Source organism: Frigoribacterium sp. PvP032, assembly GCF_017833035.1.
Classification (GTDB): Bacteria; Actinomycetota; Actinomycetes; order Actinomycetales; family Microbacteriaceae; genus Frigoribacterium.
On record NZ_JAFIBM010000001.1, the window covers coordinates 1,531,835 to 1,645,996 of the forward strand.

At 70.8% G+C, this 114,162-nt stretch carries 102 protein-coding genes, 1 other RNA gene and 1 pseudogene (2 of these 104 only partly in view); 64 read left to right on the forward strand and 40 right to left on the reverse strand.

Annotated elements, in window-relative coordinates; all coding sequences use genetic code 11:
* Positions 1-546: the 5' portion of a histidine phosphatase family protein gene (locus tag JOE35_RS07040; RefSeq protein ID WP_209560491.1), read on the reverse strand. The gene continues 21 nt to the left of window position 1, outside the view; only the first 546 of its 567 coding nucleotides appear in the window; its start codon is at positions 544-546; the stop codon falls past the left edge of the window.
* A gap of 163 nt (positions 547-709) precedes the next feature.
* A complete protein-coding gene (locus JOE35_RS07045; protein WP_209560492.1) occupies positions 710-1,729 on the reverse strand; it encodes a TerC family protein in 1,020 nt (339 codons plus the stop codon).
* A gap of 272 nt (positions 1,730-2,001) precedes the next feature.
* Between JOE35_RS07045 and ftsY the strand changes: the two genes are divergently transcribed.
* Entirely contained in the window at positions 2,002-2,871 is an 870-nt protein-coding gene (ftsY, locus tag JOE35_RS07050; protein ID WP_123546443.1) for a signal recognition particle-docking protein FtsY, read from the forward strand.
* A gap of 61 nt (positions 2,872-2,932) precedes the next feature.
* Here the strand turns inward: ftsY and lipA are convergent, their stop codons facing one another.
* Together lipA and lipB are read right to left on the reverse strand one after the other, a co-directional pair.
* The gene (lipA, locus tag JOE35_RS07055) at positions 2,933-3,919 is read right to left on the reverse strand and encodes a lipoyl synthase (protein ID WP_209560493.1); all 987 of its coding nucleotides are present in this window, start codon (positions 3,917-3,919) and stop codon (positions 2,933-2,935) included.
* Positions 3,916-4,602 carry a lipoyl(octanoyl) transferase LipB gene (gene lipB, locus JOE35_RS07060; RefSeq protein WP_209560494.1) on the reverse strand — a complete coding sequence of 229 codons (687 nt, stop codon included), beginning with the start codon at positions 4,600-4,602 and terminating at the stop codon, positions 3,916-3,918. The genes lipA and lipB overlap by 4 nt, the downstream gene beginning before the upstream one ends.
* Positions 4,603-4,706: 104 nt before the next feature.
* Between lipB and ffh the strand changes: the two genes are divergently transcribed.
* Entirely contained in the window at positions 4,707-6,278 is a 1,572-nt protein-coding gene (gene ffh, locus JOE35_RS07065; RefSeq protein ID WP_209560495.1) for a signal recognition particle protein, read from the forward strand.
* Between the two features lie 70 nt (positions 6,279-6,348).
* On the opposite strand, the gene JOE35_RS07070 is transcribed toward ffh, so the two are convergent.
* Positions 6,349-7,494 carry a glutamate--cysteine ligase gene (locus JOE35_RS07070; RefSeq protein ID WP_209560496.1) on the reverse strand — a complete coding sequence of 382 codons (1,146 nt, stop codon included), beginning with the start codon at positions 7,492-7,494 and terminating at the stop codon, positions 6,349-6,351.
* Between the two features lie 253 nt (positions 7,495-7,747).
* On the opposite strand from JOE35_RS07070, the gene rpsP reads away from it, so the two are divergent.
* The 13 genes from rpsP to JOE35_RS07135 all read left to right on the forward strand — a co-directional run bounded on the left by rpsP (position 7,748) and on the right by JOE35_RS07135 (position 17,400).
* Positions 7,748-8,170, forward strand: coding sequence for a 30S ribosomal protein S16 (rpsP, locus tag JOE35_RS07075; RefSeq protein ID WP_209560497.1), 423 nt, complete (start codon positions 7,748-7,750; stop codon positions 8,168-8,170).
* Between the two features lie 3 nt (positions 8,171-8,173).
* Complete coding sequence (locus tag JOE35_RS07080; RefSeq protein WP_123546439.1) at positions 8,174-8,410, forward strand: RNA-binding protein; 237 nt, start codon at positions 8,174-8,176, stop codon at positions 8,408-8,410.
* Between the two features lie 3 nt (positions 8,411-8,413).
* Positions 8,414-9,091 (forward strand): ribosome maturation factor RimM, encoded by a 678-nt coding sequence (gene rimM / locus JOE35_RS07085; RefSeq protein WP_307802978.1) that lies wholly within the window; start codon positions 8,414-8,416, stop codon positions 9,089-9,091.
* Positions 9,092-9,101: 10 nt separating this feature from the next.
* Positions 9,102-9,794, forward strand: a complete 693-nt coding sequence (trmD, locus tag JOE35_RS07090; protein WP_209560498.1) for a tRNA (guanosine(37)-N1)-methyltransferase TrmD — start codon at positions 9,102-9,104, stop codon at positions 9,792-9,794.
* 369 nt (positions 9,795-10,163) lie between these two features.
* Complete coding sequence (locus JOE35_RS07095) at positions 10,164-10,733, forward strand: hypothetical protein (protein WP_209560499.1); 570 nt, start codon at positions 10,164-10,166, stop codon at positions 10,731-10,733.
* 196 nt (positions 10,734-10,929) lie between these two features.
* Complete coding sequence (rplS, locus tag JOE35_RS07100; RefSeq protein ID WP_043596315.1) at positions 10,930-11,277, forward strand: 50S ribosomal protein L19; 348 nt, start codon at positions 10,930-10,932, stop codon at positions 11,275-11,277.
* Positions 11,278-11,342: 65 nt separating this feature from the next.
* The gene (gene lepB / locus JOE35_RS07105) at positions 11,343-12,095 is read left to right on the forward strand and encodes a signal peptidase I (protein WP_374099698.1); all 753 of its coding nucleotides are present in this window, start codon (positions 11,343-11,345) and stop codon (positions 12,093-12,095) included.
* The gene (locus JOE35_RS07110; RefSeq protein WP_209560500.1) at positions 12,095-12,730 is read left to right on the forward strand and encodes a ribonuclease HII; all 636 of its coding nucleotides are present in this window, start codon (positions 12,095-12,097) and stop codon (positions 12,728-12,730) included. The genes lepB and JOE35_RS07110 overlap by 1 nt, the downstream gene beginning before the upstream one ends.
* Before the next feature lie 83 nt (positions 12,731-12,813).
* Positions 12,814-13,137, forward strand: coding sequence for a DUF2469 domain-containing protein (locus JOE35_RS07115; protein ID WP_123546435.1), 324 nt, complete (start codon positions 12,814-12,816; stop codon positions 13,135-13,137).
* Between the two features lie 105 nt (positions 13,138-13,242).
* A complete protein-coding gene (locus JOE35_RS07120; RefSeq protein WP_209560501.1) occupies positions 13,243-13,605 on the forward strand; it encodes a YraN family protein in 363 nt (120 codons plus the stop codon).
* Positions 13,602-15,131 (forward strand): YifB family Mg chelatase-like AAA ATPase, encoded by a 1,530-nt coding sequence (locus JOE35_RS07125; protein WP_209560502.1) that lies wholly within the window; start codon positions 13,602-13,604, stop codon positions 15,129-15,131. The genes JOE35_RS07120 and JOE35_RS07125 overlap by 4 nt, the downstream gene beginning before the upstream one ends.
* Positions 15,128-16,378: a DNA-processing protein DprA gene (dprA, locus tag JOE35_RS07130; protein ID WP_209560503.1), complete on the forward strand. Its 1,251-nt coding sequence runs from the start codon at positions 15,128-15,130 to the stop codon at positions 16,376-16,378. The genes JOE35_RS07125 and dprA overlap by 4 nt, the downstream gene beginning before the upstream one ends.
* Positions 16,379-16,458: 80 nt before the next feature.
* Positions 16,459-17,400, forward strand: a complete 942-nt coding sequence (locus JOE35_RS07135; protein WP_209560504.1) for a tyrosine recombinase XerC — start codon at positions 16,459-16,461, stop codon at positions 17,398-17,400.
* Between the two features lie 44 nt (positions 17,401-17,444).
* Here JOE35_RS07135 and JOE35_RS07140 read toward each other — a convergent pair whose 3' ends face one another.
* Positions 17,445-18,053, reverse strand: a complete 609-nt coding sequence (locus JOE35_RS07140; protein ID WP_209560505.1) for a M23 family metallopeptidase — start codon at positions 18,051-18,053, stop codon at positions 17,445-17,447.
* A 78-nt stretch (positions 18,054-18,131) separates the two neighbouring features.
* Here JOE35_RS07140 and JOE35_RS07145 point away from each other — a divergent pair, with 78 nt between their 5' ends.
* The 11 genes from JOE35_RS07145 to JOE35_RS07195 all read left to right on the forward strand — a co-directional run bounded on the left by JOE35_RS07145 (position 18,132) and on the right by JOE35_RS07195 (position 28,630).
* Entirely contained in the window at positions 18,132-19,652 is a 1,521-nt protein-coding gene (locus tag JOE35_RS07145) for a sugar porter family MFS transporter (RefSeq protein ID WP_209560506.1), read from the forward strand.
* A 70-nt stretch (positions 19,653-19,722) separates the two neighbouring features.
* Entirely contained in the window at positions 19,723-21,444 is a 1,722-nt protein-coding gene (locus tag JOE35_RS07150) for a BCCT family transporter (RefSeq protein ID WP_209560507.1), read from the forward strand.
* A 336-nt stretch (positions 21,445-21,780) separates the two neighbouring features.
* Positions 21,781-22,731 carry a 30S ribosomal protein S2 gene (gene rpsB / locus JOE35_RS07155; protein WP_209560508.1) on the forward strand — a complete coding sequence of 317 codons (951 nt, stop codon included), beginning with the start codon at positions 21,781-21,783 and terminating at the stop codon, positions 22,729-22,731.
* A 45-nt stretch (positions 22,732-22,776) separates the two neighbouring features.
* Positions 22,777-23,604 carry a translation elongation factor Ts gene (gene tsf / locus JOE35_RS07160; protein ID WP_123546429.1) on the forward strand — a complete coding sequence of 276 codons (828 nt, stop codon included), beginning with the start codon at positions 22,777-22,779 and terminating at the stop codon, positions 23,602-23,604.
* Positions 23,605-23,698: 94 nt separating this feature from the next.
* Entirely contained in the window at positions 23,699-24,418 is a 720-nt protein-coding gene (gene pyrH, locus JOE35_RS07165) for a UMP kinase (RefSeq protein WP_209560509.1), read from the forward strand.
* A 72-nt stretch (positions 24,419-24,490) separates the two neighbouring features.
* Entirely contained in the window at positions 24,491-25,009 is a 519-nt protein-coding gene (gene frr, locus JOE35_RS07170) for a ribosome recycling factor (protein ID WP_245186429.1), read from the forward strand.
* Positions 25,010-26,008 (forward strand): phosphatidate cytidylyltransferase, encoded by a 999-nt coding sequence (locus tag JOE35_RS07175; RefSeq protein ID WP_209560511.1) that lies wholly within the window; start codon positions 25,010-25,012, stop codon positions 26,006-26,008. It abuts the gene before it with no gap.
* Between the two features lie 47 nt (positions 26,009-26,055).
* Positions 26,056-26,616, forward strand: a complete 561-nt coding sequence (locus tag JOE35_RS07180; RefSeq protein ID WP_245186430.1) for a DivIVA domain-containing protein — start codon at positions 26,056-26,058, stop codon at positions 26,614-26,616.
* Positions 26,617-26,674: 58 nt separating this feature from the next.
* Positions 26,675-27,466 carry a lytic transglycosylase domain-containing protein gene (locus tag JOE35_RS07185; RefSeq protein WP_245186067.1) on the forward strand — a complete coding sequence of 264 codons (792 nt, stop codon included), beginning with the start codon at positions 26,675-26,677 and terminating at the stop codon, positions 27,464-27,466.
* Positions 27,467-27,572: 106 nt separating this feature from the next.
* Positions 27,573-27,875 carry a hypothetical protein gene (locus JOE35_RS07190; protein ID WP_209560513.1) on the forward strand — a complete coding sequence of 101 codons (303 nt, stop codon included), beginning with the start codon at positions 27,573-27,575 and terminating at the stop codon, positions 27,873-27,875.
* The gene (locus JOE35_RS07195) at positions 27,872-28,630 is read left to right on the forward strand and encodes an alpha/beta family hydrolase (RefSeq protein ID WP_307802980.1); all 759 of its coding nucleotides are present in this window, start codon (positions 27,872-27,874) and stop codon (positions 28,628-28,630) included. The genes JOE35_RS07190 and JOE35_RS07195 overlap by 4 nt, the downstream gene beginning before the upstream one ends.
* 3 nt (positions 28,631-28,633) lie before the next feature.
* On the opposite strand, the gene JOE35_RS07200 is transcribed toward JOE35_RS07195, so the two are convergent.
* A complete protein-coding gene (locus JOE35_RS07200; RefSeq protein ID WP_209560514.1) occupies positions 28,634-29,692 on the reverse strand; it encodes an AI-2E family transporter in 1,059 nt (352 codons plus the stop codon).
* 55 nt (positions 29,693-29,747) lie between these two features.
* Positions 29,748-31,499 (reverse strand): hypothetical protein, encoded by a 1,752-nt coding sequence (locus tag JOE35_RS07205; RefSeq protein WP_209560515.1) that lies wholly within the window; start codon positions 31,497-31,499, stop codon positions 29,748-29,750.
* Between the two features lie 268 nt (positions 31,500-31,767).
* Between JOE35_RS07205 and JOE35_RS07210 the strand changes: the two genes are divergently transcribed.
* On the forward strand, positions 31,768-33,579 hold the full coding sequence (locus tag JOE35_RS07210; protein ID WP_209560516.1) for a hypothetical protein: 1,812 nt from the start codon (positions 31,768-31,770) through the stop codon (positions 33,577-33,579).
* Positions 33,576-34,586, forward strand: coding sequence for a tetratricopeptide repeat protein (locus tag JOE35_RS07215; protein WP_209560517.1), 1,011 nt, complete (start codon positions 33,576-33,578; stop codon positions 34,584-34,586). Before JOE35_RS07210 ends, JOE35_RS07215 begins: the two co-directional genes overlap by 4 nt.
* Positions 34,587-34,674: 88 nt before the next feature.
* Here the strand turns inward: JOE35_RS07215 and glgB are convergent, their stop codons facing one another.
* Together glgB and JOE35_RS07225 are read right to left on the reverse strand one after the other, a co-directional pair.
* Positions 34,675-37,176 carry a 1,4-alpha-glucan branching protein GlgB gene (glgB, locus tag JOE35_RS07220; RefSeq protein WP_209560518.1) on the reverse strand — a complete coding sequence of 834 codons (2,502 nt, stop codon included), beginning with the start codon at positions 37,174-37,176 and terminating at the stop codon, positions 34,675-34,677.
* 14 nt (positions 37,177-37,190) lie between these two features.
* Complete coding sequence (locus JOE35_RS07225; RefSeq protein WP_209560519.1) at positions 37,191-39,191, reverse strand: alpha-1,4-glucan--maltose-1-phosphate maltosyltransferase; 2,001 nt, start codon at positions 39,189-39,191, stop codon at positions 37,191-37,193.
* A 358-nt stretch (positions 39,192-39,549) separates the two neighbouring features.
* On the opposite strand from JOE35_RS07225, the gene JOE35_RS07230 reads away from it, so the two are divergent.
* Genes JOE35_RS07230 through JOE35_RS07245 form a run of 4 tightly spaced genes read left to right on the forward strand, consistent with a single transcriptional unit; the run spans position 39,550 to position 42,292 of the window.
* On the forward strand, positions 39,550-40,113 hold the full coding sequence (locus JOE35_RS07230; protein WP_209560520.1) for an alternate-type signal peptide domain-containing protein: 564 nt from the start codon (positions 39,550-39,552) through the stop codon (positions 40,111-40,113).
* A 12-nt stretch (positions 40,114-40,125) separates the two neighbouring features.
* Positions 40,126-40,752: a hypothetical protein gene (locus tag JOE35_RS07235; protein ID WP_209560521.1), complete on the forward strand. Its 627-nt coding sequence runs from the start codon at positions 40,126-40,128 to the stop codon at positions 40,750-40,752.
* Positions 40,749-41,672 (forward strand): hypothetical protein, encoded by a 924-nt coding sequence (locus JOE35_RS07240; protein ID WP_209560522.1) that lies wholly within the window; start codon positions 40,749-40,751, stop codon positions 41,670-41,672. The genes JOE35_RS07235 and JOE35_RS07240 overlap by 4 nt, the downstream gene beginning before the upstream one ends.
* Positions 41,669-42,292, forward strand: coding sequence for a signal peptidase I (locus JOE35_RS07245; protein WP_307802981.1), 624 nt, complete (start codon positions 41,669-41,671; stop codon positions 42,290-42,292). The genes JOE35_RS07240 and JOE35_RS07245 overlap by 4 nt, the downstream gene beginning before the upstream one ends.
* A 401-nt stretch (positions 42,293-42,693) precedes the next feature.
* Here JOE35_RS07245 and JOE35_RS07250 read toward each other — a convergent pair whose 3' ends face one another.
* Entirely contained in the window at positions 42,694-44,367 is a 1,674-nt protein-coding gene (locus tag JOE35_RS07250) for an ABC transporter family substrate-binding protein (protein ID WP_209560524.1), read from the reverse strand.
* A 217-nt stretch (positions 44,368-44,584) separates the two neighbouring features.
* Here JOE35_RS07250 and JOE35_RS07255 point away from each other — a divergent pair, with 217 nt between their 5' ends.
* The 3 genes from JOE35_RS07255 to JOE35_RS07265 are packed head-to-tail and all read left to right on the forward strand — an operon-like array spanning position 44,585 to position 48,782.
* Positions 44,585-45,571: an ABC transporter permease gene (locus tag JOE35_RS07255; protein WP_209560525.1), complete on the forward strand. Its 987-nt coding sequence runs from the start codon at positions 44,585-44,587 to the stop codon at positions 45,569-45,571.
* Positions 45,572-45,582: 11 nt separating this feature from the next.
* Positions 45,583-46,665 (forward strand): ABC transporter permease, encoded by a 1,083-nt coding sequence (locus JOE35_RS07260; RefSeq protein ID WP_209560526.1) that lies wholly within the window; start codon positions 45,583-45,585, stop codon positions 46,663-46,665.
* A complete protein-coding gene (locus JOE35_RS07265; RefSeq protein WP_209560527.1) occupies positions 46,662-48,782 on the forward strand; it encodes an ABC transporter ATP-binding protein in 2,121 nt (706 codons plus the stop codon). The genes JOE35_RS07260 and JOE35_RS07265 overlap by 4 nt, the downstream gene beginning before the upstream one ends.
* Positions 48,783-48,800: 18 nt before the next feature.
* Here the strand turns inward: JOE35_RS07265 and JOE35_RS07270 are convergent, their stop codons facing one another.
* From JOE35_RS07270 to glgX, 3 genes are read right to left on the reverse strand one after another with little or no spacing between them, the layout of a single operon-like run.
* A complete protein-coding gene (locus tag JOE35_RS07270; RefSeq protein ID WP_209560528.1) occupies positions 48,801-49,127 on the reverse strand; it encodes a DUF1294 domain-containing protein in 327 nt (108 codons plus the stop codon).
* Positions 49,120-49,617, reverse strand: a complete 498-nt coding sequence (gene ybaK, locus JOE35_RS07275; RefSeq protein ID WP_209560529.1) for a Cys-tRNA(Pro) deacylase — start codon at positions 49,615-49,617, stop codon at positions 49,120-49,122. Before ybaK ends, JOE35_RS07270 begins: the two co-directional genes overlap by 8 nt.
* Complete coding sequence (gene glgX / locus JOE35_RS07280) at positions 49,614-51,716, reverse strand: glycogen debranching protein GlgX (protein ID WP_209560530.1); 2,103 nt, start codon at positions 51,714-51,716, stop codon at positions 49,614-49,616. The genes ybaK and glgX overlap by 4 nt, the downstream gene beginning before the upstream one ends.
* On the opposite strand from glgX, the gene JOE35_RS07285 reads away from it, so the two are divergent.
* The 8 genes from JOE35_RS07285 (at position 51,715) to ssrA (ending at position 58,769) form a co-directional block, all read left to right on the forward strand.
* Positions 51,715-52,881: a cysteine desulfurase family protein gene (locus JOE35_RS07285; protein WP_209560531.1), complete on the forward strand. Its 1,167-nt coding sequence runs from the start codon at positions 51,715-51,717 to the stop codon at positions 52,879-52,881. The genes glgX and JOE35_RS07285 overlap by 2 nt on opposite strands.
* A gap of 349 nt (positions 52,882-53,230) precedes the next feature.
* Positions 53,231-54,136 carry a hypothetical protein gene (locus tag JOE35_RS07290; RefSeq protein WP_209560532.1) on the forward strand — a complete coding sequence of 302 codons (906 nt, stop codon included), beginning with the start codon at positions 53,231-53,233 and terminating at the stop codon, positions 54,134-54,136.
* A gap of 76 nt (positions 54,137-54,212) precedes the next feature.
* Positions 54,213-54,857, forward strand: a complete 645-nt coding sequence (locus JOE35_RS07295) for a hypothetical protein (RefSeq protein WP_209560533.1) — start codon at positions 54,213-54,215, stop codon at positions 54,855-54,857.
* Positions 54,835-55,941 carry a peptide chain release factor 2 gene (gene prfB, locus JOE35_RS07300; RefSeq protein ID WP_123546412.1) on the forward strand — a complete coding sequence of 369 codons (1,107 nt, stop codon included), beginning with the start codon at positions 54,835-54,837 and terminating at the stop codon, positions 55,939-55,941. Before JOE35_RS07295 ends, prfB begins: the two co-directional genes overlap by 23 nt.
* Positions 55,942-56,040: 99 nt before the next feature.
* Positions 56,041-56,784: a cell division ATP-binding protein FtsE gene (gene ftsE, locus JOE35_RS07305; RefSeq protein WP_123547268.1), complete on the forward strand. Its 744-nt coding sequence runs from the start codon at positions 56,041-56,043 to the stop codon at positions 56,782-56,784.
* Positions 56,781-57,695, forward strand: a complete 915-nt coding sequence (gene ftsX, locus JOE35_RS07310; protein ID WP_209560534.1) for a permease-like cell division protein FtsX — start codon at positions 56,781-56,783, stop codon at positions 57,693-57,695. Before ftsE ends, ftsX begins: the two co-directional genes overlap by 4 nt.
* Positions 57,696-57,831: 136 nt before the next feature.
* The gene (gene smpB / locus JOE35_RS07315) at positions 57,832-58,308 is read left to right on the forward strand and encodes an SsrA-binding protein SmpB (protein ID WP_209560535.1); all 477 of its coding nucleotides are present in this window, start codon (positions 57,832-57,834) and stop codon (positions 58,306-58,308) included.
* An 83-nt stretch (positions 58,309-58,391) separates the two neighbouring features.
* Positions 58,392-58,769, forward strand: a transfer-messenger RNA (tmRNA) gene (ssrA, locus tag JOE35_RS07320).
* Positions 58,770-58,982: 213 nt separating this feature from the next.
* Here ssrA and JOE35_RS07325 read toward each other — a convergent pair.
* Positions 58,983-60,515: a hypothetical protein gene (locus JOE35_RS07325; protein WP_209560536.1), complete on the reverse strand. Its 1,533-nt coding sequence runs from the start codon at positions 60,513-60,515 to the stop codon at positions 58,983-58,985.
* Between the two features lie 314 nt (positions 60,516-60,829).
* Here JOE35_RS07325 and JOE35_RS07330 point away from each other — a divergent pair, with 314 nt between their 5' ends.
* Together JOE35_RS07330 and JOE35_RS07335 are read left to right on the forward strand one after the other, a co-directional pair.
* Entirely contained in the window at positions 60,830-61,882 is a 1,053-nt protein-coding gene (locus JOE35_RS07330) for an LCP family protein (RefSeq protein WP_209560537.1), read from the forward strand.
* Entirely contained in the window at positions 61,879-62,784 is a 906-nt protein-coding gene (locus JOE35_RS07335) for an SDR family oxidoreductase (protein ID WP_307802983.1), read from the forward strand. The genes JOE35_RS07330 and JOE35_RS07335 overlap by 4 nt, the downstream gene beginning before the upstream one ends.
* A gap of 110 nt (positions 62,785-62,894) precedes the next feature.
* Here the strand turns inward: JOE35_RS07335 and JOE35_RS07340 are convergent, their stop codons facing one another.
* Positions 62,895-64,880, reverse strand: a complete 1,986-nt coding sequence (locus tag JOE35_RS07340) for an acyltransferase family protein (RefSeq protein ID WP_209560539.1) — start codon at positions 64,878-64,880, stop codon at positions 62,895-62,897.
* Between the two features lie 39 nt (positions 64,881-64,919).
* Positions 64,920-65,732, reverse strand: a complete 813-nt coding sequence (locus tag JOE35_RS07345) for a glycosyltransferase (protein ID WP_209560540.1) — start codon at positions 65,730-65,732, stop codon at positions 64,920-64,922.
* A 69-nt stretch (positions 65,733-65,801) separates the two neighbouring features.
* On the opposite strand from JOE35_RS07345, the gene JOE35_RS16220 reads away from it, so the two are divergent.
* The 4 genes from JOE35_RS16220 to JOE35_RS07365 all read left to right on the forward strand — a co-directional run bounded on the left by JOE35_RS16220 (position 65,802) and on the right by JOE35_RS07365 (position 70,747).
* Positions 65,802-66,761, forward strand: a complete 960-nt coding sequence (locus JOE35_RS16220) for an NAD-dependent epimerase/dehydratase family protein (protein ID WP_374099699.1) — start codon at positions 65,802-65,804, stop codon at positions 66,759-66,761.
* Positions 66,758-68,074 (forward strand): hypothetical protein, encoded by a 1,317-nt coding sequence (locus tag JOE35_RS07355; protein ID WP_209560542.1) that lies wholly within the window; start codon positions 66,758-66,760, stop codon positions 68,072-68,074. Before JOE35_RS16220 ends, JOE35_RS07355 begins: the two co-directional genes overlap by 4 nt.
* Before the next feature lie 154 nt (positions 68,075-68,228).
* Positions 68,229-69,662: an O-antigen polymerase gene (locus tag JOE35_RS07360; protein WP_209560543.1), complete on the forward strand. Its 1,434-nt coding sequence runs from the start codon at positions 68,229-68,231 to the stop codon at positions 69,660-69,662.
* An 86-nt stretch (positions 69,663-69,748) separates the two neighbouring features.
* Positions 69,749-70,747, forward strand: a complete 999-nt coding sequence (locus JOE35_RS07365) for a glycosyltransferase family 4 protein (protein WP_209560544.1) — start codon at positions 69,749-69,751, stop codon at positions 70,745-70,747.
* Here the strand turns inward: JOE35_RS07365 and JOE35_RS07370 are convergent.
* Genes JOE35_RS07370 through JOE35_RS07395 form a run of 6 tightly spaced genes read right to left on the reverse strand, consistent with a single transcriptional unit; the run spans position 70,714 to position 77,754 of the window.
* Positions 70,714-71,871, reverse strand: coding sequence for a glycosyltransferase (locus JOE35_RS07370; protein ID WP_209560545.1), 1,158 nt, complete (start codon positions 71,869-71,871; stop codon positions 70,714-70,716). The two genes, JOE35_RS07365 and JOE35_RS07370, sit on opposite strands and share 34 nt — an antisense overlap.
* Positions 71,868-72,887, reverse strand: a complete 1,020-nt coding sequence (locus JOE35_RS07375; RefSeq protein ID WP_209560546.1) for a UDP-phosphate glycosyltransferase — start codon at positions 72,885-72,887, stop codon at positions 71,868-71,870. The genes JOE35_RS07370 and JOE35_RS07375 overlap by 4 nt, the downstream gene beginning before the upstream one ends.
* 28 nt (positions 72,888-72,915) lie before the next feature.
* Positions 72,916-74,703, reverse strand: coding sequence for a nucleoside-diphosphate sugar epimerase/dehydratase (locus JOE35_RS07380; protein WP_209560547.1), 1,788 nt, complete (start codon positions 74,701-74,703; stop codon positions 72,916-72,918).
* Positions 74,703-75,677, reverse strand: a complete 975-nt coding sequence (locus tag JOE35_RS07385) for a hypothetical protein (RefSeq protein ID WP_209560548.1) — start codon at positions 75,675-75,677, stop codon at positions 74,703-74,705. The genes JOE35_RS07380 and JOE35_RS07385 overlap by 1 nt, the downstream gene beginning before the upstream one ends.
* Positions 75,677-76,309: a low molecular weight phosphatase family protein gene (locus JOE35_RS07390; protein ID WP_209560549.1), complete on the reverse strand. Its 633-nt coding sequence runs from the start codon at positions 76,307-76,309 to the stop codon at positions 75,677-75,679. The genes JOE35_RS07385 and JOE35_RS07390 overlap by 1 nt, the downstream gene beginning before the upstream one ends.
* Before the next feature lie 5 nt (positions 76,310-76,314).
* Positions 76,315-77,754, reverse strand: a complete 1,440-nt coding sequence (locus JOE35_RS07395) for a polysaccharide biosynthesis tyrosine autokinase (RefSeq protein WP_209560550.1) — start codon at positions 77,752-77,754, stop codon at positions 76,315-76,317.
* Positions 77,755-78,076: 322 nt separating this feature from the next.
* Between JOE35_RS07395 and JOE35_RS07400 the strand changes: the two are divergent.
* Both JOE35_RS07400 and JOE35_RS07405 read left to right on the forward strand, forming a co-directional pair.
* Positions 78,077-78,367 (forward strand): annotated as a pseudogene (locus JOE35_RS07400) (formaldehyde dehydrogenase, glutathione-independent); the annotation flags it as partial.
* 129 nt (positions 78,368-78,496) lie between these two features.
* Complete coding sequence (locus JOE35_RS07405) at positions 78,497-79,996, forward strand: MFS transporter (RefSeq protein WP_192041965.1); 1,500 nt, start codon at positions 78,497-78,499, stop codon at positions 79,994-79,996.
* 51 nt (positions 79,997-80,047) lie between these two features.
* On the opposite strand, the gene JOE35_RS07410 is transcribed toward JOE35_RS07405, so the two are convergent.
* The 4 genes from JOE35_RS07410 to aroA form a co-directional block, all read right to left on the reverse strand.
* A complete protein-coding gene (locus tag JOE35_RS07410) occupies positions 80,048-80,197 on the reverse strand; it encodes a hypothetical protein (RefSeq protein ID WP_209560551.1) in 150 nt (49 codons plus the stop codon).
* Positions 80,198-80,542: 345 nt separating this feature from the next.
* On the reverse strand, positions 80,543-81,367 hold the full coding sequence (locus JOE35_RS07415) for an inositol monophosphatase family protein (protein ID WP_245186442.1): 825 nt from the start codon (positions 81,365-81,367) through the stop codon (positions 80,543-80,545).
* Positions 81,368-81,869: 502 nt separating this feature from the next.
* Positions 81,870-83,015 (reverse strand): ribosome small subunit-dependent GTPase A, encoded by a 1,146-nt coding sequence (rsgA, locus tag JOE35_RS07420; RefSeq protein ID WP_209560553.1) that lies wholly within the window; start codon positions 83,013-83,015, stop codon positions 81,870-81,872.
* Positions 83,016-83,022: 7 nt separating this feature from the next.
* A complete protein-coding gene (gene aroA, locus JOE35_RS07425) occupies positions 83,023-84,441 on the reverse strand; it encodes a 3-phosphoshikimate 1-carboxyvinyltransferase (RefSeq protein WP_209560554.1) in 1,419 nt (472 codons plus the stop codon).
* A gap of 39 nt (positions 84,442-84,480) precedes the next feature.
* Between aroA and JOE35_RS07430 the strand changes: the two genes are divergently transcribed.
* Positions 84,481-85,272 carry a sigma-70 family RNA polymerase sigma factor gene (locus JOE35_RS07430; protein WP_374099700.1) on the forward strand — a complete coding sequence of 264 codons (792 nt, stop codon included), beginning with the start codon at positions 84,481-84,483 and terminating at the stop codon, positions 85,270-85,272.
* Positions 85,269-85,511 carry a zf-HC2 domain-containing protein gene (locus JOE35_RS07435; protein WP_123546403.1) on the forward strand — a complete coding sequence of 81 codons (243 nt, stop codon included), beginning with the start codon at positions 85,269-85,271 and terminating at the stop codon, positions 85,509-85,511. Before JOE35_RS07430 ends, JOE35_RS07435 begins: the two co-directional genes overlap by 4 nt.
* Positions 85,512-85,548: 37 nt before the next feature.
* Here JOE35_RS07435 and JOE35_RS07440 read toward each other — a convergent pair whose 3' ends face one another.
* Positions 85,549-85,992 carry a hypothetical protein gene (locus JOE35_RS07440; RefSeq protein ID WP_209560555.1) on the reverse strand — a complete coding sequence of 148 codons (444 nt, stop codon included), beginning with the start codon at positions 85,990-85,992 and terminating at the stop codon, positions 85,549-85,551.
* Between the two features lie 57 nt (positions 85,993-86,049).
* On the opposite strand from JOE35_RS07440, the gene JOE35_RS07445 reads away from it, so the two are divergent.
* Positions 86,050-86,490, forward strand: a complete 441-nt coding sequence (locus JOE35_RS07445; RefSeq protein WP_209560556.1) for a GNAT family N-acetyltransferase — start codon at positions 86,050-86,052, stop codon at positions 86,488-86,490.
* A 140-nt stretch (positions 86,491-86,630) separates the two neighbouring features.
* Here JOE35_RS07445 and JOE35_RS07450 read toward each other — a convergent pair whose 3' ends face one another.
* Entirely contained in the window at positions 86,631-90,422 is a 3,792-nt protein-coding gene (locus tag JOE35_RS07450) for a multifunctional oxoglutarate decarboxylase/oxoglutarate dehydrogenase thiamine pyrophosphate-binding subunit/dihydrolipoyllysine-residue succinyltransferase subunit (RefSeq protein WP_209560557.1), read from the reverse strand.
* A gap of 123 nt (positions 90,423-90,545) precedes the next feature.
* On the opposite strand from JOE35_RS07450, the gene JOE35_RS07455 reads away from it, so the two are divergent.
* The 3 genes from JOE35_RS07455 (at position 90,546) to JOE35_RS07465 (ending at position 94,609) form a co-directional block, all read left to right on the forward strand.
* Positions 90,546-91,982, forward strand: a complete 1,437-nt coding sequence (locus tag JOE35_RS07455) for a GuaB1 family IMP dehydrogenase-related protein (protein WP_209560558.1) — start codon at positions 90,546-90,548, stop codon at positions 91,980-91,982.
* Positions 91,983-92,132: 150 nt separating this feature from the next.
* Positions 92,133-93,575: a hemolysin family protein gene (locus JOE35_RS07460; protein WP_209560559.1), complete on the forward strand. Its 1,443-nt coding sequence runs from the start codon at positions 92,133-92,135 to the stop codon at positions 93,573-93,575.
* Positions 93,572-94,609 carry a hemolysin family protein gene (locus JOE35_RS07465; protein WP_209560560.1) on the forward strand — a complete coding sequence of 346 codons (1,038 nt, stop codon included), beginning with the start codon at positions 93,572-93,574 and terminating at the stop codon, positions 94,607-94,609. The genes JOE35_RS07460 and JOE35_RS07465 overlap by 4 nt, the downstream gene beginning before the upstream one ends.
* A gap of 93 nt (positions 94,610-94,702) precedes the next feature.
* Here the strand turns inward: JOE35_RS07465 and JOE35_RS07470 are convergent, their stop codons facing one another.
* Positions 94,703-95,848 (reverse strand): NADH:flavin oxidoreductase/NADH oxidase, encoded by a 1,146-nt coding sequence (locus JOE35_RS07470; protein ID WP_209560561.1) that lies wholly within the window; start codon positions 95,846-95,848, stop codon positions 94,703-94,705.
* On the reverse strand, positions 95,845-96,480 hold the full coding sequence (locus JOE35_RS07475) for an HAD family phosphatase (RefSeq protein WP_209560562.1): 636 nt from the start codon (positions 96,478-96,480) through the stop codon (positions 95,845-95,847). Before JOE35_RS07475 ends, JOE35_RS07470 begins: the two co-directional genes overlap by 4 nt.
* 85 nt (positions 96,481-96,565) lie before the next feature.
* On the opposite strand from JOE35_RS07475, the gene JOE35_RS07480 reads away from it, so the two are divergent.
* Positions 96,566-97,438, forward strand: a complete 873-nt coding sequence (locus tag JOE35_RS07480) for an ADP/ATP-dependent (S)-NAD(P)H-hydrate dehydratase (protein ID WP_209560563.1) — start codon at positions 96,566-96,568, stop codon at positions 97,436-97,438.
* Between the two features lie 134 nt (positions 97,439-97,572).
* Here JOE35_RS07480 and JOE35_RS07485 read toward each other — a convergent pair whose 3' ends face one another.
* A complete protein-coding gene (locus JOE35_RS07485; protein WP_209560564.1) occupies positions 97,573-98,265 on the reverse strand; it encodes a YceI family protein in 693 nt (230 codons plus the stop codon).
* Between the two features lie 383 nt (positions 98,266-98,648).
* Between JOE35_RS07485 and chvE the strand changes: the two genes are divergently transcribed.
* The 3 genes from chvE to mmsB all read left to right on the forward strand — a co-directional run bounded on the left by chvE (position 98,649) and on the right by mmsB (position 102,612).
* On the forward strand, positions 98,649-99,782 hold the full coding sequence (gene chvE, locus JOE35_RS07490; RefSeq protein WP_209560565.1) for a multiple monosaccharide ABC transporter substrate-binding protein: 1,134 nt from the start codon (positions 98,649-98,651) through the stop codon (positions 99,780-99,782).
* A 77-nt stretch (positions 99,783-99,859) separates the two neighbouring features.
* Positions 99,860-101,407, forward strand: coding sequence for a multiple monosaccharide ABC transporter ATP-binding protein (gene mmsA, locus JOE35_RS07495; RefSeq protein ID WP_209560566.1), 1,548 nt, complete (start codon positions 99,860-99,862; stop codon positions 101,405-101,407).
* Positions 101,408-101,457: 50 nt separating this feature from the next.
* Positions 101,458-102,612: a multiple monosaccharide ABC transporter permease gene (mmsB, locus tag JOE35_RS07500; protein WP_209561931.1), complete on the forward strand. Its 1,155-nt coding sequence runs from the start codon at positions 101,458-101,460 to the stop codon at positions 102,610-102,612.
* A 46-nt stretch (positions 102,613-102,658) separates the two neighbouring features.
* On the opposite strand, the gene JOE35_RS07505 is transcribed toward mmsB, so the two are convergent.
* From JOE35_RS07505 to JOE35_RS07515, 3 genes are read right to left on the reverse strand one after another with little or no spacing between them, the layout of a single operon-like run.
* Entirely contained in the window at positions 102,659-103,420 is a 762-nt protein-coding gene (locus JOE35_RS07505) for an amino acid ABC transporter ATP-binding protein (RefSeq protein ID WP_280870378.1), read from the reverse strand.
* Positions 103,421-103,476: 56 nt separating this feature from the next.
* Complete coding sequence (locus tag JOE35_RS07510; RefSeq protein ID WP_209560567.1) at positions 103,477-104,382, reverse strand: amino acid ABC transporter permease; 906 nt, start codon at positions 104,380-104,382, stop codon at positions 103,477-103,479.
* Positions 104,346-105,182 (reverse strand): ABC transporter substrate-binding protein, encoded by an 837-nt coding sequence (locus JOE35_RS07515; protein WP_209560568.1) that lies wholly within the window; start codon positions 105,180-105,182, stop codon positions 104,346-104,348. Before JOE35_RS07515 ends, JOE35_RS07510 begins: the two co-directional genes overlap by 37 nt.
* A gap of 79 nt (positions 105,183-105,261) precedes the next feature.
* Between JOE35_RS07515 and JOE35_RS07520 the strand changes: the two genes are divergently transcribed.
* From JOE35_RS07520 to JOE35_RS07530, 3 genes are all read left to right on the forward strand, one after another.
* Complete coding sequence (locus tag JOE35_RS07520; protein WP_209560569.1) at positions 105,262-106,689, forward strand: glycosyltransferase 87 family protein; 1,428 nt, start codon at positions 105,262-105,264, stop codon at positions 106,687-106,689.
* A 171-nt stretch (positions 106,690-106,860) separates the two neighbouring features.
* Positions 106,861-107,193, forward strand: a complete 333-nt coding sequence (locus tag JOE35_RS07525; RefSeq protein ID WP_209560570.1) for a thiamine-binding protein — start codon at positions 106,861-106,863, stop codon at positions 107,191-107,193.
* A 207-nt stretch (positions 107,194-107,400) separates the two neighbouring features.
* Entirely contained in the window at positions 107,401-108,690 is a 1,290-nt protein-coding gene (locus JOE35_RS07530; RefSeq protein WP_307802985.1) for an MFS transporter, read from the forward strand.
* Positions 108,691-108,835: 145 nt separating this feature from the next.
* Here JOE35_RS07530 and JOE35_RS07535 read toward each other — a convergent pair whose 3' ends face one another.
* From JOE35_RS07535 to JOE35_RS07555, 5 genes are all read right to left on the reverse strand, one after another.
* A complete protein-coding gene (locus tag JOE35_RS07535) occupies positions 108,836-109,513 on the reverse strand; it encodes a response regulator transcription factor (RefSeq protein WP_209560572.1) in 678 nt (225 codons plus the stop codon).
* A gap of 79 nt (positions 109,514-109,592) precedes the next feature.
* A complete protein-coding gene (locus JOE35_RS07540; RefSeq protein ID WP_209560573.1) occupies positions 109,593-110,852 on the reverse strand; it encodes a hypothetical protein in 1,260 nt (419 codons plus the stop codon).
* Entirely contained in the window at positions 110,849-112,006 is a 1,158-nt protein-coding gene (locus JOE35_RS07545; RefSeq protein ID WP_209560574.1) for a sensor histidine kinase, read from the reverse strand. The genes JOE35_RS07540 and JOE35_RS07545 overlap by 4 nt, the downstream gene beginning before the upstream one ends.
* Before the next feature lie 212 nt (positions 112,007-112,218).
* Positions 112,219-113,427 carry a homoserine O-acetyltransferase gene (locus tag JOE35_RS07550; protein WP_209560575.1) on the reverse strand — a complete coding sequence of 403 codons (1,209 nt, stop codon included), beginning with the start codon at positions 113,425-113,427 and terminating at the stop codon, positions 112,219-112,221.
* Positions 113,428-113,960: 533 nt separating this feature from the next.
* Positions 113,961-114,162: the final stretch of a bifunctional o-acetylhomoserine/o-acetylserine sulfhydrylase gene (locus JOE35_RS07555; RefSeq protein WP_209560576.1), read on the reverse strand. The gene runs 1,130 nt beyond the window's last position; 202 of the gene's 1,332 nt are visible here — the last part of the coding sequence; its start codon lies off the right edge, out of view — the gene reads right to left on this strand; the stop codon is at positions 113,961-113,963.

Below are 114,162 nucleotides of genomic sequence, written 5' to 3' on the forward strand. Positions count from 1 at the left end.
CGAGACGACCTTCCAGGCCGACCCGTCCCACTCGACCGTGTTGGCGGCGGCGTTCTCGATGTGCGGCACCTCGGCGCCCATGATCTCGGCCAGGGTGAAGCGGATGATCGTGCCGTGGCAGACGACGACGATGTGCGCGTCGGGACCGTCGAGCGGCAGACGGGTGTCGCGGATCATCTCGAGCGCGCCGAGACCGCGTGCGGCGACCGACTCCCGGGGCTCGATGTCGGGGAACGACTCGTTCGGCTCGTCGGGGATGGGGGAGTCGGGCACCCAGCCCTCACGCGAAGCGTAGTCGCGCTCGATCAGCTCGTCGTAGGCGTCGCCGAGCTCGATGCCGAGCTCGGCCGCGATGATCTGCGCCGTCTCGCGGGCGCGCATCAGCGGCGACGAGACGATCGCCGACCACTCGGCTCCGGCGAGCACGCGGGCTGCCTCGAGGGCCTGGCCGCGGCCGGTGTCGTTCAGCGGGACGTCCGACGACCCCTGCAGCTTGTCCTGGCTGTTCCAGTCGGTCTGTCCGTGTCGGATGAGCTCGAGTCGCATGTGCCTGTGGTTCCGTCCTGGTGTCGCGGTCGTGGTGCTGTGGTGTCGCTGTCGTGCTGTCGTGCTGTCGTGCTGTCGTGCTGTGCCGCCGTGGTGGTGCAGTGGCACCGAGCCGAGGAGGCGGTGCGCGCGTCCCGTGGACGAGCGCACCGCCTCCTGCGCCCTAGCGCTCGTCGGCCTCGGCCTCGGCGGTCGTGGCGGGCAGCTTGTTCGGGATGCCGTCGCGCTTCGTCTTGCGGAGGCTGAGGACCGTCGCGACGGCGATGGTCAGCAGGATGAACCCGAGCGAGAACCAGATGGGGATCTCGGGGATCCACTCGATCGGCTGGCCGCCGTTGATGAACGGCACCTCGTTGACGTGCAGGGCGTGGAACACGAGCTTCACGCCGATGAACGCGAGGATGACCGCCAAGCCCTGGGCCAGGTACACGAGGCGCTCGAGCAGGCCGGAGATCAGGAAGTACAGCTGGCGGAGGCCGAGCAGCGAGAACGCGTTCGCGGTGAAGACGATGTACGCCTCCTGTGTCAGGCCGAAGATCGCGGGGATCGAGTCGAGGGCGAAGAGGACGTCGGTGAGGCCGATGGCGAGCATCACCAGGAACAGCGGCGTGAAGAGGCGCTTGCCGTTCACCTTGGTGGTCAGGCGGTCCTCGTCGTAGTCGTCCGACGTGGGGACGATGCGGCGGAGCGTGCGGATGAGCTTGCTGTCCGCCTGGTCGCCGTCGTCGTGGCCGCCGCGGACCTGGCTGTACGCGAGCCAGAAGAGCAGGGCGCCGAAGAGGTAGAAGACCCACGAGAAGTTGTCGATGATCGCGACGCCGGCCGCGATGAAGAGACCGCGCGAGATCAGGGCGATCGCGATGCCGACGAGCAGCACCTTCTGCTGGTAGATCCGCGGCACGGCGAAGCTCGTCATGATGATGAGGAACACGAAGAGGTTGTCGACCGAGAGGGCCTTCTCCGTGATCCAGCCGGCGAAGTACTCGCCGCCGTAGGTCCAGTTCGAGAAGACGCCGACGCCGACGCCGAACAGGATCGCGATGCCGATGTAGACGATCGACCAGAAGGCCGACTCGCGGATCGTGGGCTCGTGCGGGGTCTTGACGTGGCTGTAGAAGTCGAAGATCAACAGCCCGAGGATGCCGGCGATGGTGATCGCCCAGGTGAGGAAGTGGACGTCCATGGTGTACCTCCAGTACGCGACGGGTACTGAAGGTCTCTTCCGCCCAGTCGGCCGTCCAGGGAGCCTGGACGATCGAGGACCGACGCACCGGGTCGAGATCGGTCTCTTCCGTATTGACGATGACGCCGCGAGGGAGTACTCCCCTTCAACCCGCTGAGCTTACATGCACTGCAACGGTCTCGGCAGTCGTCGGCCGGGGAACGAGTCCGCGCCGGGTCGCCCCGCGCCGGCCCCGCGCCGCCCGGCTCGCACGGGTCGTTAGGCTGTGGCGCATGGCTTCCCCCTGGTCCCTGTCCGGTGCCCTCCGCGGCATGTTCGCGAAGAAGACGATCGACGACACCACCTGGGACGAGCTCGAGGAGGCGCTGATCGGTGCCGACTTCGGCCCCGACGTCACCGAGCAGGTCGTCGACGACCTGCGCGAGAAGGTGCAGCGCTACGCGACGACCGACCCGGCCGACCTGAAGCGCATGCTGCGCGAGACGCTGGAGGAGCGCCTGTCGGTGCTCGACTCGACCCTCAAGCTGAGCGCCCGTCCCGCGGTCGTGCTGATGGTCGGGGTCAACGGCGTCGGCAAGACCACCACCATCGGCAAGTTCGCCAAGTTCCTCCGCAACTTCGACCGCTCGGTCGTCGTGGGCGCGGCCGACACGTTCCGGGCCGCCGCGGTCGAGCAGGTCGCGACCTGGGCCGAGCGCGCCGGCGCGCAGATCGTCCGGCCGCAGCAGCCCGGCCAGGACCCGGCCTCGGTCGCCTTCCAGACGGTCGAGTACGCGATGCGCGAGGGCATCGAGATCGTCCTGATCGACACCGCCGGCCGCCTGCAGACCAAGTCCGGCCTGATGGACGAGCTCGGCAAGATCAAGCGCGTCGTCGAGAAGCAGACCGAGATCGCCGAGGTGCTGCTCGTGCTCGACGCGACCACGGGCCAGAACGGCCTCGCCCAGGCGCAGGCCTTCATCGAGCACGCCGGCGTCACGGGGCTCGTGCTGACCAAGCTCGACGGCTCGGCCCGCGGCGGGTTCGTGCTCGCCGTGCAGGAGCAGACCGGCATCCCGATCAAGCTCGTCGGCCAGGGCGAGGGCATCGCCGACCTCACGGGCTTCACGCCCCACGTCTTCGTCCAGAACCTGATCGGCTAGGGCGCCGAGGGCGCCGAGGTCGGCTAGTCCACTCGCGCCCGCGCCCGACCCCGCGCCGGCGTCACACGGCCTGGCGCCCCGGCCCTGCGTCGAGCAGGTGCCGCAGCTCGGGCGGCACCGTCCGCCCCTGGGCGACCGTCGTCCTGGCCCACAGCCGACCAGCGCGGTACGACGACCTGACGAGCGGCCCCGCCAGCACGCCGCTGAAGCCCATGTCCTCCGCGATCTCGCGGAAGTCGACGAACTCGTCGGGGCGCACCCACCGGGCGACGGGCAGGTGCCGGGGGCTCGGGCGCAGGTACTGGGTGAGCGTGATGATGTCCGTGTCCGCCTCCCGCAGCCGCTCGAGGGCGTCGATCACCTCGTCGCGTTCCTCGCCCATGCCGAGGATGAGGTTCGACTTCGTCACGAGGCCGGCGTCGTGCCCCTGCCGGATGACGTCGAGCGACCGCTCGAAGGTGAACGCCGGCCGGATCCGCCGGAAGATGCGCGGCACGGTCTCGACGTTGTGCGCGAACACCTCGGGCCGGGCGTCGAACACCAGCCCCAGCAGGTCGGGACGACCGTCGAAGTCGGGCACGAGGATCTCGACGCCCGTGCCCGGGTTCAGCTCGTGCACCAGCCGGATGGTCTCGGCGTACAGCCACGCGCCTCCGTCGTCCAGGTCGTCGCGCGCGACGCCCGTGACGGTCGCGTACCGCAGAGCCATCTCGCGGACCGACTCGGCGACGGAGAGGGGCTCGCGCCGGTCGAGGGGGCTCGGCTTGCCCGTGTCGATCTGGCAGAAGTCGCAGCGCCGGGTGCACTGCGACCCGCCGATCAGGAACGTCGCCTCGCGGTCCTCCCAGCACTCGAAGATGTTGGGGCAGCCTGCCTCCTGGCAGACCGTGTGCAGGCCCTTGTCCTGCACGAGGTCGGTGAGCGCCCGGTACTCGGGGCCCTGGCGCGCGGTCGTCCTGATCCAGGCGGGCTTCTTCTCGATCGGGGTCTGCACGTTGCGCGCCTCGACGCGCAGCAGTCGGCGCCCGTCGGGCGCGGTCGGCGTCATCGTCGAGCCTCGGCGGGCACGGGGGCCAGGTGCCGGGCCGGCGCGGGGGAGATCGACGCGAGGTAGGCGACGAGCTCGGACTCGAGGGCGTAGACCACGTCGGCCACGGTGACGAGCCGGCCGGAGGCGCGGGTCAGGCTCGTGACGCCCGCGTCCGCGATGCCGCAGGGCACGATCCGGTCGAAGGCCCCGAGGTCGGCGTCGCAGTTGAGCGCGACGCCGTGCGTCGTGACGCCCTGGTCGACGCGCACGCCGACGGCGCCGACCTTCTCGTCGCCGTGCGGGCCCCTGACCCAGGCGCCGCTCCGTCCTCCGACGCGCTCGGCCCGGACCCCGGCCGCCGCGCAGGTCGTGATGAGGCAGGCCTCCAGGGCGCGGACGTGGGCGACGACGTCGAGCGGCTCGGGCAGCCGCACGATCGGGTAGGCGACGAGCTGGCCGGGGCCGTGCCACGTGATGCGGCCGCCGCGGTCGACCGTCGTGACCGGCGTCCCGTCGGTCGGCAGGTCGCCCGGCCGCGTCGAGGTGCCCGCCGTGTAGACGGAGGCGTGCTGGCAGAGCACGAGGGCCCAGTCCACGCCACCCGCCGCCACCTCGGCGTGCAGCCGACGCTGCAGCCGTCGTCCGTCGTCGTGGTGGAGCAGCGGGCCGGAGAGGCCGAGGCGTCGTGTCGTCGTCGTCATGGTCGCAGGTTAGCCCCGTTGATGTACCGAGTACAGAAAAGGCGTGCGTGTCGCTCTCGCCCCCGGATGACGGACGCCGCCCGGTCAGTTAAGATGGGGCCACCATGGCCACATTCGGAACCCTCTCTGACCGCCTCGCGGACACGTTCAAGAACCTCCGCAACAAGGGCAAGCTCACGCCCGCCGACGTCGACGGCACCGTCCGTGAGATCCGGCGTGCGCTGCTCGACGCCGACGTCGCGTTCGAGGTCGTCAAGGCGTTCACGACCAAGATCCGCGACCGCGCCCTGGGCGACGAGGTGAACAAGGCCCTCAACCCGGCCCAGCAGGTCGTGCAGATCGTCAACGAAGAGCTGATCGAGATCCTCGGCGGCCAGCAGCGCCGCCTCGAGTTCGCGAAGAACCCCCCGACCGTCATCATGCTCGCGGGCCTCCAGGGCGCCGGCAAGACGACCCTCGCCGGCAAGCTCGCGAAGTGGCTCGCGAAGGACGGCCACACGCCTCTCCTCGTGGCCTGTGACCTCCAGCGCCCCAACGCCGTACAGCAGCTCCAGGTCGTGGGCGAGCAGGCGGGCGCCGCCGTGTTCGCGCCCGAGCCGGGCAACGGCGTCGGCGACCCGGTCAAGGTCGCCAAGCAGGCGATCAAGTTCGCCCGTGACAAGGTCTACGACACGGTCATCGTCGACACCGCCGGTCGCCTGGGCGTCGACGCCGAGCTGATGAAGCAGGCCGCGAACATCCGCAAGGCGATCGATCCCGACGAGGTCCTCTTCGTCATCGACGCCATGATCGGCCAGGACGCGGTCGCGACCGCCAAGGCCTTCCAGGCGGGCGTGGACTTCACCGGCGTCGTGCTCTCGAAGCTCGACGGCGACGCGCGCGGCGGCGCGGCCCTCAGCGTCGCGTCCGTCACCGGCCGACCGATCATGTTCGCCTCGACGGGCGAGACGCTCGACGCCTTCGAGCCGTTCCACCCCGACCGCATGGCGAGCCGCATCCTCGATCTCGGCGACATCCTCTCCCTCATCGAGCAGGCGCAGGGCGCCTTCGACGAAGAAGAGGCCAGGGCCGTCGCGGAGAAGATCGCGACCGACAACTTCACCCTCGACGACTTCCTCAAGCAGATGCAGCAGCTGCGCAAGATGGGGTCGATCAAGGGCATGCTCGGCATGCTCCCCGGCGCGAAGGGCATGCGCGAGCAGCTCGAGAACTTCGACGAGCGCGAGATCGTGCGCACCGAGGCGATCATCCAGTCGATGACCCCTCAAGAAAGGGCGCTGCCGAAGCTCCTGAACGGCTCGCGTCGACTCCGCATCGCGCGAGGCTCCGGCATGACCGTCACCGACGTCAACCAGCTCGTGCAGCGCTTCGAGCAGGCCTCGAAGATGATGAAGACCGTCGCCAAGGGCGGCGTGCCGCAGGTGCCAGGCATGGGCCCGATCCCCGGAGCGTCCTACGGCGGCAAGAAGCAGCAGCCCAAGAAGAAGGGCTCGAAGGCCGGCAACCCCGCCAAGCGCGCGGCGCAGAACGCGGCCCTGGCGTCGGGCGGGTCGGCAGGCGGCTCCGGCGGCTCGGCGGGCGGCTCGGGCTTCGGCCTGGGCGGCGGCGCGGGTGCAGGCAAGGCACCCAGCGAAGAAGAGCTGGCGTCGCTGCAGAAGATGCTCGGTCGCGGCTAGCGGCAGACCGGGGGCGCAGGCCCTCGAGAGCGCAGGAGGCGCGGGTCGGCCGACCCGCGCCTCCTCTCGTTCACGAGGCGGGCGCGATCCCCTCGCGGAGCTCGCGCACGAGCGACGAGACGACCGGTCGCAGATCGCCCCCGTGCTGTGCGGAGACGGTGAGCTGCCGCTGGTAGCTCGCGCCGCGCTCGACGATCGTGTCGACCCCGCGGAGCTGCTCGAGGCAGCCGAGTCGCTCGGCGACCGGCTCGAGGTCGACCAGCAGGTCGCGCAGGTCGTCGGTCACCAGGCGCTCGTTCCCGGCGGCGTCGAGGATGACGATCGCGTCCATGCCGTAGCGGGCCGCCCGCCACTTGTTCTCGCGGACGAACCAGGGCTGCATCTGCGCGGGCTCGTGGCCCTGGTCGAGCTTCGTCGACATGTCGTCGACGAGGCACTGGACGAGCGCTGCCATCGCCCCGACCTCCTCGAAGGTGGAGATGCCGTCGAAGACGCGGGTCTCGAGGGTGCCCCACTTCGGCGAGGGACGGATGTCCCAGCGCAGCTCGCTGTGGTCGTCGATGACGCCGGTGTGGGTCATGTCGGCGACCATCTCCTCGTAGTTCGCCCAGGCGCCGAACTGCGGGGGGAGGCCCGCGGTCGGGAGCTGCTGGAACATGAGGGCCCTGTTGGACGCGTAGCCCGTCTCCTCGCCCACCCAGAACGGGCTCGAGGCGGTGAGCGCCTGGAAGTGGGGGAGCCAGGTGAGCAGGCCGTTGAGGATCGGCAGCACCTTGTCGCGGGAGTCGATGCCGACGTGCACGTGGACGCCCCAGATCATCATCTGGCGGCCCCACCAGCGGGTCCGGTCGATCAGCGTCGCGTACCTCTCCTTGTCGGGGGTGACGTCCTGGTCGGCGTACCGGCTGAAGGGGTGGGTGCCCGCGCACATCAGGTCGGCGCCGAGCAGCTCGGCGCTGGCCTCGACGTGGTCGATGGTCGAGCGGAGGTCGTCGACGGCGTCGGAGACCCTGCGGTGCACGCCCGTCACGACCTCGACGGTGTTGGTGAGCAGCTCGCCGGTGAGGCGCTCCGGGCCGTCGTCGTTCAGGTGCGCGAGGTCGGCGAGGACGGCGGGCGCGTGCGGGGCGAGCTCGCCGCTCTGCTGGTCGACGAGGGCCAGCTCCCACTCGACGCCGAGGGTCGACGGCTCGGAGCTCGTGAAGTCGATGCGCATGCTGCCTGCTCTCTCGTCGGGGGCTGCGGAGCCCCGGCTGCACCATCCTGGCAGCCGCGTGCGATCGGGGTCCGTCGACACGATCGCGGTGGAGTGGCAGATCGGCCTCCGGGTCTGCAACAATGGTGGGTCGAGTCTTCGGTCGTCCGACCCTCTAATCAGGTGGCCGCCAGACCTCATAGAGCTTTCGAGCCGAGTGTGCCCCCACGCTCACGGCTAGCAACTCGCCCACATCACATCACACAGGAGAATTGTGGCTGTCAAGATCCGTCTCAAGCGCATGGGCAAGATCCGTGCTCCGTACTACCGCATCGTCGTCGCCGACTCGCGCACCAAGCGCGACGGTCGTGTCATCGAGGAGATCGGCAAGTACCACCCCACCGAGGAGCCCTCGTTCATCGAGGTCGACTCCGAGCGTGCGCAGTACTGGCTCGGCGTGGGCGCCCAGCCCTCCGAGCAGGTCGCCGCCATCCTCAAGCTGACCGGTGACTGGGGTCGCTTCAAGGGCGACGCCGACGCCGTCAGCACCGTCAAGACCAAGGCCCCGAAAGAGACCTTCGTCGCCGACGAGAAGAAGAAGCCCGTGCTCGTCCCCAAGTCGGAGAAGCCCGCCAAGGCCGAGCCCGCCGAGGCCCCTGCCGAGGCTGCTGACGACGCCGAGACCACCGAGGCGTAGTCAGTGCTCGCACCTGCACTCGAACACCTCGTCCGGGGGATCGTCGATCACCCGGACGAGGTGCAGGTCGTCGAGTCGTCGTCGCCCCGCGGCGACGTGCTCGAGGTGCACGTCCACCCCGACGACCTCGGGCGGGTCATCGGCCGCTCCGGCCGCACCGCCAAGGCGCTCCGCACGCTCGTGACGGCGATCGCCGACGGGAAGCGCGTCCGGGTCGACGTCGTCGACAGCGACTCCTGAGCCGTGGCAGCCACCGACAAGACCCAGCTCCGCGTGGGCCGGCTCACCAAGGCGCACGGCCTGAAGGGCGCGCTCAAGCTCGAGCTCTTCACCGACACCCCCGAGCAGCGCTTCACCCCCGGCGCCTCGTTCACCCTGCAGGTCCCCGAGACCAGCGAGTGGAGCGGCAAGACCCTCACGCTCGCTGAGCTCCGCTGGTACAACGGCCACCCCGTGGGCTTCTTCGAGGGCGTCGACGACCGCACCGGTGCCGAGTCCCTCGTCAAGGCGATCCTCTGGGTCGACCAGGATCTCGACGAGCTCCCCGAAGAAGACGACGCCTGGTACCACCACCAGCTCGTCGGCCTCCGGGTCGAGCGCGACGGCGTCGTCGTCGGCACCGTGGCGCGTGTCGACCACCTGCCCGCGCAGGATCTCCTGGCCGTCGACACCGAGCACGGCGAGGTGCTCGTGCCGTTCGTGAGCGCGATCGTGCCCTCGGTCGACATCGAGGCCGGCCTCGTGACCGTGACGCCGCCTCCTGGTCTCTTCGAGGACCTCGCGGACGACGCTGCCGACGCTGACCCGGCCGCTGCCGACCCGGCCGACGCCGAAACGGCTGATGCCGAGACGGCGGACGGCGCAGCCGAGACCGAGGCGGACGCCGCAGACGACTCGACCCGCTCCGCCGACGAGAACTGACGGCGGCGCGGTGCGCATCGACATCGTGTCGATCTTCCCGGAGTTCTTCTCCGTGCTCGACATCTCGCTGCTCGGCAAGGCCCGCCAGCAGGGTCTCCTCGACGTCGCGGTGCACGATCTGCGTGACTTCACGCACGACCGGCACCGCACCGTCGACGACACCCCGTACGGCGGCGGAGCCGGCATGGTCATGAAGCCCGAGCCGTGGGGCGAGGCGCTCGACCACGTGCTGGGCGACGACGCCGACCCGGCCTCGACGACGGTCATCGTGCCGTCGCCGGCGGGAACGCCCTTCACCCAGGCGCTGGCGCGCGAGCTCGCCGCCGTGCCGCACCTCGTCTTCACCTGCGGGCGCTACGAGGGCATCGACCAGCGTGTCGTCGAGCACGCGTCCTCGCGCGTCACCGTGCGCGAGATCAGCCTCGGCGACTACGTGCTGAACGGCGGCGAGGTCGCCGTCACGGCGATGATCGAGGCCGTGGGGCGTCTCGTCCCCGGCGTCGTCGGCAACCCGGAGAGCCTCACCGAGGAGAGCCACGAGGGCGGCCTGCTCGAGTACCCCAGCTACACGAAGCCCGCCTCGTGGCGCGGCCTGGACGTGCCGCCGGTGCTGATGGGCGGCAACCACGGCGCCATCGCCTCGTGGCGGCACGAGCAGCAGCTCGAGCGCACGCGGCGAGTGCGACCCGACCTGCTCGGCTGACCACCGCCTCCTCGCCTGGCTCGCTGCCCCGGGTGCTCTCAAATTCGAGAGTGATCCGGATGCGAGCCCCTGGTCCGGCCCGGTCCCGACGCCTCGCGGGCGCGGATCTGTCTCGCTCTGGGACGCCTGCGCGATGGTTTCGCAAATGCCGACCGGCGAGGCTGCAACAGCTGGATATCCGGGTGCTGCAGCACCCTCCCAGGCTGTTCCGTCGGGTTCTGCGGCGTCCCGCCCGGCCTGGGCAGGATCCCTCTCGCTCTGCGGACACCAGGCGGCGGACTCCAGACGGCCGGCACGGCGAGGTGCGGCGTGCACGTCGAGACGTACCTTCGCAGCCAGTTCTCCGCCGGGCGCCCGTACCCTCGGGGCATGGCGATCCGTCGAGTCCTGTACCGCCTCCTCTGGCCTGCCGTCTTCGTGCTGCCCCTGTGGGTGCTGTTCGGGCGGGCCTTCTTCGGCGTGCCGCTCGGGCTGCAGGTCCTCGGGCAGCTCGTGCTGGTGCCGTTGCTCTTCGTCGGCCAGGCCGTGGCCGCCGGCGTCGTCACGGCTCGGCGCAGCGTCCGCGACGAGCGGGCCGTGTCGTGGATCGACGCTGGCCTGCTCGTGGTCACGTGGGCGGCCCAGCTCGCCCTCGGCTTCTTCCTCGTCGACGGGTCCGCCGCCTCCTCGGCATCGTCGGCCTTCACCCGGGTGGTGCCCGGCGGCGACCTCGACCTGTCCAGCGCGCTGTTCGGCCTGTCGGCCGTCGTGACCGTCGCCGGCGGCCTCGGCCTGCTCGCTGCTGCCGTGTGGCAGTTCCTGGCGGAGGCGCGGCACCGGGTGACGGCGTCGCTCGCCGATCTCGACAGGGTCGCCACGGCTGCCAGGGTCGACGCCCGCGCCGCAGGGGTCGCTGCGGGGGACCCCGCCCGGGTCATCCGCATCTCGCCGCGGGAGTAGCGCCGGGGCCGCTCGTCCGCACGACCGTCGCGGTGGCGACAGGGTGCGCGGCTGTGGCATGATTGACGCTTGTGCCTGGGCACGACTCTGCCTCAGGGGAGTCTGCCTCACCAGAGCACGTCATCTTCATCACCAGATGGTGGGCATCCACCACGAACGGCAGTCGACCTGTGGCGGCTGCAGAGAGCGAACTACCATGCACATCCTCGACGCGGTCGACTCCGCCAACCTCCGCTCGGACGTCCCCGACTTCCGCGCCGGCGACACCGTCAAGGTGCACGTCAACATCATCGAGGGCACGCGCTCGCGAGTCCAGGTCTTCCAGGGCGTCGTCATCGGCAAGCAGAACGAGGGCATCCGCGAGACCTTCACGGTCCGCAAGGTCAGCTTCCAGGTCGGCGTCGAGCGCACCTTCCCGGTCCACTCGCCGGTCATCGACCACATCGAGGTCGTCAGCCGTGGTGCCGTCCGTCGCGCCAAGCTGTACTACCTCCGCGAGCTCCGCGGCAAGAAGGCCAAGATCAAGGAGAAGCGCGACAACTGACCCCGTCGCACGATCTTCACCGAGCTCCCCGCCCTATACGATGGCGGGGAGCTCGGGCGGTTAAATTGACTAATGCATCCCTGCGGCGCCGTCTGCGCCGCCCCCGTCGTGACGACGACCGCAAGCGCGGCATCGGCACGTTCCTGCGCGACGTGGTCATCATCTTCCTCGCCGCGCTCCTCATCTCGTTCCTGATCAAGACGTTCCTGATCCGGTCGTTCTACATCCCCAGCGGGTCGATGGAGGACACGCTGCAGATCAACGACCGCATCATCGTCAACGAGCTCGTCCCCGACCTGGTCGACGTGAAGCGCGGCGACGTCGTCGTCTTCACCGACCCGGGCGGCTGGCTCGAGGGCACGGCCCCGGTCGCCCCGGCCTCGGGCGGCCCCGTCTCCGACGGCCTCTCGTGGTTCCTCACCCAGGTGGGCCTCGGCGCCCAGGACAGCAACGACCACCTCATCAAGCGGGTCATCGGGCTGCCCGGCGACACCGTCGAGTGCTGCAACGACTACGGGCAGATGTCGGTCAACGGCGTGCCCGTCGAGGAGCCGTACGTGAAGTTCCCGCCGGGCGAGACGCGGGTGTCCGGCGACGACTTCTCCGTCACCGTGCCAGAAGGGTCCCTCTGGGTGATGGGCGACAACCGGTACAACTCGAAAGACTCCCGGTACAACCGCGAGACGCCGAGCCAGGGCTTCGTCCCGATGTCCGACGTGGTCGGCCGGGCCTTCGTGATCAGCTGGCCGTCGACCCGGTGGACGTGGCTGGGCGACTACCCCGAGGTCTTCCGCGGCACCGAGCGCGACGGCGAGTGATGGCGGTCGTCGATCCCACCCTCGACGTCGAGCGCGAGCTGCACGCCGCCGGTGCCACCTGGGTGATCGGCTGCGACGAGGTCGGCCGCGGCGCCATCGCGGGCCCCGTGGCCGTCGGCCTCAGCGCGGTGCATGCCGAGTGCGGCGAGATGCCCCTCGGCCTGCGCGACAGCAAGCTGCTCAGCGAGAAGCGCCGAGAGGCGCTCTATCCCGTCGCGACGAGCTGGGTGCAGGCCCACGCGGTCGGCCTGGCCGAGGCACACGAGGTGGACAGGATCGGCATCGTGGCGGCCCTCGGGCTCGCAGGCAGGCGCGCGCTCACCGCGCTGCACGAGGCGGGGGTGGGCATCATGAGCTCGGTCGTCGTCCTCGACGGCAACCACGACTACCTGTCGCCCGCGCTGACGACCGTGCCCCGCATCACGACCCGCGTCAAGGCCGACCGCGACTGCGCGTCCGTGGCCGCCGCCTCCGTCATCGCCAAGGTCCACCGCGACCGCATGATGATCGAGGCCGATCTCGAGCACCCCGGCTACGGCTGGGCGGGCAACAAGGGCTACGGCTCGGGAGCCCACTACGCCGCCCTCGGCGAGCTCGGCCCCTCGCCCCTGCACAGGCTCACCTGGCTGCACTGAGACCCGATCGGCTGAGACCAGGACGACGGCGCCGAGACGTCCCGGCGTGACGCCCGCCCGTGGCCGCGTAGGATGACTTCTCGATGGACGAGGACGAGTTCGAAGACTACGACCGTGAGGTCGAGCTCGCGTTGTACCGCGAGTACCGGGACGTGGTGTCGCAGTTCCGCTACGTCGTCGAGACGGAGCGGCGCTTCTACCTGGCCAACGAGGTCGATCTCGTGCGCCGCGACACGGAGCACGACTTCTACTTCGAGCTGACGATGACCGACGTCTGGGTGTGGGACGTCTACAGGTCCGACCGCTTCGTGAAGTCGGTCCGCGTGCTCACCTTCAAGGACGTGAACGTCGAGGAGCTGACGGCCCGTGACCTCGAGCTGCCCAAGGAGCTCGCGCTCGACGAGTAGCTCCTCCCTCCCCAGCTGAGCTGGTCCGGGCGCCCGTCCCCAGGGACGCGTCCCCGGCGGGCGGGCTCGAGCTCACCTGCGGCACAGTCCGTGCAGGAGGTCGAGATGGCGAAGAAGGACGAGACGGGTCGGCACGGCGAGGTGCTGGCAGCCCGCTGGCTCGAGGGGCGCGGTCTGCGCGTGGTCGAGCTGAACTGGCGGTGCCGTGAGGGCGAGATCGACGTCGTCGCGCTCGACGGCGACGAGGTCGTGGTCGTGGAGGTCAAGACGCGGCGGGGGATCGGCTGGGGTCATCCCCTCGAGGCGGTCACCCCCGCGAAGCTGGCCCGGCTTCGACGCCTGGCCGGGGCGTGGCTCGAGGCCCACCCGGGAACGGGCAGCGGGGTGCGCATCGACGTCGTCGGCGTCGTCCTCGGCCGTACCCCGGCCGACGACGAGATCTCGCACGTGCAGGGTGCCGGAGCGTGAGCGTCGGTCGGACGAGGGCCGTGTCGCTGCTCGGCCTCGAGGGAGCGCTCGTCGAGGTCGAGGCGGACATCGGCCCCGGCCTGCCGGCGTTCGTCATCATCGGGCTGCCGGACGCCTCGCTCGGCGAGGCTCGCGACAGGGTGCGGGCGGCGGCCACCAACGCCGGGTGCGCCCTCCCGGCGCGCAAGCTGACGGTCAACCTGTCGCCGGCGTCGCTGCCCAAGCACGGCTCGTCGTTCGACCTGGCGATCGCGATGGCGGCGTTGGCGGCCTCGGGGCTCGTCTCGGCGCAGTCGGTTGAGGAGGCGGTCCACCTGGGCGAGCTCGGCCTCGACGGTCGCGTCCGCCCCGTCGACGGGGTGCTGCCGGCCGTCCTCGCCGCGCGGCGGGCCGGAGTCTCGACCGTCGTCGTCCCGGCGGACGCGGTCGACGAGGCGTCGTTGGTGCCCGGCATCGTCGTGGTGGGCGTCGCGAGCCTCCGTGAGGCCGCCATCCGCCACGGCGCCGAGCTCGCCCCCGAGCCCGTCGACGCGATCCGCCGAGCTCGGCCCGACGATCCGGGGCGCGAGGTCTCCGACCTCAGCGACGTCATCGGCAACTCCGACGCCGTCGAGGCGCTGGTGGTCGCCGCGGCCGGGGGCCACCACCTCCTGATGGTGGGCCCGCCGGGTGCAGGCAAGAGCATGCTCGCCGCGCGTCTCCCGGGGCTCCTGCCGGACCTCGACGTCGACGAGGCGCTCGAGGTCAGCTCCGTGCGCTCGTTGTCGGGCCGGCCGGTGGGCGGCGAGCTCGAGAGGCGCCCGCCGTTCGAGGATCCCCACCACACGTCGAGCGCCGCGGCCATGGTCGGGGGCGGCAGCAGCGTGATCCGCCCGGGAGCAGTCACCCGGGCGAGCCGGGGCGTGCTCTTCCTCGATGAGGCACCCGAGTTCTCGCAGTCGGTGCTCGACTGCCTCCGCCAGCCCCTCGAGTCCGGACAGGTCGTCATCCACCGGTCCCGGGCCGTGGCCCGCTTCCCGGCGAGGTTCCAGCTCGTGGCCGCCGCCAACCCGTGTCCGTGCGGGCAGCACGGCACCCGCGACGGCGACTGCGTCTGCACGCCGATCCAACGACGGCGGTACCACGCCAAGTTGTCGGGTCCGCTCGTCGACCGCATCGACATCCAGCTGCAGGTCGCCCGCATCAGCTCGGCGCAGTTCCGCCTGGCCGAGACCGCCGAGGTGGTCACGACGGCGGCGGCACGGGCACGGGTCGAGGAGGCGCGGCGTCGGTCGGCCGCCCGGCTCGCCGACACCCCGTGGCGGCTCAACGCCGAGGTGTCGGGCACCTGGCTGCGGTCTCCGGGCCGTCGCCTCCCGCTGTCCTCGACCCGGCCGATCGACCGCGCCCTCGAGTCGGGCGCACTCACCATGCGGGGCTACGACCGCGTGCTCAAGGTCGCGTGGACGCTCGCCGACCTCGACGGGGTGGACGTGCCGGGTCACGGACACGTCGCCAGGGCACTCGGCCTGCGGCGGTCGCTGTGAACGCGCTGCTCTCGGCCAGCTCGGCCGACCTCGTCGACCTCGTCGCCGGGGTGCGGCCGGACGAGCCGTCCCGGTGCGATCCCGTCGACGCGTTCGGGCTGGCGGCGTGGAGCGGCGTCGCGTCGGACGGCGACGCGGCGGCGGGTGCCTGCCGCCGGGCCCTGGGGCCGGCCGTCTCGCTCCGGCTGGTGATCGAGTCGCTGGCGTCCCGGCGCTCGGAGCTCGACCCCGGGGTGCTCGGGGCGCGGATGGTCGAGGCGGGCGTGCCCGAGGTCGACCGCCTCGAGCTGCACCGGGCGCTCAGCCGGTGGGCTCCTCGGGTCGAGGCCGGCACCGTCCGCGGGTGGTTCCGGTCCGCCACGGCCCTGGGCGTCCGCGTCCTCGTGCCGGGCGACACGTCGTGGCCGTCGGCCCTCGACGACCTCGGCGACCACGCGCCGGCGGCCCTCTGGCTGCGCGGCGGCGGTCGGCTGCCCGAGACAGGGGCAGGGGTGGCCCTCGTCGGGGCACGGGCGGCGACGTCCTACGGCGAGCAGGTGGCCGCAGACCTGTCGAGCGGGCTCTCCGACCGTGGGCTGGTCGTCGTCTCGGGCGGCGCGTACGGCGTCGACGGCATGGCCCACCGCGCCGCCGTCGCCTCGGACGCAGGCACGATCGCGGTCATGGCCGGGGGCGTCGACCGCTTCTACCCGACCGGGCACGACGACCTCCTGCGGGCCGTGCTGCGCGACGGCCTCATGGTCTCCGAGTCACCGTGCGGCACCATGCCCCACCGTTTCCGGTTCCTCAGCCGCAACAGGCTGATCGCGGCCCTCAGCGCGGTCGTCGTCGTGGTCGAGGCCGGCCGTCGCTCCGGCTCGCTCAACACGGCCGGCCACGCGACCGCGCTGGGTCGTCCCGTCGGGGCCGTGCCGGGCCCCGTCACGTCTCCGCTCTCGGCGGGCTGCCACGCGCTCCTCCGCTCGGGCCTCGCGACCTGCGTCACCGGGGTGCCCGACGTCGTCGAGCTGGTGGGCGGGCAGGAAGACCTCGTCGAGCAGGCCTGGCAGTCAGAGCAGCCCGTCGACGTCAGCCGGGTACAGGACGCCCTCAGCGCGCGGGTCGAGCGCAGCACGGACGAGGTGGCCGCGGCCTCCGGCCTCTCGCTCACGACGGTGCGGACCCTCCTGGCCGAGATGGAGGCCGACGACCTGGTCGAGAGGCGGCCCGCCGGGTGGCGTCGACGCCCTGCCCCGCCACGTGGGTAGCCTGACGACGTGCGAGCGACGAGCGGCGGCCCCGGGGCGCGGGAGACGACCGAGGTCGGCCGCGAGGGGCGGCGCAGGCCGTGACGCGCCTCCTCGGCGACGTCGAGCGGTTCCTCGCCCACCTCCGTGACGGCCGCGGGCTCAGCGAGCACACCGTCCGGGCCTACGCGTCCGACCTCGACGACCTCGACGCCCACGCCGCCGAGCGGGCCGGCCGGCCGCCGGTCACCGCCGACCTCGACCTCGAGCTGCTGCGCGACTGGCTCTGGCGCTCGACCGAGTCGGGCCTCGCGCGTACGACCCTCGCGCGGCGGGCCTCGAGCGCCAGGGCCTTCACCCGCTGGCTGGACGAGACCGACCGGACGCCCGCGGACGTGGGCGTGCGACTGCGCGCCCCCAAGGCGGAGAGCCACCTGCCCCGCGTCCTCACCTCGCCGCAGATCGACGGCGTGCTGCGGTCGCTCGCCGTCAGGGCCGACACGGCCGACCCCGGGGCCGTGCGCGACCTCGCCGTCGTCGAGCTGCTCTACGGATCGGGCCTGCGCGTGTCCGAGCTGGTGGGCACCGACGTCGGCGACCTCGACCTCGGACGGAACACCGTCCTCGTGACGGGCAAGGGCGGCAAGCAGCGGGTCGTGCCCTTCGGGATCCCCGCGGCCGAGGCCCTCGACCGGTGGCTCGCCCTCGCGAGGCCGGCGCTCGCCGCGGTCGTCCCTGCAGACCCCGGCCGAGCCCACGACGCGCGACGGGCGGCGTTCCTCGGCGCGGGCGGCGCCCGGCTGGGCACCCGAGCCGTGCACAGGCTCGTGGCGGGACTGCTCGTCGACCTCCCGGGGGGCGGACCGGCCGGCCCCCACGCCCTGCGGCACACCGCGGCGACCCACCTGCTCGACGGCGGCGCCGACCTCCGCGCCGTGCAGGAGCTGCTCGGGCACGCCAGCCTCGGCACCACGCAGATCTACACGCACGTGTCGACCGAGCGGCTCCGCGAGAGCTACCGCACGGCCCACCCCCGGGCCTGAGCCGTCGGCGCGGCGTCCGCGGGGAGGCCCGTGTCCGTCGTGCGTCAGCGGCGGTGCCGCGTGGGCAGCAGCACCGACGGGCGCCCGAGCCCGAGCATCAGCAGCGGCGAGACGTACTCGCCGTCGATCCGCGCGCCGAGGTGCACGCACTCGACGTCGGGGCAGTGTCCGGCCTGCACCGTCCCCACGACCTGGCCGCGCACGACGGGATCGCCGGCGACCAGGTCGCTCACGACCGGCTCGAGGCTGCTCAGGACGCCGTCCGGGTGGCGCATCGAGAGCACCGGGCGGTCGACGACGACGCCGGAGAAGTGCACGACCCCGTCGTCCGGCGCGGTCACGTCCGAGCCCGCCGGCGTGCCCACGTCGATGCCGCGGTGCCCTGGCGACCACGGGTGCTCGGGGGCCGTGAAGGCCTGCACGACGGGATGCGGCACGGACACCGGCCACGACCACGGCACGACAGGTGCCGACGGGGCTGACATCGACGAGGCCGCCGCAGCACGCGCCGGGGTGCCGGCGTCCGGCCCCACCGCGGCCAGCAGGCCGACCAGGCCGATCAGGCCGCCCAGGCCGACTAGGCCGAACAGGCCGAGGAGGCGGGGGAGGGGGCGGCGCTGCCGGGTGCGACCCGGACGACAGGCGGTGTCCATCGTGCGACTCTGCCGGGTGTGCACCGATCCCGCACCGGGCGTACTGTTCACGCGTGCACGAACACCTGTGCACGACGGATGTGGGGGAGCGACGGCGCGGGCCCGCTCCCCGAGCAGTGGAACGGAGACCCAGTGTCGAACGCGGCGCGATCAACAGAGACGACGAAGAGCCTGAACAGACGGGTGACGGCTCTCGCAGTCGCCGCAGCCGTCGGCGGCTTCCTCTTCGGCTTCGACTCGTCAGTCATCAACGGAGCGGTGCAGAGCATCACCGACGAGTTCGGGCTCACCGAGTTCGCCTCCGGCTTCGCCGTGGCCTCGGCCCTGATCGGCTGTGCGATCGGCGCGTACATCGCCGGCCGGCTCGCCGACAAGATGGGCCGCATCAAGGTCATGCTCATCGGCGCGGCCCTGTTCCTGATCAGCTCGATCGGCGCGGCCTTCGCGTTCGCCGTCTGGGACCTGGTTCTCTGGCGCGTCATCGGCGGCCTCGGCATCGGCATCGCCTCGGTGATCGCTCCGGCGTACATCTCCGAGGTCTCGCCGAAGGCGATCCGCGGTCGGCTCGCGTCGTTCCAGCAGCTCGCCATCACCCTCGGCATCTTCGTCGCCCTGCTCTCCGACCAGCTCTTCGCGGTCACCGCGGGCGGCGCCTCCGAGCCGTCGCTCTTCGGCCTCGCCGCCTGGCGCTGGATGTTCCTGGTGGGGATCGTCCCCTCCGTCGTCTACGGGTTCCTCGCCTGGCGACTGCCCGAGTCGCCGCGCTACCTCGCCGGAGAAGGGCGGGAGGACGAGGCGAAGGACGTGCTGAAGAGCATCGTGCCCGCCGAGACCGTCGACACGAGCCTGAAGGAGATCACGGACTCCATAGCGACCGAGGCCGCACTCGACAAGAAGTCGAGCATCCGCGGCACGAGGTTCGGCCTGCAGCCGATCGTCTGGGTCGGCATCATCCTCGCCGTGCTGCAGCAGTTCGTCGGCATCAACGTGATCTTCTACTACTCGACGACCCTCTGGCAGGCCGTCGGCTTCCAGGAGAGCGACTCGTTCACGATCTCGACCATCACCGCCGTGGTGAACGTCGTCGTCACCTTCGTGGCGATCGGCCTGGTCGACAAGGTCGGCCGGCGCCCGCTGCTGCTGGCGGGCTCGATCGGCATGTTCGTCAGCCTCGCCGTCACGGCGATCTCGTTCAGCCAGTCGGTCGTCGACTCCAGCGGCGACCCGCAGCTGCCCGGTGCCTGGGGCCCGGTCGCCCTCGTCGCGGCCAACCTCTTCGTCGTGTCGTTCGGCGCCACCTGGGGCCCGCTGATGTGGGTGCTGCTCGGCGAGATGTTCCCGAACAGCATCCGTGCGACGGCGCTCGGCGTCGGCAGCATGGCCAACTGGATCGCCAACTTCATCGTCACGGTGTCGTTCCCGTCGCTCGCCGCCGTCAGCCTCACGCTCTCGTACGGCATCTTCGCGGCCTTCGCCCTGATCTCGTTCTTCTTCGTGCTCGCGAAGATCCCCGAGACCAAGGGCCGCAGCCTCGAGGAGATGGGCGTCTCCGCCGTCGAGTCCTCCACGGGGAAGTCCTCGGGGAGCGCTCGCGCCTGATCTCTGGCATCATCGACGAACGCCCTGCCCGGCACCGGGCGGGGCGTTCTCGCTGTGGAAGGACGTTCTCATGAGCCACGCCGACGACTCGACCCCGGTCGAGCCTGCCGACGGACCCTCGACGGAGGGCGCGACCGCTGTCGCGTCCCGTGACGAGGAGGCGCCCTCCGGCGCCTCGAGGAAGCGTGCGTTCGCCCCGTGGGTCTTCTGGCCCGCGGCCGCGATCATCCTCGCGTTCGTGGTGTTCGCGATGCTCTTCCCCCAGATCGCGGAGGGGCTCTTCGGCGCCGTGCAGTCGGGCATCGTCGGCGCGTTCGGCTGGTACTACGTGCTGCTGGCCGCCGTCTTCGTGGTCTTCGCACTGTGGATGGGCCTCAGTCGCTACGGCGACATCAAGCTCGGCAAGGACGACGACGAGCCCGAGTTCTCGCGCGGCTCCTGGCTGTCGATGCTCTTCGCCGCGGGCATGGGCATCGGCCTGGTCTTCTACGGCGTCGCCGAGCCGCTCAGCCACTACGCCAGCCCCCGGCCCGGCGTCACGGGCAACGACAACGAGCTCGCTGGCCAGGCGCTCAGCCAGACCTACCTGCACTGGGGCGTGCACGCCTGGTCGATCTACATCGTCGTCGGCCTGGGCATGGCGTACGCGATCCACCGACGCGGCCGCCCGGTCTCGATCCGCTGGGCCCTCGAGCCCCTCCTCGGCGACCGCGTCAAGGGCGGCTGGGGCAACCTGATCGACGTCGTCTCGGTCGTCGGCACGCTCTTCGGCGTCGCCACGTCGCTCGGCCTCGGCGTCCTGCAGATCTCCGCGGGCCTCTCCGCCGCCGGCATCGCCGACCCGACCATCGTCGTCCAGGTGATCCTGATCGCCGCCATCACGGGCGTCACGATCTTCTCCCTCGTCAGCGGCGTCGGCAAGGGCATGAAGTGGCTCTCGAACATCAACATCGTGCTCGCCGCCCTGCTGCTCGTCTTCGTGCTGGTCAGCGGCCCGACCCTCTTCCTCCTGCGCGACTTCGTCCAGTCGCTCGGCGCCTACCTGCAGAACGTCGTCGGGCTCACCTTCACCGTCAGTGCCTTCTCCGGCGCCGAGGGCGAGGCCTGGCAGGGCAGCTGGACCACCTTCTACTGGGGCTGGTGGATGTCCTGGGCGCCCTTCGTCGGCATCTTCATCGCCCGCATCTCCAAGGGCCGCACCGTCCGTGAGTTCGTCACGGGCGTGCTCGTCGTTCCGACGATCCTCACGTTCCTCTGGTTCAGCGTCATGGGCGGCGCCGCCCTCTACCGCGAGGTCTTCGGCGGGGGAGGCCTGGTCTCGGCCGACGGCTCGGTCGACACCGAGGGCGCGCTGTTCGAGATGCTCCAGGGGCTGCCGGGCGGCTCGATCGCCGTGTTCGGCGCCATCCTGCTGATCGGCCTCTTCTTCATCACGTCGTCCGACTCGGGCTCGCTCGTGCTCGGGATGATCTCGACCGGCGGCGACACCGAGCCCAAGACCTGGGTCCGCATCTTCTGGGCCGTCGTCACGGCCCTGGTCGCGATCGCCCTGCTGCTCACCGGCGGCCTGGACGCCCTCAAGACCGCGGCGATCATCACCGCGCTGCCCTTCAGCGTCGTCATGATCGGCATCTGCGTCGCGACGTTCCGGGCGTTCGACGAGGAGCACCGCAAGTTCCTCAGGGCGCAGCGTCGTCAGTTCCGCGACAGCATCGGCGACCACTTCGGACTCGAGGAGGCGGCCCACCCGAGGCGTCGGCCGCTCGGCTTCCTGACGCGCCGCCCGCGCTGACCGGCCAGGGCTCGCGCCCTCGCCGGAGCACGACCCGCAGGGGCGTCCCGCATCGCCGGGGCGCCCCTCGTCGGTGCTACCATGAGCACGCAGCCTGCCCAGCAGGCTGACTTCGCGTGCCCGTGCGTCTCGACGCACCTCGTCCTCGCAGCTCAGTTGCCCCGCAGCTCAGCCGCCCGCGGCGTGACACCGGCCTCCGCATCCACTCGGTCCGACCGTGCTCCGGCACGGACGGCGGATGCGTGCCCGGGCACCAGGCAGCGGCGGCCGTCCGGCCGCCCAGACAACCGACAACAGGCTCGCGTCCGCGCGCGCCGCAGAACTAGGAGAACGACCATGGCCGTCGTCACCATCCGCCAGCTGCTCGACAGCGGCGTCCACTTCGGACACCAGACCCGCCGTTGGAACCCGAAGGTGAAGCGATTCATCCTCGCCGAGCGCTCCGGCATCCACATCATCGACCTGCAGCAGTCGCTCGGCTACATCGACCAGGCGTACGACTTCGTCAAGGAGACGGTCGCCCACGGCGGCACCGTCCTCTTCGTCGGCACCAAGAAGCAGGCCCAGGGCTCCATCGCCGAGCAGGCGAACCGCGTCGGCCAGCCCTTCGTGAACCAGCGCTGGCTCGGTGGTCTCCTGACCAACTTCCAGACGGTCTCGAAGCGCCTCGCCCGCATGAAGGAGCTCGAGGACATCGACTTCGACGACACGACCCAGGGCTTCACCAAGAAAGAGCTCCTGATCAAGAAGCGCGAGCTCGACAAGTTGCACAAGACGCTCGGCGGCATCCGGAACCTCACGAAGACGCCGTCCGCCCTCTGGGTCGTCGACACCAAGAAAGAGCACCTCGCGATCGACGAGGCCAAGAAGCTTGGCATCCCGGTCATCGGCATCCTCGACACGAACTGCGACCCCGACGAGATCACCTTCCCGATCCCCGGCAACGACGACGCCATCCGCTCCGTCGGCCTGCTGACCCGCATCGTCGCCGACGCTGCCGCCGAGGGCCTGGTGCAGCGTCACCAGAAGCCGGAGGACGCTGACGCGCCCGTCGAGCCCCTCGCCGAGTGGGAGGCCGAGCTGCTCGCGCAGGGCGAGGCCAAGGCCGCCGAGTCGGCTCCCGCCGCCGAGACGCCCGTCGAGGCCGTTCCCGTCGAGGAGAACGACGCCGACGCTCAGGTCGCCGAGAAGCCCCTGGGCGAGCCGGTCGTCGAGCCCGTCGCCGAGCCCCGCGACGAGACCGCCGCCGAGCCTGCTGACGACGCCGCCGCCGCGGACGCCAAGTAGAACCCCCACCTCCCCCCTTCCGACTCCACGAAAGGAAGTCAGACAATGGCGAATTTCTCCGCCGCTGACGTGAAGACCCTCCGTGACCGCCTCGGCGCGGGCATGATGGACAGCAAGAACGCGCTCGTCGAGGCCGATGGCGACATCGAGAAGGCCGTCGAGATCCTGCGCGTCAAGGGACTGAAGGGCGTCGCCAAGCGCGAGGGCCGTCAGACCACCGCGGGCCTCGTCGCCGCCAAGGCGTCGGGCGGCTACGCCACCCTGATCGAGCTCGCCAGCGAGACCGACTTCGTCGCGAAGAACGAGAAGTTCATCGCGCTGGCCGACTCCGTGCTCGAGGCCGTCGCGGCCTCCGGCGCGAAGGACGCCGCCGAGGGCAACGCCGCCGCCATCGGCGGCCAGACCGTCGAGGCCTTCGTCAACGACGAGGCCGCGCTCATGGGCGAGAAGGTCGAGCTCCGCACGGTCGCCCGTGTCGAGGGCACCGAGTTCGCGATCTACCTGCACAAGACCTCGAAGGACCTGCCCCCGCAGGTCGGCGTGGTCGTGGGCTACACCGGCTCCGACGCCGAGACCGCTCGCTCGATCGCCCAGCACGTGGCCTTCGCCGCGCCGACGTACCTGTCGCGCGACGAGGTCCCCGCCGAGGACGTCGCCAAGGAGCGCGCCATCGTCGAGGAGACCGCGAAGAACGAGGGCAAGCCCGAGGCTGCCCTGCCGAAGATCATCGAGGGTCGCCTGACCGGCTTCTTCAAGGAGATCGCCCTGCTCGACCAGGCCTACGCGAAGGACAGCAAGCTGTCGGTCGCCAAGGTCGTCGAGCAGGCCGGCATCGAGATCCAGGGCTTCGCCCGGATCAAGGTCGGCGCCTAGCCAGCCACAGGACGGGGTCCGGGACGCACGCGTCCCGGACCCCGTTCGTGCGCCCAGTACCCTGGCTACGGCCACGACACGAGGGAGACCAGACATGACGACAGAGACCACCACACGACGACGCGTCCTCCTCAAGCTCTCGGGCGAGGCCTTCGGGGGAGGGCAGCTCGGCGTGAACCCCGACGTCGTCGGGGCGATCGCCCGCGAGATCGCCGAGGCCGCGAAGGAGGTCGAGGTCGCCATCGTCGTCGGCGGCGGCAACTTCTTCCGCGGCGCCGAGCTCAGCCAGCGCGGCATGGACCGCGCGCGAGCCGACTACATGGGCATGCTGGGCACCGTCATGAACGCCCTCGCCCTGCAGGACTTCCTCGAGCAGGCAGGCGCCGCCACACGCGTGCAGAGCGCCATCGAGATGACCCAGGTCGCCGAGCCCTACATCCCGCGCCGCGCGGAGCGCCACCTCGAGAAGGGCCGCGTCGTCATCTTCGGCGCGGGCGCGGGGCTGCCCTACTTCTCGACCGACACCGTCTCGGCGCAGCGCGCGCTCGAGATCGGCGCAGCCGAGGTCCTGGTCGCCAAGAACGGCGTCGACGGTGTCTACTCGGCCGATCCGCGCCACGACCCGACCGCGGTCAAGCTCGACCGCCTGACCTACCAGGAGGCGCTGGTCAAGGGCCTGAAGGTGGTCGACTCGACCGCCTTCAGCCTCTGCATGGACAACGGGATGCCGATGCACGTCTTCGGCATGGAGGGCGGCGGCAACATCGCCCGCGCCATCCGGGGCGAGCGCATCGGGACCCTCGTCAGCAACTGACGACTAAGCTCGACGACGAACCAAGGGAGCATCGTGACGATCACTGACGTACTGACCGAGACACGCGAGAAGATGGACCGAGCACTCGACTCGGCCAAGACGGACTTCGGGCAGGTGCGGACCGGCCGGATCAACCCCGGCCTGTTCCAGAAGATCCCGGTCGACTACTACGGGACCCCGACGCCGCTGGCGCAGCTCGCGTCGCTGCAGGTCCCCGAGGCGCGCACCATGATCGTGACGCCCTACGACAAGTCCGCCCTGAAGGACATCGAGCGGGCCATCGCGACCTTCCCGAACCTCGGCGCCAGCCCGACGAACGACGGCACGATCGTGCGCGTCACCATCCCCGAGCTGACACAGGACCGCCGCAAGGAGTTCGTGAAGATCGTCCGCGGCAAGGGCGAGGACGCCAAGGTCCAGATCCGCAACATCCGTCGCAAGTCGAAGGAGTCGCTCGACGCCCTCAAGACCGAGGTCGGCGACGACGAGGTCGCGCGTGGCGAGAAGGAGCTCGAGGCGGTCACGAAGTCCTTCATCGACCAGATCGACGACGCGCTCAAGAAGAAGGAAGCCGAGCTGCTCGAGGTCTAGATGAGCGACGCTCCCGACGGCGCACGCCCCGACGAGTCGGCGCCGACACCCAAGACCACCCTCGGCAGCCGTCGCGCCGACTTCGACGCCAGGGCCCAGGCCGCGCGGCACGACCTCGAGAACCAGATCCGCAGCCGCCGGGCCCAGCTCGGCGCCCGCAACGAGAAGCTGACTGCCCGGACGGGGCGCAACCTCCCCGCCGCCATCGCGGTCGGCGTCGGGCTCGGGGCTGCTGTCCTGCTGAGCCTGGTCTTCGAGCCGGCGTTCTTCATGATCGTGGCCGGGGCGCTCATCGGCTCGCTCTGCTTCGAGCTGACGAGTGCGCTGCGGTTCGCGGGGCGCGACGTGCCGCGTCTGCCCAGCGTGCTCGTGGGCCTGGCGATGGTGCCGCTGGCCTTCGTCTTCGGCGTGCAGGGCCAGTGGCTCGGCCTCATCGGCGGCGTCCTCGTCGTCTCGCTGTGGCGGGTCGCGGAGCTGGTGCGTCCCTCGCACCGCAAGCCCGCCTCCGTCGTCTGGCGCGACATCGGTGCCGGGGCCTTCGTGCAGATCTACTGCTCGTTCCTCGGCAGCTTCATGCTCGTCCTCGCGGCCGAGCCCAACGGCGCGAACTGGACCCTGGCGACGCTCATCATCGTCATCGCCGTCGACACGGGCGCCTACGCGACCGGCCTCAACTTCGGCAAGCACCCGATGGCCCCGCGCATCAGCCCGAAGAAGACGTGGGAGGGCTTCGCCGGGTCGGTGGCCGCCAGCCTGATCGCGGCCGTGCTGACCTCGTGGCTGATGCTCGACGAGCCCTGGTGGTTCGGCTTCGTGCTCGGCGGCGTGATCATCTTCACGGCGACGATCGGCGACCTGTCGGAGTCGCTCATCAAGCGCGACCTGGGCATCAAGGACATCAGCACGTGGCTGCCCGGCCACGGCGGGTTCCTCGACCGGCTGGACAGCACGCTGCCGTCCGCGGCAGCGGCCTACGCGCTGTACCTGCTCGTCACCTGATCTGACACGAGGCGCCGACGGCTGGCCCGAGGGGTCGATGCGGCATGATGGACGGCGTGAGCTCAACATTCCCGACGGTGCCCAAGGGCCAGCGCGGCTACGACGTGTCCGAGGTCGAGGCGTTCCTCGCCGAGGCGAGGGCCGCCTACACGGGTGGCGGCGAGTCGCCGTCGTCCGTCGACTCGGCTCGCATCCGCCGTGCAGCGTTCGCGATGCGCAAGGGCGGCTACTCGCCCGCCCACGTCGACCAGGCCCTCGAGCGTCTGGAGGACGCCTTCGCGAGTCGGGAGCGCGACCGGGCGGTCAGCGCGGCCGGCGACGAGGGCTGGTACGGCGAGGCGCGCAGCGCGGCCGAGGAGATCGTGGCGCGGCTCGACCGCCCGCTCGGCCAGCGGTTCGACCGGGTCAGCCTGCTGACCGTCGGCTACCACCCGAAGGACGTCGACCGGCTGGCGCGTCGGCTGCAGGGCTACTTCTCCGACGGCAAGGCGCTCAGCATCGACGACGTGCGCGGCTCGGTGTTCCGCGCCCGGCGCGGGGGATACCGCGAGGCCCAGGTCGACGTGCTCCTCGACGCGGTGGTCGACGTCATGCTCGCCGTCCGCTGACGACGCGCCCGCGAGGCCCTGGCCGATCCGTGACGGATCCGTTACCCTTGACGGACTCATGGGCAGGCACTCAGCGAACTCGACCACGGGCCACTCTCTCTCCGAGCAGCGGCTGGTCGTCAGCAGACCTCGGACGATCGAGAAGCGGCGCGTGCCCGCGTCGCTCGTGGCCCGACCGGCTCCGCGGCCGGTCCCGCGCTCCCAGCCCTCGGCGGGACGTCGGTACGTCCTCCCGTTGATGGGCTTCGCCGCCACCTTCGCGTTCCTCTCCGCCTCCCTCGTCAACCCTCTCTCGGGCGCCGAGGCAGCGACGACGACCACGGGCGGCGCGGCCGCCCTGGTGTCTCCCGGCCAGACCTTCGTCGTCGGTGCCAACGTCGTCCTCGCGGCCGACCGTGACCAGTACGGCGTCACCCTGCCGCCGCCTCCGCCGCCGCCCGCACCGGTCGTCGAGCAGGCCTCGTCCGACGAGCCTGCCGCCCCGTCGACCGGCAGCGCGAAGAAGTCCTCCTCGTCCGGCGCGGCTCCCGTCGCCGGCGTGCCCGACCCCGGCACGGCCAAGGCGATCGCCGCCGAGATGGTCGCGGCCCGCGGCTGGGGCACCGGCGAGTACGACTGCCTCGTCTCGCTCTGGAACAAGGAGTCGGGCTGGAACATCAACGCCCACAACGCCTCCAGCGGTGCCCACGGCATCCCGCAGGCGCTGCCCGGCAGCAAGATGGCCTCGGCGGGCGCCGACTGGCAGACCAACCCGGCGACCCAGATCACCTGGGGCCTCGGCTACATCCAGGGCCGCTACACCACCCCGTGCGGCGCCTGGGGCCACTCGCAGTCCGTCGGCTGGTACTGAGCCAACACGGCTGAGCCAGCACCGCTGAGCCAGCACCGCTGACCCAGCACCGCCGGTCCAGCACCGCCGGTCCACGGCGGCTGGCCGTCCGGCTACGCTGGAGCGCATGCCCCGCAGCAACCGCCCGCGCCGTCCGCGCGACCGTGCGGAAGATGCCCGTGACGAGCGCGACCTGGCCCGCTCGTTGTTCGGCGGCCCGCGGACCGAGACGCGGCGCGGACGAGAGTTCGTCGTCCAGTCGGTCTCCGCGTCCTCGGCCGTCAAGGAGTACGTCTGCCCCGGCTGTGGGCTGACCGTCTCCCCGGGCACGCCCCACCTGGTCGTGTGGCGAGCTGACGGCCTCTTCGGCGAGCAGGACGACCTCGCCTCACGCCGACACTGGCACACCCACTGCTGGAGGATCTCGTGACCCTGCCCCCCGCCTCGACCATCGACGTCCGCGGTGGAGTCGAGCTCCCGGCTCGGCGCTCCGACGTCGAGCTTCGTACCTCCGACGGCCTGACGCTGGTGGGGGAGCTGGCGCTGCCCCTCGACCGGGATCCCGTCGCCACCCTGGTCACGCTGCACCCGCTCCCGACGGCCGGCGGGTTCATGGACTCCCACGTCATCCGCAAGGCAGCGGCACGGCTCCCGGCCCTGGCCGACGTCGCTGTGCTGCGGTTCAACTTCCGCGGCGTCTCGTCGCCCAGGGGGCGGTCAGAGGGCTCCTTCGGCGAGGGCGACGCGGAGGCCGCCGACCTGAGGGCCGCCGTCGCCCTGGTCCAGGGGGCCGGCCTGCCGACGCCCTGGCTGCTCGGCTGGTCGTTCGGCACCGAGGTCGCGCTGAAGCACGGCCGCGGCGTCGACGTCGCGGGGCTCCTCCTGCTGTCTCCGCCCCTGCACCGCACGACCGACGCCGAGCTCGCCGCCTGGAACGAGTCCGACGTGCCGATCGTCGCCGTCGTGCCCGAGCACGACGACTACCTGCAGCCCGAGGAGGCGCGGGCCCGGTTCTCCGTCGTGCCCCGCGTCGAGGTGGTCGCGGTCGAGGGCGGCAAGCACCTCTGGGTGGGCGAGAAGCAGACGTCGCGCGTGCTCGACGAGATCGTGAGGCGCGTCGCGCCTGACGCGCTGCCGCTCCCGACCACGTGGCCTCCGACCGGGAACGCGTCCGCCGCCTCCTAGGCCCTAGCGGGCGTCCTGCCGCGGCACGACGACCTGGCGGATGATCAGGAGGATCGAGGCGGCCACCGGGATGGCGATGAGGGCGCCGAGCACGCCCAGCAGCGTGCCGCCGGTGAGGGCTGCGATGACGACGACGACTCCCGGTACCTTGACCGCACGGCGCATGATGCGCGGGCTGAGGACGTAGGCCTCGACCTGCATGTAGACGAGGTACCAGATGGCCGCGGTGACCCAGGTCGCGGGGGAGTCCGGCAGCAGCACGATCTGGGCGAGCACGATGATCGCCGAGCCGCTGATGGTCCCGACGAGGGGGATGATCGAGCCGAGGAACGCGATGGCGGCGAAGACGGCCGGCTGCTGGGCCCCGATGGAGCTGAGGAAGATGAAGCTGAGCACGCCGTTGATGGCGGCCAGCGTGAACTGGCCGATCACGTAGCGACCCACGGACTGGCTGATCTGCTCCGCTATGTCGGCGAACCGCACGCGCTTCGACGCGGGCACGAGCTGGTAGATGCCGGCCTTGAACGTGTTGATCGACGACGTGAAGTAGAGCACCAGGATGACCACGACGACGGTGGCGAAGACCCCGTTGCCGATGGCCACGCCGACGGCCAGGACCCCGCCGCCGATCGTGACGACGTTGTCGGGGTTCGTCAGGAAGTCGAGGACCGAGTCGAGGGACTCCTGCACGTCGAAGAAGTTCTGGGGCACGAGCGCCTGCAGGTTGTCGACGAACTCCTGCGTGGTCACGCTCTGCAGGTAGGTGACCAGGTTCGTGATGAGGACGGTGGCCTGGCTGACGATGACGGGGACTATCGCGAACACCACGCCCACGAACGCCCCGATCGCGACCGTGAAGACGATCACGATGGCGAGCCAGCGCGGCACCGAGCGGTTCTCGAGCCAGGAGACGATCGGATCGAGCCCCAGGGCGATGAAGATCGCGGCGCCCACGTAGGTGAGGATCGTCGACAGCTCGCTGAGGGCGCCCCCGATCACGAGCGCGGCGATCACGCCGAGGCCCGCGAGCAGGCCGAGGCGGAAGGGGTCGTGGATCTTCACGCGGGCGGCTCCTGTCGACGGCCGGTGCGCCGTCCATCTCGACGCCACCGACTGCCTACTCTGACGTACCCTGCGCCTGCGGGGCCAACACGGCGCGCAGGTTCTCGAGGTAGCCGGCGACGGCGTCGCGCTCCTCGCGGATCTCGGCGAGGCGCCGCTCGGCGTCGTCGGTGAGCTCGGCGGCCTTCCGCTCCGCCTCGTCGACGAGGCTCGCGGAGCGCTGCTCGGCGTTCGAGAGGACGTCGTGGGCCGTCGCGTCGGCCTCGGACCGCACGGTGCGCGCGTGCTCGTGCGACGTGCGCTCGAGCTCGTCGGCCTCGCGGCGGGTCTCGACAGCGCGCTGTCGCGCCTCCTCGAGCTGCTCGGCGGCGTCGTCGAGGTAGGCCTGCGTCTCGGCCACCGCCGCGTGGTGGCGCTGCACCAGCTCGCGCTCGGCCTCGTCGCGGCGGGTGCGGAGCTCGATCTCCGCGTCGCTGCGGCGATCCTCCAGCTCGCGGGCGAGCTCGGCGACGGCAGCCTCACGATCCGCGAGGAGGCGGGCCTGCTGGGTGGCGGCCTCCGCCGCCAGGCGCACGCGCTGCGCCTCCTCGTCGTCGACGAGCCGGGCCTGGCTCTCGGCGACCTCGGCATCGAGGTCCGCCCTCGCGTTGACCGTCTCGGCGTCGACCGCGGCGCGCGCCTCGACAGCCTCTCGCTCGAGACGGTCCTGCTGCTGCTGCACCTCGCGTGCGAGGCGCTCGTGGGTCGCCGCGACCTCGGCGGCGAGGGCCTCCCGAGCCGTGGACAGCTCGTGCTCGAGGTCGGCCCTCGCGGCCTCGACGTCGCGTCGGGCCGCGAGACGCGCCTCCTCCACCTCGCGCTCGAGAGCGGCACGGGTCTGCACGACGTCCGCGTCGAGCTCCGCCCTGGTGACCGCGACGTGGTCGGCGAGCTCGGCGCGGCCGGTGTCGACGTCGTCGTCGAGCTCAGCGCGGGCGGTCTCGATCTCGCGGGCGAGGTCGTCCCGGCGCGTGGCGACCTCGAGCTCGAGGTCGGCACGGGTGGTCTCGTCGAGGCGCGCCAGCTCGGCGCGGACCGTCTCGGACTCACGGACGAGGTCGGCGTGCACGCGCTCGTCCTCGGCGACGAACGCGGCCCGTGCCTGCTCGGTGTCGCGCGCCAGCGTCGCCGCGCCGTCGCGGGCGTCGGCGACCTCGCGCTCGACCTGCGCGCGCAGCTCGGCGACCTCGCGCTCGGCAGTGGCGTGCAGCGCGGCGACCTCGTGCCGGGCCGTGCTGACGTTCTCGGCGGACTCGGTGGCCGCCGCGCCGCGCATGGCGGAGGAGTCGCGCTGCGCCTCCTGCAGGAGCGAGCGCGCCTCGGCCCGTGCCCTGGCGACCATGCGGTCGGCCTCGCCGGTGCTCTCGGCGACCTGGGCCGAGGCGCGGCCGCGGGCGTCCTCGAGGAGGGCGTCGGCGCGCTCGCGGGCGTCGGCGAGGACCTGGCGGGCCTCGCTCGTCGACGACGTGCGGAGTTCTTCCGAGTCGATGTCGGCCTTGCTGACGAGGGCGGTCGCCTGCTCCTCCGCCAGCCGGAGGGTCTGCTCGAGCTTGCTGCCGAGACCGGCGTAGGTGGGCGTGCCTGCCTCCTCCAGCTCGGTCTGCAGGTCGTCGAGGCGGGTCTGGAGGTGCTTGACGGAGGCGGCCATCTCGGCACGGTCGGCGTTGGCCTTGATCAGCTCACGGCGGAGATCGCCGAGGGCGGCGTCGACGTCGTCCTTGCGGTAGCCGCGCAGCTCGGTCCCGAATTCCGTGTCGTCAGCAGCCACTGTGTCTCCCTCGCGTCCGTGGCGGGCACTGGTCACGTGCCCGGCGCGACGATTTTAGCGGTCGGGGGAGCTCGCGAGAGTGTCCGAGGAGCGCACGACGGTCCCTGAGGAGGGGCGGGGTGCGGCACTCAGGCTGGTCGGATACGCTGAGCCGTCTTAAATACCCGCCGCCGTGCCCGGCCTCCCGGCCAGGCCCGCGCGAGCTCCGTCGGCGTCTGCCGCGGTGCTCCCACCCGACCGGGATGGCGGCACGGAGGGAGAAAACAACGTGCGTTTCATCATCGCTGTCGTCGTCGTCGTGCTCGCGGCGCTGATGGTGGCCCTCGGGTTCGCCCAGCGCACGGTGTTCGCGCCTCCGTCGAGCGTGTCGTCGTCGGTCTCGACCAGCTCCTCCGAGGCGACCGTGACGGTCGTGCCCGCGAGTGCGCTGCACGGACGCGAGGGCCGTCAGGCGGTCTCGATCGACGGGTCCGACGCGGTGTTCGCGGCCACCGGCCGCACCTCCGACGTCCTGGGCTGGGTCGGCGACGCCGACTACAACCTCGTCGAGTGGGACGCGGACGCGGGCGAGCTCGCGGCCCGCACAGTCTCCGGCGACGAGACGACCGTGCCCGACCCGACGGACTCCGACCTCTGGTACGACCAGTACACGGGCAGCCCCCTGACCTTCTCCCTGGACGCCCCTGACGACGTGTCGCTCGTGATCGTCTCCGACGGGACGGCTCCCGCGCCGTCGGACGTCGCCGTCACCTGGCCCCTCTCGACCGCGACCCCGACCGCAGGCCCCCTGATCGTCGGCGGACTCGTGACGCTGCTGATCGGCGTGCTCCTCTACATCTGGGCGATCGTGCACCACCGCCGCACCAGGGGCCCCCGCCGCACCTCGAGCGACGGCTCGCGTCCCACGCTCAGGCGCCCGTCCCGTCGACGCGCCCTCAAGGCGGGCACGCCGGAGTCGATCGACGCCGCGGACTCCTCGTCTCGTGGCGGCCGGGGCACGAAGCGCCGGTCCGTGGCCGTCGTCCCCGTCCTCCTCGTCGGGTCTCTGGCCCTGGCCGGCTGCTCGGCCGACTACTGGCCTGCTCCCGCCGACCAGGCCGGGGCGAGCGCGGCCGCGTCGGCGACTCCCACCGCCACCCCGACCGAGGGCGCCGACGCGGCGGACGAGGCGCCGAGCGTGCAGCCCCCGGTCGTCACGGTCGCCCAGGCGGAGCGGATCGTCCAGCGGGTCTCGGCGGTCGCCTCCCAGGCGGACGGTGCCCTCGACGCGACGCTGGCCGAGACGCGCTTCACCGGTCCCGCCCTGCAGCAGCGACAGGCCGACTACGTCATCCGGGCCAAGGACGCCGCGGCGGCCGGGCCCCTGGCCATCCCCGCCGGCGACCTGACCCTCACGCTTCCCCAGCAGTCCGACACCTGGCCCCGGACCCTCTTCACGGTCGTCCAGGACGCCGACGCGACCAAGGCGCCCGTCGCGCTCACCCTGCTGCAGGAGACGGCTCGCGACCCGTACAAGGTCGAGTACGTCCAGTCGCTGGAGGCGCAGGCGACGCTCCCGACGGTCGCCCCCGCGACGATCGGGGCCGCGAGGCTCGCCCCCGACGTGAAGCTGCTCACCCTGCGGCCCGACCAGCTGGCCGAGGCCTACGGCGACATCCTCCGCAACGGCGACGAGAGCCAGTGGGCCGCGCAGTTCCAGGGCGAGGGCGACACGCTGCGGGACAAGATCGGCAAGGCCTACAAGGACGCCAAGCGCGCCGCGCTGCCGACCACCGCCTCCATCGACTTCACCTCTTCTCCGGTCGAGGACGACGCCGTGGCCTTCGCGACCAACGACGCCGGGGCGCTCGTCTCGGTGGCGCTGAACGAGGTCGAGACGGTCAAGCCGACCGCCGAGGGCGCCAGCGTCGAGCCGCAGGGCGTCGTCAAGTCCCTGCTCGGCCTCGACACGTCGAAGAAGGGCATCGAGGCGACGTACGGTGTCCAGTTGTTGTTCCAGGTGCCTCCCGTGGGCAGCGACGACAAGATCGTCCTGCTCGGCTTCAGCCAGGCACTCATCCAAGCGAAGGAGCTGCCGTGACCGGCCTTCCCCCCGTCCCCGCCGGCCTCAGAGGGGCCGTCGACCTGTCGTCCCTCGTGAACCGGCCCGCACCGTCCGCCGCCGGGGCTCCTGGCCAGCCCGCGGCCGCCGGCCACCCGGCAGGCCCCGCGGGCGCACCGGGCGTGCCTGGTCCCGCCGCCTCGGTCGCCGTGCCGGCACTCGTCGTCGACGCGACCGACGCGACGTTCTCGCAGGTGCTCGAGCTGAGCAGCACCGTCCCTGTGATCGTCGACCTCTGGGCCGAGTGGTGCGGGCCGTGCAAGCAGCTCTCGCCCGTCCTCGAGAAGCTCGTGGCCGAGTACGCCGGCCGGCTGCTGCTCGTCAAGGTGGACGTCGACTCCAACCCCCAGCTGACCGAGGCGTTCCAGGCCCAGTCGATCCCCGCCGTCGCGGCCGTGATCGGCGGCCGGCCAGTGCAGCTGTTCGTCGGCGCCCTGCCGGAGGCGCAGGTGCGCGACGTCTTCGAGCAGGTGCTCGAGCTGGCCGCCCAGAACGGCGTCACCGGGACTGCCGTCGTCGACGGCGCCGCGGCGGACGCCGACGGCGAAGCGGCCGAGCCTGAGCCCGAGCCCCTGCCGCCTCACCACCAGGACGCCTACGACGCCATCGACCGGGGCGACTACGACGCGGCGATCACCGCGTACCGCACCGCCATCGCCCAGGACCCGCGGGACCAGCTGGCCGTCGCGGGCCTCGCCCAGGTGTCGCTGATCGCCCGCCTGCAGGGCGTGACGATCGCCGACGTCCGCGGAGCGGCCGCCGCAGCTCCGACCGACGTCGACGCCCAGCTCGCCGTGGCCGACCTCGACGTCAGCGGCGGTCACGTCGACGACGCCTTCGACCGGGTGCTGACGGTGTTCCCGTCGCTCGACGCGGCCGGCAAGGACGCAGCCCGCACCCGCCTCCTCGACTACTTCGAGATCGTGGGCCTCGACGACCCGCGGGTCGCCGCGGCCCGCCGCCGGCTGACGATGCTGCTCTACTGAGCCGCACACACGCACGCACGCCGCGCGACGGACGAAGGGCCCCGACGACCAGGTCGTCGGGGCCCTTCGTGCGCAGCGGCTCAGCGGCTCAGCGGCGGAGCTTCAGCCAGACGACGCCGAGCGGGGGCAGCTGGACGTCGGCGGAGGCGGGACGCCCGGCCCACGGGCTGTCCACGGCCGTGACCGCGCCGAAGTTCCCGACGCCCGAGCCGCCGTAGATCGTGGCGTCGGTGTTGAGCACCTCGTCCCACGTGCCGGCCTCGGGCAGGCCGAAGCGCATGCGCTGCGGCTGGCCGGAGAAGTTCGCCAGCACGGCGAGCGAGTCGCCGGAGCCCGACTTCCGCAGGAAAGCGACGACGCTCTGCTCGCCGGCGCCGCCGTCGATCCACTCGAAGCCCTCGGTGTCGAAGTCGTGCGCCCAGAGAGCGCTCTCCGACTTGTAGACCTGGTTGAGGCGAGCCACGAGGTCGAAGACCTGCTGGTGCTGCGGCCGGTCGAGCACCGACCAGTCGAGCCCGAGCTCCTGGCTCCACTCGGTCGGCTGGCCGAACTCGGAGCCCATGAACAGCAGCTGCTTGCCCGGGTGGCCCCACATGTAAGCGAGGTACGCCCGCAGGTTCGCCCGCTTCTGCCAGTCGTCGCCGGGCATCTTCTCGAACAGCGAGCCCTTGCCGTAGACGACCTCGTCGTGGCTGATCGGCAGCATGAAGTTCTCGCTCCACGCGTAGTGGAACGAGAAGGTGATCTCGCCGTGGTGGTACGAGCGGTACAGCGGGTCCTTCTCGACGTAGTCGAGGGTGTCGTGCATCCAGCCCATGTTCCACTTGAGGCCGAAGCCGAGGCCGCCCTCGCTGGTGGGGCGCGAGACGCCCGGCCAGCTGGTCGACTCCTCGGCGATCATCACGATGCCGGGGTGGCGGCGGTAGGCCGTGGCGTTGGTCTCCTGCAAGAACGAGATCGCCTCGGTGGCCTCGCGGCCGCCGTGCTCGTTCGGCAGCCACTCGCCGTCGTTCCGGCTGTAGTCGAGGTAGAGCATCGAGGCGACGGCGTCGACGCGGAGGCCGTCGACGTGGAACTCCTCGAACCAGTAGAGCGCGTTCGCCACCAGGAAGTTGCGCACCTGCGAGTCGCCGAAGTTGAAGACGTAGGTGCCCCAGTCGGGCTGTTCGCCGCGACGAGGGTCGGAGTGCTCGTAGACGCTGCGGCCGTCGAAGCGGCCGAGCGCCCACTCGTCCTTCGGGAAGTGCCCGGGCACCCAGTCGACGATGACGCCGATGCCGGCCTGGTGCAGCCGGTCGATCAGGTAGCGCAGGTCGTCGGGGGAGCCCCAGGTGCTCTGTGGCGCGTAGTAGCCCGTGACCTGGTACCCCCACGAGCCGCCGAAGGGGTGCTGCGCGAGCGGCATGAACTCGACGTGCGTGAAGCCGAGCGCGGTGACGTAGTCGACCAGCGGGTCGGCCAGCTCCCGGAACCCGAGGCCCGGCTTCCACGAGCCGACGTGCAGCTCGTAGACGCTCATCGGGCCGGCGTGCTGGTCGCTCGCCGCGCGGCGCTCGAGCCAGGAGTCGTCGCCCCAGTCGTGGCCGGACTCGGTGATGACGGAGGCGGTGGCCGGCGGGACCTCGGCGCGGCGGGCCATCGGGTCGGCCCGCTCGACCCACTCGCCGTCGGGCGTGAGGATCTGGTACTTGTACGAGCCCTGGTCGACGCCGGGCACGAAGAGCTCCCACACGCCGTTGTCGTCGAGGCGGCGCATGGCGTGGCGGTCGCCCCACCAGCTGTTCAGGTCGCCGACCACGCGGACGGCCTGGGCGTGCGGCGCCCAGACCGCGAAGGAGGTGCCCCTGACGCCCTCGTGCTCGCGCACGTGGCTGCCCAGCACCGTCCAGAGCTGCTCGTGGCGGCCCTCGCCGAAGAGGTAGAGGTCGAGGTCGCCGACGGTGGGGGAGAACCGGTAAGGGTCGTCGGCGACCCAGGGGGCGCCTCCTTCGTAGTAGGCCGTCACCTGGTAGCCGCCGAGCGGCGCCGCGGCGACGCCCTGCCACAGGCCGTGCGCGTGGTGCTCGAGGACGACGGCCTCGCCGGAGGCGCCCGTCACGCTGACGGAGCCGGCCAGCGGCCGGACGACGCGCACGACCGTGACGCCGTCGACGGTGTGCTCGCCGAGCAGGGCGTGCGGGTGCGCGTGGCGGCCCTCGCCCGCGGCCAGCACCTCGGCGTCGTCGAGGGCAGGGAGCTGCCGCGCGGGCGCGGCGGGCTCCGGTCGGACGTCGGGGGGCGTCGGGTCCTCGTGGAGGACGGGGCGTTCCTCGGTCGGGACCGGAGCGGGCACCGGCGAGGCGAGGAGGGGCTCGTCGGCCTCGGCCGGGTCGGACGGCTCGTCCGGCTCGTCAGCGGTGGACGGCTCGTCGACGGGGAGCGGCGGCTCCGCCGTGACGGGCGGGTCGTTCTCGTCGGTCACCGAGGTGACGGGCTCGGGGGTGACGGGCTCGGAAGCGACGGGCTCGGCGCTGACGGGCTCGGAGACGACGGGCTCGGGAACGACGGGCTCGTCGTCTCGCGAGGAGCCGTGGCGGGAGAAGATGCTCATGGTGGGTCGCCTTCCTACGGCGCTCGGGTGAGGTCGACGGACAGCACGTGCACGGGCTCGACGAAGGCGTCGAGGCGGACGTAGTTGTCGTCGCCCCAGGTCCACGACTGGCCGGTGATGAGGTCGCGCACCGTGTACGTGCCGCCGGGTGCGAGCCCGAACTTCGTCACGTCGAGGTGCACGGTCGTCTCGCGGGCCGAGTGCGGGTCGACGTTCGCGACGACGATGATCGCGTCGGCTCGGCCGCTGCGGGTGTGCGCCCGCGACAGGTACTTCGAGTAGACGAGCACGGCGTCGTCGTCGCTCGAGTGCAGGTCGAGGTTGCGCAGCTGCCGCAGCGCCGGGTGCGAGCTGCGGATCCGGTTGAGCTGGGTCAGGTAGGGGGCGAGGGTCGCGCCCTCCGCCTCCGCGCCGGCCCAGTCCCGCGGCTTGTACTCGTACTTCTCGTTGTCGATGTTCTCTTCCGAGCCCGGCCGGGCGACGTCCTCGAAGAGCTCGTAGCCCGAGTAGACGCCCCAGGTCGGCGACGCCGTCGCGGCGATCGCGGCCCGCACCTTGTAGGCCGGGCGCCCGCCGTACTGCAGGTAGGGCGTCAGGATGTCGTGGGTGTTGACGAACAGGTTCGGGCGCAGCCAGGCGCTCGTCTCCTTCGACAGCTCGTCGAGGTACTCCTCGAGCTCCCACTTCTCGTTGCGCCAGGTGAAGTACGTGTACGACTGGTGGAACCCGACGCGGGCGAGCGCCTGCATCATGGCCGGCTTGGTGAACGCCTCCGAGAGGAACACCACCTCGGGGTTCGTCAGCCGCACCTCGTGCAGCAGCCACTCCCAGAAGCGGACCGGCTTCGTGTGCGGGTTGTCGACGCGGAAGATCGTGACGCCGAGCTCGATCCAGTGCCGCACGATGCGCAGCACCTCGCGGCTGACGCCCTCGTAGTCGTTGTCGAAGTTCAGGGGGTAGATGTCCTGGTACTTCTTCGGCGGGTTCTCGGCGTAGGCGATCGTGCCGTCGGGCAGGGTCGTGAACCACTCGGGGTGCTCGGTGACCCACGGGTGGTCGGGCGAGCACTGCAGGGCCAGGTCGAGCGCGAGCTCGAGGCCGGTGTTCTTGGCCGTGTCGACGAACCAGCGGAAGTCCGCGAGCGTGCCGAGGTCGGGGTGGACCGCGTCGTGGCCGCCGTCGGGGGAGCCGATCGCGTAGGGCGATCCCGGGTCGTTCGGACCTGCGGTCAGCGTGTTGTTCGGCCCCTTGCGGAACGTCGTCCCGATCGGGTGCACCGGCGGGATGTAGAGGACGTCGAAGCCCATCCGGGAGATCGCGGGGAGGCGGCGGGCCGCGGTGCGGAACGTGCCGCTCTTCCACGTGCCGTCGGGCAGCTTCTTGGCGCCCTCGCTGCGCGGGAAGAACTCGTACCAGCTGCCGACCGCCGCACGGCTGCGCTCGACGCGCAGCTCCTCCGGGGCGCTGCGGGTGACGAGGCTCGCCATCGGCTTCGCGGCGAAGACGGCCGCGAGGCGCGCGTCGGTCGCGACACGGAGGCGCGAGCCCGGCGAGAGGGCTTCGTTCGCGAGCGCCTTGGCCGCGTCCCGCACGAGAGTCGTGTCGGGGTAGTCGGGGGCTGCGGCGACGAGGAGGCGGCTGCCGATCGCGAAGGTGACCTCGACGTCCAGCTCGGCCGGGATCTTGATCTCGGCCGTGTGCAACCAGGTCGCCCAGTCGTCCGTGTACGCCTCGACCTGCCAGGTCCAGTCGCCCTCCGTCTCGAGCTGCACCTCCGTCGTCCAGCGGTCCGTGCCGGGCAGGCCCGCGACGAGCGGGTGCCGGGACTCGGACCCGGAGGGGTCGGTCAGGACGAGGACGGCGCCGACGACGTCGTGGCCCTCGCGGAAGACCGTGGCGCCGAAGGGCACGACCTCTCCGGCGAAGGCCTTGGTCGGGAAGTCCCGGTCGGGGGTGGTCGGGGAGAGCGCCGTGACGGGGATCCGCCCGACTCTGGGTTCGTATGCAGTCGCCACGGTGGCGACGCTACCCGGTCTCGGGGCCTGGTGTCCCGCCTCCTCGGGGGACGGCGCGAGACGGCCGGGCGGATCCGCCGGGTGGTCGGCGGGTGAGGGCGGGTGCCCCTCGGACTGGGTGCATGTGAGCGCATGGAAAACCCTGTCGGCATTTCGGGGGACCCGGTAACGTCGACCTCGTCAGCAGGCTGGCCCGCCGCGGGACCCGAACCCCCGTGAGCCCGGCGCCTGCCGACGGCGTCGTCGGACCCGAACCCCACGACGCGGCACTGCCCCGACACACGTCACCCCGGACCGGACCCGCCCGACGCGGCCTCGGGGCGTCGTTCGACGCGCCTGGGCGCGGACAGGACAGAACATGAACACCTTCGTCAAGAGCGCCGTCGCCGGCGCGGCCGGCATCGCCCTCCTCCTCGGCGGCGCGGGCACCTTCGCCGTCTGGAACAGCACCGCCAGTGCCTCGGCGGGCGTGCTGCAGACGGGCCAGCTCGGCCTCTCGACCGTGGCGGGCTCCGGCCAGTGGAAGGACCTCAAGACCGGGTCGGTGCTGAGCGCCGCCGAGCTGACCTCGTACCGGATGATCCCGGGGACGCAGCTGGAGTACACGGTGCCCGTCACGGTGACGGCCACCGGCACGGGCCTGAAGGCGGTGTTCTCGTACGACCTCGGCGCGACGTCGAGCACGCTCACGAGCGTCGTCCCCGTCCTCACCGTTCAGAAGAGCCGCACCGACGCGGGCCTGCCGACCGGCTTCGCGGCCGTCAGCGGCAAGGCGAACTCCTTCTCCGTCACGCCGTCGGCCACGAGCACCGACGCCGTCGCGCGCCTCGGCATCAGCGTGCCGACCGACGCCGACAACAGCACGCAGAACAAGACGCTGGACCTCAGCAAGGTCGTCTTCACGCTGACGCAGGTCGAGTAGCAGGAGGCGCCCGTGCCCCGCAGCCCGCTACCGCGCCGCCGCGCGCGCCACGCCGTCCCGCGCCGAGGCGTGACGCGGCACGGCGTGCTGCGGCGCGTGTGGACGGGCACGGCCCTGCTGAGCGGTGCCGTCGCGCTGGGGCTCGCCGCCACCGGCGGCTCGTACGCGCTCTGGAGCTCGTCCGCTCCTGGCCGCACGACCGGGACCGTCACCACGGGCACGGCCGCCCTCGCCGTCACGCAGCCGACCGGGCTCACGTCGACGGGCCTCCTGCCAGGGACGTCCGCCGTCGGCTCGTTCTCGCTCGCGAACCGCGGGGCCGTCCCGTTGGCGGCGACGGTGACGACGGCCGGGGCTCGGGCGATGTACGACGGTCCCGTGGCCGGGGCCTCGCTCGACGAGCTCCAGCTGCGGGTGGCGGCCCAGCCAGCCGGCGGGACCTGCGCCTCCGCGCTCTCCGGGGCCGCCGCCTCCCGCCTGGTGGGGTTCCGTGCGGCCGACGTGCTGCCGCGGCTCGAGCCCGGCGCCTCCGCGACGATCTGCGTCGAGGTGCTGCTCGACGCGGACGCCCCGCAGTCCGTGCAGGGCGCCGTCGACAACTGGTCGGTGCGCGTCGTCGGCACCCAGGTGGCGTCGTGACCGGGGGAGGGCCCGGGCGGCGGCTCCTCGGCCGCGGTGCCGTGCTCGTCGCCCTCGTCGTCGCGCTCGTCGGCACCGGGACGGGCACGGGCTGGGCGCTCTGGACCGCCTCCGTCGACGCCGCCTCGCAGACGACGTTCGCCAAGGTCGACCTCGAGCTCGAGTCGTCGAGCCCCCGCGCCGTCGACTACACGGCCTCGGGCCAGTCGGTCACGACCGCGATCACGATCTACAACGGCAGCACCGTACCGGCGGACTACCGGCTGTCCGTCGTCGTGGGGACGACGGGCGCCGTCTCGGCCGACCTGCCGTCTCGGGTCGACGTGCGCGCCTGGCTCGCGACCAGCGCCTCCTGCACGTCGGACGTCCCCCCGGATGCGCTGAGCGGCACGTGGGCCTCGGCGCCGGTCACGACGGGGACCGTCGCCGTCTCGAGCAGGGCGACCTGGTGCTATCGCTCGACCGTCTCCTCCTCGGCGCCCGACAAGGCCACGGTCAACCCGCGGTTCGAGGTCGTCGGCGGCTCGCACGGCTGGACCGACCGGGCCAGCATCCAGGACTTCTACCAGAACACGCGGTACGCGACCCCGGCCCCGGCCGCGCGTGCGCTCAGCTGTCGCACGACCGACACGGGAGGCGGCACGTCCTACGCGACCGTCTCGTGGGACGCCCCGCTCGACTCCGAGCAGTGGGGGCTGTTCGTCGCCGGCCGCAGGGTGGGCAACACCGTGTCGGGCCAGGCCCCGACCAAGGAGCACGTCGTGACCCGCGACCACGTGCCGGAGTCGGTGGTCCCCGACGGCCGCGTCGTCGTCGAGGTCCGCTCGGTCGCCGGAGCCGAGCCCGGCCCGGTTGCCTGGACGGGCGCCGTCGACGTCGCGCCGAACGCGCAGGGGCAGCGCCAGGTGTCGTGCCCGTGAGAACCGGTCGCGAGCGCACCGGTCGCGAGAGCGCCGACCGCGAGAACACCGGCCTCCGGGGCCTCGCCCGTGCGCTGCTGCTGGGCCTCAGCATCGGGGCCCTGGGCCTCGTCGTCGCGCTGGCGGCCCTGCTCGTCGTCGTGCCGAAGGCGACGGGCTCGACCCCGCTCACCGTCCTCACGAGCTCGATGGAGCCGACGTTCCCGCCGGGCACGCTGGTCGTCGTGCGCCCCGTCGACACCGACCTCGTGGAGCCGGGCGACGTCCTGACGTACCAGCTCGAGTCCGGCGAGGCGGCGGTCGTGACCCACCGGGTGGTCGAGGTCGTGTCGACGTCCGACGGCATGCGCTCGTTCGTCATGAGGGGCGACGCCAACGGCAGCGTCGACGCTGACCCGGTCATGCCCGTGCAGGTGAAGGGGGCCGTCTGGTACAGCCTCCCGCTCGTCGGCTGGGTCGCGCAGGCCGTGGGCGGCGAGGGGCGCGGCTGGGTCGCCACGGCCGTCGGCGTCGTCCTCTGCCTGTACTCGGTCGTCGCGCTCGGCACGGGGGTGCGGCGCAGGAGGCGCGCCGGGGCAGCCGAGACCGGTCACGGTCGCCGGGCGGCCGGAGCACGCTGACCCCTCAACTGGGTGGATGCGATTGCATCGAACCGTCTTGTCGGCCATCAGGGGGACCAGTACAGTCGGACCTGTCGACGCGGCCTGCCCGCCCGGGGTGCGATCCGCCCCGAGAGCCCGGCGCCCTCGACACGCTCGTCACGACGACGAGCACCGTCCTGCCGTCACCCCGGTCGATCGCCGTGGGTGCCGTCCCAGGTCGCTGCTGCAGCGCGCCCGGACCCGGCCCGAACCGGTCCGGTCGCCGGCAGCGGCCCCCTGCGAGGACCAGGCACGCGCGCCTCGCGCGCATCGCGCGCACGAGACCCGCACAGCACGGAGCCCCGCCCGTCCCGCGCCGTGGCGCGGTCCGAGCGGGGCTCGTGGTCGTCCCTCAGGGGCGGCCGGTGCTGCTGCTCCTGCTACTTCGTGAAGCCGACGATCGTCCAGTCGAGGTCCGACGCGCCGGCGCGGGCGCCGTAGTTCGCGAGCTTCGGGCTCTGCGCCGAGATGAGCGGCTGCTGGATGATCGGCATCGAGTGCCCGATCTCCCAGATCGCCTCGTCGGCCTGGTTGTACAGGTCGGCCGCGGCGTCGGGGTCGCCCTCGGCGACCGCCTCGTCCAGCAGCGAGCTGATCTCGTCGCTCGAGACGCGGCCGTAGTTCTGGCCCTGCTCGTCCTGGTTGTAGATGCTGACGCCCGAGGCCTGGTAGCCGGTGCCGGCCCAGACGAAGATCGTCATGTCGTAGTTGCCGGGCGTGACGTTGTCCTCGAAGAAGGCGTCCGTGCCGACCGCGTTGATGTCGAGCTTGATGCCGACGGCGGTGAGCTGGCTCTGGATCACCTCGGCGAGCTGCTGCGACACCGGCGCCGACGAGGGGATCGTGATCGAGATGGCGAGCTGCTCGCCGTCCTTCGCGCGCACGTCGCCGTCCATCTCCCAGCCCGCGTCGTCGAGGATCTTGCCGGCCTCCTCGACGTCGTAGTTGCCGGTCTCGCCCGCGTTGTCCTGGTAGGCCCCGTCGGTGCTGAGGTAGAGGTGGTTGTTCAGCGTCGAGACTTCGTAGGGCAGCGTGCCCGTGATGACCTTGCCGAGCGCGTCACGGTCGACCGCGTGCTGGATCGCCTGGCGCACCGACTCGTCGGCCAGCAGGCCCTTCGTGCTGAAGTCGACGTGGGTGTAGCGAGCCGAGGGCGCGGCGCGGAGCTCGCTGCCGTCCGCGTCCTTCACCCGGTCGTACCGGTCGGACGAGTTCGCGTAGACCTGGTCGATCTCGCCGTTGAGGTACGCGTCGATGTCGGCGTCGCCGTCGAGGGCGCGGAAGATCACCGTGTCGAGCTTGGGGGCGTCGCCCCACCAGTTCTCGTCGGGCACCATCGTGACGGTCTGGGCCGTCTGGTCGATCGCGTCGATCTTGTACGGGCCGGCCGAGATCGGCACGGCGTCGACGTAGGCGGTGTTGAACGCGGTCGGGTCGTTGTAGATCTTCGCCGGGTACAGCGGGGCGAACATCGACTTCCAGTCGGAGAACGGCTCGGAGTAGGTGACGACTACCTGCTTGTCGCTCGTGCCGGGCTCGACGCTGGCCATGCGGTCGGGGCCGAGGGTGCTGCCGACCAGGTACTCGGCGTTCGTGCCCTTGAGAGCCGTCCACCAGGCCTGGAAGTCGGCCACCGTGATCGGGGTGCCGTCGTTCCACTGCGCGTCGGGGTTGATGTCGTAGGTGACGACCAGGGGGTCGTCGCTCGTGGCCTCGGCGCTCGTGACGAGGTCCTCGTCGATCTGCGGCACGCCCTCCTCGTCGATGCGGAAGGGCTGCGGCAGGATCGCGCTCTCGATCAGGGCGGCGTCGACGAGCGCGCCGTCGAGCTGGCCGTAGTTCCACTGCGAGGGCAGCTGCGAGAGCGGCAGGGTCAGCGTGCCGCCCTGCTCGACGTCGGCGGCCGCGGTCGCGTTGATGTCGCCGGTGGGGGACAGCTCGCCGTTCTTGGGAGCGCCGTCGCCGTCCTGGCCGCCTCCGCCGCTGCACGCCGTAACGACGAGAGCGAGTGCGGCGAGGCCCGCGACGACGCCGGCCTTCTTCGTGTTCTTCATGGCACTCCGAACTAGATGGTGTGAAAAAAGCCGGTCACCCCAGTGGTCCGAGGTGCTGTCCCGCTCGGTGATCTCGAGCCGGGTCCCCCCTCGTCCGGGACCGACGAGTGCCACGCTACGGATCCGTGCACTCGATGCGAACTTTTCTGCGACTTCGTTACACGCCTGAAACGTCGGGGTACTGGTGGCCTGCGGGGTACGTCTATGTTGTTCTTCCATGGCCCGCTATCTCGCGCGGCGGCTGGTGTACTACGTCGCTCTCGTCTTCATCGCCACGTCCCTGACGTACTTCCTGGCGTCGGCGACGTTCACCCCCCGGTCCGCCTACGCCGAGCGCAACCCGCGGCCCACCGAGCAGGTGATCGACGCGAAGCTCGACTCGATCGGCGTCAACGACAAGGTCCCGGTGGTCGAGCGGTACGCCTCCTGGCTGGGCGGCGCCGTGACCGGAGACCTGGGCCAGACCATCCAGGACAAGCCGGTGAACACGGAGTTCTGGCCGCGTCTCGGGGTCAGCCTCCGCCTCCTGCTCGCCGGTTCCGTCATCGGCATCGTGCTCGCCATCGCCGTCGGCACGTGGAACGCGATCCGCCAGTACAAGCTGTCCGACCGCGTCTCGGCGATCCTCTCCTTCGTGCTGATCTCGACGCCGGTCTTCCTCTCCGCGGTGCTGCTCAAGATCGGGGCGACGCAGCTCAACAGCGTGCTCGGGTTCCAGCTGATCAGCTTCACCGGCGAGGCGACGCCGGGGCTCGGGGGCGGGTTCGCGACCGTCCTCGGCGACCGTGCGGTGCACCTCCTGCTGCCCACCATCTCGATCGCCGCCGGGCTGATCGCGATCTACAGCCGGTACCAGCGCTCGACGATGCTCGACGTGCTGCAGGCGGACTTCATCCGCACCGCCAGGGCGAAGGGCCTCAGGAGGCGCCCCGCCATCGTCAAGCACGGTCTGCGGACCGCGCTGATCCCGATGACGACGCTCTTCGCCTTCGCCTTCCTCGGCGTGCTGACCGGTGCCACCTTCACCGAGAAGATCTTCGGCTGGAACGGCCTCGGCGCGTGGTTCATCGACGCCGTGCAGGGCAACGACGTCAACGTCGTCGTCGCCTACACGCTCTACAGCGCCGTCGTCGTGCTCTTCGCCGGCTTCGCCAGCGACGTGCTGAACGCCGTCCTCGACCCGCGCGTGCGCAGCCAGAAGTAAGGGGAGCCACCATGACCAGGTTCAGTCCCGAGCTGCTCGACGGCGGCGCCGACGACGTGCTGCCCGCCACCCGCGAGGAGGCGGCGACGAGCTCGCCGAACCGCTTCGTGCTGACGATGCGCCGGCTCTTCTCCAACCGAGGCGCCTCCGTCGGCCTCGTCGCCGTGCTGCTGCTCTTCGCCTTCGCGTTCCTCGGGCCGCTCGTGTCGCCGTGGGCCTACGACTACATCGACTACACGGCGCTCTCGTCGCCCCCGACGGCCGCGCACTGGTTCGGCACCAACAACATCGGGCAGGACGTGTTCGCCCAGACCGCCCGCGGCATGCAGAAGTCCTTGCTGATCGGCCTGCTCGTCGCCCTGTTCTCGACCGCCATCGCCGGGTTCCTCGGCGCGATGGCCGGCTACTTCGGCGGCTGGGTCGACCGCGTCGTGATGATCTTCGTCGACCTGCTGCTCGTCCTGCCGTCGTTCCTGATCATCGCGATCCTGTCGCCGCGCCTGAAGCAGTTCGGCTGGCTGATCCTAGTCGCGCTGCTCGCCCTCTTCGGCTGGATGATCACGGCGCGCGTGGTGCGGTCGCTCACCCTCAGCATCAAGGAGCGGGAGTTCATCCGCGCCGCGCGCTACATGGGCATCGGCCACTTCACGATCATCACGCGGCACATCCTCCCGAACGTCGCGTCGTTCCTCGTCATCGACGCCACGATCGCGATCGGGGCCGCCGTGCTCACCGAGTCGGGGCTGTCGTACTTCGGCTTCGGCGTGCAGCCGCCCGACGTCTCGCTCGGCACGCTGATCGCCCAGAACCAGAACGTGGCGACGACCAAGCCGTGGCTGTTCTTCTTCGCCGCCGGCGCGCTGATCGTGTTCGCCCTCGCGAGCAACCTGCTCGGCGACGGCCTCCGCGACGCGCTCGACCCCACCTCGACGGCCGGCCGCACCGGTCGCCGTCGCCGCCTGCGCGCGGGCGGTCGGGGACGAGGAGGCGCCGCCCCCGTCGGCCGCGCCGCCGCGCTGTCCGAGGACGCGCCCGCCGCACCCGGCGGGACCGTCCCCACCGCCCGGACCCGACCTGCGGGGGAGACCCGATGACCCTCACCGATCCCGTCGTCCCGACCCGCGCCTCCTCGGGGCCGGTGCTCGAGGTGCGCGACCTGCACGTGACCTTCCCGACGCCGGACGGGCCCGTCAGGGCCGTCCGCGGCATCGACCTGACGCTGCACAGGGGCGAGGTGCTCGGCATCGTCGGCGAGTCCGGCTCGGGCAAGTCGGTGACGAGCACCGCGATCCTCGGCCTTCTGCCGTCGACCGCCCAGGTCACCGGGTCGATCCGGCTCGACGGCGAGGAGCTGCTCGGCAAGGGCGACAAGGCGATGTCGGCCATCCGCGGCGCCCGCATCGCGATGGTGTTCCAGGACCCGCTGTCGGCCTTCACGCCCGTCTACACGGTCGGGCAGCAGATCGCCGAGACGGTGCTGATCCACCGCGGGGGCAGCAAGGCCGAGGCCCGCGCCCGCGCCGTCGAGCTGCTCGGCCTCGTGGGCATCCCCGAGCCGGAGCGGCGGGTCGACTCCTTCCCGCACGAGTTCTCGGGCGGCATGCGCCAGCGCGCCATGATCGCCATGGCGATCGCCAACGACCCCGACGTGATCCTCGCCGACGAGCCGACCACGGCCCTCGACGTGACGATCCAGGCACAGGTCATCTCGGTGCTGCGCACGGCCCAGCGCGAGACCGGGGCAGCCCTCGTCTTCGTCAGCCACGACCTCGGCGTCATCGCCGGCTTCGCCGACCGCATCGCCGTCATGTACGCGGGGCGGGTCGTCGAGACGGCCACGGCGGAGGACCTCTTCGCCAACCCGCGCATGCCGTACACAGTCGGGCTGATCGGTGCGCTGCCGCGCCTCGACCAGCGGAGCGACCAGCCGCTCGTGCCGATCCCCGGCACGCCGCCGTCGCTGCTCTCGCTGGCGCCCGGCTGCCCCTTCGCCGCCCGCTGCCCGCTCGTGCGCGACGACTGCCGCGCGGTCGAGCCCGCGCTCGAGCAGGCGCCCTCTGTCGAGGCCGGGCACGCGGCGGCCTGCCTGCACTCGGACGAGCTGATCGGCGAGGGCACCGAGCCCGAGGAGGTCTACGACCTGCCAGAGGCGCCGCGGTCGGCCCTGTCGCGCGTCGCCCGCGAGGAGCGCGAGCGCGTGCTGCACGTCGAGGGGCTCGTGAAGACGTTCCCGATCACGAAGGGCGCCGTGTTCAAGCGCCGGGTCGGCACCGTCTGGGCCGTCGACGGCGTCGACCTCGACGTGCGGCGCGGCGAGACGCTCGGCCTCGTGGGGGAGTCGGGCTCCGGCAAGAGCACGACCCTGCACGAGATCATGGACCTGCAGCGGCCAGAGGCCGGCACCATCGAGCTGCTGGGGACCGACCTCTCGTCGGGCAAGCTCGACCGCTCGACCGTCGCGCGCCTCCGGAGCACCGTCTCGATGGTGTTCCAGGACCCGATGGCGAGCCTCGACCCCCGGCAGCCGGTGAGCGACATCGTCGCCGAGCCGCTGCGGGCGGCCGGGCGGTCGGCCGACGAGATCGGACGGCGCGTGCCCGAGCTGATGCGGCTGGTCGGCCTCGAGCCCGCCGCCGCGACCCGGTACCCGCACGAGTTCTCGGGCGGGCAGCGGCAGCGCATCTCGATCGCCAGGGCGCTCGCCGCCGACCCGTCGCTGGTCGTGCTCGACGAGCCGGTCTCGGCCCTCGACGTGTCGATCCAGGCCGGCGTGCTCAACCTGCTCGCCGAGCTCAAGGCGACGCTCGACCTGTCGTACCTCTTCGTGTCGCACGACCTCGCGGTGATCCGTCACGTGGCGGACCGCATCACCGTGATGTACCTCGGGCGCACCGTCGAGACCGGGCCGGTCGACGACGTGTTCGAGCACCCGCTGCACCCGTACACGCGGGCGCTGCTGTCGGCCGTGCCCGTGCCCGACCCCGTAGTCGAGCGGGCGCGCGAGCACATCCTGCTGCCCGGCGACCCGCCGAGCCCGACGGTGCAGCAGACCGGCTGCCGGTTCCGCAGCCGCTGCCCGCTGTTCGCCCTGCTGCCCGACGACAAGAAGCGCGCGTGCGTCGAGGACGTCCCCGCGATGCTGCCGCACGGCCGCGAGGGGGAGGACCACACGGCCGCGTGCCACTGGGCCGAGGAGGAGGTGCCGGCGTAGGAGGTGCCGGCGCCGGTCTCAGCCTGCGGCGAGGCGGACGACCAGCACCACGACCGCGACGATCGCCAGGTTCAGCGCGACGGTCAGCCGGAACGACGACTGGAACGACCGCTTGCGCGTCTTGTGCCGCAGCCGCCGCTGGGCCACGATCGCGCCCGGCCAGCCGCCAGCCAGGCCGAGCGTCAGCAGCGTCCGCTCGGACACGCGGCGGGCTCCGCGCCGCGCGGCGCGCTTGTCGAGGGCGTAGGCGATCACGGTCACGCCGTTCAGCGCGACCAGTGCCGCGACGATCGCGACGACGGCCCACGCGGTCGTCGGGTCGGTCACGCTCGGCAGGTCAGTCACGGGCGATGGGCAGCAGCCGCGCCCCGGTGGCGCGCACCAGGTCGTCGGGAGCGATCTCGAGGTCGAGCCCGCGCCTCCCTGCGCTGACGAAGACGGTGGCGAAGGAGGCGGCGCTCGCGTCGACGACCGTCGCCAGCGTCGTGCGCTGCCCGACCGGGCTGATGCCGCCCACGACGTAGCCCGTCCGACGCTCGGCCACGGCGGGGTCGGCGAGCTTGGCCTTCTTCGCGCCGACGGCGGCGGCCAGGGCCTTGAGGTCGAGGCGACGGGCGACCGGCACGACGGCGACGACGAGGACGTCGTCGGCCGCGGCGACGAGCGTCTTGAAGACGCGGTCCTCGGACAGGCCGAGCTCGGCCGCCGCCTCCTCGCCGAAGTTCGTCGCGGTGTCGTGGTGCTCGTAGGCGTGCGCGGTGAACGGGATGCCCGCCGCGGTCAGGGCGACGGTGGCCGGGGTGCCCGCGCCCGATGCTGCGCGGCCGCCGCTCACGGCACCGCCCGGAAGATCACGACCGTCGGCGCCGACACGAGCACCTCGTCGCCCGGCTCGAGGGGGTGCAGCTCGGCGGAGTCGTCGCTCGACCAGAGCGGCTCCCAGCCCGCGACGCCCTCGGAGCGGGCGAGCCGGACGGCCGCCGCCGACTCGGCGCCGTGCACCAGCACGAGCACCGTGTTCTGTGCCTCGTTCTCGGGCGTCGAGCGAGCCACGTACTGGACGGTGCGGACGTGCGGGTCCTCCCACTCGTCCTGGCGCATCTCGGCACCGGTCGCGTCGGCCCAGGTGATGTCGTTGGCGCTCAGGGTGCAGGCGCCCTCGAGGCCGAAGCGGATCGGACGGAGCGCCGGGTTCTCCCGGCGGATCCGCGCGAGCGCCGCGACGTCGTCGTGCAGGCCCTGCTGCCAGGGCTGCGTCGCCCAGTCGACCCAGGTCAGCTCGCTGTCGGTGCAGTAGCCGTTGTTGTTGCCGCGCTGCGTGCGGCCGCGCTCGTCGCCGGCGGTGAGCATCGGCACGCCCGACGACACGAAGAGGGTGCCGAGCAGGTTGCGCATCGAGCGGCGTCGCGCGTCGCTGATCCACGGGTTGTCGCTGTGCCCCTCGACGCCGTGGTTGAACGAGCGGTTGTCGTCGGTGCCGTCGCGGTTCTGCTCGCCGTTGCTGAGGTTGTGCTTGGCGTCGTAGGAGACGAGGTCGAGCAGGGTGAAGCCGTCGTGGGCCGTGACGAAGTTCAGCCCGGCCAGCGGCCCGCGGTCGTGGGCGAAGACGTTGCTCGACCCGCTGAGCTTCGAGGCGAAGCTGCCGACGCCGGTCGGGGGAGTGCCCTGGGCCCTGGCGGTCGCCACGTCCGTCAGCCAGAAGTCCCTGGCCCGGTTGCGGAAGCGGTCGTTCCACTCGATCCAGCCATCGGGGAAGGCGCCGGTCTGCCAGCCGCCCGCGCCGACGTCCCACGGCTCGGCGACCATCTTGACGCCGGCCAGGGCCGGGTCGGAGACGATGTCGTGCAGCAGCGGGTGGTCGGGGTCGAAGACGTGGCCCGCGTTGCGGCCGAGCGTCGCGGCGAGGTCGAAGCGGAAGCCGTCGATCTGCATCTCGGTCGCCCAGTAGCGCAGCGAGTCCATCACGAGGCGGTGCGCGGCGGGGTGGCTCGTGTCGAGCGAGTTGCCGCAGCCGGTCACGTCGACGGGGCGGCCCTCGGCGTCGTGCCGGTAGTACGCGGCGGCGTCGAGGCCACGGAGGCTCGTCACGGGCCCGCCGTCCTCGCCCTCCTCGGCGGTGTGGTTGTAGACGACGTCGAGCCAGACCTCGATGCCCGCCTCGTGCAGCAGGCGCACCATCCCCTTGAACTCGCGGACGACGGCGGAGGCGCCCGCCAGCTGGGCGTCCCGGCTCGCGTACGCCGCGTGCGGCGCGAAGTACGACAGCGTGTTGTAGCCCCAGTAGTTCTCGATGCCCTGCGCGACGAGGCGCTGCTCGTCGACGTGCTGGTGCACCGGCAGCAGCTGGACGGCCGTGACCCCGAGCCCCTTCAGGTAGGCGATGGTCGTGTCGGCGGCGAGCCCCGCGTAGGTGCCGCGCAGCTCGTCGGGCACGAAGGGCGCGAGCCGCGTCAGGCCGCGGACGTGGGCCTCGTAGACGACCACCCGGTCGAGCGGGGTGCGCGGCTTCTCGACGCCGCCCCAGTCGAACGACTCGTCGATCACGGTGGCGCGGTGCTCGCCGTGGCCGGTGCGGCCGAGGCCGCGGGCCCACGGGTCGAGCAGGGCGGGGCGCTCGGCGCCGTCGGTGCGGAGCCAGTAGCGCCGTCCCGGCGTCAGCGCGCCGTCGGTCGCGCTCCACACGTCGTGCTCGTCGCGGACGAGGGGGACGACCCGGTCGTGGGGCGCGTCGTCGATCACGACCTCGAGGCGCTCGGCCGACGACGAGAACACGCGGAGCGTCGGCCCGTCCGGCCCCTGGCGCACTCCGAGGTCGGCGAGGGGGTCGATGTCGGGCACGGGACCTACAGTAGATGAGGGCCGACACGGGCCCGAGACCTGATCGGCCGACCCGGGCGACCGACACGACCGACCGACCGGCAGGAGGCGCCCCATGGCCGTCTACCTCGACCACGCCGCGACGACGCCGATGCACCCCGCGGCCATCGCTGCGTACGCCGCGGCCCTCGGCACGGTCGGCAATCCCTCCTCGATCCACTCCGCGGGCCAGGGCGCCAAGCGCGTGCTCGAGGAGGCGCGTGAACGCGTCGCCGCCTCCCTCGGCTGCGAGCCCATCGAGGTCGTCTTCACCTCGGGCGGCACCGAGTCCGTCAACCTCGGGGTCAAGGGCCTCTGGTGGGCGAGGCAGGCCGACCGGCCGCGCCCGCGCCTCCTCGTGCCCGCCGGCGAGCACCACGCCACCGTCGACGCCGTCGAGTGGCTCGAGCGGCACGACGGCGCCGTCGTGACCTGGCTGCCGCTCGACGAGCACGGCCGGCTGCGGGTCGACGCGCTCGCCGCGGCCCTCGACGAGCACGACGACGTCGCGCTGGTCAGCCTGCTCTGGGCCAACAACGAGGTCGGCACGCTGCAGCCGGTCGACGAGGTCGTGGCGCTCGCCGCCGCCCACGGGGTGCCGGTGCACTGCGACGCGGTGGCCGCGTACGGGCAGGTGCCGATCGACTTCCGGGCGAGCGGCCTCGCCGCCCTGAGCGTCTCCGCCCACAAGATCGGCGGGCCGATCGGCATCGGCGCCCTCGCGCTCGCCCGCACGGCGACCGTCGAGCCCCTCATCCACGGCGGCGGTCAGCAGCGCCAGGTGCGCTCGGGCACCCAGGACGGCCCGGCCGCGGTCGCCTTCGCCGTCGCCGCCGAGCAGCCGCACCACCCGTACGAGCCGCTGCGCGACCGGCTCGTCGAGGGAGTGCTCGCCGCCGTCCCCACCGCCGTGCTCCGCGGCGATCCGGTCGACCGCCTCCCCGGCAACGCGCACTTCACGTTCCCCGGCTGCGAGGGCGACTCGCTGCTGTTCCTCCTCGACGCGGCGGGCGTCGCCGTCTCGACGGGGTCCGCCTGCCAGGCGGGCATCCCGGAGCCGTCGCACGTGCTGCTCGCGATGGGACTCACCGACGAGGAGGCGCGGGGCGCGCTCCGCATGACGGTCGGGCACACGAGCGCGGACGCCGACGTCGACGCGCTCCTCGCCGCACTGCCGGCCGCGGTCGCCCGCGCGACCCGCGCCGGCTACGCCGCGCACGCCCCCGCCTCCTTCGCTCGCTAGCGCCGCTCGCGCCCGCCCCCGCGTCCCCGCGACTCGCGTGCGCCCGGTCGCTCGCACTACCTGCGTCCGCCGCCCGCTCGCCCGGTGACTTGCCACTTCGCGGGCTCATCGACGCACCAGAACCCCCACGAAGTGGCAAGCAGCCCCCCGACGCGCCGTCGAACCGCGCGACCCCACAAGTGGGTTGCCACTTCGCGGGGCCATTCTCGTCGTGGAGCCCCGCCAAGTGGCAAGGCCTCCCCCCGTAGCCACGCCCGATGGTTCCTACACAGGCGGAGGTCGCGAGCATTCGTCCCGGGCGCGTCGTCGGCGACTCGTTCTAGTTGGCGGTGCCCGCCAACATCGGGTGATGCGTCTGCCGAGCCCGCTCCCCGTTCCGTTCGACGAGCGCCCGTTCTCGGTCAGTGAGGCACTGCGGGCGGGAATCACGCCCGACCGTCTGCGGGCGTCCGATCTCGTCATCCCTCATCGAGGTACCCGCGCGCTGAGTGAACCAGACGGGTTGCGAGCGCGGGCCGAGGCCCTCGCGCCCCTGCTCGCCCCGGACGAGTTCTTCAGCCACACGACCGCGCTGGCGCTCTGGGGTCTCCCGCTTCCCGCCCGATGGGAGGACGGTCCCCTCCACGTCGCGGGCACGACGTCGCGGCAGCGCCGCCGTCGGGGAGTGATCGGCCACCGCCTCCTGCCGGGAACGCCTCGTTGGACGGCCGGCTCCCTCATGGTGGCGTCGCCCGTCGAGGCGTGGATCGAGTCGGCCGCGATGCTGGGCCTCGACGAGATCGTCCAGCTCGGAGACTCGCTCGCGGGTTCCTGGTCCACCGACCCGAGGGCACGTGGCATCGCCCTCGACGTTCTGGTGGACGCCTCGATAGCGGCTCGTCGGCGGCCAGGCCAGACCCGAGTGAGCCAGGCCTCGATGCTCGTCCGTGAACGCGTCGACTCCCCGCAGGAGACCCGGCTCCGCCTGCTCATCGTCCGTGCCGGCCTCCGGGAGCCGGAGGTGAACGTCAAGCGGAGGACGGCTGACGGCCTGTACCTCGGCAAGCCAGATCTCAGTTGGATGGTCGAGAAGGCAGCGGTCGACTTCGAGGGAGATGGTCATCGTACCGACAGGACGCAGTGGCAGCGGGACATCGATCGCAGGGAGAGGTTCGTGGACGACGGGTGGTCGTACCACCGGGTCACCGATCGTCATCTGCAGCACCCCCTGTCCGGTCAGCTGCTCGCGCGTCTCCGACGCTCTCTCGAACGCTGACGACGGCATTCGCTCGCCTGCGAGAACGGACGGGACGAGAGAACCCGGCGACGAGGGCGCGGGGCAGACTGGGGGGATGCAGATGTACTCGGCGTCGAAGAGGGTCCGTGCTCGACAGGTCGCCGGGGACGTCGTCGCCGTGGGTCTCGTGGTCGTGTTCGTCGCCCTCGGGCTGGCCGTCGCCTCCTTCGTCGGCGGCCTCGCCGAGCTGGGGCGTCAGATCGAGGAGGCGGGCGCCGGCTTCCAGGGGACGATGGACGACGCGTCGCGCGTCCTGGGCGGCATCCCGCTGCTGGGCGGTGCCGCGTCGGCCCCGTTCGACGGCGCAGCCGGAGCCGGGCAGACGCTCGTCGACGCAGGCCGCCAGCAGCAGGACGACGTGGGGCGCGCCGCGCTCGTGGCCGGGCTGCTCGTCGGCGGTCTGCCGAGCATCGTGGTGCTGTGGGCCTGGCTGCGCGGGCGTCTCGCGTTCGTGCGCCGCGCCTCCTCGGTGCGGGGGCTGCTCGCGCTCCCAGGGGGAGACGACCTGCTCGCGCTGCGTGCCCTGACCGGACGCGACGCGAGGGCGGCGCTCGCCGTGGCGGCCGACCCCGTGGCCTCGTGGCGGGCCGGCGACCAGGAGGTGGTGCGTCGTCTCGCCGACGTCGCCCTCCGCGAGGCGGGAGTCGCACGGGCGCGGGCCGGTAAGCTCGGGGACCATGATCGCACTGGACTTCTCTGAGCAGATTGCCGCCCTCCGGGCCACGTTCGAAGATATCCGTGCAGTGATCGGGCAAGACCGTCTCGTGGCCGAGATCGCCCAGCTCAGCGAGCAGGCGTCGGCGCCCGACCTGTGGGACGACACGGAGAACGCGCAGAAGATCACGAGCGCCCTCAGCCACCGCCAGGCCGAGCTCGAGAAGCTCGAGACGACCGAGCAGCGCCTCGACGACCTCGGCGTGCTCGTCGAGATGGCCAACGACGGCGACGACCAGGAGTCCGCCGACGAGGCGCAGGTCGAGCTCAAGGCCCTGCAGAAGATGATGGACACGCTCGAGGTGCAGACGCTCCTCGACGGCGAGTACGACCCGCGCCCTGCGGTCATCACGATCCGTGCGGGCGCCGGCGGCGTCGACGCGGCCGACTTCGCCGAGATGCTGCTGCGCATGTACCTGCGCTACGCCGAGAAGCACGGCATGGCGGCCACGGTGATGGACACGAGCTACGCCGAAGAGGCGGGCATCAAGAGCGCCACCTTCGAGATCGACGCCCCCTACGCGTTCGGCACCCTCAGCGTCGAGGCCGGCACGCACCGCCTCGTGCGCATGAGCCCCTTCGGCGCCGCAGGCAAGCGCCAGACCAGCTTCGCCGCCGTCGAGGTCATCCCGCTGATGGAGGAGACGGAGGCGGTCGAGATCCCCGAGAACGACATCCGCGTCGACGTGTTCCGGTCCTCAGGCCCCGGTGGCCAGAGCGTCAACACGACCGACTCGGCCGTCCGCCTGACCCACATCCCCACAGGCACCGTCGTCTCGATGCAGAACGAGAAGAGCCAGATCCAGAACCGGGCTGCGGCGATGCGCGTGCTGCAGTCGCGCCTCCTGCTGCTGCAGAAGGAGGCGGAGAACGCGAAGAAGAAAGAGCTCGCCGGCAACATCACGGCCAGCTGGGGCGACCAGATCCGCAGCTACGTCCTCGCGCCGTACCAGATGGTGAAAGACCTCCGCAGCGAGCACGAAGTGAACAACCCCTCGAACGTGTTCGACGGCGACCTCGACGGCTTCATCTCGGCGGGCATCCGCTGGCGCAAGCGCGACGACGACTGAGCCCGGGCCGAGGCCCCGCTGTCAGCGGATCCATAGGCGCGTTCGCGGGGCGAGTCGCGACCGGGATCGGCCCGGCCCGCGCTTAGGGTGATCCCCGTCATGATCCGTTTTGATGAAGTCACCAAGGTGTATTCCGGCAACCCCCGGCCGGCACTGAACTCGGTCACCCTCGAGATCCTCAAGGGCGAGTTCGTGTTCCTCGTCGGCGCCTCCGGCTCCGGCAAGTCCAGCTTCCTGCGCCTCGTGCTCAAGGAGGAGAAGCCCTCCAAGGGCCAGATCCACGTGCTCGGGCAGAAGCTCGGCGTGCTCTCGAGCCGCAAGGTCCCGTACTTCCGCCGCAACCTCGGCGTGGTGTTCCAGGACTTCCGCCTGCTGCCGCAGAAGAGCGTCTTCGACAACGTCGCGTTCAGCCTGCAGGTGATCGGCAAGAGCAAGGGCTTCATCCAGGAGGCGGTGCCCGACGTCCTGAAGATGGTCGGCCTGGTGGGCAAGCAGCAGCGCCTGCCGCACGAGCTCTCCGGCGGTGAGCAGCAGCGTGTGGCCATCGCCCGCGCGATCGTCAACAAGCCGTCGATCCTGCTGGCCGACGAGCCGACGGGAAACCTCGACCCCTCGACCAGCGCCGGCATCATGACGCTGCTCGAGCGCATCAACGCCGGCGGCACCACCGTGATCATGGCCACGCACGACGCCGGCATCGTCGACCAGATGCAGCGCCGCGTGATCGAGCTGTCGGCGGGCAACATCCTCCGCGACGAGCGCCACGGCGGCTACCAGACCCAGGCGGTGCCCATCCAGGCCATCGGGGTAGAGGACCTCAGCCTGAGGGGAGCGGACGAATGAGACTCGGACTCGTCCTCAGCGAGGTCGGCAGCGGCCTGCGACGCAACGTCTCGATGGTCGTCGCGGTCGTGCTCGTCACGTTCATCTCGCTGACCTTCGTCGGCACCGCGGCCCTGCTGCAGCTGCAGATCAACCAGATGAAGGGCTACTGGTACGACAAGGCCCAGGTCGCCGTCTACCTCTGCACCGAGACCGACACGACCGGCAACTGCACGGGCGCGAAGGCCACACAAGACCAGATCGACGGCGTCGAGGCCCAGCTGAGCAGCCAGGTGCTCGCGCCGTTCGTCGACCGGTCGTACTTCGAGACCCAGGACGAGGCCTACGCCCGCTTCACGACGCAGTTCGCGGACAGCCCCGCGACCGAGTTCGTGCAGCCGTCGTACCTCAACGAGACCTTCTGGGTGAACCTGAAGGACCCGACGCAGTCGGACGTCCTCACCGAGAGCCTCTCGAGCCTCGCCGGCGTGCAGAGCGTCGTCGACCAACGGGGCTACCTCGACCCGATCTTCTCGGTGCTGAACGCGGCGAGCTACACGGCGATCGGCATCGCGGTGCTGATGCTCATCGCCGCGGTGCTGCTGATCGCCACCACCATCAGGCTGAGCGCCTTCAGCCGACGGCGAGAGCTCGGCATCATGCGGCTTGTGGGCGCGTCGAACAGGTTCATCCAGACGCCGTTCATCCTCGAGGGCGTGATCGCCGCGTTGGTGGGCTCGGTGCTGGCGGGCGGCGCGCTGATCGCGATCGTCAACTTCTTCGTCAAGGGCTACCTCGTGATGACCTTCGCCTCGACGCCGTTCATCGGTCTGCGCGAGACGGCGATCGTCGTGCCGGTGGTGGTCGTGATCGGCATCGCCCTGGCGGCCTTGTCGGCCAACGTCGCCATCCGGCGCTACCTCAAGGTCTAGCGCTCGGACTCAACCCGGCGCGAAGGAGGCGCGGTGCAGGTCAGCCTGCACCGCGCCTCCTTCGTCGCCTGGCTGTGTAGACTGACGGGCTGCCTGATCGCGGGCAGACCACCACACGAACGACCGGAGGCTCAGCGTGGCGAAAGAACGCGGCGAGAAGGTCGTGGCCACCAACCGTCGGGCGCGCCACGACTACCTGATCGAGGACACCTACGAGGCGGGCATCGTGCTGAGCGGCACCGAGGTCAAGTCGCTGCGCCAGGGGAGGGCGTCGCTCGTCGACGGCTACGCGTTCGTCGACGCCGGCGAGGCCTGGCTCGACGCGGTGCACATCCCCGAGTACACCGAGGGCACCTGGAACAACCACGCACCGAGGCGCAAGCGCAAGCTGCTGCTGCACAAGCAGCAGATCGTCAAGATCGGCCAGAAGACGAAGGAGGGCGGGTTCACCGTCATCCCGCTCAAGATCTACTTCAGCGACGGTCGTGCCAAGGTCGAGATCGCGGTCGCCAAGGGCAAGCGCGAGTACGACAAGAGGCAGACCTTGCGTGAGCGCACGGCGAACCGCGAGGCGCAGTCGGCGATGTCGGCCCGGAAGCACCTCGGCGAGTAGCTCCGCCGCGGCAGGGCGAGTAGACTCGCCCACAGCGACAACGGTTCTTCGCAATTCAACAGAGTGTGACAACGGCCCCTCATGGGGATGATCGGTTTCGACATCGCCTGTGTGCGAACGAGAAGCGGGCCGAGGATCCAGGGTTATCTCGTAAACGATCTCTGGAAAACAATAAGTGCCAATAACAAGCGCACTGACTTCGCTCTCGCTGCGTAAGCAGTAGAGCCACATGGAGTCCGTCAGTCTGGTGACCGCCTTCTAACCAGAGCCTGACGTCATCTAGAGGGCTTGCTGCGTGACTACGTCTGAGGGTCACGCGGGACTTGCACTCGGGCTGGGCTCGTCGACCTAGAAGCCAGTAGCAAAGGTCGGGGCCGAGTAGAACGTCTCATCTGGCTACGCCCGTAGAATGCGTGCAATCTCAGCGATGGACGGGGGTTCAATTCCCCCCATCTCCACCATCCGGCCGTCGTCACACTCTGTTCCGTCGCCGCCACACGAAGGCCCCCTCCCGCACCGGGAGGGGGCCTTCGTCGTTCGTCGTCGTCGCCGCCCGGCCCGGTGCACACCACAGGGCAGCCCGCAGGAGGCGCGGTGCCCGAACACGAGGAAGGCCCCCGACCGTGTGGTCGGGGGCCTTCTCCGTGTGCGTGGTGCGGTGCTACTGGGTCGCGTTACTCCGAGTCGGAGGACGAGACCGTGGCGAGGCGCGCACGGCGACGAGCCGCGAACGCGAGACCGGCGCCGGCGAGGGTCAGGGCAGCGCCCAGGCCCAGCGCGAGGCCCTGGTTGTCGGAACCCGTGTAGGCGAGACCGCTCGGGGTCGCGACGGGCGTGGTGCCGTTCGCGACGGGGACGACGACGGCGGCCGCGGCCAGCGTGAACTGGACCTCGTTCGACGGGCCGGCAGCGATCGGCAGGCCGTCGGCGTCGAGGACCGGCTGGCCCGCGTCGTCGAGCAGCGCCGACACGGCGACGGCGGTGTAGTCGTTCGGCTCGAGGGCCAGCGTGACGGTCCAGATGCCGTCCTCGCCGACGATGATGCGGTCGGCGGGGTCAGCAGGCTCGGCGGCCTGGGTGGTGACCTCGTCGAGCGCAGCCGTCGGGACGACGAGCAGGCCGATGTCGGAGCCGGGGGTGCCGGTGCCCTCGAAGGTGACCTGGTCGCCCGTCAGCGCGGCGCCGGTGACAGGAGCCGTGATCACGGGGGTGTCGAGCACGATGGGCTCGACGGGAGCGACGACGGCCGGCAGGCTGAAGTTGCGCGTGACGGTGTTGTCGAAGCCGCTGCCGCCGACGAAGCCGCTGACGAAGACGGTCTGGGCGACGTCGTCGTCCTCGGTGTAGGTGACCTCGATGGAGAAGGTCGTGCCGTTGCCGAGGTTCTGACGGCCGAGCTCGACGCCGTCGGCGTCGTCAGCGTTCACGATGACGGTGGAGCCGGCAGGAGCGGTGCCCGTGAAGGTCACGGTGCGCGAGTCGGTCGTGGTGCCCTGCTCGGGCGCGTCGAGGACGAGCGTCTTGGCGGGCGCCGGTGCGACGACGGGCGCCGGGATCGAGAACGCACGGGTCACGGGGGTGATGCCGCTGCCGCCGAGGGTGCCGTTCACGGTGACCGACTGGGCCGCCGCCGACGTGTCGGCGTAGGTGTACGTGATCGAGTACGACGTGGCGTTGCCGAGGTTCTGGCGTCCGAGCTCGCCCGAGGCGTTGCTCACGACGACCGTCGAGCCCTCGGACGCGGTGCCCGAGAAGGTGACGGTGCGCGTGTCGAGCACCTGGCCCTCGGTCGGGGTCGCGACGGTGAGGAACTTCGAGATGGGGAGGCGGAAGTTCACCGTCTTGGCGTCCGAGAAGCCGCTGCCGCCGGCGATGCCGTCGACGAAGACGCTCTGTCGCGAGGACACGGTCTCCGCGTAGGCAGGCAGGTCGACGGTGAAGGCACCGGTGGTGCGGTCGGTCGTCGCCGAGCCGAGGAGGGTGGTGCGCGTCGTGTCGCTGAAGACGCGGATCGAGGAGCCGGCGATGGCCGAGCCCACGATGTCCACGTCACGGGAGGTCGTGGTCGACCCCTCCGCAGGACTCGTGACGACGAGGTTGCCGACTGCGGCGGAGGCGGCGGTGGAGGTGAGGAGGACCCCACCGAGGGCGAGCGAGAGCGCAGCCGGAACGGCTAGCGCGCGACGCCAAGAGAACTTGGTGATCACGTACCTGGTGCTTTCTGTAGGAGAACAAGCGACATTGCTCATCCCCCGAGCCCAGCGCACGGGAGATATGCGAAGGGACCTCAACAAAGCCCCTCACTCAGCAGCCTAAGCAACACCTGTGTGTTCGGTCGCCCTGAACGGGTGATGGAACGGGTGGTCTCGTTCGTGGCCCCAGGTGACGCGCTGGGCTATCCGCTCCCTATATCGGGCCCCAGGCAAGCGAAGCTCAGGGAGACGATCGAGGCATCGTCATTGTTATAGTCGACAAGACGCTGGGCGAGAGCCGCGCCGGAGTCGTAGGGGGAACCGGCCGCATGAGCGACATCTTCACGCTGACGTCGGACGACGGTGACGGGCCCTCACCCGAGGAGGCGCCCCGCAAGAAGCGTCGCCTGTCGCGAGGCGCGAAGGTGCTGATCGTCATCGCATCGATCGTCGTCGGGATCGTGCTGATTGCCGTCGTCGGTGCCGGCGTCTACGCATCCCGGCTGGCGAACACGTTCGATGACAACGCCACCAAGATCGAGCAGGCGTTCCCTGAAGAGTCGACGCGTCCCGCTCCGGTCGAGACCGGCGCGATGAACATCCTCCTCATGGGCTCGGACTCTCGCGCCGACGAGACCACGATCGACGACGCGTCTGCCTCCGATCAGCGGACGGACTCGATGATGCTCGTGCACGTCGACGCGGACCGAGAGAACGTCTACGTCATGTCGATCATGCGTGACCTCTACGTGCCGATCCCCGGCAACGGCGACAACAAGATCAACGCCGCGTTCGCCTATGGCGGCTCGCCCCTGACGGTCCAGACGGTGGAGCAGCTGCTCGGCGTCCGCATCGACCACGTGGCCATCATCGACTTCGAGGGCTTCAAGGGCATGACGACGGCGCTCGGGGGAGTGGACGTGGAGTCGGCGCAGGCGTTCTCCGCTGGTCCGTACTCCTACGTCGAAGGGGTGAATCGTCTCGAGGGCGACGCTGCCCTGCGCTTCGTCCGAGAGCGCTACGCGTTCGCCGACGCCGACTTCACGCGGGTCAAGAACCAGCAGGCCTTTGTGAAGGGTCTCGCCAACACGATCTTGAGTCGAGCGACCTTGACCGACCCCGGCAAGGTCTCGGCGTTCGTCACGGCCATGTCGCCTTACCTGACCGTCGACAAGGGCTTCGACGTCGGCACGATCGGCAACCTCGCCTTCAGCCTCCGGAACATGGACTCGTCGACAATGCATTTCTTCACGATTCCGACCGCCGGCACGGGCAACGTCGGCGGCCAGTCGATCGTCAACGTCGACCAGGCCGGCCTCGATGCGGTGAAGCAAGGTCTTGCGACCGACACCCTCGACTCCGTCGTGCCCGATGCCCCGTGAGGGCTGCTGTTAGTGGTGACGGCCTGAGGCCCGGTCCGCATCGGCTTGCCCAAGACGCACGAGAGTCTGGTCGTGTTCTCATCACCGGTGCGTCAAGCGGGTTGGTTCCCCCTCTCGCGCGGCGTCTGCGTGCCGCGGGAATGGACGTCGTCGTCTCGTCACGTACTCTGGGCCTGCGTGCCGATCTCTCGGACCTGCGTCAGATCGATCGTCTCCTGCAGGACGTCAGACCTACCGCGGTGGTACATATCGGAGCGCTGGTGGGTCGCGCCTGCGAAGACGATCCACGCGCCGCGGAGGTCATCAATGTCGAGGCCACCGGCAGGATCGCGCACCTCGCTCGAGAACTCGGCGTAGAGCGTCTGGTGCTCGCCTCGACGGCTGCCGTGTATCCGGAGTCCACGGACCCGCACTCTGAAGACGAGACGGTGGGTGTGCCGGCTACGGTTTATGGCCGCACCAAGCTAGCTGCCGAGCAGGTGGTCCGCGAATTCCTCGACGGTTCGTCTGTCGAGCACGTCACCGCGAGGTTGTTCAACGTCTGGGGTTCCGCCTACCCGGGCGCACTCCCCGTTCGTTTGAGAGCGAGGGGAGACAAGGTGCAGTTGAGAGGTCTCGACGAGTTCGTGCGTGACTACGTCCACGTCGATGACGTCGCGGAGGTGCTCGGAGACCTCTTGCGGCCAGACGGTCCGAATCAAACGCCGACTTTGCTCAACGTCGCCACGGGCGTGCCTGTGTCGAATCGCGACCTCCTCCGGGGCCAGGACCTGATCGAGGGAGTCGACTATGAGATTCGAAGCCCTTTGGTGAGTCGTAGCGTGGCCGATGTCACGACCCTGAAGCGCTGGTGGGGGCGTGTTCCCGGGACGCTCCCGACGACTCAGCTGGAGGCGCCATAAGCTTCGTCCATCGTCGTGGTCGGCCGGCGCTGGTGGTCCATGAGCGCCCCCGCGGTGCGTGCTCACCGTCGATGCTCATCACAGCGGGGGACATGCCCGTTTGTCGTGTCCTAAGGAACGATTGCAGGCAGGTTGCTGGCCAACTGGGACGCGACGCGACGCGCCACCGTGTCAGTGACATGCGAAGTGTCCCGGTACACGAAGACGCCATCGACGACAGGCTGGCAACGATCGTCGCAGAGCCAAGGGACCGTGGGGACGTAGAGGGCGCCTGCATCGACGACGGCATCTTCTTCCGCAGCAGCGAGGCGTTCGTCGACCAGGCTGGTGGTAGGTGCTGAGCAGTCACCAGAGTTGCCAACAGATGCCGTGACGCAGAGGACAGGGGCAGCAGGCCAGCGCGGCGTCTCTCCGAGAACAACGACGTCGGTCTCCGGCAAATCGCGTGTGAGTTGCTCGATCGTGCGTGCGTAGGCGTTCGCCCAGGTCTCCTCGAAGGGCTCGCCCGAAGCGATCGAGCCGCGGTAGCCAGGCCCAGCGGCGCTCAGCACGATGAGGTCTGGTGACAGCGCTATTGTCCTGCGAAGTACTTGCTGACGCCACGTCGCGCATTCGTCATACGTCCGCTGAAGCGTGGTATCACGAAGTTCGAGGTCGACGAACGGACATGCCGACTTCGTGAGGGAAGTCAGAGCGCCTCTGTCCCGGACGACGGCCTCTTCCAGAGGGCTGAACCACTGCGCCGCGTGTGAGTCCCCCAGGAGGACTACTTGCAAATTGGCGTCGTCAGGCCCGTATAGACAGGAACCCGCTTCGACCTGCAGCCTCTCGAGGTGACAGCCGTCGGCGTATACGGGCGGAAGAGAAGCGCCGAGCTCGGCGAGCTCAGGCACGACGGTTGCGTAGGGGGCGCGTGGCTTGGCTGTGGCCGTGACGGGTGACGCTCCGACCAGGCCAGCTAGCAGGAGCGTGACCGAAGCCGCGGCTCCGATGCCGAGGAGCGAACGTGACGTCGACGACGACATGGTGCGCCGTCGGTGAGGACCAGCGTCGGGCCGGTGTCGGCGTTCGACCCACCGGAAGGTGCACTCGCTGAGCCCGAGAGCGACGAGCACGGCGAGGAGTACTTCGGGGACAGTCAACGTCCTCCCCAGCGCTAAGACAGGGACCACGAGCGCAGGCCAGTGCCAGAGGTAGAGCGAGTAAGAGCGATCGCCGACAGCGGTCAAGACTGGCTGGGCGAGGAAACGCGTGACGCTTGCACCACGGTCACTCGGGGCACCGAGGATCAGCACGACGGCGACGACCGGTAGGAGTGTCGGCCACGAGGGATGGGGCGTCGACGCGCCCACGACGGCGACGGAGGACAGCAACGCAGCCATCGCCAGCCACCCCGGCAACCCGGAACCCCGCATGACGCCACGAAGGCCCTTGCTACCGGCAAGCGCCAGAAGGCACCCGGCCCCGAGTTCCCAGGCCCGCGTCACGGGGAGGTAGAAGGACCACGGAGCGAATGCTTCCGTGAGGATGACAGCCAGGGCGAACGAGAGGGCACACAGGACTGCCACGGAGATGATGGGCAATGACTTACGCCGGTTGCCACCGAGTTTGAGAAGGATCAGGAGGAGGAGGGGCCACGCCAGGTAGAACTGCTCCTCGATGCCGAGTGACCAGAAATGGAGGAATGGTGCCGGCGATTCGTCAGCGAGGTAGTTGACCCCCGCAGCTGCGAAGCGCAAGTTCTCGATGCCCAGGACTGCCGCAAAGGCCTGTATTCGGGTTTCTCCGAGACTTGAGCTGGGTGCGACGACCAAGAGTGCAACCAGCGTGGTGGCGACGACGACAAGGGTGGTGGGCACGAGCCGGCGGATCCGCCCGACAGCGAAACGAAAGAGGTCGATGCGCCCGGTTGCCTCGTGCTGCCGCAGCAAAGCGAGGGTAATGACGAAGCCCGAGATGACGAAGAACACATCTACGCCCAAATAGCCCCCGGAGACAGGTGCTACTCCCGCGTGGTAGGCCACGACCAGCAAGACAGAGACGGCCCGCAGTCCTTGGACGTCCGCACGTCGGCTGTTGGCGGACACGTCAAGCATTCGCGCAGGTTAGCAGTACCCACATGCCCGACCGTGTTCTCACCGGGGCTTGGAATTGGCTCGACGCATATACCCCGGACGGGCAACTTGCATGTGTCGAGCGACCTGCGCCGCGAACCACAATGCGTCGCGCAGCGCCTGACTCAGCGGGAAGTTGCCGAGGGATCCGGCTAGGCGTCTTCTGGAGCGCAGAACCGTGCGCATGGAAGTGCTCCACGGACTCGTCAGACGGCTGAACTGGCCTGGGTGTATCCGGTAGGAGGTCAGGGCGTCAGGCAAGTTGTCGATGTCGCCGATGTCGGCCAGGCGCAAGAAGAGGTCGTAGTCCTGCATCCGTGCGCAATCTTCGTCATAACCGCCGACGCTCTCGAGCGATAGGCGTCTCATCATCACTGACGAGTGGACTAATGGATTGCGTTTGAGCAGGGTGGACTTGATCTGCTCGACACCGACCACGACCTCGAGGGTTCCCAGGAATCTGGATGCGTCGTCGATGAGCTGGGCAGACGAACCGAGGCAGACGAGTTCGGGTCGGTGCCGCATCTCCTCGAGCTGACGCTCAAGGCGTCCCGGCATGGCCAGATCATCGGCGTCCAGGCGCGCGATGAACTCACCTCGTGATGCCCGTAGGCCACTGTTCAGTGCTGCGGGCGTTCCTTGACGGTGCTCATGCTTTATCACCCGTACTCTGTCATCCGAGGGTACGTGACGAGGTTCGAGTTCGATTCCGTCGGCGACCAAGACGACTTCCAGGTCGACGCCAGTCTGCGCGAGCACCGAGTCGAGGGCAGCCCAGAGGTGTTGGTCCGCACGGACTGTCGGAATGACGACCGATATTGAGGGGGCAGGCATGGTGGGGCAAGGTTACGGTATATGGAGTAAGCAACGGTGACGGCTTCCCGTCCCCCGAAATCATGCGCTGTGATCGGGGCATCGGGTTTCGTGGGTCGAGCCATCGTCGGGCGCCTAGAGGAAGCCGGGTGGAGGGTCATCTCTGTCTCGGCGCCGCGCCTGACTTCCTGGGCAAGCGACGAGTCGGGCCTGATCTCGGAGTCGCTGGCGCACGAGGATGTCCTCGCTGCCCTGCAGGGAAAAGTGCAAGGGACGGACATCGTCGTCTTAGCGGCTGGCCTGGCCACGCCGAACTCTTCCGACGTCCCTGCTCTCATCGGAGCCAACGCGTTGTTGCCAGTTCTCGTCGCGCGGGCTGCCGCTCGAGCAGGCTGTGAGGGATTCGTCCACATCTCGTCGGCCGCCGTTCAGGGACGGGTTCGAGTCCTCGACGAGAGCGAGGTGACGACGCCATTCTCTCCTTACTCGACGTCCAAGGCGCTCGGTGAGAGCGCGCTCCTGGTTATAGCGGACAGCCTGGGCCTGCGTGCGTGCATCTTCCGTGCCACTTCTGTTCACGGCAATGGACGTCCCACGACCGCAGCTCTCCGCCGTGTGGCGCGCAGCCCCCTGTCCTCGGTTGCTGCGCCTGGCTCCGCTGCCACGCCCATCGTGTCCGTCTCGGGCCTCGCTCGCGCTGTCGCATTCCTGCTTCCAAGGCTCGAGGACGCACCTTCGATCGTTCTCCAACCCGCTGAGGGAGCCACTACTCGAAGCGTCCTGACTGTCGCTGGCAGTCGTGCGCCGCTGGTGGTGCCGGCTCTTTTGGCCCGGTTGGCTGTCGTGGTCGGGTACGGCGTGTTCGGTCGTGTCTTACCCGCGACAAAAGGCCACGTCCGTCGCGTGGAACTCATGTGGTTCGGACAGGATCAAGACGAGGGCTGGTTGACGCGGGCCGGGTTCGAGCCGATAGACGAAGTTCACGCCTGCCTCGCCCCCGACGGTGAGGTGCCCGCTCGACAGGTATGGCATAAGGGGAGCGAGGCATGAAGGTCAGGGGGACCGAGACGCCACGAGCGTCGTCCCTCGGTTCGAGGCTGCGACTCGTCGCTGTCTCTTCGGGCATCGGTACCGGCGGCAAGCTGCTCCAGTTCGCCGCCCTGGCGTTCCTTGCTACCCAGCTCACTCCGGCAGAGTACGGGCGCTTCTCCATCCTGCAGATCTTGCTGTTCGGCATAGCCAGCATCGCTAGTTCAAGTTTCGCATTCGCTGCCAACACGAGGGCGGCCGATATCGTGTCCGCCAACGCCGGAGTCGAGTTCTCGACCGTGCTCCGGGCCGTGGCACTCGGCAAGCTGCCCGTCTATGCCGGCATAGCAATTGCAGGGGCAGTCGTCTTCCCGCTTCTCTACCTCGTCTTGTCCGGAGGACTGGTCCCGACTCCGTTCGTCTTCGCACTAGGAGCAACATGCAGTGCGATCGTGGTGACGGACACATTCATAGGCGTTGTCGCCGGTACAGGTCGCGTCGTTCCATCGGCCCTGCTCGACGGCGCCCGGGGCGCGGGTTCTGCGATCGCGCTGGCAGTGGCCGTTCTGTTGTTCTCAAGTGACTGGACAGCGCTCGGCTTGGTAGTCGTTGACCTCGTGATCGCCACGGTCGGGATCTCGATGATGTCGACGAGAACGTCGGCGCGGCGTGTCACTAGCCTCATCGTCCCGCGGGCTTCAAAGGGTGTCATCAGGGCAGGTGTGGCCGCGAACGCCGCAGCGCAACTGGGTACATGGGCTCTCGTCTGGGCGGTGCAGGTTGTCGGCGGGCTGGGCGCAGTGGGAGCATTCTCTCTGGCCAACCGGTTTGCCACGCTGGTCTTGTTGGCGCCTGGGTTCCTGAGCAAGAACATGCTCGGTGCATTGCGACGGGACCGCCCTACGGGCGAAGATCGCGGAAAAAGCCTGCTCTTCTTCTATGTGGCCACCGTCAGCGCCGGCAGTCTGGCCGCCGCCGTTCTTGCTGTTGCCATTGGACTGTCGTTTCCCGCATTCCGCGGCAACTACCCGGGTCTGGACGAACTACTCATAGTCTTGTCTGGGGCGGCTGTGCTCAGGGCGGTGGCTACTAGCCTGGGCATCATCTGCGTCTCAAGAGACTTGCTTAAGACATGGGTATTGAGCGACGCGGCCGCTCTCCTTGTATTGCTTATATCTATAACGTTCGCACTAGTATCTGCTGCTGACATAGGTCTATTGCTCACGGGCCTCGTGATCTCGAACGCTACGGCCCTGATCTGGAGGGCAGGAGGACTGTTCCTTTCGCGCAGGGCCTCGTCATCCTCGCCGGAAGCCGACCGGCTCGCGGCCTGACTAAAGGAATTTTACCGTTCAGTCTTACGTGGACGAGGTGGCCTGGCTTGCCGTACTGGTCCCGCACTTCGCCACTGAGCCGACTGCTTCTCGATCCATGTATCTCGCGTCGGTGAGCACCTCACTCGCCCTTGCCGTGAGCTAGCCTCTGAGCGTGAAGACGACACCCGTGACCCTTTCCGCCAGGCGGGGAGCCGTTATCGTCCTTCTCGTCATCGTCTTGGGAATCTTCCTCATCCAACGGTCATGGTTCATAGGCCTTCTTCCGGAAACGGCCTACGTCATCTCGACGGCGACCGGTGGTTTCGCGATTTTCGCTACGGCAGTCGCAGGGCGTCGACGACTCTGGTCTGGCGGGTTCTTTTTCGTTCTCCTCATTGGACTCTTCCACCTCGGCATTCCCGCGGTCTTCGCTACGAACTCATCGATCCCTACTCGTTACGCGGACTACTTGCCGCTCTGGCTGAGCAACGGGGCCCCGATCACTGAATCGTTGTGGCTAAGTGTCACGGCAATGACGTCCATCGCAGTCGCCTACGTCATCGCCTCCAACAAGACGGACAACACATTTGCTGTGCAGCCTTCATCGCGGACGGAGGGGCTTGCCCTTGGAGGTCTCGTTCTCGTCGTTCTCGGCGCAGGCATGTATCTCGGCTACGTGGCCATCGCAGCACCGGAGCTGCTGACCGGTGCCGGAAAGAGGTACTACGAGCAGACCGTGTCGGGGAACGCGCCAATTGCCTACGGGACCATCATCGTGTCTATCGGCTCCGTATTGGCGGCTGCGGGCCAGAAGTCCCGCACGAGGAACGTCGCGTTCGGGGTCTTCCTGGTCTTCACGCTTGCGACTCTGGCGTTCGGCTCGCGAACGGCCGCCCTGTACAGCGTCGTTGCCGTGGTGGTCGTCGTTGCCCGGCTCCAGAGGATGCCTCGCCAGCGAGTTGCCATCGTCTCTGTTCTTCTTGGGCTAATGGTTGTCTCGGCGGTCCAGCAAGTCCGCGATGAAGGCTTGTCCGGTGCATCCGTCGGAGAGTTTGTGGGATCACCCGCCAGTGCCGCAACAGAGATGGGGCTTACTTTGCGGCCTGTAGTCGAGACCGTGCAATGGTTCGAGAACGGCGAGGACTATCGCTATGGATCCACCTATGTTGCGGGCGTCGAGCGCCTCATTGAGGGCGTGTTTGGTCTTGATCGCCCACCGTCGACAGAGGATGAGAGGTTCGCCGGGGCGCTCGTCCGCGATCGGGTCGACCTTTTCCAGATCGGTTACAGTATCGTTGCAGAGGCATACTTGAACTTTGGCCCCTTCGGGTTGGCCGCCTTCTTCGCCGCACTTGGTGTCTTGTTCGGTCGCTGGGACAGTCAAAATCTTGGCAATGGCCTGAGCGCCGCGCGATATGGCATTGTTTTTGTGGCCCTCATTGCTCACGTCCGGCAAGCATCGAATATTACGTTGACGAGCATCATCATCGGTCTCGTGGCAGTAGAAGTCACCCACCGCATCGCCGTTCTTGTCCACCAGTCGAAGATGTCTCGGGTCACCACCCGCTCTGTGCAGATGCCCGAGAGGCAACGCGCCGTTCTCTAGCGAGTTAGTTGGCTGTAAGGACCATGCGTCGCGTTCCTCCTGGTCGAACGTCGCGGCCTTCCGCTTCGTCAAGATAGGGTCGCACTATGAGGGTTTTGTTGGTCTCCGGCATCTTTGCCATGTCCGAGGACTTCCGGTCTGAGAAGCTTCAGGAGACAACAGAGACGATCCTCTACGACGGTCTTCGTCAACGCGGCGTCGACGTCGAGCAACGCGGTCACGCGTACTATGACGACTGGTCTGGCTTCGACGTAGTGCACCTCCACCACTTGGCCAATTCTTGTGTCCGCATGTTGCTGCCGAGCCAGCGACCTATTGTCTTCTCCCGACACGCGACGAAGCAGGTTCCCCTGCACCACAGGATCGTGTTGCGGCAGACGTACGCGAACAGCACGCGGGTCGTGGTCTCGAGCGAGCAGGAGCGGCGTCGTCTGGCTGGTGTGGTCCCGTCGGCCAAGGTGTCCGTGCTCTACAACGGGGTGCGGTCTGACAGCTTCACAGCTCGTGAACGAACAGCACCCGCACCTGGCGAGCGGTGGGTCCTCCTCTACGTGGGCCAGCTGATCGAGTTGAAACGTGTCCACCAGGCCATCGAGGAGCTGAAGGAAGTCCTTGTCCAGGGCTGGGATGCAGAATTGCGCATCGTCTCTCAGAGGGAGACTCTTCGGGGTGAGCTGGAAGCACTCGCCACTTCTCTCGGCGTCCTCGATCGTGTTCGCTTCCTCGGACCTAGGGGGAGAGAAGCTCTGGGGCGTGAGATGGACGAAGCTCACCTCTTGATGCTGCCTTCTAGGACAGAGGCACTTTCGACCGTCGTAACAGAGGCAGCGCTGGCCGCGCTGCCCGTGGCGTCGTACGACGTCGGCGGCATGCGTGAGCAGATCCCCGAAGCATGGCCGGCGCCGTCTGCTGATGACCGAAGGTCTTATTCAGAGATTGTCCGTAGCACGCTCGGTGACTACCAGACCGCAGCGCGGCGGTGGGCAGAGCACGTGCCAGTGGCGCGAATGCGATTCTCGACTGAGTCCATGATCGACGGACACCTGGCCCTCTATCGTGATGTGGCCGTCGGACGCTCAGAGTAGAACTCGTCCAACAACGGCCAAATGACGGACGTGTCGAAATGCTCGAGAACCGCACGGTGAGCAGCTTCGGCAAAGCCAGAGTCGGGCTCACTGCCAGTCAGCGAACGCTCGATCCCGGAAGCGAGAGCCGCGACGTCACCGATGGGCACGATGGTGCCCGTGACACCGTTCTGGACTACGTCGGCGGCGCCCGTGAAATCCGTTACCACCACAGGTGTGCCAGCGGCCGCCGCCTCGAGGATGACGGTAGGGAGCCCTTCTCGTAGCGAGGGGAGGCAAAGGACGTCCATGCGTCCGTACCATGGCGCCGTGTCCGCTACGTTGCCAGCGACACGTACCCAACTCTGGCCCAGGAGGTGTTGGGCGCGAGCAGGCAGTTGTTGGGTGCCCTCGTCAGGGCCGATGAGGAGGAGTTCCACATCTGCACCCCGGCGGCGCAATGAGTCCACGGCGAGGAGGAGCTGGTCGATGCCCTTGTCGGACGTCAGGCGCCCGACGAAGCCCACGACGCCCTGCCCAGTCCTCTTGACGCGCGATGCGCGCTCCTGAGCAGCCCTGTCACGGTAATGCTGGACGTCAACCCCGTTCGCAGAACCACGACCGAGGACTGTCATTCGTCTCGGGGGCAGCCCCGCGTGTGACGCTGCCTCGACGAGGCCCGACCCAACGCTCAGCGTGTCCGTGGATGCTCCGATGACGAACCGTTCGATGGCTGTGAGGGCGCGTCGAGCAAAGCCAGTCGTGGTCTCCAAGCGGAGGCCGTAGAGGAAGTAGATGCGTCTCGGCACACGGGCGACCAAAGCTGCCGCAGCGCCGAGCATGGAGGCCTTGGGAGTGCCGTACACGACGACGTCGGGTCTCTTCCGACGAAGCACCCGGACTATCTTGAAGAACGCCACAACATCCCTCACAGGCGACGGAGATCGCCGCATCGTGAGGGGCACGAGGCACACGTCTTCCTCGTCGGCGATGCGACGTGCGATCCCCGTATCGGTCGTGACGAGCGTGCAATGCCACCCGGTGCTGCGCAGGTGGCCCAGTTGTCCGCGCAGCTGCGAATGGACCGACCGATCCGTGGTCGAGATGAACAGGATGTGCCCCTTCGATCCCTCGACCGCGTTCATCGGGCAACCTCGTTCGGTCGTCGGCTTCGAAGCATTCGCGGCAGGGCGACGTATGCGGTGCACACGACCGCCATCGCGACGGCGCACAGGACGGCGCCGACTCCACCCACGGCGCTCAGCACGCCGAGGGTCGAGGTCAGGGCCGTGGTGCCGCAGACGAACGCGGCGATGCTTATGTGCGACCAACCAAGGTCCTCGAGAAGGTGATACCTGTGCTGGCGATGGGATTCATGCCAGCGTTCTCCGCGCAGCACCCTGCTGAGCAAGGTGTACGCCGTGTCCGCGAGGTAGACGGCGACCGGTCCCAGAACGGCGAGGAGCGGTGCTCCTGCTGCCAGCGCACCTAGCGTGATGACGCTCATCGCGCCCCCGATGAGGTAGCTGCCAGAGTCACCCAGGAACATCTTGTGGTGTCCGTTGTTCCATGGCAGGAACCCGAGTCCGGCCGCCGCCGCCACCGCGCCGGCCGCTGCCAGCGTGTCGGGAGCTGCATCCGTCATCGCGGCGAGGATGACATGGGCGACCCCGAAGGCGACGAGGACCATGCCGCTCAAGTTGTCGACGCCGTCCATGAAGTTGGCCACGTTGACGAGGACGGGTACGACGATGACGGCGATAGGGAGGAACAGGACCTGGCCGGACAAGAGCACCAACCAGCCGCCCACAAGCCCTCCGATGAGGAGTTGCGCGATCAGCCGTCCACCGATGGGCACGCCATGTGCGTCCTCAGCGAAACCGAGACCCGCCGTGAGGATGACTGTCGTGAGCACGAGGAAGGTGAAGGATCCACCGGTGCCACCCGCGCCACCGGTTGCCAGGGTCACGAGCAAGCCAGCGACGAGTGCCGCTGCCACGGCCACCCCAGCGCCTCTCAGGACGGGGCGCACGTGCGAAGAGCGGGCGCTGGGCAGGTCGATCACTGTGAAGCGCGTGAGCAAAGGTCGAACGGCAAACGGCATGAAGAGGCCGACAGCGACCGTGATGACTGCTGCGAGCAGGATCTTGTCTGAGATCACGATGCACCCGGACGAGGACCGGCCACGCTCAACGATCTCCAGGGAGAAGGGCCAGCGATCGCCACACGGACGACGAAGCTTTTATGTCGCTGAGCTCGAGGACGGACAGCGGCGGGACGATGGTGTGGGAGATCTTGGGGTGGGCGGGCCGGTTGTCGGACTCACCGTTGCCCACGAGCTCTTCGTGGAGCTTCTCGCCGTCGCGTAGCCCGGTGAACGTGATGCCGATGTCGCGGCCGGACATGGCGATCATGCGCTCGGCGATGTCGAGGATCTTGACGGGCTCTCCCATGTCCAGGATCAGGACTTCGCCAGGTGAGCCGATGCCGCCGGCCTGAACGACGAGATGGCAGGCTTCCGGGATCGTCATGAAGAAGCGCGTCACGTCGGGGTGCGTGATGGTCAGGGGCCCACCGGCCTCGATCATCGCCGTGAAGACGGGCAGCATCGAGCCGCGACTGCCGAGGACGTTGCCGAAACGGACTGAGAGGTACCGGGAACCCGTCTCATCTGCAGTCCATGCCGTGAGACGCTCGGCGAGGCGCTTGGAGTGCCCCAGTACGCTCGTCGGGTTCGCCGCCTTGTCCGTCGAGATGTTGACGAAAGTCGTCACCCCGACGGCCTTGCTGGCGTCCAGCACGTTCTGTGTCCCGAGCACATTGGTCTTCCATGCTTCGTCGGGGTACTGCTCGAGCATGGGCAGGTGCTTGAGTGCCGCCGCATGGAAGACGACTTCGGGTCGACGTTCCTCGAAGATCACCCGCAGTGCCTCCGGGTCCCGGATATCGGCGAGCACCACTTCCTTCGTGTCGAGCAGGCCGTTGCCTGAGATCGACAGCTGTGACTGCTGGAGACCGGTCTCGTCACGATCGAGCATGATCAGCTCGTCCGGCGCGAACTTCATGATCTGGCGGCACAGTTCACTGCCGATGGAGCCTCCGGCGCCGGTGACGAGAACTTTCTTGCCCTGCAGGTAGCCCGCGATCGACTCGACCTCGGTATCGACGGGGTGCCGGCCGATGATGTCCTCGATGGCGATGTCGCGAACGTCCCCGAGGCGCGACTTGCCCTCTAGGATCTCGTCGAGCAGCGGCAGCACCATGAGACGGAGTCCTGCCTCCGCCGTGAGGTCGGCCAGTTCCTGCAACAGGGGCGCGTCGGCCTTGGCCACGCCCACGATGATGGCCTCAGCACCGCTTCGTTGTGCGGCGTCGACGAGCTCGCGGCGGGTGCCCAGGACGCGCACACCCTCGATCCGCAGGCCAGCCCTCTCCGGGTCGTCGTCGATCAGGCCGACAGGCAGGTACGGCGATGTCGGGTCTGTCAGCATCCGCCTGATCAGGTGGTTCGCGAGACGCCCGGCGCCGAAGATCAGAGTGGGCTGCGCGTCCTCGCCGGGTCGGTGCTGGCTCTCCACATACAGCCGAGCCACGTAGCGCAGAGCGCCCATGAGGACGAAGGCGAGCGGCATCGCTATGAAAACAGTGCTGCGGGCCACCATGATCTCCGTCCCGACGACGAGCACCGGCACGCCGACGACGATACCGGTCGAGACCACCGCTACCACGAGAGCGCGCACTTCGGCGAAGCTACCGGGTACGAACCGGCGCCGATATAGACCGGTCGCGAACCCGGCCATTGCGCTGATGAGGACGATCACCAGCGTGACGCCCGAGACGGCCCACCACGTGACGTTCTCGTAAGCAAAGTCATATCGCAGTGACACCGCGGTAGTCACCGCGAGCACCCACGCGATCGCGTCCAGACCGACCTGTAGGGCAGTCCTACTACGCGGGGAAGATGTATTCGGGTTCATCACCAAGTCCTTCCGCCGTCAGCGGAGACAAGGACCGCGTCTGCGGCCCAGAGCCAGAGCGAGCCTGCTCCGGCAGAGATCGCGACGGACCCGGGGGCACCGGCCGTCGTTGGTGCGCATCCCACACGTGCGGGTTCAGTAGATGTGTCGCCGACCGACGCGACGGCGACGCCGTCGCAGCCGACGGACCCGCCCGAGGCCACGAGATACTCGCCGGCGTCGGCGGTGACGGCCAGTGCGCCCTCGACGAAGGCGCCGGCGTCCCACGTGGTCGCGCCGTCGACGGTGCGGTGCAGCGTCCCGTCGCCGCAGAGGACACCCGCGCGGGTGTCGCTGACCACCGCGAGGTCGATCACGGGGCAGGGAGCAGCGTGGTCGCCCGAGGGGGAGTGGACGGTGTCCGTGTCCGTGCGCGTGACGTACCAGGCGGCGGCGAGGCGGTCGGGGTAGTCGCCAAACTCGGCACCTCCCGAGAAGGTCTGGGCGAACGCCGGTGCGCAGGTCGCGCCCGCGGGCCCCACGACGAAGACCGTGGCAGCGTCGGCGGCCTGGAGGCGGTCGATGCCCGCCAGCCCGACGTTCGTCGCGACGGACGTCGAGGACCAGTCCGCGCCTCCTGTGGTCGTCGTCTCCAGGGACAGCTCGGCGGTGTCCGTGCCCGGCGTGCAGGTGCCCACCTCGCCACGCCATGCGGTGTCGCCGTCGACTGCGGACAGCAGACGCGTGGGCTGTACGGCGGCGGCCGATGTCGGCGTCGCCGAGGGAGTCGGGGCGACGGGTGCCGTCGACTCCTCGGCGGGGCTCGACGGCTGGAGGGCGGAGGGTTCGCGGTCCGCGGCGAGACCGGCAGGCTCCCGAGTCACGGCGACGGCGATCAGTCCGACGTCGACGAGCAGGAACGCGGCGATCCCCAGGACGGCGAGGCGGCGACGGGTGCTGGCTCGCTGGCCGCGCTTCCGGCGTGCGTCGGGCATCAGGCGTTCCCGCTCGCGGCCGCACGGCGCAGCAGATCGAGGACGACGTCGGCGGCGGGCACGAGCTGGCGTCCCGACTCGGCGAACGTCTCGTCCGAACGCCGGTAGGGGTCGACGACGTCGTCGTCGATCGCGTCCTCGGGGGCGGGGACCGTGCCCCGCCGCGAGGCCAGCAGCACGACGGCGGCACGGAGCCGGTCGGCGACGGGGGAGCCGACCAAGGGCATCACCGCTGCGAGCTCGGCGTCCGTCACGCCCTCGGCCAGCCGGGCGGCCTCGCGCATCGTGAAGGTGTACCGGCTCGCACGAGGGTGCATGGACACGACCGCGCGGCGGTGTTCCCGAGCGAGGGCGATGACGAGGTCGGCCGAGCGCACGTCGCGTTCGAAGAGGAAGCGGGCCCGGTGGTCGTCGGGCTCGAGGTCGTAGGAGCGGGCGAGGGCACGAGCCTGGTCGGGCATCACGTCGTCGTCGACCGCCATCGTGCCGGCGCTCGAGACGACGACGTCGTCGAGGTCGGCGAGGCCGCGGCGCAGGTACAGCTCGGCCAGGGGGCTGCGACAGATGTTGCCGGTGCAAACGGTCAGCAGCGAGAAGCCGGTCGGGGCCCCTCGGGGGGAGAACAGGCTCACGGCAACTACCTCGCCGAGCGCGAGCGCGTCTTCGGCGCGGCAGGCAGGTCGCCGATGCCGGCCTCGGGGGTGTCCTGCTCCATGCCGTAGTACGCGCCGTAGTTGCCGTAGCCGTAGGCGTCCGGTCCCTTGGTGGGCAGCATGGTGAGCACGATTCCGAGCACCTTGCTGCCGATGTGCTCGAGGTTCCGCAGGGCCGACTGCAGCTCGTTGCGGGTCGTGCGCCCTGCCGCCGAGACGACGATCGCGCCGCCTGTCAGCTTGCTGAGGATCGCGGCGTCGGTCACGGGCAGCAGCGGCGGTGCGTCGATCAAGACGTAGTCGAAGGACGCGTTGAGCGACTCGAGCAGGGCGATCATGGCCTTCGAGCCGAGCAGCTCGCTCGGGTTCGGGGGAACGCGACCGGCGGGCAGCACGTACATCGTCCCGCGGCCCCAGGCCTGGAGGACGTCCTGCAGGTCGGCACGGCCGATGAGCACGTCGGTGAGGCCCACGACGCCCTCGAGGCCGAGGGTGTCGGCGAGGCGCGGCAGGCGAAGGTCGCCGTCGACGACGGCGACGGTCGCGCCGGTCTCGGCCAGGGCCACGGCGAGGTTGGCCGTGGTGGTCGTCTTGCCCTCGCCGGGCAGGGACGACGTCACGACGAAGCACCGGCTGCCCGACTCGACGTTGACGAACTGCAGGTTGGTGCGGAGGGTGCGGAACGACTCGGCGCGAGGGTTCCGCGGGTCGACGTGCACGATCAGCGGGTTCTTCTTCGCACCAGGGTCGAAGCTGATGCCGCCGACGATCGGGGCGTCGGTGATGAGCTCGACGTCGTGCGAGCCGTGGATGCGCGTGTCGAGCGTGCTCCGCAGCACGGCTGCTCCGACGCCCAGTGCGAGCCCGACGAGCAGGCCGAGGCCGAGGTTCAGCGTGGTGCGCGGGGTGGCGGGTGCCGAGGCGACCGAACCGGGGACGATCGTGGCGATCTTGACCAGGCTCGCGCCTCCGTCGGTCGGCATCTCGAGCTCCTCGACGACCACCTGGGTCAGGGAGGCGCCGACCGCGTTGGCGATGTCGGCCGCCTGCTGGGCGTCGGTGTCGGTGACCGTGATGTTGATCAGCACGGTGTTGAGCGGAGAGTCCGCCGTGATGCGCGAGGCGAGCTCGGCGGCAGTCGTGTTCAGGCCGAGACCCTCGATGACAGGATCGAGCACGCTGTTGCTCGTGACGACGTCGACGTACGAGCGCACCTTCTGCTGGGCGGCACTGCTGCCCTGCACTGCGTCGCCCGTCGTCGCCGAGTCTGCTGACTGGACGGAGACGAACAGGCGCGTCGACGACACGTACGTCGGGGTCGCGAGGATGGACGACAGCGCTCCGGCGGCGACGCCCGCGAGCGTCAGCGCGGCGATGAGGATCCAGCCCTTGCGGAGGATTCGGATGTAGTCACGCAGTTCCACGCGGCGGGTCCTGTTCGTAGGGCCGCCGGGCGTGAAGTACTGATCCCCCAGACGACCTCGGAGCGGCTCCGCGAGGCCCCGCCCCCCTACGGGCACGACTGCGACCGAGCGGAACCTGGGTCGTCCTCAATACTTGCACATCATGTGTGGGTAAGAGACCAGCCGGTATCTTTTTTCTCGACCGAGCGGCTAGCCCTGGTTCTGGTAGCTGTGAGCCCCCGTCCCGGCGTAGGCGCCGCCCTCGACGATCAGGTACTCGGGGCGGATCGCGCGACCGGCGAAGAACGACTCGAGGATCTCGCGGGTCCCGGCCGCGTACCGGGCCTGCGGTGACCCGGGCGGCATCGACGCCGCCGCCCAGAAGGGCTCGCTCTCGCTCAGCCTCGGCACCGGCTGGGCCAAGTCGCTGTCGTTCACCACGGGCCAGTGCCCGGTGATGAAGTACAACCGGCAGCTGATGATGGCGATCCTGCACGACCGCACGAGCATCGCGAAGAACGTGCACGCGCAGGCGATAAGCCTCGCGGACGCCCCGCGCGGCTACGCCGAGTTCGACAAGGGCGCGGCCACGAAGTACGTCCTGAACCCGAACGACTACATCAAGGTGGCCTAGCGGGCGATGCCGCGCCGTGCCTCCTCGATCTCGAGACCGAGACCCGAGGAGGCGCGGCTCGGCCCGTCAGCGCCGGCTTCGCCCTCGCAGGGGGTGCAGTCGCTGCAAGGGGTGTATGACGGAATCTCCATGACGAACGCGCCCGACACCTCCTCCGTGCCCACCTCCTCCTCGTCGTCGGGGTACGACGAGCGCCAGAAGTGGCAGGCCTTCTGGGTCTGCGTGGGGGTGGCGGCCCTGACGATCCTCGACCTGTCGAAGGTCAACGTGGGGCTGCCGAGCATCGAGGCGTCGCTCGGCGCCGGACCGACCGCGCTGCAGCTGATCGTCGCCGGCTACGCCCTGGCCTTCGGCTTGTCGCTCGTGCCGTCGGGACGCCTCGGCGACCTCAAGTCGCGGCGCCTGATGTTCGTCATCGGCCTCAGCTCGTTCACCGTGGCCAGTGTGCTCTGCGCGATCGCCCCCACGGTCGAGCTGCTCGTCGCCGCGCGGATCCTGCAGGGCGTCGCCGCCGGCATCCAGATGCCGCAGGTGCTCGGCCTGATCCAGCAGCTGTTCCAGGGGCGCGAGCGCGGCAGGGCGTTCGGCCTGTTCGGCGCGGTCATCGGCGTCTCGACCGCGTTCGGCCCGACCATCGGCGGTCTGCTCATCGCGGTGGGCGGCGCCCAGGACGGCTGGCGCCTCCTGTTCTGGATGAACGTGCCGCTCGGCATCGTCGCCATCGTCTTCGCCCTCAAGCTGCTGCCCCGCACCTCGACGGCGCCGAGCGGCCACAACGAGCTCGACCTGATGGGCATCGTGCTGCTCGGGCTGACGATCCTCACCCTGATGCTGCCGTTCGTGCTGACCACCGGCCAGGGCGATGACCCGCTGCGCTGGCTGTTCCTGGTGGGCTTCGCTGGCTTCGGCGCCCTCTTCGTCTGGTGGGAGCAGCGCTACAAGGCCCGCGGCAAGTCGCCGGTCGTGCACTTCTCGCTGTTCTCGCTCGCGTCGTACCGCAACGGCACGCTCATCGCGACCGTCTACTTCTGCGCGCTGCCTGCGACGTTCCTGCTCACGACGCTCTTCCTGCAGCAGGGGCTCGGCCTCGAGCCCGTCTACGCGGGCATGGTGACCATCCCGTTCGCTCTCACCAGCGCTGTCGCCGCGTTCTACGGCGGACGCATCGTCGAGAAGTACGGCCGCAGCCTCGTCGTGCTCGGCCTCGTGCTCGTCGGAGTCGGCTTCGTCGTGCTGCTGCTGGCCGCGACGCTCACCCCGCCCGAGTACACGCCGTGGGCGATGGCGGGCGGCATGCTCGTCGCCGGCACCGGCGGAGGCTTCGTCATCTCGCCGAACCAGACCCTGACCCTGGCGGAGGTGCCGGTCGAGATGGGCGGAGTGGCCGGCTCCATGGGCCAGGTCGGCCAGCGCGCCGGCACCGCGATCGGCACGGCTGCGGCGGTCTCGACCTTCTACTCGGTGATCGCCGGACGCAGCGAGGGCTCGACCCTCGACATCTACCACGAGGCGTACCGCAGCGGGTTCCTGGTGACCATCGCCCTGGTGGCGGGAGCGCTCGTGCTGGCGCTGCTCGACCTGCGGGCGCGGAAGCAGGGGCGGGTGGGGGAGGCGGCCGACGCCTCCTAGGGGAGGCGCGGCCTGACCCGGCCGGGTTTGGCCCGATCTGGCCTGGCGCGACTACGCGGCGGGGGACTGCGCGGCCGCGGCGTCGAGCCAGGCCGTGATGTCGACGGCGAGCGTGCGGGGCAGGTCGACGGCGGCAGGGTCGACGCGGGTGATCGTGCTCGTGTGGGCGGCGGCGACGGAGGCGGCGGTGACGACGGACATGGTGGGCTCCTCTGCGAGACGGTCTGGTTGGCGGGGCCGCCGCGGCCCGTCGAGGTGACGACGGACCGCGAGGCTCCTGGCACGCTCACCCGTCGTGGGACGGGACCCCTCCGGGGTGCGGCGACTGCCTGCGGCCAGTCAAGCCGAGAGGGTGTGTCGTCAGCGTCAACCGAAAGGACCGGTTCTCGTCCTGCGCCTACTCCGGGCGGATGAGGTCGTGCGTCGGCGTCGAGTTGCCCCGAAGTGCTGCTCGCGGCCGGTCATGGCGACGTTTCGGGGCAACTCGATGCCCGGCGCGGGCGCGGGCGCGATCGTGCCCGCGCTCGTGGGCGCTCGTGCATGGGGTCAGGGGTGGGGGACGGACGCGGGATGCAGGCGGACGAATGCGAGGACGGCGTCGTGCAGCAGGCCGTTCGTCGCGAGTGCGCTGCCGTGCCACGGCCCTGGCTCGCCGTCGGTACTCGTGAACGTGCCGCCCGCCTCCTCGACGATCGGGATCAGCGCCGCCATGTCGTACGGCTCGAGGCCGAGCTCGCCCGCGACGTCGAGGGCTCCCTCGGCGACGAGGACGTACGACCAGAACTCTCCGTAGGCGCGCGTGCGCCAGACCTGGTCGGTCAGCGTGAGCAGCTGCTCGAGCCGGCCCGCCTCGCGCCAGTACTCGAGGCCGTTGTAGCTCAGCGACGCGTCGGCGAGGTCGCGGACGCCCGAGACGCGCAGGGGAGCGGCACCGTGCTCGGACGAGAACGCCCCGCCGCCCGTGCTGGCCCACCAGCGGCGGCCGAGGGCCGGAGCGCTGACGACGCCGAGCACGGGGACGCCGTCGACGACCAGCGAGATGAGGGTCGCCCAGACGGGGACGCCCCGGAGGAAGTTCGCCGTCCCGTCGATCGGGTCGACGATCCACTGGCGGCGGGGGGCCGCGTGGGCGCGTGCGGTGCGGTCGCCAGCTGCGTCGTCCCCGGCTGCGTCGTCCCCGTACTCCTCGCCGTAGAAGGAGTCGCCGGGGCGCTCGGACTCCACTCCGGCGCGGATGGCCCGCTCGACGGCCTGGTCGGCGTCGGTGACGTGCGTGCGATCGGGCTTGAGCGACACGTGCAGGTCGGCGGAGCGGTAGCGCTCGGTGCTGATCGCGTCCGCCGCATCGGCGAGCGTGAGGGCGAGACGCAGGTCGGCGGCCCAGCGGGCGCCGTCGTCGGCCGTGGCGCCCGCCGAGCTCGTGTCGGCGTCGGACGAGGAGGCGCGGGTCGGGTCGGTCACGCTGCCAGCGTACCGAGCGCGCCCGGCAGGCACCGCGCCTCCTCGTGTCTGGGTCGCCCGTCGGTCACTTCTCGGGGGCGTGCATCACAAAGCGAGAGTGATCCTGCTTCCTGCGCCCCGCCTCCCGCGTGAATCGGTTCGGCCGCCTGCAGATCACTCTCAAATTTGAGAAAGCAGCCCGCACATGCCGACCAGGAGGCCACTTAGGTTGCTGTAAAACCCGGAAATCCGGTTCTTGCAGGGCGCGCGGTCGGCATTTGCGGTGTGGCCGGGGACGGCTGACACATATGCCGACCGGGAGTCGGCACGGGCTGCTGCAGAACAGGGAAATCCGGTTGTTGCAGGGTGCGCGGTCGGCATTTGCGGTACCGACCCACCGGCGACCGCGACCGCACCGGCGGCGGCGGGTCGGCTAGCGCGACGGCGGAGGCGGCGGCTGCTCGTCCGAGCGGGCGTCCTCGTCGCGGGCGGCCTGCTCGCGGCCGCTGACGCCGCCCTTCGAGGCGAGCAGCGTCTGCAGCGAGGCGAGCCGCTCACGGCCGACGTCGCCGAGCTCGCCGGCCTCGACTCGGTCGACGATCTCCCAGTCGTGCGCCTCGGCCAGCGGGATCCCGTCGCGCGAGGGCTTCTCGGAGGGGTGGGCGTGCCGCGCGAACGACCGGAGGATGTTCTCCGGGTCGACGTGCCCGAGCCCGAACGATCGGACGCCGGGCGTGTCGACGATCCAGCCGCCGCTCGGCACCTTGAACGAGACGGTCGACGACGACGTGTGCCGCCCGCGCCCGGTCACCGCGTTGACGACGCCGACCTCGCGCTGCGACCCGGTCAGGGCGTTGACGAGCGTCGACTTTCCGACGCCCGAGTGGCCTACCGTCACCGTCACGTGCCCGTCGAGCAGCTCGCGCAGCTCGTCGAGCACCGGCGACGGCGAGCCGTCGGGCAGGGGGTCGAACGACGTGGAGGTGGTCGTCACGATCCGCAGGTCGAGGCACGAGAAGTGGGCCGCGAACGGTGCGGGGTCGGCGAGGTCGGTCTTCGTGATGCAGAGGATCGGCTCGACCCCCGCGTCGAAGGCGGCGACCATGTAGCGGTCGACGAGCCGGGGGCGCGGCTCGGGGTCGGCCGCGGCGACGACGATCAGCATCTGGTCGGCGTTGGCCACGATGACGCGCTCCACGGCGTCGCTGTCGTCGGCACTGCGGCGCAGCAGCGTCGTCCGTTCCTGCACCTTGACGATGCGGGCGAGCGAGCCCTCCGCGCCGCTCGTGTCGCCGACGACGCCCACGCGGTCGCCGGTGACGACGCTCTTCTTGCCGAGCTCGCGGGCACGCGCGGTCGTGATCTCACGCTCGTCGGGGGTGCCGGCGTCCATCAGCACGCCGTAGCGGCCGCGGTCGACGGTCCAGACCACCCCCTCCTCGGCGTTCGCGTACGCGGGCCGCTGCTTGGTGCGCGGCCGGTTGGCCTTCGGGTTCGGGCGCTGCCGCACCGAGCTCTCGTCGTACTGGCCCCAGGCCTCGTCGTCTGCGGCGTCGTCGCCGTCGCTCCACCAGCTCACCGGGGGCCTACAGGAACCCGAGCAGGTCGATGTCGGCCGGGCGCTCGACGACGCGGCGGCCGAGCAGGTCGTCCCACAGGTCGACGAACTGCGGCAGCGTCTTCGAGACGACGCGGACGTCGTCCAGCTCGACGCCGTCGACGGCGAGGCCGATGATCGCCGCGGCGTGGGCCATGCGGTGGTCGCCGTAGGTGCGCCACTGGCCGGCGTGCAGCGGCGACGGCTCGACGCGGAGGCCGTCGTCGAGCTCGGTGACGAGGCCGCCGAGGGCCGAGATCTCGCTGGCGAGGGCCGCGAGGCGGTCGGTCTCGTGCCCGCGCAGGTGCCCGATGCCCGTGATGGTGCTCGGGCCGGAGGCGAGGGCGGCCAGGGCGACGAGGGCCGGGGCGAGCTCGCCGCCGCGGGACAGGTCGACGTCGACGCCGGGCAGCGACCCGCCGCCGACGAGGCCGTCGCCGCCGTCGACGGTCAGCACGCCGTCGACCAGCGAGACGGTGGCGCCCCAGAGCGGCAGCAGCTCGATCAGGTCGGCCCCGACCTGCGTCGTCTCGGCCGGCCAGCGCGAGATCGAGACGGTGCCGCCGGCCACCAGGGCCGCGACGAGGAAGGGGGCCGCGTTCGAGAGGTCGGGCTCGATGGTCAGCTCGCGCCCGGCGATCGCCGTGGGCGGCACCTCCCAGACGCCGGGCTCAGGGGTCGCGACGGCCACGCCGCGCTGGGCGAGCGCGTCGATCGTCATCTCGATGTGCGGCGTGCTCGGCAGCACCTCGCCCGTGTGGCGGAGCGTCAGCCCCTGCGAGAACCGCGGCGCCGACAGCAGCAGGCCGGACACGAACTGGCTGGAGGCGGACGCGTCGATCTCGACCTCGCCTCCCTCGACCTCGCCCGTGCCGTACAGGCTGAACGGCAGCGAGCCGCGGCCGTCGTCCGACACGTCGACGCCGAGGGCCCGCAGGGAGTCGAGGGTCGCGCGCATCGGGCGACGTCGAGCGGCCTCGTCGCCGTCGAAGGTGATGGGGCCGAGGGCCAGTGCCGCGACCGGCGGCAGGAACCGCATGACGGTGCCCGCGAGACCGCAGTCGACCGTCGCGCCGCCCGTGAGCTCGCCGGGCGTGACGACGAGGTCGGGGCCGAACGGCTCGCCCGACTCGAGCTCGTCGATCGTCGTGCCGAGTGCCCGCAGTGCGTCGATCATCAAGGAGGTGTCGCGCGAGTGCAGGGGAGCCCGCAGCGTCGAGGGGGAGTCGGCCAGGGCCGAGAGCACCAGCTCGCGGTTCGTCAGCGACTTCGACCCCGGCAGCGACAAGGAGGCGCGGAGGGGGCCCGCGGCGCGCGGCGCGACCCAGCGCCCGTCGTCGACCGTGGGCGGAACGCCGCCGTCGTCGTAGGGAGAGAACTCGGGCCCGGAATACCTGTACACCTGCATCGGTTCACCAGGGTAATGCAGCGACGACCTGGAGGACGCGTGCCCACAGCACTTGCACCGAGGCGGATCACCGTGGCCGAACTAGAATCGGCCGTGATGATCACCCCCGAGGGCGACGAGCCCACCCCCGCGACCAGCGCGACCGCACCCGACCCCGTCGAGGCGGGCGACGGCGACGCCGTCGCCGCAGCGACAGTCGAGGCGATCGAGGCCGTCGAGACCTCGGACGAGGGCGAACCGGATCTGCGCGGCCTCTTCGAGGAGCAGGCCCTGCCGTTCATGGACCAGCTCTACGCGGCGGCCATGCGCATGACGCGCAACCCGGCCGACGCCTCCGACCTCGTGCAGGAGACGTTCGTCAAGGCGTTCGCCGCGTTCCGGCAGTTCCAGCAGGGCACCAACCTCAAGGCCTGGCTGTACCGGATCCAGACCAACACGTTCATCAACACGTACCGCAAGAAGCAGCGCGACCCCTACCAGGGCACCATCGACGAGCTCGAGGACTGGCAGATGGGCGGTGCCGAGTCGGCGACCCGCACCTCCGGCTCCACCCGCTCGGCCGAGGCCGAGGCGATCGACCACCTGCCGGACAGCGCCGTCAAGGACGCGCTGCAGAAGGTGCCGGAGGACTTCCGCATGGCGGTCTACTTCGCCGACGTCGAGGGGTTCTCGTACCAGGAGATCGCCGACATCATGAAGACGCCCGTGGGCACGGTGATGAGCCGCCTGCACCGCGGCCGCCGACTGCTGCGGGGACTACTCGCCGACTACGCCCGCGACCGAGGGATCGCGGTGCCGGCCGGCACGACATCGAAGGGCAGCACCAAATGACCGACTGCGGTTGCGACAAGGCGAAGGCCGAGCTCGAGGAGTTCCTGCACGACGAGCTCTGCCGTGAGGACGCCGCCGACATCCGGGAGCACATGGCCACCTGTGCCGACTGCTCCGGCGAGCACAAGGTCGGCATCGTGCTGACGGAGGCGGTGCAGCGCGCCTGCAAGGAGACGGCCCCCGAAGACCTGCGCTCGACCGTGCTCGCGCGGATCCGCGACCTGCAGGCCTCGCACTAGCCCGCAGAGCCCGTTCGGCGCCTGGGGAGCTGGCCCGTCAGCTCAGCGTCGCGTCCTCGCGACGTGCCGCGTGCGCGACGACGTCGTCCCAGAGCAGCTGCAAGGAGGGGTCGCCCGCGTCGCCCGTGCGCTGCACGACCTTCGACACGGCCGGGACGCAGAGCATGAAGTCGGGCTCGCCGACGACCAGCACGAGCGGGTCGTTGCCGGTGCCGGAGCAGAGCCGGCCGCCGTACTCGCGGCGCACAGTCTCGAAGAAGTAACAGGCGGCGCCGAGCGAGACCGCGTCGGGCACCCCATCGGCGTCCACGTCGCCGCGGTGGCGGGCGATGACGGCGTCGAGCGTGCCGACGGAGCCCGGGCTGAAGTCGAGCGAGGCCGCGTCGTCGCGGTGCCCGCCCTTCGCGACCGACTTGACGAAGCGGGACGCCTCGTCGGCGACGTGCTGTTCGGGTGTCGAGTTCCGTGTGAAGAGACCCATGGTCGTCGACCCTATCGTCCGACGTCACGCGTCGTCGACCTGCGCTAGCGTCGTGGCATGACCGCCACGGTGGAGCTCCTCGCCAGCCCGACGTCCGACGACCTCGACGACCTGGTGGCCCTCATCGGGCTGCTCGGCCACTCGCTCGACGCCGAGGTGCTCTCGGCCCGCCTGTCGCACCTCACCGCCGCCGCGGGGCACGAGACCTGGGTGGTGCGCGGCGACGACGGTCGCGTGGTCGCCGTCGCGGGCGCCCACGTGCGCTGGGCCTACAACGCCGACGCGCCGACCGCGCAGCTGCTGCTGCTGGTCGTCGGGGAGGCGGCCCGACGAGACGGGACCGGCTCGCACCTCCTGCAGCACTTCGAGGAGTGGTCGCGCGGCCACGGCGCACGCACCCTCGAGGCCGTCTCGGCCGCCGCCACCGACTCGGCCCACCGCTTCTACCGCAAGCGCGGCTACCACGAGGCCGGCGTCCGCTACTCGAAGCTCGTCTGACCCGCGCGGACGCCGTTCGCGCAACAACACGGACACGGAAGCGACGCGAGAGCGACGAACCGACGTGATGTTCCACGTCGGTTCGTCGCTCTCGCGTCGCTTTCCCAGTCGGGCAGCGGGCCCGCCTGGCCAGCCGGGCGCTACAGCGTGAGCGCCGCCGCGATCAGCTCGGCCTGCTGCGCCGCGCTCGCCTTGGTCGAGCCCGCAGCCGGCGAGGCCGACGCAGGACGCGAGGCGACCGTGATCCGGCGGTCGAGGTGCTTCTGCAGCTCGAGCACGACGAACGGCCAGGCGCCCTGGTTCTCCGGCTCCTCCTGGGCCCAGACGATCTCGGCCGAGGGGTAGCGCGACAGCACCTCGCGGATGCGCTCGAGCGGCAGCGGGTAGAGCTGCTCGAGGCGGACGAGCGCGATGTCGTCCTGCACGCCGCGCTTGTCGAGCTCGGCCGAGAGGTCGTAGTGGATCTTGCCGGAGTGCAGCACGATCCGCTTCGTCGCCGACGGGTCCTGGACGCGGGTGCAGTCGAGCACCGGCTCGAACCGGCCGCTCGTGAACGCGTCGACACCGCTCGTCGCGCCCCGGAGGCGCAGCATCGCCTTGGGCGTGAACACCACCAGCGGTCGGCGGGGGCGCGCGTACGCCTGGCGGCGCAGCAGGTGGAAGTAGGAGGCGGGGGTCGAGGGGCGCGCGATGGTCATGTTGTCCTCCGCGCACATCTGGAGGAACCGCTCCATGCGGGCCGACGAGTGGTCGGGCCCCTGGCCCTCGTAGCCGTGCGGCAGCAGCAGGACGACGCTCGAGCGCTGTCCCCACTTCTGCTCGGCGCTCGAGATGAACTCGTCGATGATGGTCTGCGCGCCGTTGCTGAAGTCGCCGAACTGCGCCTCCCACATCACGAGCGCGTCGGCCCGCTCGACCGAGTAGCCGTACTCGAAGCCCATCGCCGCGTACTCGCTCAGCAGCGAGTCGTAGATCCAGAGGTTCGCCTGGTCGTCGGTGATGTTCTGCAGCGGCAGCCACTCCTGGCCGTTCTCCCGGTCGTGCAGCACCGAGTGGCGCTGCACGAAGGTGCCGCGGCGGCTGTCCTGGCCGGCGAGGCGCACCGGCGTGCCCTCGGTGAGGACCGAGCCCATGGCGAGCAGCTCGGCGAAGGCCCAGTCGATGCCGCCGTTGCGGCTCATGTCGACGCGCTTCTTGAGCAGCTGCGAGAGCTTGGGGTGCACGGAGAAGCCCTCCGGCGGGTTGTCGTGCGCGTCGCCGATCGCGTGGATCAGGTCGAGCTCGACGCCGGTGCTCTCGGGCTCGCCCGAGGTGTCGTCCCGCTGCGACCTCGGCCGCTCGAGGTCGTCGACGTCCCCGCCGTCGTCGGTGATGACGGGCATCGAGCCGGTCTGCGCCGCGTGCGTCTCCTGGAAGGCGCGCTCGAGGCGGTCCTGGAAGTCGCGGTGCGCGCCGTCGTACTCCTCCTGCGTGATGTCGCCGCGGCCGACGAGGGCCTCGGTGTAGAGGGTGCGGACGCTGCGCTTGGCCTCGATCAGGTTGTACATCAACGGCTGGGTCATCGAGGGGTCGTCGCCCTCGTTGTGCCCGCGGCGGCGGTAGCAGATCAGGTCGACGACGACGTCGCGCTTGAACTGCTGGCGGTACGAGAACGCCAGCTCGGCGACCCGGGCGACGGCCTCGGGGTCGTCGCCGTTGACGTGGAACACCGGCGCCTGGATCGTCTTCGCGACGTCGGTCGAGTAGATCGACGACCGCGACTCGGACGGGGGAGTGGTGAAGCCGACCTGGTTGTTGATGACGACGTGGATCGTGCCGCCCACGCGGTAGCCGCGCAGCATCGACATCTGCAGCGTCTCGACCACGACGCCCTGGCCGGCCATGGCCGCGTCGCCGTGGATGAGGATCGGCAGGGTGCCGAAGACGCCCTTGGGCCCGCGATCCTGCTTGGCGCGGACGATGCCCTCGAGCACGCCGTCGCCGGCCTCGAGGTGCGACGGGTTCGCGGCGATGTAGACCGGGATCGTCTCGCCCGTGGCGCTCGTGAACTCGCCCTCGGTGCCCAGGTGGTACTTGACGTCGCCGGAGCCCTGGACCGTGCGCGGGTCCTGCGTGCCCTCGAACTCGCGGAAGATCTGGCCGTACGTCTTGCCGGCGATGTTGGTGAGGACGTTGAGACGGCCACGGTGCGCCATCCCGATCGCCACCTCCTCGAGCTCTTCGCGGGCCGCCTGCTGGATGACGGTGTCGAGCAGGGCGATGGCGGACTCGCCGCCCTCGAGGCTGAAGCGCTTCTGGCCGACGTACTTGGTCTGCAGGAACGTCTCGAAGGCCTCGGCCTCGTTGAGCTTCGCGAGGATGCGCATCTGCTCGTCGTGCGACGGCTTCACGTAGGGCACCTCGACGTGCTGCTGCACCCAGGCGCGCTGCGCGGGGTCCTGGATGTGCATGTACTCGACGCCGATGGTGCGGCAGTACGAGTCGCGGAGGATGCCGAGGATGTCGCGCAGCAGGGCCGAGGTGTGGCCGCCGAGGCCGCCCGTGACGAACTCGCGGTCGAGATCCCAGAAGGTGAGGCCGTGGCTCTCGATCGCGAGGTCGGGGTGGCTGCGCTGGCGGTACTGCAGCGGGTCGATGTCGGCCATCAGGTGGCCGCGGACCCGGTAGCTGTTGATCAGCTCCTGCACCCGGGCCGTCTTGCCCACGCGCTCGGCGAGGTTGACGTTGATGTCGGGGTTCCAGCGGATGGGCTCGTAGGGGATGCGGAGCGCCGCGAAGATCTGCTCGTAGAAGCCGCGCTGCCCGATCAGCAGCTCGTTGACCTTCTTGAGGAACTCGCCCGACCCGGCGCCCTGGATGACGCGGTGGTCGTAGGTGCTCGTGAGCGTGACCGTCTTGCCGATGCCCAGCTCGACGAGCGTCTTCGACGAGGTGCCCTGGAACTCGGCGGGGTAGTCGAGCGCGCCGGCGCCGATGATCGAGCCCGCGCCCTTCATCAGGCGCGGCACGCTGTGGACCGTGCCGATGCCGCCCGGGTTCGTCAGCGAGATCGTGTTGCCCTGGAAGTCGGCCGCGGTCAGCTTGTTGTCGCGGGCACGGCGGACGACGTCCTCGTAGGCCGACAGGAAGTCGGCGAAGGTCATCTCGTCGGCCTTCTTGATGCCGGGGACGAGCAGGGCGCGGGTGCCGTCGGGCTTGGGGATGTCGATCGCGAGCCCGAGGTTGATGTGCGCGGGCGTGACCACCGACGGCTTGCCGTCGACCTCGTCGTAGAAGACGTTCTGGCTCGGGAACTCCTTCAGGGCCTGGACGAGCGCCCAGCCGATGAGGTGCGTGAACGAGACCTTGCCGCCCCGGGCGCGCTTCAGGTGGTTGTTGATGACGATGCGGTTGTCGATCATCAGCTTGGCCGCGACGGTGCGGACGCTGGTGGCGGTAGGGACGCTGAGGCTCGCGTCCATGTTCGTGGCGAGCGACTTCGCCATGCCGCGCAGGGGGGCGACCGTCGCCTCGGGCTCCGGCGCGGGCTCGGTGCTGGTGCGGGGCTTCTCCGGGGCCTTGGCGGGCGACTCGGCCGGGATGGGCTTCTCGGACGGCTCGACCGAGGTGGTCTTGGCGGCCTTCTTGCCGGCCGGGGCAGCCGGTGCCGGGGCAGGCGCCGCGGGCTCGTTCTCGCCGGGTGCGCCGGTCACCTCGTCGGGGACCTGGGCCTGGCCGCCGGTCGCCTGCTCGGGAGCAGGCGCATCGGCGGACGCGGACGCGGATGTCGCAGCGTCGGCGCCGCCTGAGGGCTTGTACGCCTCGAGGACGGGCCACCACGACTCGTCGACCGCGGACTTGTCGACCACCCACTTCTCGTAGAGCTCGTCGACCAGCCACTCGTTGGCCCCGAAGGCACCCTCGTCGGTCGTTCCCGTCACGTGGCTCGTCACAGCCGATCGCCCACTCTCCGTTGATCGTTCGATGTCACGGCGGGCAGCGGCGCCCGCCGTTGACCAGCTTAACAACGTCCGCCTGGCCGCGTCCCGACGACCCGCAGGGATTACCGTTGAGCCATGAGGTTCTACGAGACGACGCCGACCCACGACCTGACGTACTCCGACGTGTTCCTGGTGCCCAGCCGCTCGTCGGTGACCAGCAGGCTCGACGTCTCGCTGGTGCCGGGCGACGGCACGGGCGCGACGGTCCCGATCGTCTCGGCCAACATGAACTCGGTGACCGGCCCCCGCCTCGCCGCGACCCTCGCCCGCCGCGGCGGCCTCGGCGTCCTCCCGCAGGACATGCCGCTGCAGGAGCTCGACGCGGCGATCCGCTGGGTCAAGTCGCAGCCGGTCGAGTGGGACACTCCGTGGTCGCTCGACCCGGGCGAGACCGTCGCCGCCGCGCTGACCCGCGTGCCCGCCGTCGAGGGGCACGGCATCGTGCTGCACGACTCCGACGGCGCCTTCCTCGGCTGCATCGCCGCCTCGCGCCTGGCCACCGCGCCCCGCGACGCCGTGCTCGGCGACCTGCTGCACGGCGCGTTGACCTCGCTCGACGCGGACGACGTCGACTCGCCGCGCGCCGCCTTCGACCGCATGGTCGCCGCCGAGATCGACTTCGCGCCCGTGCTGCGGCACGGCCAGGTGGTCGGCACGGTGAGCCGCAAGAGCGCGCTCCGCTCGACGATCTACCAGCCCGCGCTCGACCGGGACGGCCGCCTCCGGGTCGCCGCAGCGGTCGGCATCAACGGCGACGTCGAGCAGAAGGCCCGCGCGCTCGCCGCGGCCGGCGTCGACGTGCTCGTGCTCGACACCGCGCACGGCGACCAGGACGGCATGGTGGCCGCGGTCAAGAAGGTGGCCGCCGCCGAGCTCGGCCTGCCGATCGTCGCCGGGAACGTCGTCACCGAGGAGGCGGTGCGCCACCTCGTGGGCGCGGGCGCCGACGTGATCAAGGTCGGCGTCGGCCCCGGGGCGATGTGCACCACCCGGATGATGACCGCCGTGGGCCGCCCCCAGTTCTCCGCCGTGCTCGAGACCGCGGCGACCGCCCGCTCGCTCGGCGCGCACGTCTGGGCCGACGGCGGCGTGCGCTACCCGCGCGACGTCGCGCTCGCCCTCGCCGCGGGCGCGTCGTCGGTGATGATCGGCTCGTGGTTCGCCGGCACGGTGGAGGCGCCCGGCGAGCTGGCGACCGACGAGCGCGGCCTCTACAAGGAGAGCTGGGGCATGGCGTCGACCAAGGCCGTGCAGGGCCGCTTCGGCCGGCTCGACCCCTTCGAGCTCGCTCGCAAGACGCTCTTCGCCGAGGGCATCTCGTCGTCGCGCATCTACCTCGACCCGCTGCGGCCGGGTGTGGAAGATCTGCTCGACATGATCACCTCGGGCGTCCGCAGCTCGTTCACCTACGCGGGCGCCCGCACCCTGCCCGAGTTCGCCGAGCGGGCCCTCGTGGGCATCCAGTCGGCGGCCGGCTACGAGGAAGGCAAGGCGCTTCCCGTCAGCTGGTGACGAGCTGCTGGTCGACTCGTGACGGGATGCCGGTCGACCGGTGACGGATGCGGCATCCAGCGGATATGATTCCCTCCCTATGGATGACCCTCCGTCTCAGCCCGCTGCACCCTCCCACCATCCCGTGACCAGGGGCGGTGCTCCGTCGTCGTGAACGAGTGGATCCTGCTCGCGATCGGCATCGTCCTCACGATCGGCACCGGCCTCTTCGTCGCCAGCGAGTTCTCGTTGGTCAACCTCGACCGCTCTGACCTCGAGGCCCGTCAGGCCAAGGGGGAGAAGGGGCTCGCGCCGACCATCGGCGCCCTCCGCATCACCTCGACGCACCTCTCCAGCGCCCAGCTCGGCATCACGCTGACGACGCTGCTGACCGGCTACACGATGGAGCCGGCCATCTCCCGGCTGCTGGCACCGCCCCTCCTCGGCGTCGGCATCCCCGAGCCGGTCGTCACCGTCGCCGGCCCCGTCGTCGCGATCGTCGTGGCGACCCTGCTCTCGATGATCGTCGGCGAGCTCGTGCCCAAGAACTTCGCGCTGGCCCTGCCGCTGCGGACGGCGAAGCTCGTCATCCCGTTCCAGGTCGGCTTCACGACGGTGTTCCGCCCCGCCGTGGCCCTGCTCAACAACACGGCGAACGCCATCCTGCGCGGCGTCGGGATCGAGCCGAAGGAGGAGCTGTCCGGCGCACGGACTGCCGAAGAGCTGTCGTCGCTCGTCCGCCGCTCGGCCTTCGAGGGCAGCCTCGCCCTCGACACGGCGACCCTGCTGGCGCGCACCCTGGCCTTCAGCGACCACACCGCCTCCGACGTGATGACGCCACGTCCGCGGCTCTCGACGGTGACGCGCACCGACTCGGCCGAGACCGTGCTGCAGCTCGCGCGGCGCACCGGGCTGTCGCGGTTCCCGGTCACCGACGACGGCATCGACGACGTCGTGGGCCTCGTCCACGTCAAGCAGGCCGTGTCGGTGCCGCGTGAGAAGCGGGCCGACGTGCCCGTCTCGGCCCTGCTCACCGACGCCGTCCGCGTGCCCGAGACGATGACCCTCGACAACCTGCTCGGCGAGGTCCGCGGCCGCGGCTACCAGATGGCGGTCGTCGTCGACGAGTACGGCGGCACCGCCGGCGTCGTCACCCTGGAGGACCTGATCGAGGAGCTCGTGGGCGAGGTGTCGGACGAGCACGACCGCAGCCGCGTCGACGTCGTGCGCTCCCGCAACTGGCTCACGTTCCCCGGGCTGCTGCGCCCCGACGAGCTGCTCGAGCGCGCGTCGGTCACGGTGCCGGAGGAGGGCCCCTGGGAGACCGTCGGCGGTTGGGTGATGAGCGAGCTCGGGCGCCTGCCCGTGGTCGGCGACGTCGTCGAGTCCGAGGCCGGCACGTTCCGCGTCGAGCGGCTCGAGGGCCGACGGATCGACCGGATCAGGTTCACCCCGACGCCCGAGGACGAGGTCGTCGAGCAGCCGGAGCGCGGTGGTCGTGCCGAGCGCGGCGGCCGTGCCGAGCGCGCGAGCCGGTCCGAGCGAGCGGGCAGGTCGGACGCGCCCGCCTCGATGCGCGACGTCGACGCCCGCCAGAAGGAGACGACCCGATGAGCGACTGGTGGGGCATCGTCTGGCTGGTGCTGCTGCTGATGGGCAACGCGTTCTTCGTGGCGGCCGAGTTCGCCGTCATCTCGGCCCGTCGGTCGCAGATCGAGCCCAAGGCCGAGGCCGGCAGCCGGGCCGCCAAGACCACGCTCTGGGCCATGGAGCACGCGACCATGATGCTCGCGACGACCCAGCTCGGCATCACGATCTGCTCGCTGCTCATCCTGAACGTGTCCGAGCCCTCCATCCACCACCTCCTCGAGGGCCCGCTCGGCCTGACCGGCCTCAGCGAGCAGCTCGTGGGCGTCGTCGGGTTCGTCATCACGCTGCTGCTCGTGTCGTTCCTGCACGTCGTGCTCGGCGAGATGGTGCCGAAGAACATCTCGTTCTCGCTGCCGGACAAGGCCGCCCTGCTGCTCGCGCCGCCGCTGGTGGCCGTGGCGCGCCTCCTGCACGTCGTCGTGGTGTCGCTGAACTGGTCGGCGAACGCCGTCCTGCGGGCGTTCCGCGTCGAGCCCAAGGACGAGGCGGCCAGCGCCTACACCGTCGACGAGGTGGCCACGATCGTGGCGCAGTCGCAGCGCGAGGGCACCCTCCGCGACGGCAGCGGCACGCTCCAGGCGGCGTTCGAGTTCACGGAGAAGACGGTCGACGACGTGGCCGTGCCGATGTCGGGCCTCGTCACGCTGCCCGAGGACGCGACGCCGAGCGACGTCGAGCGGGCCGTCGCCCAGAACGGCTTCTCGCGCTACGTGCTCGTCGACGACGGCGGCGACCCGACGGGCTACTTGCACCTCAAGGACGTCATCGACCTCGCCGAGGACGAGTTCGGCGACCCGGTGCCGCCGAAGCGGATCCGCCAGCTGATCTCGATCTACCAGGGCACCGACCTCGAGGACGCCCTCGCGACGATGCGCCGGAGCGGCGTCCACGTCGCCCGGTCGTTCGACGAGCGGGGCGACACCCAGGGCGTGCTGTTCCTCGAGGACATCCTGGAGGAGCTGATCGGCGAGGTGCAGGACGCGACCAGGCGGTCGTAGGGCCACACGGACGACGACGGCCGCGCCGCCCCTCGGGGTCGGCGCGGCCGTCGTCGTCGTGGGGGCCGCTCGGGCCCCGGACCCTGCTGCTCGCTACGCGGTGCGGAACGGTGCCCGGAGGTACTGCGCGGGCCAGTAGTCGAGCTCGACGCCCAGCTCGGCTGCGGCGCGCAGCGGGAAGTGCGGGTCGCGGAGGAACTCGCGCGCCATCAGCACGACGTCCGCCCGACCCTCGGCCACGACGGCCTGGGCCTGCTGCGCGGACACGATGAGGCCGACGGCGCCCGTCTCGACCTCGGCCGTCTCGCGCACGTGCTGGGCGAACGGCACCTGGTAGCCCAGGCCGACGGGGATCGTCACCCCGGCGACGAGGCCGCCGGTCGAGATGTCGAACAGGTCCGCCCCGGCGTCGCGGCACCAGGCGGCGACGGTCGCGGTCTCGTGCTCGTCCCAGCCGCCCTCGGCCCAGTCGGTGGCCGAGAAGCGGACGAGCAGCGGCAGGTCGTCGCCGACCTCGGCCCGCACGGCGCGGACGACGTCGACGAGGAGGCGCGCGCGGTTCTCGAGGGAGCCGCCGTGCTCGTCGGTGCGCTGGTTGCTGAGCGGCGAGAGGAACTGGTGCAGCAGGTAGCCGTGGGCGGCGTGCAGCTCGATCAGCCCGAAGCCGGCCTCGACCGAGCGCCGGGCGGCGGCGCCGAACGCCTCGACCAGCCCGACGATCTCGTCTCGCGACAGCTCGCGCGGCTCGGCGTAGCCCTCGAACGCGACCGCGGACGGCGCGACCGTCGGCCAGCCGCCCTCGGCCTCGGGGACGGAGCCCTGGGTCTCGCTCCAGGGGCGGAACGTGGACGCCTTGCGCCCGGCGTGCGCGAGCTGGATCCCGGGGACCGAGCCCTGCGACCGGACGAACGCGGTGATCGGCTTGAGCGCCTCGACCTGCTCGTCGTTCCAGATGCCGAGGTCCTGCGGCGAGATGCGGCCGTCGGGGGTGACCGACGCGGCCTCCGAGATCACGGCGCCCGCGCCTCCTCGTGCCAGCGAGCCGAGGTGCACGAGGTGCCAGTCGGTGGCGACGCCGTCCTCCTTCTCGGCCGAGTACTGGCACATGGGGGCGACCCAGAGCCGGTTGCGGAAGGTCTGCCCGCGCAGGGTGACGGCGTCGAACAGGCCGACGGGGGAGCCGCCGGGTGCGGGGGTGGTCGTGGGTTCAGCGTCCGTCTGGGTCACGAGAGCGGTCATCGCCTTTCGGTGGGGTGGCCCGCGAGGCCCTCGACGAACTGTCGGAGCGGCTCGGGGCCGGTGAAGAGGTGCCCGGTGATGCCGAGCGCCTGGGCGGCCTCGACGTTGTCGGACCTGTTGTCGATGAACACCGTGTCGGCGGCGGTTGTTCCGAGCTCGGCGAGGACGTGCCGGAAGATCGAGGCCGACGGCTTCAGGTCGTCGAGCTCGGCGCTGACGAAGACCTGCTCGAACAGGTCGCCGAGGGGCGAGTGGCGGAACGGCGAGGAGAAGTCCTGGCCGGCGTTCGAGAGGATCGCCAGCCGGGTGCCGCCGTCGGCGAGGTCGGCGATCACGTCGAGCGTGCCGGGCTCGGGCACGAACCACGAGGGGAAGTCGGCGGCCCACAGCTCGTGCACGCGCGTGCGCGACCAGTCGGCGCCGGTGTCGGCCTCGACGGCGCGCCAGTAGCCGGTGGCGGTGAGCTTGCCGTGGTCGAGGGCGTGCCGGTGCGTTCCGTAGCTGGCCCAGAGGGCGGCAGGGTCGACCCCGGCCAGTTCTTCGATGCGCCGACGGGAGGCGTCGTCGGGGAACCGCGAGATCACCTCGCCGTAGTCGAAGACGACGGTGCGGCCGGGGATCGAGATGCTCATCGACCCACCGTATCGGCGGGCGCGCAACTGCTCTGGACACCGGCGCTCCGGACGCCGGTGCCGCGAGCCCGACTAGCGTCGGGGCGTGACCACCGACCCGCACTCCGCCTCCCGCCCCGCACCCTGGACCGCCGCCGACGCCGCCGACTGGATCGCCGTCCCGGCGATCGACGACGACAAGTACTCGCGCGGCGTGCTCGGCGTCGTGACCGGCTCGACCTCGTACCCGGGGGCGGCCGTCCTCGGCGTCGAGGCGGCACTGCACACCGGCGTCGGCATGCTCCGCTACCTCGGCCCGGCTCGTGCGTCGGACTTCGTGCTGCACCGTCGGCCGGAGGCCGTCACCAGCGCCGGCCGGGTGCAGGCCTGGCTGCTCGGCTCGGGGGTGGACCCCGACCACCTCGACGACGAGACCGCTGACGGGTTCGAGACGGCCGCCTCCTCGGGGCTGCCCCTGGTGCTCGACGCGGGCGCGCTGTCGCTGCGCGAGCGGGCGACGGGGCCGGTGGTGCTGACGCCGCACTTCCGCGAGCTGGCGCGGGCTTCTGGCCGGTCGGTCGACGAGGTCGCCGCCGACCCGGCCGAGGCTGCGGCACGGGCGGCGGGGGAGTGGGGCTGCACGGTCCTGGTGAAAGGCCACCACACGCACGTCGCCTCGCCGGGCGGCACCCGGCTCGTGGCCGAGAGCGCGCCGAGCTGGCTCGCGACTGCCGGTGCGGGCGACGCGCTCGGCGGCGTGCTGGGCGCGCTCGTCGCCACCCACTCGGACGAGGCGCTCGCCCAGGACGACGCCCTCGCCCGTCTCGCGGCCACCGCCGCGGTCGTGCACGGCCTGGCCGCCGAGCGTGCCAGCGGGGGCGGGCCCCTCACGGTGCTCGGCCTCGTCGACGCGCTCCCGGCGACGATCGCCGCCCTGCTGCGCGCCGGAGCAGGAGGGGCAGAGACGCGTGGAGCGTGATCCGTCACGTGACGGATCACGGAACGGGCTGGCGCTCCGTCACGTGACGGATCAGGCTCAGGGGGGAACCCCCCACACCTCCTCGCCGGTGCTGGGGTGACTGGACGACCGGCCCCTCCCGGGAGGGCGCGTGCCTAGGAGGCGGGGGTCGCCGACACGAGGAACTCGACGGTGCCCGAGTCCTCGACCTGGACGAAGCCGAAGCTCGGCGCCTCGACGCCGTAGTCGCTGAAGGTCACGGGCACCGAGCCGCTGATCTGCACGCCGTCGCCCGAGAGCGCGGCCTGCAGCGAGACGGTGACGCTCTGCGTGACGCCGTGCATGGTCAGGTCGCCCGTCGCCTCCACGGTCTCGACGTCGCCGTCGGCGGGGACGCCCGCGTCGATCGGCTGCGTCAGCACGAAGGTCGCGGTCGGGTAGGTCGAGGCCTGCATCGCGTCGTCGCGGAAGTAGCCGTCGCGGTTGCCGCTGTCGGTCGCGATGCTCGCGACGTCGACGTCGATCGTGGCGGCCGTGACCGAGTCGCCCTCGACGGTGACGGAGCCGGTCACCTGGTCGGTCGTGCCGACGACCGTGACGTCGGTGCCGTTCAGCACCTCGTCCACGCGGTAGCCGGCGGTGCTGCCCTCGCCGACGTCCCAGGCGCCGCTGAGGTCGCTCGTGTCGATGGTCGTCGCGCCGGGGGTCACCGAGACGGTGGGGGCGGCCTCGGGCTCGCCGACGATCACGTCGCGGTAGAAGGCGGGGCCGGCGACCGCGGCGGTGACGCCGAGGCCCACCACGACGACGGCGGCGACTCCGAGGACGATTCCGGTCTTCTTCTTCATGGTGTGTCTCCTGGGGTCGGCTCGGGGAGTGCTCGGGCTGGTCGGCACGGAGGAGGCGCCTGACCAGGATGATGACGCGTCACCCTAGGACGGCGCTGGGAAGGTGCAGCGACGGCAGCCAGCCCTCGGTCGCCCCCAACGCGAGCATCGTTCATCTCGATTGGGTAACGACGCCTCCGCGCTCTGGCGCGCGCCTCCTCCCGGCTATATGTTCCGAGAGCCAACAAATAGCCGACGCACCCTCGTCGGCCTCGAGCACTACAGCGAAGTACAGCTCGATCTGGACCGGTTCGACGACGAACCACGGCCACGACGCTCCCCACGCACCCGGAGGGAGCCGCGACCCCGTCGCCCGGGCAGATCCCATCGGAAGGATCCGCACCATGACCACAGCACGAAAGATCTCCGTCGCGGCCCTGACGCTCGGCCTCGTGGCCGGCCTCGCGGCCTGCGCACCCGCCGGATCCTCCGGCGGCTCGTCCGGCGGCGGGGACGACGCGGCCGGTACCGACTGCAACGTCGGCATCAGCATGCCCACCCGCAGCCTCGAGCGCTGGATCAACGACGGCGAGGGCCTCAAGGAGAAGCTCGAGGGCGACGACTGCACCGTCGACCTGCAGTACGCCGACAACAAGACCGACCAGCAGATCAGCCAGATCCAGAACCAGGTCGCGGGAGGCGCGAAGATCCTCGTCGTCGCCGCGATCGACGGTCAGACCCTCGGCCCCGTGCTCGAGGACGCCGCCTCGCAGGACGTCACCGTCATCGCCTACGACCGCTTGATCAACGGCACGGAGGCCGTCGACTACTACGCGACGTTCGACAACTACAAGGTCGGCCAGCTGCAGGGCCAGTACATCGAGGACCAGCTCGGCCTCGCCGACGGCGAGAAGGGGCCCTTCACCATGGAGCCCTTCGCCGGCAGCCCCGACGACAACAACGCCGGCTTCTTCTTCGCCGGCGCGTGGGACGTCCTGCAGCCCTACGTCGAGAGCGGCGTCCTGACGGTGCCGAGCGGCAAGGCACCGGCCGACGACGACGGCTGGAAGGCCATCGGCATCCTCGGCTGGGGGTCGGACGACGCCCAGGCCGAGATGGACAACCGCCTCCAGTCGTTCTACACGGGCGGCGACAAGGTCGACGTCGTGCTCTCGCCGAACGACAGCCTCGCGCTCGGCATCGAGGCCAGCCTCGACGCGGCCGGCTACCAGGCGGGCACGGACTGGCCGATCATCACCGGCCAGGACGCCGACGTCGCGAACGTGAAGGCGATCCTCGCCGACCAGCAGTCGATGACGGTCTGGAAGGACACGCGCGAGCTCGGCACCCAGGTGCAGGCGATGATCGCCTCGATCGTCGCGGGCGAGGAGCCGGAGACGAACGACACCGAGACGTACGACAACGGCGTCAAGGTCGTGCCGGCGTACCTGCTCGACCCGGTGGTCGTCACGAAGGACGACGTGCAGTCCGTCCTCGTCGACTCCGGCTTCGTCGACGCCGGCGACGTGGGTCTCTGACCTCACCACCCGGCAGCCGGCGGCGGTCCCCACGGGCCGCCGCCGGCTCCCTCACCCCTGAACGGAACGAGGACCACATGGACGACGTCATCCTCCAGATGACCGACATCGTCAAGGAGTTCAGCGGCGTCCGCGCGCTCGACGGAGTGTCCGTCAGCGTGCGGCGCGGCGAGGTGCACGCGATCTGCGGCGAGAACGGCGCGGGCAAGTCGACGCTGATGAAGGTGCTGTCGGGCGTCTACCCGCACGGCAGCTTCGGCGGCGTGATCGAGCTCGACGGCCGGCCCGTCCGCTACTCGTCGATCAACGACAGCGAGCGCGACGGCGTGGTGATCATCCACCAGGAGCTCGCGCTCAGCCCGTTCCTCTCGATCGCGGAGAACATCTTCCTCGGCAACGAGGTGCAGCGCGGCGGCGTCATCGACTGGAACCGCACCAACCTGGAGGCGGCGGCCCTGCTGCAGCGGGTCGGCCTCGCCGAGAGCCCGGTCACCAAGGTGCTCGAGCTCGGCGTCGGCAAGCAGCAGCTCGTCGAGATCGCGAAGGCGCTCTCGAAGGAGGTGAAGCTGTTGATCCTGGACGAGCCCACGGCCGCGCTCAACGACGACGACTCGGCGCACCTGCTGGGCCTCATCGACCAGCTGCGCGACCAGGGCATCACGGCGATCATCATCAGCCACAAGCTCGGTGAGATCCGGGCGATCGCCGACACGGTCACGGTCATCCGGGACGGGAAGACGATCGAGGCGTTCGCGGTCGAGGACACCCCGGAGATCGAGACGCGCATCATCCGCGCCATGGTCGGCCGGCCGCTCGACAGCCAGTTCCCGCCGCGGGTGCCCGACATCGGCGCCGAGAAGCTGCGCGTCGAGAACTGGACCGTGCACCACCCGGTCGACGCGGACCGCGTGGTCGTCGACGACGCCTCCTTCACCGTGCGGGCCGGCGAGATCGTCGGCTTCGCGGGCCTGATGGGGGCGGGGCGCACCGAGCTCGCGATGAGCCTGTTCGGGCGCTCGTACGGCAGCGACATCTCCGGCCGCGTCTACAAGGACGGCGTCGAGATCCAGACGCGCACCGTCGGCGAGGCCATCAAGAACGGCATCGCCTACGTCACCGAGGACAGGAAGCGCTACGGCCTGAACCTGATCGGCAGCATCACGGTCAACGTCTCGGCGGCAGCGCTCGGCAAGCTCGCCCGCCTCGGCGTGATCGACCGCAACCGCGAGTACGCCGTGGCGGACGACTACCGCCGACAGATGAACATCAAGACCCCGTCGGTCTCGTCGGTGGTGGGCAACCTCTCCGGCGGCAACCAGCAGAAGGTCGTCCTCAGCAAGTGGATCTACTCGGGCCCGGACGTGCTGATCCTCGACGAGCCCACCCGGGGCATCGACGTCGGGGCCAAGTACGAGATCTACGGGATCATCGCCGAGATGGCAGCCCAGGGGAAGGCGGTCATCGTCATCTCGAGCGAGCTGCCCGAGCTGATCGGCCTCTCGGACCGCATCTACACCATCGCGGAGGGGCGGCTCACGGCCGAGCTCTCGCGCGCCGACGCCAGCCAGGAAGAGCTGATGCGCCACATGACCGCGACCAGGAACCTAGGAGCAGAAGCCTCGTGACCACCACCGCACCTCCTCGTCCGTCCGCACCGCCTCCTGCGCCCCAGCCGATGCCGGGCGCCAAGCGGCGCCTCCGGATCGACATGCGGCAGTACGGCATCCTCGCCGCCCTGCTCGTCATCGTGCTGCTGTTCCAGGTGCTGACCGAGGGGCGACTGCTCTACCCCGGCAACGTCAGCAACCTCATCCAGCAGAACGCCTACGTGCTGATCCTCGCGATCGGCATGGTGATCGTGATCATCGCCGGGCACATCGACCTCTCGGTCGGCTCGGTCGTCGCCACGGTCGGCGCGGTCGCGGCGCTGGCCATGAACGACTGGGGCCTGCCCTGGGGCGTGGCCGTCGCGCTGTCGCTGCTGGTCGGAGCGCTGATCGGGGCCTGGCAGGGCTTCTGGATCGCCTTCGTGGGCATCCCGGCGTTCATCGTCACGCTCGCGGGCATGCTGGTGTTCCGCGGCGTGGCCCTCGTGCTGCTCACGGGCGGCACCATCAGCGGGCTGCCGCGGGCGTTCAACTCGATCGGCTCCGGCACCCTGCCGACCACCGGCCAGCCCGACCTGTTCACGCTCGGCATCGGCCTGCTCGCCTCGGCCGGCCTCGTCGCCCAGCAGCTGCGGGCCAGGGCGAACCTGCGCCGCCTCGAGCTGCCCCGCGAGCGGGCGGTCTCGTTCGTGCTGAAGATCGCCATCGCCGTCGCCGCGATCATGTACCTCTGCTACCTGCTGGCCTACAACCGCGGGACGCCGATCATCCTGATCATCCTGGCGACGCTCGTGCTGCTGTACTCGTTCCTGCTGACGCGCACGGTCTTCGGCCGGCACGTCTACGCCATGGGCGGCAACCTCTACGCGGCGATGATGTCGGGCGTCAAGACGAAGTGGGTCACCTTCGGCATCTTCGTCAACATGGGCCTGCTCGCCGGGCTCGCGGGCGTCGTCAGCACGGCTCGCGCCGGCAGCGCTGTCGCCTCGGCGGGCCAGAGCTTCGAGCTCGACGCCATCGCGGCCGTGTTCATCGGCGGCGCCGCCGTGCAGGGCGGCATCGGCACCGTCGTCGGGGCCGTGATCGGCGGCCTCGTGATGGGCGTGCTCAACCAGGGCCTGTCGATCCTCTCGGTCGACGCCGCCTGGCAGCAGGTGATCAAGGGGCTCGTGCTGCTGCTGGCCGTCGCGTTCGACGTGTACAGCAAGCGCCGGCGCCGCTGAGGGCGGACGCGGGGCGCCGGCGGTCCCCGGGAGGGGCGCCGGCGCCTCAGCCCGAGACGCGGGCGAGGAACTCCCTCGCCCGCTCCGTGCGCGGTGCGCCGAACAGCTGGGCCGGCGGCCCCTGCTCGGCGATGCGGCCGGCGTCGAGGAACACCACCCGGTCGGCAACGTCGCGGGCGAAGGCCATCTCGTGGGTCGCCATCAGGATGGTGGTCCCCACCTCCTTGAGCGTGCGGACGAGGTCGAGCACCTCGCCCACGAGCTCGGGGTCGAGCGCGCTCGTGACCTCGTCGAGCAGCAGCACGGCAGGCCTCGGGGCGAGGGCCCGCGCGATCGCGACGCGCTGCTGCTGGCCGCCCGACAGGCGGTCGGGGTAGGCCCGGGCCTTGTCGCCGAGACCGACCCGCTCGAGCAGCTCGAGCGCCCTCGCCTCGGCCTCGGCGCGCGGACGGCGCAGCACGTGCCGGCTCGCCAGCGAGACGTTGTCGAGCACGCTGAGGTGCGGGAACAGGTTGTAGTGCTGGAACACGACGCCGATGCGTGCCCGTACGGCGTCGACGCGAACCCGAGGGTCGGTGATGTCCTCGCCGCCGAGCACGATGCGCCCGTCGTCGACCTGCTCGAGCAGGTTCACCGTGCGCAGCAGCGTCGACTTGCCCGAGCCGCTGGCGCCGATCAGGGCGACGACCTCGTCGCGCGCCACGTCGAGGTCGATGCCGTCGAGCACCGTCGTGCCGCCGAACGACTTCCGGACGCCCTCGAGGCGCAGCACGACGTCGGCGCCGTGCGCCGCGCCTCCTGCGGTCAGGTCTGCCTGGCCCTGGCCCTGGCCCGCGCTCTGCTCCTGGCTGTTGCTCGGCTCGCTCACACGACGCTCCCGGCCTCTTCACGCCGACGGAGGCGGGCCGACAGCCAGTCGGTCAGCCAGACGGTCGGCAGGGCCAGCAGCACGAAGAGCAGCCCGGCGAGCACGTAGGGGGTGAAGTTCGCGGCCGTCGCGGTCTCGATCTGGGCGGCGCGCACGGCGTCGACGGCGCCGAGCACCGAGATGAGCCCCACGTCCTTCTGCATCGAGACGACGTCGTTCATCAGGGCCGGCGTGACCTTGCGGATGGCCTGGGGGAAGACGACGAGCCGCAGCGTCGCGGCGTGGCTGAGGCCGAGCGAGCGGGCGGCGAGCCGCTGCGACGGGTGCACGGCGTCGAGGCCCGCACGGATCACCTCGCTGACGTAGGCCGAGTAGGTGAGGACGAGCGCGACCGTGCCCCAGACCTCCGCGGGCAGGCGGGGGATGCCGAGGCCGAGCCCCGGCACGCCGAAGCCGACGAGGTAGAGCACGATGATGAGCGGCAGCCCGCGGAACAGGTCCGTGTAGCCGCGCACCAGGGCGCGCACCGGGAAGAAGACGGGGCCGCGCAGCGTGCGGAGGGCCGAGAGCACGGTCGACAGCACGGCGACGCCGATCAGCGCCACGACGAGCACGCGGACGTTCAGCCAGAGACCCTCGAGCACGCGCGGCCAGGCGGCGACGAGGGTGGGGCCGTCGAAGAAGCTGAAGCGAACCCGGTCCCAGCCGGGCGTGCTCGTGACGGCCCACCAGGCGAGGGCCGCGAACGCGATCGTGCTGACGGCGGCGATGGCGACCGAGCGCCCCGACTGGCGCCGCCGGAACGCGCGACGGCCGAGCTCGAGGTCGCTGACGGGGTGGGCGTCGACCTCGAGCGAGGTGCGGGCTACGACAGCTCCGTCACGTCGTAGTCGGCGAGCCACTGCTGCTGCAGCTGGTCGAGGGTGCCGTCGGCGCGCAGGGCGTCGACCGCGTCGGTGACGTCGCCCGTGAGCGCGCTGCCGAGGGGCAGGACGATGCCGAGCTCGTCGCTCGCGCCGTCCTCCGCGGCGAGCTGGCCGAGCACCACGCCGCCCTCGACGAAGTACGTGGCCGTCGGCACGTCGAGCACGATCGCGTCGACCTGGCCGGCCTCGAGCGCCGCCTTGGCGTCGTCGTTCGAGTTGTAGGCCTGGACTCCGCCGTCGGGATCGATGACCTTCTCGGCCGCGGTGAAGCTCGTGGTGCCGCTCTGCGCCCCGATGGCCAGCCCGGCGAGGTCGGCGACGCTCGTGGCGCCCTCGGCCGCGCTGCCGGGCAGGGTGACGACGGCCTGGCGCGTCTCGTAGTACGGCGACGAGAAGTCGACGGCCTTCGCGCGCTGCTCGGTGATCGAGAACTGCTGCAGGTTCAGGTCGAACGTCTTGGGGCCGGGCGCGATGGCCTCGTCGAAGGTGGAGCGCACCCAGACCACGTCGTCCTTCGCGTAGCCGAGCTGATCGGCCACGGCGTAGGCGAGCGCCGACTCGAAGCCCTGGCCGGTGGTCGGGTCGTCGTCCTCCACCCACGGGCTGTAGGCAGGCTCGCCCGTCGCGATCGTGAGCTTGCCCTCGGTGACGAGGCCGTCGCCGGAGCCGCCGGAGCCGGACGTGGGGGCGCAGGCCGACAAGGAGGCGACGGCGGCGACGACGGAGACGGCTGCGGCCGCGAGACGGACGCGGGCACGGGTGCGGGTGCGGGGCATGAGGGGCAGGATATCCGTCCGGGGGCGCGGGCGGCGGCACCGAGGCGTCGTGTGACGCCGGACGGCTAGCCTTGCCCGCATGACCGTCGCCGCGCCTCCTCGTGCACCCGGCGCGGACGGCGCCTCCCGCCGCCTGCCCGCGCGCGTCGCGGCCCACCCTGCCGTGCTCTGGTCGGCCTTCGTGCTCGTGCATCTCGTGATCGGCCACGCCGCGCTGACCGGGCCGAACCAGCCGATGGGCGACGTGTGGAGCGTCTACCGCACCTGGATGCAGCAGGGCGTGGGAGGCGGCGACTGGGTGGGCGTGGACCGCCCGTGGGTCTACCCGCTGCTCGCCGCCGTGCCGATGCTGCTCGCCCGCGTCGGCGGCGACGCCCACTACGGGCAGGCGTGGCTGACGATCGTGCTGCTGCTGGACGCGGGGGCGTTCGCGGTGCTGACGGGCGGGCTGGGCCGAGGGCTGGGTCGCGGGCTGCGCGGGCTGCGCGGGCTGCGCGGACGCCCGCACGTCGGAGCTGCCTGGTGGTGGCTGCTGTTCCTGCTGGCGCTCGGGCCGATCGCCGTCGGGCGGATCGACGCCGTCACCGTGCCGTTCGCGATCGTCGGCCTGCTGCTGCTCGGCTCCCGTCCGTTGGCCGCGTCGGTGCTGCTCACCGTCGCCGCCTGGGTCAAGGTCTGGCCGGCGGCGCTGGTCGTCGCGGCCGTCGTCGCCCTGCGCGGCCGTGCCCGGCGCGACGTCGTGGTGGGCGCCGCCGCGACGACGGTCACCGTGGTCGCGATCTCGCTCGTCCTCGGCAGCGGGGCGACGGTGCTCGGCTTCGTGGGGGAGCAGGCGGGGCGCGGCCTCCAGGTCGAGTCGCCCACCGCCACCGCGTGGCTGTGGCGGGCCGCCGCTGGCGTGCCGGGGGCGTTCGTCTACTACGACCACCAGATCCTGACGTACCAGGTCGAGGGCGACGGGGTGGGCACCGCGGCTCGCCTGACGACCGTGCTGATGGCGCTCGTCGTGCTGCTCGTCCTGCTGCTGGGGCTGCGGGCCGTGAGGCGCGGGGCGTCGGCCGTGCACCTCCTCGCGCCCCTGTCGCTCGCCTTCGTCACCGCGCTGATCGTCACCAACAAGGTCGGCTCGCCGCAGTTCGTGGCCTGGCTGGCGCCGCCCGTCGTGCTCGGGCTGGTGCTCGCCCGGCGCGGCGCGGCGTCGGCGGCTCGGCCGGTCGTGCCCGCCGTGCTCGCCGTGGGGATCGCCGCGCTGACACAGGTGATCTACCCGTGGGAGTACCAGGCCCTGCTCGGCGTGGAGCCGTGGATGCTCGTGCTGATCACCGTCCGGAACCTCGGCGAGGTGGCGCTGCTCGTCGTCGCGCTGGTTCAGCTGTGGCGCGTCGGGTCGTCGGCGCGCGTCGGGCCGTCCGAGCGAGCCGACGGCGCAGCTGAGTCGCAGAGGATGCCGCAGAACCCGACAGATCAGGCCGGGAGCGCCCCGCAGCACCCGGATATCCACGCATAGGAGGCTCGCCGGTCGGCATCTGCCGGCCAGCGGACGCAGAGCGAGACAGATCCGCTCTCGCGAGGCACGTTCACCGGGCAGAACCAGCCTCGGACGCCCGCATCTCTCTCAATTTACGGAGGTCGAGGGCGCAGGGTGCCGTCACGGCCGCGACGGTGCGAGGATGACCGCATGATCGTCGCCTTCTCCGTCTCGCCCAGCGGCGGTCCGTCCGCCGGATCGCTCGACCCCGAGGCGCACGGCGACTCGGTGCACGAGGCGGTGGCCGCGGCCGTCGCGGTGGTGCGCGCGTCCGGGCTGCCGAACCGCACCTCCTCGATGTTCACCGAGGTCGAGGGGGAGTGGGACGAGGTCATGGACGTCGTCAAGCGAGCGACGGAGGCGGTGGGCCGGTACGGCACTCGCGTCTCGTTGGTGCTCAAGGCCGACATCCGCCCTGGCCGCACCGGCGAGCTGGACGGCAAGGTCGAGCGGCTGGAGCAGGCGCTCGGCGAGCAGGGCTGAGCTTCCCGGCCTGTCGACGGGCACGTGCCTGACCGGTGCAGAGGCTGTTGTCGCGCCTCCTGAGGTCGTAAGATCATGGGGGTCCTGTCGAATCGATTCGAACGACAGGCTCCTCACGAACGGGCCCCACGCCCGTCGCGCACCAGCCAGCTCGACGGAGAGTCCCTGGATCCCAGCCCACCCCTCCGACCTCGAAGGCAGCCGCCCGTGATCGTCCTCACCACTCGTCGCAAGACACTCGCCCTGATCGCCCTCGCGCTCGGCGGGTTCGGAATCGGCTCGACCGAGTTCGTCGCCATGGGCCTGCTGCCGAACATCGCGCAGGACCTGCTGCCGGGCCTCTACGCCCGGTCGTCCGACGAGGGCATCGCCCAGGCGGGCTGGCTCGTCAGCGCCTACGCTCTCGGCGTCGTCGTCGGCGCGCCGACCATCGCGGCGATGTCGTCCCACCTGCCGAAGAAGAAGCTGCTGATGGGGCTCCTCGCCCTGTTCGTCGTCGGCACGCTGCTGTCGGCCGTGCTGCCGACCTTCGGCTGGGTGCTCGGGGCGCGGTTCTTCGCGGGGCTGCCGCACGGCGCCTACTTCGGCATCGCCTCCATCGTGGCGGCCACCATCATGGGCCCCGGCAACCGGGGCAAGGGCGTCGCCCTCGTGCTCAGCGGGCTGACGATCGCGAACGTGGTCGGCGTCCCGTCCATCACGGCCCTCGGCCAGGCGCAGGGCTGGCGCGCGGCCTACCTCGCCGTCGCCGCGATCTTCGCGCTCACCTTCTTGGCCGTCGCGCTCGCCGTGCCGCGGATGGAGGGCGACTCCTCAGCGTCGATGCGTCGCGAGCTCAGTGCTTTCAAGAAGCCCCAGGTGTGGCTGGTCATGGGCATCGGCGCCATCGGCTTCGGCGGGTTCTTCGCGGTCTACAGCTACATCGCGAACGCGGTGACCGAGGGCACGGGCGTCGGCGAGGGCGTCGTGCCGTGGGTGCTCGTCGGGGTCGGCGTGGGCATGACGATCGGCAACGTGATCGGCGGCTGGGCGAGCGACAAGAACCTCAAGGCCGCGCTCACCGTCGGGTTCATCGGGCTGATCACCGCGCTCGTCGCGTACGCGCTGCTCGTCGACGGGATCGTGGGCATCTTCGTGACGACGTTCTTCCTCGGGCTCGTCAGCTCGATGATCGGGCCCTCGGTCCAGTCGCGGCTCATGGAGGTCGCCGGCGAGAGCCAGGTGATCGGCGCCGCCCTCAACCACTCGTCGATGAACCTCGGCAACAGCGCGGGCGCCTACCTCGGCGGCGCCGTCATCGCCGCCGGGTTCGGCTTCGCGGCCCCGGGCTGGGTGGGCGTGGCGCTGGCGCTCGTGGGCGTCGTGCTCACCGTGATCAGCTTCCGGCTGCAGAAGACGGGCGACGCTCGTCAGGCGGCGCTCTGTGCGGCTGCGGCCGACGCGGACCACAAGGAGGACACCGACACGGGGTCCGTCTTCGTGGTGCAGGGGCGCTAGCGCCACCGCTGCTGCCGCCCCCGCCGTCGACTCAGCGAGAACCACGCGTGAAGGGACAAAACACCCTCGGGCCCGAAGGTGTTTTGTCCCCTTACGCGTGTTTCGTGAGTGGCGGGCGCGGCGGCGCGGCCGCCGCCGACCAGCGCTAGAAGTTGGTCTGCGCCGGCATGTCGGTCTGCAGCAGGATGCCGTCGGTGATGGCGCGCTTCCGCAGGGCCACCTTGGTGCCGACGTCGTAGCCCGCCACGCGGTACTTCTCACGGATGCGCTTGAGGTAGCTCTTGGCCGTCTCCTCGCTGATGCCGAGCTGGTAGGCCACGGCCTTCACGGGCTCGCCGCCGCCGTAGAGGGCCATGACGCGTCGCTCCTGGGCGCTGAGCTTCGGCACCCCGCCGATCTCGGCGGCGTTGAGCGCGAGGTCGAGCTCGGCGGAGATGTACGACTCGCCCTTGGCGGCGGCACGGATCGCCTCGACGATCATCTCGGCGTCCTCGCTCTTGACGAGGTAGCCGAGCGCGCCGGCCGCGAGGGCCTCGCGGACGACGTTGGGCTCGGAGTAGGTGCTCATCAGCACCGTCTTCACGCCGGTCGTCTTCAGGGTGTTGATCTTGAGCGAGATCGGGATGTTGTCCTTGAGGTCGAGGTCGAGCAGCACGACGTCGACGGGGAACTCGGGGTGCGTCAGCAGCTCGGGCCACGACGCGACGGCGGCGACCATCGAGATGTCGCTGGCCGCGCCCCGGATCCACTCGCTCAGGGCGCCGAGGAGCATCTTGTGGTCGTCGACCAGGGCCAGACGGATGCGGTCGTCGGGTGTCGTCACGGGGCGGTCCTTCTTTCTGAGGAGGTGGTGTCCATGCTAGACGGACGGGTCGCGGTGCAGACCGCCCTGTCGGGGGCGGTCACGACTCGGCGGGGTTGTCGACGATGCAGTGGATGCGCAGGCGGAGGCTGGACTCGTGCGTCGAGGCCGAGTACTCGCCGACGCGCTCGAGGGCGCTCCACGTGGCAGGGGTGACCCGGTTGCGGCGGATGCCCGTCGTCGAGACGACGATCGGGACCTCGACGCTGCGACCGGCCAGCGAGGCGATCGACTGGGTGACGGCGGTGACCGGGCCGAGGGTCAGGGTGATCGCCGCGCTGGGCGCACGGGTGCGCGAGTCGCCGAGCAGCAGCCAGACGGCCTGCAGCAGGCCGTCGCGCTGCGGGGGAGCGAGCAGCCCGGCGAGCGACGACGGGTCGACGAGCGTCACCGAGCGGCCGAGGTACTCGGACTCGGTGACGGCGTGGTGCAGCCACGTCTCGCGTCGGCCCTCGATCAGGTGCAGCCGCAGCTCGGTCGCGAGCGACGCGGCCTGCGACGCCACCTTGGGCGAGAGCGGCAGCGGCACGTCGCCGCCGGCGACGCCGTCGAGCAGCTTCTCGGCGGCGAGGTCGAGACGGGCCAGCTCGTCGCTGGCGAGCATGCCCACGGCGAAGCGCGGCTGCGAGACGTTGCTCTGCACCAGCACGCGGTCGAGCTCGACCTGCACCATCCGCCGGAAGCGCTGCACGACGGACACGGCGACGGCGCTCGGGAGCACGGCGAGGGCGATGATCGAGATCTGCTGCGGCACCGAGTCGGCGGTGAGGGGAGTCGAGGCCACGACCATGACCACGAAGCCGACGAGGAGGAGCCCGACCGCGACCACGATCTCGCGCGCCGGCCGCAGGGTCACGACGGGCAGCAGCCCGAAGCCGACCGCGACGCTCGCCGTCGCGTAGGCGCCGACGTCGTGCAGGGGCCAGATGGCGACGAAGTCGAGGGCGACGACGACGACCATGATGCCGCCGATGACGGCGAAGACCCCGCCGGTGAGGCGTTCGCCCCGGATGGTCACGAGCGCGGCGGTCCCGACGAACACGGCGATGTAGAGGAGCCACGCCACGAGCGCGGGCGCGACCATCGGGTAGTCGCTCAGGTGGCTGAGGAAGAAGACCAGCCCGTAGACGGCCTGCACCGCGGCGACGACCGCCGCGCCGAGCCCGAGGTAGCCGGTGCCGAGGGTCGCGCCGGCCGCACGGGCCTGTCGGAGGGACCTGGCGCCGGTGGAGCCGATCGGCAGGCCGCGGGCGGCACGGCGGCCGCGCTGCACCCCGAGGGTGTTCTCGTCGATGCTCATCGGGGCGCCTCCAGGACGACGGTGGTGCCGGCGCCCGGCGACGAGAACAGGCGGGCGCTGCCGCCCACCTCGCGCAGGCGGCCGACGACGGACTCCTTGAAGCCGAGCCGCTCCTCGCTCACGCCGTTCAGCTCGAAGCCGACCCCGGCGTCGGTGACCATCGCGCGGACCATGGAGTCGTCGTGGATGATCGTGACGTGGGCCTCGGTGACGCCCGCGTGCCGCCGGACGTTCTCGAGGCACTCCGCGAGGGCGAGCAGGAAGGCGTCGAGCACGTGCGTCGGCAGCAGCACCTGCCCGGTGCCGTGCCAGCTCACCTCGAGGCCCATGCGGCCGAAGCGCTGCTTCACCGACTCGAGCGTCTGGCCGAGCGGCGACTCCTCGACGGTCTCGAGCGTGTACTCGCCGGAGGCCTGCGGCTGGGGCGTGCCGCCGAGACGCAGGTGCCGCAGCAGACGTGCGTCCTCGGCGGCCTGCGCCTGCAGCGCCTCGGGGGTGACGCCCACGCCGGAGTGGGCGAGGAGCGTCAGGGTCGCGAGCACGGTGTCGTGCAGGAGGCGCGCGCCCTGCCGGCGCTGCGCCTCCGTCTCGCTCGCCTGGCGTTCCGCACGGTGCGCGTTGCCGATGCTGTAGATGCGACGGGCCGCGAGGGGGACGGCGCGGCCGAGCCAGATGCCGACCACGAAGACGAGGACCCAGCCGAGCACGACGGCCGCGACGGGGAAGGTGAGGACGGATCCCGTGGCCAGCGCGACGCAGGCGACGGAGACGGCGAAGGCGAGGACCGCGGTGACGACACGGATGCGACTCGTGGACAGGACGAACGCGAACGACGCGTTGGCGCCTCCTGCGAGGGGGATGACCGCCGTCGCGACGGCCGCGTCGGCCGGTGCCCCGAACGGGAGGAGGGCCACCACCGTGGCGGCGAGCCCCACGGCCATGCCGCCCAGCACTGCCCAGCGCGAGCCCGACCGTCCGACGACGACCAGGGCCACGACCATCGCGACGACGAGGACGGACACGACGGCGAGGTGAGCGGGCTCGGTCACGCCCGGGAAGGCCAGCGCGACGAGCGACACCCCGGCGCAGGCGATGCCCAGCGTGCGCGTGGTGGAGCTCAGGAGCCGATCGCGTTCCTGGGCGAAGATGTCCATGGTGATCCAACGTGTGCGGACGGTGCGTTACGTGTCTGTCGGGTGACAGCGACCCCTCATGTTTCCACATGTGCAGGCCCTGTGAGGCGCACAGGCTCGCGCGACGCGCCGAGGAGACGCGGATCACTCACGGCGCGGGCAGATGCGGATCGGGGGACGTGTCGGCCGTTCGGGGGACCCGTCGGGCGGGCGGGTCCGGACGGTGCGCGGGCTCAGCTGGCGAGCAGGCGGCCGAGGTGGCGGCCGACGGCGTCGTCCTCGATGAGGAAGCCGTCGTGGCCGTACTCGCTCGAGATCACGACGGCCTCGCCGCCGTCGAGGCCGTTCGGCAGGTGCCGGGCGATCGTCTGCTGGTCGCGGGCGGGGAAGAGCCGGTCGCTGTCGACGCCGAGCACGAGGGTGCGGGCGGTGACCCGACCGAGCGCCTCCTCGACGCCGCCGCGGTCGCGGCCCACGTCGTGCGAGTTCATCGCGCCGAGCAGGGCGACGTAGCTGCCGGCGTCGAAGCGACGCGTGAACTTGGCGCCGTGGAAGTCGAGCCAGCTCTCGACCTGGAAGCGGCCGGGGCCGCCGAGCGGCGAGATGTCGCTCTGCCAGGCACGCCCGAAGCGTGCGGCCAGCTCCTCGGGCGACCGGTAGTTCAGCAGGGCCATCCGCCGCGCGAGGGCGAGGCCGCGCCAGGGACCCTCGCCGTCGACGGCGTCGTAGAAGTCGCCGCCGGCGAAGGCCGCGTCCATTCGGATCGCCTCGGTCTGCACCGTGTTGAGGGCGATCTGGTCGGCGCTCGCCAGGGGAGGGGCGGCCAGGACGGCCAGGCGCTCGACGCGGTCGGGATGCGTGACTCCCCACTCGAGGGCGTGCATGCCGCCCATCGACCCGCCGACGACGGCCGCCCACCGGTGGATGCCGAGCGCGTCCGAGAAGGCCGCCTGCGCGGCGACCTGGTCTCGGATCGTCAGGTGCGGGAACCTCGAGCCCCACTCGACCGCGTCGGGCCCGAACGACGACGGACCGGTGCTGCCCTGGCAGCCGCCGAGCATGTTGGGCGCGACGACGAACCAGCGGTCGGTGTCGACGGCCAGGCCCGGGCCCACGACGCCGCTCCACCAGCCGGCCGTCCGGTGACCGGGGCCCGCCCGGCCGACGACGTGGCTGTCGCCGGTGAGCGCGTGCAGCAGGAGGACGGCGTTGTCCCGCGCGGGGGAGAGCTCGCCCCAGGTCTCGTAGGCGATCCGGACGCGGTCGAGGGCCGCTCCGCTCTCGAGCTCGAGCCGGTCGAGGGGCACGAACGCACGGTCGCCCGGGTCGTCGCCGTCGCGCCACGCTCCGGTGACTGGCGGGCGGGCCAGCATCGCGAGGCGCGTGCGCTCGCTCACGACGCTCGACGGGACGGTGTCCTCGGGGGTGCTCTGCCAGTCCATGTGGTGCCCATCCTGGTCGCCTCGAGGAGGGGCGGCCTGATTGTTACGTCCGCCGCGCCTCCCCGGCCCCTCCTCACGAGGTGCGGAGCGCCTCCTGCGTGACCGCTCGCGCCGCCGGGTCGCGGCCCCGTCTCCCTTCCGGTGGCACGTGGTGGGGTGCGGCGGGTTCCCGTCGCCCGCGGCGGGTCAGCGCCCACCCGCCGCGGGCGACAGGAACCCGCCGGCTTTCAAGCTCGACCCGCCGGGGGTGGCAGGAGCCAGCCGGCTTGGCTCCGCGAGGGTGCGTCCGGGCCGCGCGGGGAGGGTGCGGCGGGTTCCCGTCGCCCGCGGCGCGTCAGCGCCCACCCGCCGCAGGCGACAGGAACCCGCCGGCTTCGGATCGAGACCCGCCACCGGCTACAGGAACCCGCCGGCTTCGAAGCCCGACCCGGCGGGGGCGACGGGGACCCGCCGGGGGCGACGGGGACCCGCCGGGGGCGACGGGGACCCGCCGGGGGCGTCGGAGACCCGCCGACTTCGAGAGGGCAGGTGCCTCACGAGGTGCGGAGCGCCTCCTGCGTGACCGCTCGCGCCGCCGCGAAGCCGGCGTCGAGGTCCGCCTTGAGGTCGTCGACGTTCTCGAGGCCGACCGAGAGCCGCACGAGGCCGGGCGTCACGCCCGTCGTGAGCTGCTGCTCGGGCGTCAGCTGCGAGTGCGTCGTCGAGGCCGGGTGGATGACGAGGCTGCGGACGTCG

Excerpts from the sequence above, each read along its gene's own strand:
- JOE35_RS07045 (WP_209560492.1), bottom strand. The coding sequence starts at position 1,729 with ATGGACGTCCACTTCCTCACCTGGGCGATCACCATCGCCGGCATCCTC.
- ftsY (WP_123546443.1), top strand. The coding sequence starts at position 2,002 with ATGGCTTCCCCCTGGTCCCTGTCCGGTGCCCTCCGCGGCATGTTCGCG.
- lipA (WP_209560493.1), bottom strand. The coding sequence starts at position 3,919 with ATGACGCCGACCGCGCCCGACGGGCGCCGACTGCTGCGCGTCGAGGCG.
- lipB (WP_209560494.1), bottom strand. The coding sequence starts at position 4,602 with ATGACGACGACGACACGACGCCTCGGCCTCTCCGGCCCGCTGCTCCAC.
- ffh (WP_209560495.1), top strand. The coding sequence starts at position 4,707 with ATGGCCACATTCGGAACCCTCTCTGACCGCCTCGCGGACACGTTCAAG.
- JOE35_RS07070 (WP_209560496.1), bottom strand. The coding sequence starts at position 7,494 with ATGCGCATCGACTTCACGAGCTCCGAGCCGTCGACCCTCGGCGTCGAG.
- JOE35_RS07095 (WP_209560499.1), top strand. The coding sequence starts at position 10,164 with ATGGCGATCCGTCGAGTCCTGTACCGCCTCCTCTGGCCTGCCGTCTTC.
- rplS (WP_043596315.1), top strand. The coding sequence starts at position 10,930 with ATGCACATCCTCGACGCGGTCGACTCCGCCAACCTCCGCTCGGACGTC.
- JOE35_RS07110 (WP_209560500.1), top strand. The coding sequence starts at position 12,095 with ATGGCGGTCGTCGATCCCACCCTCGACGTCGAGCGCGAGCTGCACGCC.
- JOE35_RS07115 (WP_123546435.1), top strand. The coding sequence starts at position 12,814 with ATGGACGAGGACGAGTTCGAAGACTACGACCGTGAGGTCGAGCTCGCG.
- JOE35_RS07120 (WP_209560501.1), top strand. The coding sequence starts at position 13,243 with ATGGCGAAGAAGGACGAGACGGGTCGGCACGGCGAGGTGCTGGCAGCC.
- JOE35_RS07140 (WP_209560505.1), bottom strand. The coding sequence starts at position 18,053 with ATGGACACCGCCTGTCGTCCGGGTCGCACCCGGCAGCGCCGCCCCCTC.
- JOE35_RS07145 (WP_209560506.1), top strand. The coding sequence starts at position 18,132 with ATGTGGGGGAGCGACGGCGCGGGCCCGCTCCCCGAGCAGTGGAACGGA.
- JOE35_RS07150 (WP_209560507.1), top strand. The coding sequence starts at position 19,723 with ATGAGCCACGCCGACGACTCGACCCCGGTCGAGCCTGCCGACGGACCC.
- rpsB (WP_209560508.1), top strand. The coding sequence starts at position 21,781 with ATGGCCGTCGTCACCATCCGCCAGCTGCTCGACAGCGGCGTCCACTTC.
- tsf (WP_123546429.1), top strand. The coding sequence starts at position 22,777 with ATGGCGAATTTCTCCGCCGCTGACGTGAAGACCCTCCGTGACCGCCTC.
- pyrH (WP_209560509.1), top strand. The coding sequence starts at position 23,699 with ATGACGACAGAGACCACCACACGACGACGCGTCCTCCTCAAGCTCTCG.
- frr (WP_245186429.1), top strand. The coding sequence starts at position 24,491 with ATGGACCGAGCACTCGACTCGGCCAAGACGGACTTCGGGCAGGTGCGG.
- JOE35_RS07175 (WP_209560511.1), top strand. The coding sequence starts at position 25,010 with ATGAGCGACGCTCCCGACGGCGCACGCCCCGACGAGTCGGCGCCGACA.
- JOE35_RS07180 (WP_245186430.1), top strand. The coding sequence starts at position 26,056 with ATGGACGGCGTGAGCTCAACATTCCCGACGGTGCCCAAGGGCCAGCGC.
- JOE35_RS07185 (WP_245186067.1), top strand. The coding sequence starts at position 26,675 with ATGGGCAGGCACTCAGCGAACTCGACCACGGGCCACTCTCTCTCCGAG.
- JOE35_RS07190 (WP_209560513.1), top strand. The coding sequence starts at position 27,573 with ATGCCCCGCAGCAACCGCCCGCGCCGTCCGCGCGACCGTGCGGAAGAT.
- glgB (WP_209560518.1), bottom strand. The coding sequence starts at position 37,176 with ATGAGCATCTTCTCCCGCCACGGCTCCTCGCGAGACGACGAGCCCGTC.
- JOE35_RS07230 (WP_209560520.1), top strand. The coding sequence starts at position 39,550 with ATGAACACCTTCGTCAAGAGCGCCGTCGCCGGCGCGGCCGGCATCGCC.
- JOE35_RS07250 (WP_209560524.1), bottom strand. The coding sequence starts at position 44,367 with ATGAAGAACACGAAGAAGGCCGGCGTCGTCGCGGGCCTCGCCGCACTC.
- JOE35_RS07255 (WP_209560525.1), top strand. The coding sequence starts at position 44,585 with ATGGCCCGCTATCTCGCGCGGCGGCTGGTGTACTACGTCGCTCTCGTC.
- JOE35_RS07260 (WP_209560526.1), top strand. The coding sequence starts at position 45,583 with ATGACCAGGTTCAGTCCCGAGCTGCTCGACGGCGGCGCCGACGACGTG.
- JOE35_RS07265 (WP_209560527.1), top strand. The coding sequence starts at position 46,662 with ATGACCCTCACCGATCCCGTCGTCCCGACCCGCGCCTCCTCGGGGCCG.
- JOE35_RS07285 (WP_209560531.1), top strand. The coding sequence starts at position 51,715 with ATGGCCGTCTACCTCGACCACGCCGCGACGACGCCGATGCACCCCGCG.
- glgX (WP_209560530.1), bottom strand. The coding sequence starts at position 51,716 with ATGGGGCGCCTCCTGCCGGTCGGTCGGTCGTGTCGGTCGCCCGGGTCG.
- JOE35_RS07290 (WP_209560532.1), top strand. The coding sequence starts at position 53,231 with ATGCGTCTGCCGAGCCCGCTCCCCGTTCCGTTCGACGAGCGCCCGTTC.
- JOE35_RS07295 (WP_209560533.1), top strand. The coding sequence starts at position 54,213 with ATGCAGATGTACTCGGCGTCGAAGAGGGTCCGTGCTCGACAGGTCGCC.
- prfB (WP_123546412.1), top strand. The coding sequence starts at position 54,835 with ATGATCGCACTGGACTTCTCTGAGCAGATTGCCGCCCTCCGGGCCACG.
- ftsE (WP_123547268.1), top strand. The coding sequence starts at position 56,041 with ATGATCCGTTTTGATGAAGTCACCAAGGTGTATTCCGGCAACCCCCGG.
- ftsX (WP_209560534.1), top strand. The coding sequence starts at position 56,781 with ATGAGACTCGGACTCGTCCTCAGCGAGGTCGGCAGCGGCCTGCGACGC.
- JOE35_RS07330 (WP_209560537.1), top strand. The coding sequence starts at position 60,830 with ATGAGCGACATCTTCACGCTGACGTCGGACGACGGTGACGGGCCCTCA.
- JOE35_RS07340 (WP_209560539.1), bottom strand. The coding sequence starts at position 64,880 with ATGCTTGACGTGTCCGCCAACAGCCGACGTGCGGACGTCCAAGGACTG.
- JOE35_RS07345 (WP_209560540.1), bottom strand. The coding sequence starts at position 65,732 with ATGCCTGCCCCCTCAATATCGGTCGTCATTCCGACAGTCCGTGCGGAC.
- JOE35_RS07355 (WP_209560542.1), top strand. The coding sequence starts at position 66,758 with ATGAAGGTCAGGGGGACCGAGACGCCACGAGCGTCGTCCCTCGGTTCG.
- JOE35_RS07365 (WP_209560544.1), top strand. The coding sequence starts at position 69,749 with ATGAGGGTTTTGTTGGTCTCCGGCATCTTTGCCATGTCCGAGGACTTC.
- JOE35_RS07370 (WP_209560545.1), bottom strand. The coding sequence starts at position 71,871 with ATGAACGCGGTCGAGGGATCGAAGGGGCACATCCTGTTCATCTCGACC.
- JOE35_RS07380 (WP_209560547.1), bottom strand. The coding sequence starts at position 74,703 with ATGAACCCGAATACATCTTCCCCGCGTAGTAGGACTGCCCTACAGGTC.
- JOE35_RS07385 (WP_209560548.1), bottom strand. The coding sequence starts at position 75,677 with ATGCCCGACGCACGCCGGAAGCGCGGCCAGCGAGCCAGCACCCGTCGC.
- JOE35_RS07405 (WP_192041965.1), top strand. The coding sequence starts at position 78,497 with ATGACGAACGCGCCCGACACCTCCTCCGTGCCCACCTCCTCCTCGTCG.
- JOE35_RS07410 (WP_209560551.1), bottom strand. The coding sequence starts at position 80,197 with ATGTCCGTCGTCACCGCCGCCTCCGTCGCCGCCGCCCACACGAGCACG.
- aroA (WP_209560554.1), bottom strand. The coding sequence starts at position 84,441 with ATGCAGGTGTACAGGTATTCCGGGCCCGAGTTCTCTCCCTACGACGAC.
- JOE35_RS07435 (WP_123546403.1), top strand. The coding sequence starts at position 85,269 with ATGACCGACTGCGGTTGCGACAAGGCGAAGGCCGAGCTCGAGGAGTTC.
- JOE35_RS07440 (WP_209560555.1), bottom strand. The coding sequence starts at position 85,992 with ATGGGTCTCTTCACACGGAACTCGACACCCGAACAGCACGTCGCCGAC.
- JOE35_RS07445 (WP_209560556.1), top strand. The coding sequence starts at position 86,050 with ATGACCGCCACGGTGGAGCTCCTCGCCAGCCCGACGTCCGACGACCTC.
- JOE35_RS07455 (WP_209560558.1), top strand. The coding sequence starts at position 90,546 with ATGAGGTTCTACGAGACGACGCCGACCCACGACCTGACGTACTCCGAC.
- JOE35_RS07465 (WP_209560560.1), top strand. The coding sequence starts at position 93,572 with ATGAGCGACTGGTGGGGCATCGTCTGGCTGGTGCTGCTGCTGATGGGC.
- JOE35_RS07470 (WP_209560561.1), bottom strand. The coding sequence starts at position 95,848 with ATGACCGCTCTCGTGACCCAGACGGACGCTGAACCCACGACCACCCCC.
- JOE35_RS07475 (WP_209560562.1), bottom strand. The coding sequence starts at position 96,480 with ATGAGCATCTCGATCCCCGGCCGCACCGTCGTCTTCGACTACGGCGAG.
- JOE35_RS07485 (WP_209560564.1), bottom strand. The coding sequence starts at position 98,265 with ATGAAGAAGAAGACCGGAATCGTCCTCGGAGTCGCCGCCGTCGTCGTG.
- chvE (WP_209560565.1), top strand. The coding sequence starts at position 98,649 with ATGACCACAGCACGAAAGATCTCCGTCGCGGCCCTGACGCTCGGCCTC.
- mmsA (WP_209560566.1), top strand. The coding sequence starts at position 99,860 with ATGGACGACGTCATCCTCCAGATGACCGACATCGTCAAGGAGTTCAGC.
- mmsB (WP_209561931.1), top strand. The coding sequence starts at position 101,458 with ATGCCGGGCGCCAAGCGGCGCCTCCGGATCGACATGCGGCAGTACGGC.
- JOE35_RS07515 (WP_209560568.1), bottom strand. The coding sequence starts at position 105,182 with ATGCCCCGCACCCGCACCCGTGCCCGCGTCCGTCTCGCGGCCGCAGCC.
- JOE35_RS07520 (WP_209560569.1), top strand. The coding sequence starts at position 105,262 with ATGACCGTCGCCGCGCCTCCTCGTGCACCCGGCGCGGACGGCGCCTCC.
- JOE35_RS07525 (WP_209560570.1), top strand. The coding sequence starts at position 106,861 with ATGATCGTCGCCTTCTCCGTCTCGCCCAGCGGCGGTCCGTCCGCCGGA.
- JOE35_RS07540 (WP_209560573.1), bottom strand. The coding sequence starts at position 110,852 with ATGAGCATCGACGAGAACACCCTCGGGGTGCAGCGCGGCCGCCGTGCC.
- JOE35_RS07545 (WP_209560574.1), bottom strand. The coding sequence starts at position 112,006 with ATGGACATCTTCGCCCAGGAACGCGATCGGCTCCTGAGCTCCACCACG.
- JOE35_RS07550 (WP_209560575.1), bottom strand. The coding sequence starts at position 113,427 with ATGGACTGGCAGAGCACCCCCGAGGACACCGTCCCGTCGAGCGTCGTG.